The organism is Streptomyces atratus (assembly GCF_040655115.1).
GTDB classification, from domain to species: Bacteria; Actinomycetota; Actinomycetes; order Streptomycetales; family Streptomycetaceae; genus Streptomyces; species Streptomyces atratus_D.
The window spans coordinates 1,315-116,657 of sequence record NZ_JBFAJH010000012.1; the positions used below are offsets into that span (position 1 = coordinate 1,315).

Annotated in this window: 96 protein-coding genes and 6 pseudogenes (1 of these 102 running past the window's edge); 64 read left to right on the forward strand and 38 right to left on the reverse strand. The window is 70.3% G+C overall.

The window, feature by feature from the left end:
- Together AB0I23_RS16230 and AB0I23_RS16235 are read left to right on the forward strand one after the other, a co-directional pair.
- A pseudogene (locus AB0I23_RS16230) lies at positions 1–623 on the forward strand (hypothetical protein); the annotation flags it as partial.
- On the forward strand, positions 623–1,315 hold the full coding sequence (locus tag AB0I23_RS16235; protein ID WP_359109828.1) for a tetratricopeptide repeat protein: 693 nt from the start codon (positions 623–625) through the stop codon (positions 1,313–1,315). The pseudogene AB0I23_RS16230 and the gene AB0I23_RS16235, both read left to right, overlap by 1 nt.
- Before the next feature lie 66 nt (positions 1,316–1,381).
- Here AB0I23_RS16235 and AB0I23_RS16240 read toward each other — a convergent pair whose 3' ends face one another.
- Complete coding sequence (locus tag AB0I23_RS16240; protein ID WP_359109829.1) at positions 1,382–2,659, reverse strand: DUF1015 domain-containing protein; 1,278 nt, start codon at positions 2,657–2,659, stop codon at positions 1,382–1,384.
- A 71-nt stretch (positions 2,660–2,730) separates the two neighbouring features.
- On the opposite strand from AB0I23_RS16240, the gene AB0I23_RS16245 reads away from it, so the two are divergent.
- A complete protein-coding gene (locus AB0I23_RS16245) occupies positions 2,731–3,759 on the forward strand; it encodes an HAD hydrolase-like protein (RefSeq protein ID WP_359109830.1) in 1,029 nt (342 codons plus the stop codon).
- Between the two features lie 222 nt (positions 3,760–3,981).
- A pseudogene (locus AB0I23_RS16250) lies at positions 3,982–5,008 on the forward strand (FecCD family ABC transporter permease).
- Positions 5,009–5,052: 44 nt separating this feature from the next.
- Here the strand turns inward: AB0I23_RS16250 and AB0I23_RS16255 are convergent.
- On the reverse strand, positions 5,053–5,400 hold the full coding sequence (locus tag AB0I23_RS16255) for an SCP2 sterol-binding domain-containing protein (protein ID WP_359109831.1): 348 nt from the start codon (positions 5,398–5,400) through the stop codon (positions 5,053–5,055).
- Positions 5,401–5,442: 42 nt separating this feature from the next.
- Between AB0I23_RS16255 and AB0I23_RS16260 the strand changes: the two genes are divergently transcribed.
- The 6 genes from AB0I23_RS16260 (at position 5,443) to AB0I23_RS16285 (ending at position 11,506) form a co-directional block, all read left to right on the forward strand.
- A complete protein-coding gene (locus AB0I23_RS16260) occupies positions 5,443–5,730 on the forward strand; it encodes a hypothetical protein (protein WP_359109832.1) in 288 nt (95 codons plus the stop codon).
- Positions 5,731–5,737: 7 nt separating this feature from the next.
- On the forward strand, positions 5,738–6,553 hold the full coding sequence (locus AB0I23_RS16265) for a TlyA family RNA methyltransferase (protein ID WP_359109833.1): 816 nt from the start codon (positions 5,738–5,740) through the stop codon (positions 6,551–6,553).
- Positions 6,550–7,455, forward strand: a complete 906-nt coding sequence (locus AB0I23_RS16270; protein ID WP_359109834.1) for an NAD kinase — start codon at positions 6,550–6,552, stop codon at positions 7,453–7,455. Before AB0I23_RS16265 ends, AB0I23_RS16270 begins: the two co-directional genes overlap by 4 nt.
- A 95-nt stretch (positions 7,456–7,550) precedes the next feature.
- Positions 7,551–9,296, forward strand: a complete 1,746-nt coding sequence (gene recN, locus AB0I23_RS16275; protein ID WP_359109835.1) for a DNA repair protein RecN — start codon at positions 7,551–7,553, stop codon at positions 9,294–9,296.
- Between the two features lie 144 nt (positions 9,297–9,440).
- Positions 9,441–10,220: a hypothetical protein gene (locus AB0I23_RS16280; protein ID WP_436846945.1), complete on the forward strand. Its 780-nt coding sequence runs from the start codon at positions 9,441–9,443 to the stop codon at positions 10,218–10,220.
- Positions 10,221–10,405: 185 nt separating this feature from the next.
- Complete coding sequence (locus AB0I23_RS16285) at positions 10,406–11,506, forward strand: glycosyltransferase family 4 protein (protein ID WP_359109836.1); 1,101 nt, start codon at positions 10,406–10,408, stop codon at positions 11,504–11,506.
- Between the two features lie 33 nt (positions 11,507–11,539).
- Here the strand turns inward: AB0I23_RS16285 and AB0I23_RS16290 are convergent, their stop codons facing one another.
- The 3 genes from AB0I23_RS16290 to AB0I23_RS16300 all read right to left on the reverse strand — a co-directional run bounded on the left by AB0I23_RS16290 (position 11,540) and on the right by AB0I23_RS16300 (position 16,606).
- Complete coding sequence (locus AB0I23_RS16290) at positions 11,540–13,183, reverse strand: PucR family transcriptional regulator (RefSeq protein ID WP_359109837.1); 1,644 nt, start codon at positions 13,181–13,183, stop codon at positions 11,540–11,542.
- Positions 13,184–13,278: 95 nt separating this feature from the next.
- Positions 13,279–14,697 (reverse strand): FAD-binding oxidoreductase, encoded by a 1,419-nt coding sequence (locus AB0I23_RS16295; RefSeq protein WP_359109838.1) that lies wholly within the window; start codon positions 14,695–14,697, stop codon positions 13,279–13,281.
- Positions 14,698–14,803: 106 nt separating this feature from the next.
- Positions 14,804–16,606 (reverse strand): glycoside hydrolase family 15 protein, encoded by a 1,803-nt coding sequence (locus AB0I23_RS16300; RefSeq protein ID WP_359109956.1) that lies wholly within the window; start codon positions 16,604–16,606, stop codon positions 14,804–14,806.
- Positions 16,607–17,013: 407 nt separating this feature from the next.
- Between AB0I23_RS16300 and AB0I23_RS16305 the strand changes: the two genes are divergently transcribed.
- The 14 genes from AB0I23_RS16305 (at position 17,014) to AB0I23_RS16370 (ending at position 32,527) form a co-directional block, all read left to right on the forward strand.
- A complete protein-coding gene (locus tag AB0I23_RS16305; protein ID WP_359109839.1) occupies positions 17,014–18,699 on the forward strand; it encodes a CTP synthase in 1,686 nt (561 codons plus the stop codon).
- A gap of 90 nt (positions 18,700–18,789) precedes the next feature.
- A complete protein-coding gene (locus AB0I23_RS16310) occupies positions 18,790–19,416 on the forward strand; it encodes an NUDIX hydrolase (RefSeq protein WP_359109840.1) in 627 nt (208 codons plus the stop codon).
- 175 nt (positions 19,417–19,591) lie between these two features.
- Complete coding sequence (locus tag AB0I23_RS16315; protein ID WP_359109841.1) at positions 19,592–21,655, forward strand: tetratricopeptide repeat protein; 2,064 nt, start codon at positions 19,592–19,594, stop codon at positions 21,653–21,655.
- A gap of 144 nt (positions 21,656–21,799) precedes the next feature.
- Positions 21,800–22,915 carry an alanine dehydrogenase gene (gene ald / locus AB0I23_RS16320; RefSeq protein ID WP_359109958.1) on the forward strand — a complete coding sequence of 372 codons (1,116 nt, stop codon included), beginning with the start codon at positions 21,800–21,802 and terminating at the stop codon, positions 22,913–22,915.
- A 367-nt stretch (positions 22,916–23,282) separates the two neighbouring features.
- Positions 23,283–24,398: a ParA family protein gene (locus tag AB0I23_RS16325; protein ID WP_359109842.1), complete on the forward strand. Its 1,116-nt coding sequence runs from the start codon at positions 23,283–23,285 to the stop codon at positions 24,396–24,398.
- Complete coding sequence (locus AB0I23_RS16330) at positions 24,395–25,000, forward strand: hypothetical protein (protein ID WP_359109960.1); 606 nt, start codon at positions 24,395–24,397, stop codon at positions 24,998–25,000. Before AB0I23_RS16325 ends, AB0I23_RS16330 begins: the two co-directional genes overlap by 4 nt.
- A 144-nt stretch (positions 25,001–25,144) precedes the next feature.
- Positions 25,145–26,317, forward strand: coding sequence for a segregation/condensation protein A (locus AB0I23_RS16335; protein ID WP_359109843.1), 1,173 nt, complete (start codon positions 25,145–25,147; stop codon positions 26,315–26,317).
- Entirely contained in the window at positions 26,314–26,970 is a 657-nt protein-coding gene (gene scpB / locus AB0I23_RS16340) for an SMC-Scp complex subunit ScpB (protein WP_359109844.1), read from the forward strand. Before AB0I23_RS16335 ends, scpB begins: the two co-directional genes overlap by 4 nt.
- Entirely contained in the window at positions 26,970–28,088 is a 1,119-nt protein-coding gene (locus AB0I23_RS16345; protein ID WP_359109845.1) for a pseudouridine synthase, read from the forward strand. The genes scpB and AB0I23_RS16345 overlap by 1 nt, the downstream gene beginning before the upstream one ends.
- 140 nt (positions 28,089–28,228) lie before the next feature.
- A complete protein-coding gene (pnuC, locus tag AB0I23_RS16350; RefSeq protein ID WP_359109846.1) occupies positions 28,229–28,882 on the forward strand; it encodes a nicotinamide riboside transporter PnuC in 654 nt (217 codons plus the stop codon).
- Positions 28,879–29,958 carry an AAA family ATPase gene (locus AB0I23_RS16355; RefSeq protein WP_359109847.1) on the forward strand — a complete coding sequence of 360 codons (1,080 nt, stop codon included), beginning with the start codon at positions 28,879–28,881 and terminating at the stop codon, positions 29,956–29,958. Before pnuC ends, AB0I23_RS16355 begins: the two co-directional genes overlap by 4 nt.
- The gene (locus AB0I23_RS16360; RefSeq protein WP_359109848.1) at positions 29,955–30,686 is read left to right on the forward strand and encodes an NUDIX hydrolase; all 732 of its coding nucleotides are present in this window, start codon (positions 29,955–29,957) and stop codon (positions 30,684–30,686) included. The genes AB0I23_RS16355 and AB0I23_RS16360 overlap by 4 nt, the downstream gene beginning before the upstream one ends.
- Complete coding sequence (locus AB0I23_RS16365; protein ID WP_359109849.1) at positions 30,683–31,705, forward strand: ADP-ribosylglycohydrolase family protein; 1,023 nt, start codon at positions 30,683–30,685, stop codon at positions 31,703–31,705. Before AB0I23_RS16360 ends, AB0I23_RS16365 begins: the two co-directional genes overlap by 4 nt.
- Positions 31,706–31,708: 3 nt before the next feature.
- Positions 31,709–32,527 carry a nucleotidyltransferase domain-containing protein gene (locus AB0I23_RS16370; protein WP_359109850.1) on the forward strand — a complete coding sequence of 273 codons (819 nt, stop codon included), beginning with the start codon at positions 31,709–31,711 and terminating at the stop codon, positions 32,525–32,527.
- Positions 32,528–32,751: 224 nt separating this feature from the next.
- On the opposite strand, the gene AB0I23_RS16375 is transcribed toward AB0I23_RS16370, so the two are convergent.
- A complete protein-coding gene (locus AB0I23_RS16375; protein WP_359109851.1) occupies positions 32,752–33,456 on the reverse strand; it encodes a nucleotidyltransferase domain-containing protein in 705 nt (234 codons plus the stop codon).
- A 262-nt stretch (positions 33,457–33,718) separates the two neighbouring features.
- Positions 33,719–34,183 carry a Rieske (2Fe-2S) protein gene (locus AB0I23_RS16380; protein ID WP_359109852.1) on the reverse strand — a complete coding sequence of 155 codons (465 nt, stop codon included), beginning with the start codon at positions 34,181–34,183 and terminating at the stop codon, positions 33,719–33,721.
- Between the two features lie 528 nt (positions 34,184–34,711).
- Here AB0I23_RS16380 and aroH point away from each other — a divergent pair.
- The 5 genes from aroH (at position 34,712) to der (ending at position 39,269) form a co-directional block, all read left to right on the forward strand.
- Positions 34,712–35,074: a chorismate mutase gene (aroH, locus tag AB0I23_RS16385; protein WP_358858155.1), complete on the forward strand. Its 363-nt coding sequence runs from the start codon at positions 34,712–34,714 to the stop codon at positions 35,072–35,074.
- Positions 35,071–36,156, forward strand: a complete 1,086-nt coding sequence (locus tag AB0I23_RS16390; RefSeq protein ID WP_359109853.1) for a prephenate dehydrogenase — start codon at positions 35,071–35,073, stop codon at positions 36,154–36,156. Before aroH ends, AB0I23_RS16390 begins: the two co-directional genes overlap by 4 nt.
- Before the next feature lie 158 nt (positions 36,157–36,314).
- Complete coding sequence (cmk, locus tag AB0I23_RS16395; protein ID WP_359109854.1) at positions 36,315–37,031, forward strand: (d)CMP kinase; 717 nt, start codon at positions 36,315–36,317, stop codon at positions 37,029–37,031.
- Complete coding sequence (locus AB0I23_RS16400) at positions 37,028–37,732, forward strand: lysophospholipid acyltransferase family protein (protein ID WP_359109855.1); 705 nt, start codon at positions 37,028–37,030, stop codon at positions 37,730–37,732. The genes cmk and AB0I23_RS16400 overlap by 4 nt, the downstream gene beginning before the upstream one ends.
- Positions 37,733–37,799: 67 nt before the next feature.
- The gene (gene der / locus AB0I23_RS16405) at positions 37,800–39,269 is read left to right on the forward strand and encodes a ribosome biogenesis GTPase Der (RefSeq protein WP_359109856.1); all 1,470 of its coding nucleotides are present in this window, start codon (positions 37,800–37,802) and stop codon (positions 39,267–39,269) included.
- A gap of 106 nt (positions 39,270–39,375) precedes the next feature.
- Here der and AB0I23_RS16410 read toward each other — a convergent pair whose 3' ends face one another.
- The gene (locus AB0I23_RS16410; protein ID WP_359109857.1) at positions 39,376–39,702 is read right to left on the reverse strand and encodes a hypothetical protein; all 327 of its coding nucleotides are present in this window, start codon (positions 39,700–39,702) and stop codon (positions 39,376–39,378) included.
- 137 nt (positions 39,703–39,839) lie between these two features.
- Positions 39,840–40,622: a hypothetical protein gene (locus AB0I23_RS16415; RefSeq protein WP_359109858.1), complete on the reverse strand. Its 783-nt coding sequence runs from the start codon at positions 40,620–40,622 to the stop codon at positions 39,840–39,842.
- 355 nt (positions 40,623–40,977) lie between these two features.
- Here AB0I23_RS16415 and AB0I23_RS16420 point away from each other — a divergent pair, with 355 nt between their 5' ends.
- The 4 genes from AB0I23_RS16420 to AB0I23_RS16435 all read left to right on the forward strand — a co-directional run bounded on the left by AB0I23_RS16420 (position 40,978) and on the right by AB0I23_RS16435 (position 44,797).
- Positions 40,978–42,261, forward strand: a complete 1,284-nt coding sequence (locus AB0I23_RS16420; RefSeq protein ID WP_359109859.1) for a glycosyltransferase — start codon at positions 40,978–40,980, stop codon at positions 42,259–42,261.
- Positions 42,258–43,136 carry a transferase gene (locus AB0I23_RS16425; RefSeq protein WP_359109860.1) on the forward strand — a complete coding sequence of 293 codons (879 nt, stop codon included), beginning with the start codon at positions 42,258–42,260 and terminating at the stop codon, positions 43,134–43,136. The genes AB0I23_RS16420 and AB0I23_RS16425 overlap by 4 nt, the downstream gene beginning before the upstream one ends.
- A gap of 48 nt (positions 43,137–43,184) precedes the next feature.
- Positions 43,185–44,144 carry a helix-turn-helix transcriptional regulator gene (locus AB0I23_RS16430; RefSeq protein ID WP_359109861.1) on the forward strand — a complete coding sequence of 320 codons (960 nt, stop codon included), beginning with the start codon at positions 43,185–43,187 and terminating at the stop codon, positions 44,142–44,144.
- A gap of 437 nt (positions 44,145–44,581) precedes the next feature.
- Positions 44,582–44,797, forward strand: coding sequence for an I78 family peptidase inhibitor (locus AB0I23_RS16435; RefSeq protein ID WP_359109862.1), 216 nt, complete (start codon positions 44,582–44,584; stop codon positions 44,795–44,797).
- A gap of 94 nt (positions 44,798–44,891) precedes the next feature.
- Here the strand turns inward: AB0I23_RS16435 and AB0I23_RS16440 are convergent, their stop codons facing one another.
- Positions 44,892–45,923 carry a phosphatase PAP2 family protein gene (locus tag AB0I23_RS16440; protein ID WP_359109863.1) on the reverse strand — a complete coding sequence of 344 codons (1,032 nt, stop codon included), beginning with the start codon at positions 45,921–45,923 and terminating at the stop codon, positions 44,892–44,894.
- 488 nt (positions 45,924–46,411) lie between these two features.
- On the opposite strand from AB0I23_RS16440, the gene AB0I23_RS16445 reads away from it, so the two are divergent.
- Positions 46,412–48,136 (forward strand): MFS transporter, encoded by a 1,725-nt coding sequence (locus tag AB0I23_RS16445; RefSeq protein WP_359109864.1) that lies wholly within the window; start codon positions 46,412–46,414, stop codon positions 48,134–48,136.
- A 73-nt stretch (positions 48,137–48,209) separates the two neighbouring features.
- On the forward strand, positions 48,210–49,433 hold the full coding sequence (locus AB0I23_RS16450) for an acyl-CoA dehydrogenase family protein (protein ID WP_359109865.1): 1,224 nt from the start codon (positions 48,210–48,212) through the stop codon (positions 49,431–49,433).
- Positions 49,434–49,472: 39 nt separating this feature from the next.
- On the opposite strand, the gene AB0I23_RS16455 is transcribed toward AB0I23_RS16450, so the two are convergent.
- On the reverse strand, positions 49,473–49,916 hold the full coding sequence (locus AB0I23_RS16455; protein ID WP_359109866.1) for a cell division protein SepF: 444 nt from the start codon (positions 49,914–49,916) through the stop codon (positions 49,473–49,475).
- A gap of 307 nt (positions 49,917–50,223) precedes the next feature.
- Here AB0I23_RS16455 and AB0I23_RS16460 point away from each other — a divergent pair, with 307 nt between their 5' ends.
- Positions 50,224–51,435, forward strand: coding sequence for a DUF5685 family protein (locus tag AB0I23_RS16460; RefSeq protein ID WP_359109867.1), 1,212 nt, complete (start codon positions 50,224–50,226; stop codon positions 51,433–51,435).
- Positions 51,436–51,468: 33 nt separating this feature from the next.
- Here the strand turns inward: AB0I23_RS16460 and AB0I23_RS16465 are convergent.
- Positions 51,469–51,663 (reverse strand): annotated as a pseudogene (locus AB0I23_RS16465) (ABC transporter substrate-binding protein); the annotation flags it as partial.
- Between the two features lies 1 nt (position 51,664).
- Here AB0I23_RS16465 and AB0I23_RS16470 point away from each other — a divergent pair.
- The 3 genes and pseudogenes from AB0I23_RS16470 to AB0I23_RS16480 all read left to right on the forward strand — a co-directional run.
- Positions 51,665–52,066: pseudogene (locus tag AB0I23_RS16470) on the forward strand (DUF1684 domain-containing protein); the annotation flags it as partial.
- Between the two features lie 272 nt (positions 52,067–52,338).
- Positions 52,339–53,238, forward strand: a complete 900-nt coding sequence (locus AB0I23_RS16475) for a S1 family peptidase (protein ID WP_359109868.1) — start codon at positions 52,339–52,341, stop codon at positions 53,236–53,238.
- 189 nt (positions 53,239–53,427) lie between these two features.
- On the forward strand, positions 53,428–53,907 hold the full coding sequence (locus tag AB0I23_RS16480) for a hypothetical protein (RefSeq protein WP_359109869.1): 480 nt from the start codon (positions 53,428–53,430) through the stop codon (positions 53,905–53,907).
- Positions 53,908–53,981: 74 nt separating this feature from the next.
- Here AB0I23_RS16480 and AB0I23_RS16485 read toward each other — a convergent pair whose 3' ends face one another.
- Positions 53,982–54,908, reverse strand: coding sequence for a DUF4231 domain-containing protein (locus AB0I23_RS16485; RefSeq protein WP_359109870.1), 927 nt, complete (start codon positions 54,906–54,908; stop codon positions 53,982–53,984).
- A gap of 212 nt (positions 54,909–55,120) precedes the next feature.
- Here AB0I23_RS16485 and fxsA point away from each other — a divergent pair, with 212 nt between their 5' ends.
- The 4 genes from fxsA (at position 55,121) to fxsT (ending at position 62,993) form a co-directional block, all read left to right on the forward strand.
- On the forward strand, positions 55,121–55,288 hold the full coding sequence (gene fxsA / locus AB0I23_RS16490; protein ID WP_359109871.1) for an FxSxx-COOH cyclophane-containing RiPP peptide: 168 nt from the start codon (positions 55,121–55,123) through the stop codon (positions 55,286–55,288).
- 31 nt (positions 55,289–55,319) lie between these two features.
- Positions 55,320–57,623 (forward strand): radical SAM/SPASM protein FxsBH, inactivated beta-hydroxylase extension form, encoded by a 2,304-nt coding sequence (fxsBH, locus tag AB0I23_RS16495; protein ID WP_359109872.1) that lies wholly within the window; start codon positions 55,320–55,322, stop codon positions 57,621–57,623.
- 91 nt (positions 57,624–57,714) lie between these two features.
- Complete coding sequence (gene fsxC / locus AB0I23_RS16500) at positions 57,715–59,061, forward strand: FxsC protein (protein WP_359109873.1); 1,347 nt, start codon at positions 57,715–57,717, stop codon at positions 59,059–59,061.
- A complete protein-coding gene (gene fxsT, locus AB0I23_RS16505) occupies positions 59,058–62,993 on the forward strand; it encodes an FxSxx-COOH system tetratricopeptide repeat protein (protein WP_359109874.1) in 3,936 nt (1,311 codons plus the stop codon). The genes fsxC and fxsT overlap by 4 nt, the downstream gene beginning before the upstream one ends.
- Positions 62,994–63,029: 36 nt before the next feature.
- Here the strand turns inward: fxsT and AB0I23_RS16510 are convergent, their stop codons facing one another.
- Together AB0I23_RS16510 and AB0I23_RS16515 are read right to left on the reverse strand one after the other, a co-directional pair.
- Complete coding sequence (locus tag AB0I23_RS16510) at positions 63,030–63,923, reverse strand: alpha/beta fold hydrolase (RefSeq protein WP_359109875.1); 894 nt, start codon at positions 63,921–63,923, stop codon at positions 63,030–63,032.
- Between the two features lie 494 nt (positions 63,924–64,417).
- Entirely contained in the window at positions 64,418–66,406 is a 1,989-nt protein-coding gene (locus tag AB0I23_RS16515) for an N-6 DNA methylase (protein ID WP_359109876.1), read from the reverse strand.
- A 164-nt stretch (positions 66,407–66,570) separates the two neighbouring features.
- Between AB0I23_RS16515 and AB0I23_RS16520 the strand changes: the two genes are divergently transcribed.
- Complete coding sequence (locus tag AB0I23_RS16520; protein ID WP_359109877.1) at positions 66,571–67,014, forward strand: hypothetical protein; 444 nt, start codon at positions 66,571–66,573, stop codon at positions 67,012–67,014.
- 86 nt (positions 67,015–67,100) lie between these two features.
- Here AB0I23_RS16520 and AB0I23_RS16525 read toward each other — a convergent pair whose 3' ends face one another.
- Together AB0I23_RS16525 and AB0I23_RS16530 are read right to left on the reverse strand one after the other, a co-directional pair.
- A complete protein-coding gene (locus tag AB0I23_RS16525) occupies positions 67,101–67,307 on the reverse strand; it encodes a DUF397 domain-containing protein (protein WP_359109878.1) in 207 nt (68 codons plus the stop codon).
- Complete coding sequence (locus AB0I23_RS16530) at positions 67,304–68,149, reverse strand: helix-turn-helix domain-containing protein (protein WP_359109879.1); 846 nt, start codon at positions 68,147–68,149, stop codon at positions 67,304–67,306. The genes AB0I23_RS16525 and AB0I23_RS16530 overlap by 4 nt, the downstream gene beginning before the upstream one ends.
- A gap of 207 nt (positions 68,150–68,356) precedes the next feature.
- Here AB0I23_RS16530 and AB0I23_RS16535 point away from each other — a divergent pair, with 207 nt between their 5' ends.
- Entirely contained in the window at positions 68,357–68,767 is a 411-nt protein-coding gene (locus AB0I23_RS16535) for an ATP-binding protein (protein WP_359109880.1), read from the forward strand.
- 159 nt (positions 68,768–68,926) lie between these two features.
- Here AB0I23_RS16535 and AB0I23_RS16540 read toward each other — a convergent pair whose 3' ends face one another.
- Positions 68,927–69,439 (reverse strand): hypothetical protein, encoded by a 513-nt coding sequence (locus AB0I23_RS16540; RefSeq protein WP_359109881.1) that lies wholly within the window; start codon positions 69,437–69,439, stop codon positions 68,927–68,929.
- 96 nt (positions 69,440–69,535) lie between these two features.
- Between AB0I23_RS16540 and AB0I23_RS16545 the strand changes: the two genes are divergently transcribed.
- Positions 69,536–69,712 carry a hypothetical protein gene (locus AB0I23_RS16545; protein WP_359109882.1) on the forward strand — a complete coding sequence of 59 codons (177 nt, stop codon included), beginning with the start codon at positions 69,536–69,538 and terminating at the stop codon, positions 69,710–69,712.
- Positions 69,713–69,929: 217 nt separating this feature from the next.
- A complete protein-coding gene (locus tag AB0I23_RS16550) occupies positions 69,930–71,090 on the forward strand; it encodes an alkaline phosphatase PhoX (RefSeq protein ID WP_359109883.1) in 1,161 nt (386 codons plus the stop codon).
- Between the two features lie 517 nt (positions 71,091–71,607).
- Here the strand turns inward: AB0I23_RS16550 and AB0I23_RS16555 are convergent.
- Positions 71,608–72,486, reverse strand: coding sequence for a septum formation family protein (locus AB0I23_RS16555; RefSeq protein WP_359109884.1), 879 nt, complete (start codon positions 72,484–72,486; stop codon positions 71,608–71,610).
- A gap of 420 nt (positions 72,487–72,906) precedes the next feature.
- Here AB0I23_RS16555 and AB0I23_RS16560 point away from each other — a divergent pair, with 420 nt between their 5' ends.
- Entirely contained in the window at positions 72,907–76,455 is a 3,549-nt protein-coding gene (locus tag AB0I23_RS16560; protein ID WP_359109885.1) for a HelD family protein, read from the forward strand.
- A 604-nt stretch (positions 76,456–77,059) separates the two neighbouring features.
- Positions 77,060–78,601 carry a M28 family metallopeptidase gene (locus AB0I23_RS16565; RefSeq protein ID WP_359109886.1) on the forward strand — a complete coding sequence of 514 codons (1,542 nt, stop codon included), beginning with the start codon at positions 77,060–77,062 and terminating at the stop codon, positions 78,599–78,601.
- A 220-nt stretch (positions 78,602–78,821) separates the two neighbouring features.
- On the opposite strand, the gene AB0I23_RS16570 is transcribed toward AB0I23_RS16565, so the two are convergent.
- The 3 genes and pseudogenes from AB0I23_RS16570 to AB0I23_RS16580 form a co-directional block, all read right to left on the reverse strand.
- Positions 78,822–79,403 (reverse strand): dihydrofolate reductase family protein, encoded by a 582-nt coding sequence (locus AB0I23_RS16570; RefSeq protein WP_359109887.1) that lies wholly within the window; start codon positions 79,401–79,403, stop codon positions 78,822–78,824.
- Between the two features lie 65 nt (positions 79,404–79,468).
- Positions 79,469–80,290 (reverse strand): helix-turn-helix domain-containing protein, encoded by an 822-nt coding sequence (locus AB0I23_RS16575; protein ID WP_359109888.1) that lies wholly within the window; start codon positions 80,288–80,290, stop codon positions 79,469–79,471.
- A gap of 46 nt (positions 80,291–80,336) precedes the next feature.
- A pseudogene (locus AB0I23_RS16580) lies at positions 80,337–80,966 on the reverse strand (DUF3533 domain-containing protein); the annotation flags it as partial.
- Positions 80,967–81,299: 333 nt separating this feature from the next.
- Between AB0I23_RS16580 and AB0I23_RS16585 the strand changes: the two are divergent.
- Positions 81,300–84,755: a DNA polymerase III subunit alpha gene (locus AB0I23_RS16585; protein WP_359109889.1), complete on the forward strand. Its 3,456-nt coding sequence runs from the start codon at positions 81,300–81,302 to the stop codon at positions 84,753–84,755.
- The gene (locus tag AB0I23_RS16590; RefSeq protein WP_359109890.1) at positions 84,752–85,750 is read left to right on the forward strand and encodes a DNA polymerase Y family protein; all 999 of its coding nucleotides are present in this window, start codon (positions 84,752–84,754) and stop codon (positions 85,748–85,750) included. The genes AB0I23_RS16585 and AB0I23_RS16590 overlap by 4 nt, the downstream gene beginning before the upstream one ends.
- 654 nt (positions 85,751–86,404) lie before the next feature.
- Here AB0I23_RS16590 and AB0I23_RS16595 read toward each other — a convergent pair.
- A complete protein-coding gene (locus tag AB0I23_RS16595; RefSeq protein ID WP_359109891.1) occupies positions 86,405–87,430 on the reverse strand; it encodes a cytochrome P450 in 1,026 nt (341 codons plus the stop codon).
- A 739-nt stretch (positions 87,431–88,169) separates the two neighbouring features.
- Positions 88,170–89,294 (reverse strand): PP2C family protein-serine/threonine phosphatase, encoded by a 1,125-nt coding sequence (locus AB0I23_RS16600; RefSeq protein WP_359109892.1) that lies wholly within the window; start codon positions 89,292–89,294, stop codon positions 88,170–88,172.
- Between AB0I23_RS16600 and AB0I23_RS16605 the strand changes: the two genes are divergently transcribed.
- The gene (locus tag AB0I23_RS16605) at positions 89,287–89,808 is read left to right on the forward strand and encodes an aldehyde dehydrogenase family protein (RefSeq protein WP_359109893.1); all 522 of its coding nucleotides are present in this window, start codon (positions 89,287–89,289) and stop codon (positions 89,806–89,808) included. The two genes, AB0I23_RS16600 and AB0I23_RS16605, sit on opposite strands and share 8 nt — an antisense overlap.
- On the opposite strand, the gene AB0I23_RS16610 is transcribed toward AB0I23_RS16605, so the two are convergent.
- Positions 89,802–89,936: a hypothetical protein gene (locus AB0I23_RS16610; RefSeq protein WP_359109976.1), complete on the reverse strand. Its 135-nt coding sequence runs from the start codon at positions 89,934–89,936 to the stop codon at positions 89,802–89,804. The genes AB0I23_RS16605 and AB0I23_RS16610 overlap by 7 nt on opposite strands.
- Between AB0I23_RS16610 and AB0I23_RS16615 the strand changes: the two genes are divergently transcribed.
- The 4 genes from AB0I23_RS16615 (at position 89,923) to AB0I23_RS16635 (ending at position 93,762) form a co-directional block, all read left to right on the forward strand.
- A complete protein-coding gene (locus AB0I23_RS16615) occupies positions 89,923–90,126 on the forward strand; it encodes a hypothetical protein (RefSeq protein WP_436846946.1) in 204 nt (67 codons plus the stop codon). The two genes, AB0I23_RS16610 and AB0I23_RS16615, sit on opposite strands and share 14 nt — an antisense overlap.
- Before the next feature lie 370 nt (positions 90,127–90,496).
- Complete coding sequence (locus AB0I23_RS16620; protein ID WP_359109894.1) at positions 90,497–91,390, forward strand: esterase/lipase family protein; 894 nt, start codon at positions 90,497–90,499, stop codon at positions 91,388–91,390.
- Positions 91,391–91,783: 393 nt separating this feature from the next.
- Positions 91,784–92,248, forward strand: a complete 465-nt coding sequence (locus tag AB0I23_RS16630; protein ID WP_359109895.1) for a GNAT family N-acetyltransferase — start codon at positions 91,784–91,786, stop codon at positions 92,246–92,248.
- Between the two features lie 35 nt (positions 92,249–92,283).
- Complete coding sequence (locus AB0I23_RS16635; protein WP_359109896.1) at positions 92,284–93,762, forward strand: trifunctional class I SAM-dependent methyltransferase/NUDIX hydrolase/VOC family protein; 1,479 nt, start codon at positions 92,284–92,286, stop codon at positions 93,760–93,762.
- On the opposite strand, the gene AB0I23_RS16640 is transcribed toward AB0I23_RS16635, so the two are convergent.
- Positions 93,759–94,268: a DUF402 domain-containing protein gene (locus AB0I23_RS16640; RefSeq protein ID WP_359109897.1), complete on the reverse strand. Its 510-nt coding sequence runs from the start codon at positions 94,266–94,268 to the stop codon at positions 93,759–93,761. The genes AB0I23_RS16635 and AB0I23_RS16640 overlap by 4 nt on opposite strands.
- On the reverse strand, positions 94,249–95,169 hold the full coding sequence (locus AB0I23_RS16645) for a GNAT family N-acetyltransferase (protein WP_359109898.1): 921 nt from the start codon (positions 95,167–95,169) through the stop codon (positions 94,249–94,251). Before AB0I23_RS16645 ends, AB0I23_RS16640 begins: the two co-directional genes overlap by 20 nt.
- Before the next feature lie 69 nt (positions 95,170–95,238).
- On the opposite strand from AB0I23_RS16645, the gene AB0I23_RS16650 reads away from it, so the two are divergent.
- Positions 95,239–95,613, forward strand: a complete 375-nt coding sequence (locus AB0I23_RS16650) for a GntR family transcriptional regulator (RefSeq protein WP_359109899.1) — start codon at positions 95,239–95,241, stop codon at positions 95,611–95,613.
- A gap of 93 nt (positions 95,614–95,706) precedes the next feature.
- On the opposite strand, the gene AB0I23_RS16655 is transcribed toward AB0I23_RS16650, so the two are convergent.
- Positions 95,707–96,810: a DUF5925 domain-containing protein gene (locus AB0I23_RS16655; RefSeq protein ID WP_359109962.1), complete on the reverse strand. Its 1,104-nt coding sequence runs from the start codon at positions 96,808–96,810 to the stop codon at positions 95,707–95,709.
- Between the two features lie 421 nt (positions 96,811–97,231).
- Here AB0I23_RS16655 and AB0I23_RS16660 point away from each other — a divergent pair, with 421 nt between their 5' ends.
- Entirely contained in the window at positions 97,232–98,014 is a 783-nt protein-coding gene (locus AB0I23_RS16660) for an SGNH/GDSL hydrolase family protein (protein WP_359109964.1), read from the forward strand.
- A 30-nt stretch (positions 98,015–98,044) separates the two neighbouring features.
- On the opposite strand, the gene AB0I23_RS16665 is transcribed toward AB0I23_RS16660, so the two are convergent.
- On the reverse strand, positions 98,045–99,682 hold the full coding sequence (locus AB0I23_RS16665; RefSeq protein WP_359109900.1) for a serine/threonine-protein kinase: 1,638 nt from the start codon (positions 99,680–99,682) through the stop codon (positions 98,045–98,047).
- A gap of 278 nt (positions 99,683–99,960) precedes the next feature.
- Here AB0I23_RS16665 and AB0I23_RS16670 point away from each other — a divergent pair, with 278 nt between their 5' ends.
- Positions 99,961–100,224: a hypothetical protein gene (locus AB0I23_RS16670; protein WP_078840391.1), complete on the forward strand. Its 264-nt coding sequence runs from the start codon at positions 99,961–99,963 to the stop codon at positions 100,222–100,224.
- 80 nt (positions 100,225–100,304) lie between these two features.
- Here AB0I23_RS16670 and AB0I23_RS16675 read toward each other — a convergent pair.
- From AB0I23_RS16675 to AB0I23_RS16695, 4 genes and pseudogenes are all read right to left on the reverse strand, one after another.
- Positions 100,305–100,699: pseudogene (locus AB0I23_RS16675) on the reverse strand (CoA transferase); the annotation flags it as partial.
- 420 nt (positions 100,700–101,119) lie between these two features.
- Positions 101,120–101,437, reverse strand: a complete 318-nt coding sequence (locus AB0I23_RS16685; protein WP_359109901.1) for a putative quinol monooxygenase — start codon at positions 101,435–101,437, stop codon at positions 101,120–101,122.
- A 118-nt stretch (positions 101,438–101,555) separates the two neighbouring features.
- Positions 101,556–104,114: a GH32 C-terminal domain-containing protein gene (locus tag AB0I23_RS16690; protein WP_359109902.1), complete on the reverse strand. Its 2,559-nt coding sequence runs from the start codon at positions 104,112–104,114 to the stop codon at positions 101,556–101,558.
- Positions 104,115–104,327: 213 nt separating this feature from the next.
- Positions 104,328–105,299, reverse strand: coding sequence for a carbohydrate kinase family protein (locus AB0I23_RS16695; protein ID WP_359109903.1), 972 nt, complete (start codon positions 105,297–105,299; stop codon positions 104,328–104,330).
- A 299-nt stretch (positions 105,300–105,598) separates the two neighbouring features.
- Here AB0I23_RS16695 and AB0I23_RS16700 point away from each other — a divergent pair, with 299 nt between their 5' ends.
- The 4 genes from AB0I23_RS16700 (at position 105,599) to AB0I23_RS16715 (ending at position 109,749) form a co-directional block, all read left to right on the forward strand.
- Entirely contained in the window at positions 105,599–106,612 is a 1,014-nt protein-coding gene (locus tag AB0I23_RS16700; RefSeq protein WP_359109904.1) for a sugar ABC transporter substrate-binding protein, read from the forward strand.
- A 189-nt stretch (positions 106,613–106,801) separates the two neighbouring features.
- On the forward strand, positions 106,802–107,797 hold the full coding sequence (locus AB0I23_RS16705) for an ABC transporter permease (protein ID WP_359109905.1): 996 nt from the start codon (positions 106,802–106,804) through the stop codon (positions 107,795–107,797).
- A complete protein-coding gene (locus AB0I23_RS16710) occupies positions 107,794–108,627 on the forward strand; it encodes an ATP-binding cassette domain-containing protein (protein ID WP_359109906.1) in 834 nt (277 codons plus the stop codon). Before AB0I23_RS16705 ends, AB0I23_RS16710 begins: the two co-directional genes overlap by 4 nt.
- A gap of 78 nt (positions 108,628–108,705) precedes the next feature.
- Complete coding sequence (locus tag AB0I23_RS16715; protein WP_359109907.1) at positions 108,706–109,749, forward strand: LacI family DNA-binding transcriptional regulator; 1,044 nt, start codon at positions 108,706–108,708, stop codon at positions 109,747–109,749.
- A gap of 102 nt (positions 109,750–109,851) precedes the next feature.
- Here the strand turns inward: AB0I23_RS16715 and AB0I23_RS16720 are convergent, their stop codons facing one another.
- Together AB0I23_RS16720 and AB0I23_RS16725 are read right to left on the reverse strand one after the other, a co-directional pair.
- Positions 109,852–110,679, reverse strand: coding sequence for an ABC transporter permease (locus AB0I23_RS16720; RefSeq protein WP_359109908.1), 828 nt, complete (start codon positions 110,677–110,679; stop codon positions 109,852–109,854).
- Positions 110,676–111,653: an ATP-binding cassette domain-containing protein gene (locus tag AB0I23_RS16725; protein ID WP_359109909.1), complete on the reverse strand. Its 978-nt coding sequence runs from the start codon at positions 111,651–111,653 to the stop codon at positions 110,676–110,678. Before AB0I23_RS16725 ends, AB0I23_RS16720 begins: the two co-directional genes overlap by 4 nt.
- Positions 111,654–111,717: 64 nt before the next feature.
- On the opposite strand from AB0I23_RS16725, the gene AB0I23_RS16730 reads away from it, so the two are divergent.
- Positions 111,718–112,425, forward strand: a complete 708-nt coding sequence (locus AB0I23_RS16730; RefSeq protein WP_359109910.1) for a TetR/AcrR family transcriptional regulator — start codon at positions 111,718–111,720, stop codon at positions 112,423–112,425.
- A gap of 22 nt (positions 112,426–112,447) precedes the next feature.
- On the opposite strand, the gene AB0I23_RS16735 is transcribed toward AB0I23_RS16730, so the two are convergent.
- The 3 genes from AB0I23_RS16735 to hmgA all read right to left on the reverse strand — a co-directional run.
- A complete protein-coding gene (locus tag AB0I23_RS16735) occupies positions 112,448–113,674 on the reverse strand; it encodes a type ISP restriction/modification enzyme (protein WP_359109911.1) in 1,227 nt (408 codons plus the stop codon).
- A 63-nt stretch (positions 113,675–113,737) separates the two neighbouring features.
- Positions 113,738–114,487 carry a GntR family transcriptional regulator gene (locus AB0I23_RS16740; protein ID WP_359109966.1) on the reverse strand — a complete coding sequence of 250 codons (750 nt, stop codon included), beginning with the start codon at positions 114,485–114,487 and terminating at the stop codon, positions 113,738–113,740.
- A 99-nt stretch (positions 114,488–114,586) separates the two neighbouring features.
- Positions 114,587–115,343: the 3' portion of a homogentisate 1,2-dioxygenase gene (gene hmgA, locus AB0I23_RS16745; RefSeq protein WP_359109912.1), read on the reverse strand. 581 nt of this gene lie beyond the right edge of the window; only the last 757 of its 1,338 coding nucleotides appear in the window; its start codon lies off the right edge, out of view; the stop codon is at positions 114,587–114,589.

A 115,343-nucleotide genomic window follows, 5' to 3' on the forward strand; every position in this document is an offset into this window, starting at 1 on the left:
CCGCGACGACAGCCGCAGTGGTGGTGACCGGGGTGGCTTCCGCCGCGACGACAGCCGCAGTGGTGGTGACCGGGGTGGCTTCCGCCGCGACGACAGCCGCAGTGGTGGTGACCGGGGTGGCTTCCGCCGCGACGACAGTCGGCCCACGAGTGGCGGTGACCGTGGTGGCTTCCGTCGGGACGACAGTCGGCCCACGAGTGGCGGTGACCGGGGCGGTTTCCGTCGCGACGACCGTGCTGGTGGCTTCCGCCGGGATGACAGTCGTGGCGGCGGCGGTGGCGGCAGGTTCCCCCGCGATGACCGTGCGCCGCGGCGTGAGGATGACCGTGGTGGGTACCGCGGGCCGCGGCGTGAGGATGACCGTGGTGGGCGTTCCGGTGGTGGCTTCGAGCGTCGTGACGACCGGCCGCGTGGGCCGCGTCGCGACGACAGCCGCGGCGGCGGTGCCGGTGGTGGATATCGCGGACAGCGGGACGACCGTGAGGGTGGTGGCTACCGGGGGCGCGACGACCGTGGTGGCTACGACCGCCGGGACGACCGGGACCGTGAGCCGATCAAGCGGCTTCCGATTCCCGACGACGTCACCGGTGACGAGATCGACAAGGACGTGCGGCAGGAGCTGATGAGCCTGCCGAAGACCCTGGCCGAGGATGTTGCCCGCAACCTCGTCATGGTCGCCCGGCTCATCGACGAGGACCCCGAGCAGGCGTACGCGTACTCGCGTATCGCGCTGCGGCTGGCCTCGCGGGTGGCTGCTGTGCGTGAGGCCGCCGGCTTTGCCGCGTACGCGACGCAGAAGTACTCGGAGGCGCTGGCCGAGTTCCGGGCGGCGAAGCGGATGACGGGTTCTGTGGAGCTGTGGCCCGTCATGGCCGACTGCGAGCGTGGACTCGGGCGGCCCGAGCGGGCGATGGCCATGGCCGGCGAGCCCGAGGTGCAGAAGCTGGACAAGGCAGGGCAGGTCGAGATGCGCCTGGTGGCCGCCGGTGCGCGCAGGGACATGGGGCAGATCGATGCCGCCATTGTCACGCTGCAGAGCTCCGAGCTCGCCTCGAGCGCCGTGCACCCGTGGACGCCGCGACTGCGCTATGCGTACGCCGATGCGCTGCTGGCCGCGGGGCGCGAGGACGAGGCGCGTGAGTGGTTCGCGAAGGCGCTGGAGGCCGACAAGGACGGTGCCACCGACGCGTCGGACCGGCTCGCCGAGCTGGACGGTGTCGAGTTCGTCGACGTTCTCGGCGAGGGTGACGACGAGCCGGTCGAGGCCGAAGCCGATGTCGACGATGCGGATGAGGGCGGGGCGACGAAGGCGTAGGACATGAGAGAGGGCGGCATCCCGGAAGGGGTGCCGCCCTCTTTTTGTGTCCGCGTCTGTGTCCGGTCAGTCGAGGGTGAGGCTGCGCAGGACCAGGCCCGTTGCCGGCTTGGGGCCGAACGAGGTCGACTTGCGGGGCATGGTGACTCCCTGCCGGGCCAGGTCCCGGACGACTTCCTCGCGGACCGGATGCATCAGGACCGCTGTGGCGTTGTTGCGCTCGGCATGGTCCACGGCTGCCTCGGTGTCGTGTATGTACGCGATGTGTTCCGGGGTGTCGGGGATCTGCCACACGTGGTCGAGAAGCGTCGCGTGCAGGACCGTCGCATCGAGAGAGCGCCAGGCGAGTGGACGGTCGGCCGGGATGGTGCGGGCCAGCAGTGCCTTGTCCGGGCGGTCGATGAGATGGAAGCGGCCGTCGCCCGCCAGCAGAAAGGCGTTGCCCTCGGCGGCCGCCTCGGCGAGGGCGTCGAGGGCCACGGGGAGCGGTCCCTCGATGTCGCGGACGCGGAAGCTGCCGTTCAAGGCGGCCAGTGCGTCGGCGACGGGGAGGCGGTGCAGCAGCCGGTGGATGGCGCGGACCCGGAGCGGGTAACGGGCCGTGTCGACGAGGAGGACCAGGCCGAAGTCCCAGGGGCCCGGGTTGGTGTGTTCCTGCTGCAGCCGGAGGTAGGTGGCCCAGCGGTGGTGGCCGTCGGCGATGAGCGCCTGGTGGCGGGCCAGGTCGGTCTCGATCTCCGACCGGTCGGCCGGGTCGGTGACCGCCCAGAGCCGGTGTCTGTAGCCGTCCTCGGTGGTCGTCGCGAGCAGCGGCGGCCGGTGGATGGTGCGCTCGATCACAGCCGTCGCGCCGGTCGAGTCGCCTTCGCTGCGGTAGGTGAGCAGGAGCGGTTCCAGGTGGGCGGCTGTGGTGCGCATGAGGTTGGCACGGTCCTCGACGACAGGGGCCATGACGTCCTCGTGCGGCAGGACGATGCCGTCGGCGGGGGAGGAGAGCGCCAGCGCTCCCACGATGCCGCGTTGCAGGATCTCGTCGTTGTGCTGCTCGTAGACATAGAGCGTGGGCTCGCTCTCGGGGGCCAGTATGCCCTCGTCGAGCCAGCGGTTCAGGGTCTCGGCGGCCTGCTCGTTGCGGGCGGCAGGCGTGTCGGCCTGCGGCAGGATCAGCCGGACGATGTTGTGCGGGTCCGCCGATTCCAGGTGATGCAGCCCGTCGGGGCGCACGACGACGTCGTACGGCGGTGAGGTCACCGCGGCGAGACTGCCGACCCGCTCGGGCACGTAGCGCAGTCCGCGGAACGGGATCAGGCGCAGTCCCTGGCGGGCGGGACCCGGTGTGTTCATTTCTGCATCGTATGTGCGTTGTGGCGATGCGCGATGATCGGGGGAAGAGGCATGCAACGAGGAGCAAAGATATGAGTCAGGCGAGCAGGACCCGGCCGAGTGGGATCAGCACTGCGCTGAGCGAGGCGTACGACACGGCCCTGCTGGATCTTGACGGGGTGGTGTACGCGGGCGGCCACGCGATCGTCCATGCCGTCGACTCGCTGGGTGCCGCGCGGGCCGGTGGAATGCATCTCGCCTATGTGACCAACAATGCGCTGCGTACACCGGCTGCCGTGGCGGACCATCTGACCGAGCTCGGAGTGCCGGCCGAGCCCGCCGACGTGATCACCTCGGCGCAGGCGGTGGCCCGGCTGATGGCCGATCAGTTGCCGGCCGGGGCCCGGGTGCTGGTGGTCGGGGGCGAGGGGTTGAAGGTCGCTCTGGTGGAGCGCGGGCTGGTGCCGGTGGAGTCGGCGGACGACGAGCCGGTGGCGGTGGCGCAGGGGTACGGCGGTCCCGACATGGCGTGGGGGCGGCTCGCGGAGGCTGCGTACGCGATCAACCGTGGGGTGCCGTGGTTCGCGTCCAACACCGATGTGACGATTCCGAGCGCTCGCGGGATCGCGCCGGGCAATGGTGCGGCGGTCGAGGTCGTACGGATCGCCACCGGTGCCGAGCCGCAGGTCGCCGGGAAGCCGCTGCCGCCGATGCACCGGGAGACCGTGCTGCGGACCGGGGCGGAGCGGCCGCTGGTGGTCGGGGACCGCCTCGACACGGACATCGAGGGTGCGTTCAACGGTGGCGTGGACTCACTGCTGGTACTCACCGGGGTGACGGACGCGGCGCAGCTGGTGGCGGCCGAGCCGAAGCACCGGCCGACGTATGTGGATGCGGATCTGCGGGGGCTGCTGACCGGTCAGCCCGAAGTGACGGAGAACGGCGGCGGGTTCGGCTGCGGTGGCTGGACGGCCGCGGTGCGCGGCGACGAGCTGGCGCTGGAGGGCGACGGGGACGTGCTCGACGGGCTGCGGGCGCTGTGCGGGGCTGCCTGGTCGTACGCCGGTGAAGGGGCGTGCCGGCTCGATGCGGGGAAGGCGGTGGCCAGGCTCGGGCTGTAGTCCGTCGGCTGCCGGAGGGTGCTGCGGGCAGGGCGCGGGCAACGGGGCGGGAACCTGCGGGAGTTGCCGGGGCACCGGACCCTAGGGGGAGGAATCGGGCGTAAGTGACGTTCTGCTGCGCGCGAGGGTCCGGTGATTCGACAACTTGAGAGGGTAGGTTAACCCAACTTCGCGTTGGTCGAGAGTCCGCCGGAGCCGAGCGCAGGTCCCAGAGCCGCGCCGGTGACATCCGTGCCCCCCGGGCGTCATGCGATCCGTGGCGCAGGGCTGTTGACCGCCGTGGTCGCGTTGGTGCTGGTGTGCCTCGCGAGTATCGCGATCGGCGCCAAGGCTGCCGCTCGCCGATGTCTGGCACGGTCTGTTCCACGCCTCGGGGACCCATGGCGACGTCCTCGTACGGGAGGTGCGCATCCCGCGCACTGTGCTCGGGCTGATCGTCGGCACCGCGCTCGGCCTCGCCGGTGCGGTGATGCAGGCCCTGACCCGTAACCCACTGGCAGAACCCGGACTGCTCGGGGTCAGCGCGGGAGTCTCAGCAGCTGTCGTGTCCGCGATCAGCTTCTTCGGTGTCACCTCGCTGACCGGGTATGTGTGGTTCGCCTTCCTGGGCGCAGCGGTCGTGTCGGTAGCGGTGTACCTGCTCGGTGGCAGCCGGTCCGCGACACCTGTACGCCTCGCCCTCGCCTGGACCGCGGCCGGTGCGGCGCTGTTCGGCTGTGTCAATGCCGTGCAGCTGCTGGACGCGGCGGCGCTCGACCGGCTGCGGTTCTGGACGGTCGGATCGCTGGCCTCGGCGACCATGGAGACCGTCGGCAAGGTGTGGCCGTTCATCGCGGTCGGTGTCGTCCTCGCACTGCTGATCGCCCGACCGCTGAACGCCCTGGAGACGGGCGACGACACCGCCAGGGCGCTCGGCGCCCACCTGACCCGTACCCGCGTCCTCGCGATGCTCGCCGTCACCCTGCTGTGCGGGGCCGCGACCGCCGCCTGCGGGCCGATCGTCTTCATCGGGCTGATGATCCCGCACCTGGTGCGCGCGATCACCGGCCCCGACATGCGGTGGATCCTGCCGTACGCGGCCGTGCTCTCGCCGGTGCTGCTGCTCGGCGCGGACGTGGTGGGGCGGGTGATCGCCCGGCCGTCCGAGCTGCAGGCCGGCATCGTCACCGCGCTGCTCGGCGGGCTCCGTCCTCAACCGCCGGACGGGCTTGATTGTGGCGGGCTTGGTCGGTCGGCGCGGCCGCTTTGATTGCGGGTGTGGTCCTTGCCCTACGAGCTGGTGGGCCGAGTGCACTACAGCAGTGTTCTGAGGCGCATGAGGTCTCGGAAGCCTGCTTCCAGCCGGACTCGGCCCGAGGCCCAGGCCTTTGCGAAGTTCAGGTTGCCGTTCACCATGGCCACCAGGTCGTCGCCGATCATCGCGAGGCGGATCTCGGCCTTCTCGCTCGGCGGGCCCTCGACCGTGTCGAGTACCTGGATCCGGCCATCCCTGAGACGGCCGGTGAAGGTGATCCCGAGGTCCTTGATGTGACAGCTCAGCGAGCGGTCCAGGGCAGCCGCGCTGCGCACGTCGCCCTCGGCCGTCGCGAGGTTGCCGGAAAGTCTGTCGAGTGCGCTGCGGCACTCCGCCATGGTCGCCATCGTGACCGACGGTACCCCAGGCCTTCGCGGTAGCGTTTCCGCATGAGCGACTTGATGCCGGAGCCCGGGACGGCGTCCGGGGAGCCGGACGAGACGGCCGGCCCCGCACCCGAGCCCGCAGCCCCCGCACCCCTCGGCGTCACGCGCACCCCCACCGGAGACGCCGCGGTGGACGCGCGGCTGGAGCGGCTGGCCGATGCGGACCACCTCCCGGCGGACGGACATGTCGAGGTGTACGAGGATGTACACCGTGGGCTGCGTGATGCGCTGACCGCGCTGGACGCCCGGCCCGCACCCGCACCGATGCCCTCGTACAACAACAGGAGCTGAACCGAACGTGGCAGGAGTGGCACGTCGCCGCCTCGACGCCGAGCTGGTACGCCGAAACCTCGCCCGCTCACGCGAGCATGCGAGCCAGCTGATCGCCGCAGGGCGGGTGACCGTCGGCGGCAACACCGCGACCAAACCCGCCACCCAGGTCGAGACCAGCGCCGCGGTCGTCGTCATCAAGGACGACAGCGACCCCGAGTACGTCTCGCGCGGCGGGCACAAGCTCGCGGGCGCGCTCGCCGCCTTCGTCCCCCTCGGGCTGAAGGTCGAGGGGCGGCGGGCGCTCGACGCAGGGGCGTCGACCGGTGGATTCACCGACGTACTGCTGCGGGCCGGAGCCGGTCATGTCGTCGCTGTCGACGTGGGCTACGGGCAGCTCGCCTGGTCGCTGCAGTCCGATGAACGCGTCACGGTCAAGGACCGTACCAACGTACGTGAATTGACGCTGGACGCGATCGACGGAGAGGCGGTGGACCTGGTGGTCGGCGATCTGTCGTTCATCCCCTTGGGACTCGTTCTGCCCGCCCTGGCGCGCTGCGCCGCCCCCGACGCGGACCTGGTCCTGATGGTCAAGCCGCAGTTCGAGGTCGGCAAGGAGCGGCTGGGCAGCGGTGGTGTGGTGCGCAGCCCTGAGCTCCGGGCCGAAGCGGTACGGGAGGTGGCGCGCCGGGCCTGGGCGCTGGGGCTCGGAGTGCGCGGAGTGACCGCGAGCCCGCTGCCGGGGCCGTCCGGCAATGTCGAGTACTTTCTGTGGCTGCGGGCCGGAGCATCTGAACTGGATCCCGCGGATGTCGACCGTGCAGTGGCGGAGGGGCCTCGTTGACGACGAATGCGGCACGAACTGTCTTTCTTTTGGCACACACCGGCCGTCCGGCCGCGATCCGCAGCGCCGAGCTCGTCGTACAAGGGCTGCTGCGCAGTGGACTCGGCGTACGGGTCCTTGCCGCGGAGGCCGCCGATCTGCCGCTCCCGCCGTCCGTGGAGACGGTCGAGGATGCCACGCCCGGGGCCGTGGACGGCTGTGAGCTGCTGATCGTGCTCGGCGGGGACGGGACGCTGCTGCGCGGTGCGGAGATCTCCCGGGCCTCCGGGGTGCCGATGCTGGGCGTCAACCTCGGCCGGGTCGGCTTCCTCGCCGAGGCCGAGCGCGACGACCTGGACAAGGTGGTCGACCGCGTCGTCACCCGCGCGTACGCGGTCGAGGAACGCATGACGATCGATGTCCTCGTGCACAGCAACGGCGACATCGTCCACACGGACTGGGCGCTCAACGAAGCGGCCGTGCAGAAGGTGTCGCCCGAGCGGATGCTGGAAGTCGTCCTGGAGATCGACGGCCGGCCGGTCACCGGATTCGGCTGCGACGGGATCGTCTGTGCGACGCCGACCGGCTCGACGGCGTACGCGTTCTCGGCCGGCGGCCCGGTGGTGTGGCCGGAGGTCGAGGCGCTGCTGATGGTCCCGATCAGCGCCCACGCCCTGTTCGCCAAGCCGCTGGTGACGTCGCCGACCTCGGTGCTCGCCGTCGAGGTCCAGCCGCACACGCCGCACGGGGTGCTGTGGTGCGACGGACGCAGGACCGTGGAACTGCCGGCCGGGGCGCGCGTCGAGGTGCGGCGCGGTGCGGTGCCCGTACGGCTGGCGCGGCTGCACCATGCCTCGTTCACGGACCGGCTGGTCGCGAAGTTCGCGCTGCCCGTCTCGGGGTGGCGGGGTGCTCCCCACTGATCGCATCGGTGCCGCAGATCACGGCCTCCGGTGCACGGGAGAGTGAATCCGCGGCCGGGGTCCGTCGCACACCGGGGTCCGGACCTCGTAAGGTCGTGTCCGTGTTGGAGGAGATGCGGATACGGTCGCTCGGAGTCATCGACGACGCGGTGGTGGAGCTGTCACCCGGGTTCACCGCGGTGACCGGCGAGACCGGCGCGGGCAAGACCATGGTCGTCACCAGCCTGGGGCTGCTGCTCGGCGGGCGCGCGGACCCCGCCCTGGTGCGGATCGGTGCCAAGGCTGCCGTCGTGGAGGGACGGATCACGGTGTCCGTCGGTGACGCGGCCGCGGTACGGGCCGAGGAGGCCGGGGCCGAAATCGACGAGGGTGCGCTGCTGATCAGCCGTACCGTTTCCGCGGAGGGGCGCTCGCGCGCCCATCTCGGCGGACGGTCCGTGCCGGTGGGCGTCCTCACCGAACTCGCCGACGAACTCGTCGCCGTGCACGGCCAGACCGACCAGCAGGGGCTGCTCAAGCCCGCGCGGCAGCGGCAGGCCCTGGACCGGTACGCGGGCGACGGCGTCGCTGTGCCGCATGCCACGTATACGGCGGCGTACCGGCGGCTGCGGGCCGTCGTCACGGAGCTCGACGAGCTGACCACGCGCGCCCGTGAACGCGCCCAGGAAGCGGATCTGCTCCGCTTCGGACTGCGTGAGATCGCCGGCGTCGAACCGCTGCCCGGCGAGGACACCGATCTCGCCGCCGAGGCCGAGCGGCTCGGTCACGCCGAAGCGCTCGCCTCCGCGGCCGCCCTCGCGCACGCAGCGCTCGCGGGCAACCCGGAGGACCAGGAGGGCGTCGACGCGACGACCGTCGTCGCGGCGGCCGGGCGGTCGCTCGACGCCGTCCGCGCCCACGACCCGGCGCTCGCCGCGCTTGCTGACCGGATCGGCGAGATCTCCATCCTGCTCGCCGATGTGGCGGGCGAACTGGCCGGGTACGCCGACCAGCTGGACGCCGACCCGCTGCGGCTCGCCGCGGTGGAGGAGCGGCGCGCCGCGCTCACCGCGCTCACCCGCAAGTACGGCGAGGACATCGCGGCCGTTCTCGCCTGGGCCGAGGACGGGGCCGGCCGGCTCACCGAACTCGAGGGTGACGACGACCGGATCGGCGAGCTGACGGCCGAGCGGGACGCGCTGCGGGCCGAACTCTCCGGGCTCGGGCAGGCGCTGACCGATGCGCGGAGGGCGGCGGCGGCGCTCTTCGCCGAAGCGGTGACCGAGGAACTGGCCTCTCTTGCCATGCCGCACGCCCGGGTCTCCTTCGACATCCGGCAGACCGACGCGGCGGACGAGGCGTCCGGCATCGACATCGGCGGGCGGAGCGTGCTCTACGGTCCGTCCGGCGCCGACGAGGTCGAACTGCTGCTGGCCCCGCACCCCGGCGCTCAGCCCCGGCCCATCGCCAAGGGAGCGTCGGGCGGTGAGCTGTCCCGGGTGATGCTCGCCGTCGAGGTGGTGTTCGCGGGCTCCGACCCCGTACCCACGTACCTCTTCGACGAGGTCGACGCGGGCGTCGGCGGCAAGGCTGCCGTCGAGGTCGGGCGGCGGCTGGCGAAGCTCGCCAAGTCCGCGCAGGTGGTCGTCGTCACGCACCTGCCACAGGTGGCGGCGTTCGCCGACCGGCAGTTGCTGGTCGAGAAGACGGTCGACGGGGCGGTGACCCGGAGCGGTGTCACGGTCCTGAAGGGCGAGGACCGGGTGCGGGAGCTGTCCCGGATGCTTGCCGGGCAGGAGGACTCGGAGACGGCGCGGGCGCACGCGGAGGAGCTGCTGGCCGCGGCGCGGGCGGACGGGTAGGCGGCGACGCACCGCTGTGCGGGGGCGTTTTCGCCATTCGGTGTGGGGGCGGGCGGGCCTCGGTGTCTCCACGGCTCGGTGGTGCGGGTGGACCTCGGCGCCCCCGCGTCCGAGCGTTCGGGGCGGGCTCGTAGCCTGGCGCGCATGGGAACAATGATCAGCAGGGTCGCCGCCGGCGCCGTCGCCGCCGGGGTCGCGGGTGGGGTGTACCGGGCGTTGCGGGGACGGCCGCGCCCGGGGTGGTCGCGGACCAACTACGCGGGGCACACCGTCGATCTGTACGCCGGTCCGGCCGTCGTACTCGGTGCCGCGGCCGGGGCCGCCGTGCTCCCGCTGCGGCCCCGCACCCGGACCGCCGCCGCCCTTGCCGTGCTGGCCGCCGGGGGCTGTGGTGCGTACGACGACTTCGCCGGAGCCGAGGATCCGCGCCGCGGGTTCCGCGCCCATCTGACCGCGCTGCGGCACGGCGAGGTGACCAGTGGTGCCGTGAAGCTCTTCGGCATCGGAGCGGCCGGGCTCGCTGCGGGCGCCCTGCTGAAGGAACGGCCCGTCGACCGGATCCTCGCCGGTGTCGTGATCGCCGGCACCGCTCATCTCGTCAACCTGACGGATCTGCGACCGGGCATCGCGACCGCCACCGTGCTCGCCCTCGGGACCCCGGGACTGGTTCGGGGCGGACTCGCCGCCGCGCCGATGGGGGCCGTGGCAGCCCTCGCCGCCGAGGAGCTGGGGGAACGCACCATGATCGGGGACGCGGGCGCGCATGCTCTGGGCGCGGCTGTCGGTGTCGCGATCGTCGAGGGCAACGGCCGGGGCGGGCTCGCCGCCCATGCGGCGGGGGTCGTGGCCGCGGCGGTGTACGGGGACCGGATCAGCGGGCTCGCACGGTGCTGTCGGATCGGTGACGTGCTGTCGGGGCGCTGACGCGTCGCCGGGTCGTCGGCGTGACAATATCGCACCGTTGTCCTCACCCGTCCGGGTGGTAGCGAACGCCCGGTTGTCGCTGTGTACACCGGAACCACAGCTCCGCGGTGCCGGAACGTGCGTACGGACTGGCATCCTTGGCGGTGCACATACCGCCGACTCGGTTGCCCCGGGAGCCATTCAACGTGTCACAACTGCGTACGGTCCAAGTCCTGGGCGGCGGCAGTGCGGACAGCAGCGCTCACGTCAGCTCGCTGGCCGCAGGGCTGGTGGCGAGAGGCGTACACGTCACCGTCTGCGCCCCGGCCGACCTGGACCGTGCCTACGACTTCTCCGGCACGGGGGCCCGCTTCGTCCCCGTGCCGCGGCGCAGCGACCCCGCCGCCGTCGCCGCTCTGCGGGGCGCCTGCGTGGGGGCGGACGTTGTCCATGCGCACGGGCTGCACGCCGGCGTACGCGCGGGTCTTGCGCTCGGCGGGCGCCGCACTCCACTGGTTCTGACCTGGCACACCCGGGCCTACGCCGAAGGTGCCCGCGGCCAGGTGCTTCACCTGCTGGAGCGAAGGGCCGCCCGGGCGGCGGCCGTTGTGCTCGGTACGTCGTCGGACCTGGTCGACCGGGCGCGGCGGCGGGGCGCGCGCGATGTGAGGCTCTCGCCGGTCGCGACTCCCTTGTCGCGCATTCCCGCCGCTGTTCGCGACGGTGGCAAGGTGCGGGCCGAACTCGGAGTGCTGGATCGGCCGTTACTCGTCTCCATCGGCAGTCTCGTACCGCATCGCGGGTACGACGTGCTGCTCGACGCGGCACGGATGTGGCGTCAACTCGACCCCGTACCCCTGCTGGTCATCGCGGGGGAGGGGCGGGGGCGGGGCGCGCTCCAGCGCCGGATCCGGGACGAGGAGCTGCCCGTCAGGCTGATCGGGAGCCGCGACGACGTCGCCGAACTTCTTGATGCCGCCGATCTGGCGCTGCTGCCCAGCCGGTGGGAGGCACGGTCGGTGGTGGCGCAGCAGGCGTTGCGGCTGGGGGCGCCGTTGGTCGCCACGGCGGTGGGCGGGGTGCCCGAACTGGTCGGGGACGCGGCGGAACTTGTGCCGTACGGCAACGCGGAGGCCATGGCGCGGGTTGTTGTACGGCTGCTGGAGGACCCGGCGGCCCGGGAGCACATGGCCGGTGCGGGGCGGGCGCAGGCGGTGAGTTGGCCCACGGAGGACGACACGATCGCACAAGTCCTGAGTGTGTACGACGAGTTGGTTCAGCCGTTGGCGGTCGGGCGGGGATGGTGAGGTTGCCGGGGGCGTCCGGAGGTCGCCTTGTTGTCACTCGCCTGGCGCTCCCGGTTTGGCATGGCGGCGGGCTCTCAGGGCCAGGCTCAGAGCCAGGACCGTCTGGGGATCGTCCAGATCCGTGCCCAGCAGCTCGCCTATGCGGGCCAGGCGGTTGTAGAGGGTCTGGCGGTTCAGGTGCAGGTCGCGGGCTGTCTCCGCCTTGCGGCCCGCGTGGGCGAGATACGACTCCAGGGTGGGCAGCAGCGGTGGGCGCGAGGTGCGGTCGTGATCACGCAGCGGGCCGATCGCCCGTTCCACGAACGCCGCCAGGTCCGGATGGTCCCGCAGTCGCCACAGCAGCAGGTCGATGTCCAGGCGCCGGGCGTCGTACCAGGGCCGGTCGCTGAGCCCCTGCGCGGCCGTCGCCGTCTCCGCCGCGTGCCGCAGCCCCGCCCCGGCCGCGGCCCATCCGCCCGTGACCCCGACCACCACGACCGGCGGATTCGAGCCCGCCCGCTCCAGCCCGGCCCGCTCGACGCCGGCCCGCAGTGCCGCCGCGACCCGGTCGGCCACAGCCGTACGCTCCGACTCGGACCGCAGGCCGAGCAGCAGCGGAACCCTGCCCTCCACGGGGCGTACGCCGAGCAGCACCGGCACGCCCACCGATGACAGCTCCTCCAGGACCGCGCGCGCCAGCAGCGCCCAGTTGCCCGACGGGGACAGCTCGGGGGCCAGTCGCATCACCACCGGCAGCAGCGGCGCCCCGCCCGGCTTGAAGCCCAGTACGCGGGCCTGAGCGGGTGCGTCCTCCGGCGTGATCCGGCCCTCCGCGAGGTCCGTCAGGAAGTCGCCGCGGCCGCGCGCGGCGAGTTCCTCCTCCTGGCGGGCCTGCATCAGCACCACGGCGAGGATGCCCGCCGCACGCTCCGCCGCCATCCGGTGCACCGTCACCAGCGGCCCGGACACCGCGAGGAGCACCAGCCTGGCCCGTACCGAACCGGACCCGGGGCCGCCGCCCGGCACATCCACCAGCACCGCACCCGTGGGCGGTGCCTCGCGGGCCGCCCGGCCGCCGCGCATCCCGTCCCACACCTGGAGCGGATCGGCGGAGACCGGGCCGGATCCGGGGCCCGCCGCGTACAGCAGCTGGCCGTCCGCCGTCTCCAGAAAGACCGGATTGGCCGTGAAGTCCGCCAGGATGCCCAGCACCTGGGGCACCCCGCCGCCGCCGAGCAGCGCCTCCGTGCACCGCCGGTGCACGTCCTCGGCCTGCCGCAGCAGCGCGTAATGGCCGTTGACGATCTCCGTGTGGATCTCCTCGGTCACCGTCACGAACGGCACCTCGCGGTGCAGCTGCACGAGCGGCAGACCGGCCGCCCGCGCGGCGTCCACGATCGAGGCGGGCAGTCGGCTGAAGCGCGGCCCGAGCTCCACCACCAGGGCGGCGATCCCGCGGTCGGCGAGCCTGCGCACGAAGGTGCGCTGCTCGGCGGGGCGGGTGCCGAGTCCCAGACCGGTGGTGAGCAGCAGCTCACCGCCCTTGAGGAGGGACGCGATGTTCGGGACCTCGCCCGCGTGCACCCAGCGCACCGTGCGGTTCAGCCGGTCCGCGCCGGCCAGCACCTCGGGGAGTCCGCTGCGCAGCCCCGGCAGTTCCAGGGCGCGCTGCACGGTGATTCCGCCTTGGTTCTCCACTGGTTCTGGCCTCGTGCTTCCGTTCGGGTCGGGCGGGCTGTCGCCCTGGTCAGGAAGGTACCGGCCGGATGCTGCGGAGCCGTCGTCGGGGGAGTTCACCGGGCGGCGGCAGGCTCGACGTTGTGGTTGAGGTGGAACACGTTGTCGGGGTCGTACGCGGCCTTGACCGCGGCGAGTCGGGCGTAGTTCTCGGCGCCGAGTCCGGCGACGACCCGGCCCGAGCCCTCGCGCCCGATGAAGTTGAGGTAGACGGCGCCGGTGGACCAGGGGCGCACATCGGCGCGCACCTGACGTACCCACTGGTGGCCGCGCTCGTCGTCGGACGGGCTCTCCCAGATGCCGAACGGGTGCACGGCCCAGCGGGCGGTGCGCCACGGCAGCGGGTACTCGGCGGGGCCGCGGGCCACCGCGCCGCCCATCGGGAAGAGGGCGTGCTGTGAAGCGGAGGGGACGGGCATGTCGGCGGCGTGGGAGCAGAACAGGTCCACTGCTTCGTCGGGGAAGGTGTCGAGGTACTCGGCGGACCAGTAGTTCCGCATCCCGGGCGGGTTGTCGAGCATGCACTGCAGGTCCGCGTACGGGATGTCGGTGATCACCTCGGACTCGTGGTCGACGGCGAGCAGCGGTCCGGCCAGTTCCCGGGCCCGGGTCGACGGCCCGGTACAGGTGAGCAGGACCCCGCAGACGAGCGTGCCGACCAGATGTTCCGGTACGAAGTCCTCGGGCGGCCCGGTGATGTAGAGAAGGGCGCCGCCGGCCTCGTCCGGCGCGGAGGCCATCAGGTCCCGGTACACACGCAGCGCTTCGGGACCGGCCTCGGGGCGGTACAGCAGCAGCGCGAAGGACATCTCCGGCAGTTCGTGCAGATCGAGGGTGAGCGAGGTGGCGACGCCGAAGTTGCCGCCGCCGCCGTGCAGCGCCCAGAACAGTTCAGGGTTCTCGTCGAGGCTCGCGTGGACGGTGCTGCCGTCCGCGGTCACCAGTTCAGCGGCCAGCAGGTTGTCGCAGGCCAGACCGAATCTGCGCTCCAGCCAGCCGGAGCCGCCGCCCAGTGTGAAGCCGCCCACACCGGTGGTGGAGGCCCGGCCGCCGGTGGTCGCCAGACCGTACGGCTGGGTGGCACGGTCCAGATCGCTCATGGTCGCGCCGCCGCCGATACGTGCCGCCTGGTCGCTCGGGGCGACCGTCACGCTGTTCATGCGGCGGAGGTCGACCACCAGCCCGCCCTCGGTGAGTGACATGCCCGCGACGCTGTGGCCGCCGCCACGGACCGCGATCTCCAGGCCGTGCTCACGGGCGAACCGGACCGACAGCGCCACGTCCGCCACGGACGCGCACTGGGCGACGACTGCGGGCCGCCGGTCGATCATGCCGTTGAAGATCATGCGCGCCTCGTCGTATCCGGCGTCCCCGGGTGCGAAGGCTTCGCCGGTGAGATCGCGGCGGAGACTGTCCACAGCGAGGCCCGTCGTACCGGTGGTGTCGCTGGTGCCGGCCGTGCTGCGGGGCGTCATGATGCCCCCTTCCGAGGGCGTTGCAGGTCAGTTCCATCGTAGGGCGGTGCTCCCGGACCGCACCGGCCCGGGAGCACCGCCCGACCACGCATCCGGCGGCCGGCGGTCAGCCGACGTAGGCCCCACTCGCCGTCAGCCGCAGCGCCGTGTCGATCAGCGGCACATGGCTGAACGCCTGCGGGAAGTTCCCCACCTGCCGCTGCAGGCGCGGATCCCACTCCTCCGCGAGCAGTCCCAGGTCGTTGCGGAGCGAGAGCAGCCGTTCGAAGAGCTGGCGTGCCTCGTCGACCCGTCCGATCATCGCCAGGTCGTCCGCCAGCCAGAACGAGCACGCCAGGAACGCGCCCTCGTCGCCCTCGAGACCGTCGACGCCCGTGTCCTCACCCTTGGTGGGGTAGCGCAGCACGAAGCCGTCCTCCGTGGACAGCTCGCGCTGGATCGCCTCGATCGTGCCGATGACCCGCTTGTCGTCCGGCGGCAGGAAGCCCATCTGCGGGATCAGCAGCAGTGACGCGTCGAGCTCCCTCGACCCGTAGGACTGGGTGAAGGTGTTGCGTTCCTTGTCGTAGCCGTTTTCGCAGACATCGCGGTGGATCCCGTCGCGCAGTTCCCGCCACCGCTCCAGAGGTCCCTCGGTGTCCCCGGACTCGATCAGCTTGATGGTGCGGTCGACGGCGACCCAGGCCATGACCTTGGAGTGGACGAAGTGACGGCGCGGCCCGCGCACCTCCCAGATCCCCTCGTCCGGTTCGTCCCAGTGGTTCTCCAGGTACGAGATCAGCTTGAGCTGAAGCCCCGTCGCGTAGTCGTTGCGGGTCAGGCCCGTCATGTGGGCGAGGTGCAGCGCCTCGATGACCTCGCCGTACACATCGAGCTGCAGCTGGCCCACCGCGCCGTTGCCGACCCGGACCGGGCCTGAGTTCTCGTAACCGGGCAGCCAGTCCAGCTCGGCCTCGCCCAGCTCGCGCTCGCCCGCGATCCCGTACATGATCTGCAGGTTCTCCGGGTCACCCGCGACGGCCCGCAGCAACCACTCGCGCCAGGCGCGGGCCTCCTCGCGGTAGCCGGTGCGCAGCAGCGAGGAGAGGGTGATCGCCGCGTCGCGCAGCCAGGTGTAGCGATAGTCCCAGTTCCGCGAGCCGCCGATGTCCTCCGGCAGGGAGGTGGTCGGGGCGGCGACGATGCCGCCGGTCGGCGCGTACGTCAGCGCCTTCAGGGTGATCAGGGAGCGGACCACCGCCTCGCGGTAGGGGCCGTGGTACGTGCACTGCTCGACCCACTCGCGCCAGAAGTCCTCCGTCGCCTCCAGCGACCCCTCGGGGTCCGGCAGTCCGGGCGGCTCGTGGTGCGAGGGCTGCCAGCTGATGGTGAAGGCGATCCGGTCCCCCGGTGCGACGGTGAAGTCGGAGTACGTCGTCAGGTTCTCGCCGTACGTGTCGGCGGGCGTGTCCAGCCAGACGGAGTCCGGGCCGGCGACCGCGACCGTACGGCCGTCGACCTTGTGCACCCACGGGATGACCCGCCCGTAGCTGAACCGCATGCGCAGCTCGGAGCGCATCGGCACCCGGCCGCTGATCCCTTCCACGATCCGGATCAGTTGCGGCGCGCCGTCACGCGGGGGCATGAAATCGGTCACGCGGACCGTGCCACGCGGCGTGTCCCACTCCGACTCCAGGATGAGGGAGTCCCCGCGGTAGCGCCGCCGGTCCGCCGCCGGTGCCTCCGCCCCGGTCGCGTACGCGGGGCCCAGGCGCCAGAAGCCGTGCTCCTCGGTACCCAGCAGTCCCGCGAAGATGGCATGTGAGTCGAAGCGGGGCAGGCACAGCCAGTCGGCTGTGCCGTCCCGGCAGACCAGGGCAGCGGTCTGCATGTCTCCGATGAGTGCGTAATCCTCGATGCGCCCGGCCACGTGCATCTCCAGTCGAACGGCCATGTCGCCCCGTGGGGCGCTTACTACGGGTCAAGAGGTCGTTGCAAGGGGTCGTTGTGGTGAGCCGAGGGCTCCAATGCCTCGCCCGGGGCGAGTGTCCGAGCAGGATACGACGCACGTGCATGATCCGCGCGACGGCCCCGGCAACACGTCTGCGCCGAACGGGTGGGGCGTGAACATGGTGCGGTGATTCTGTGCTGCGAATGTGCCGGGTGTGGCCGGAAGCGGGCTCCCCTGGTCGCTGATACCCTGGTAGCCCGTGGACCGGTGGTCGTCAGCAACAGCGGACGAGGCCCCCGAACCGCAGCGACGGCACCTCCGAATCTCCGGATGGCAACGCCAATACGCACCTCAAGATCCGCGACCACGGGAGCCCCCCTTTGGCTATGCAGCCCACATCCACGACGACCAAGCACATCTTCGTCACCGGGGGTGTCGCCTCATCCCTCGGCAAGGGTCTGACTGCCTCCAGCCTGGGTGCCCTGCTCAAGGCGCGGGGCCTGCGGGTCACCATGCAGAAGCTCGACCCCTACCTGAACGTCGACCCGGGCACGATGAACCCGTTCCAGCACGGTGAGGTGTTCGTCACCAACGACGGCGCCGAGACCGACCTGGACATCGGCCACTACGAGCGCTTCCTCGACGTCGACCTCGACGGCTCCGCCAACGTCACGACCGGCCAGGTGTACTCGCAGGTCATCGCCAAGGAGCGGCGCGGCGAGTACCTCGGTGACACCGTGCAGGTCATCCCGCACATCACCAACGAGATCAAGCACCGCATCCGACGCATGGCCACCGATGACGTCGACGTCGTCATCACCGAGGTCGGCGGTACGGTCGGCGACATCGAGTCGCTGCCGTTCCTGGAGACCGTCCGCCAGGTCCGTCACGAGGTCGGCCGGGACAACGTCTTCGTCGTGCACATCTCGCTGCTGCCGTACATCGGCCCGTCCGGCGAGCTCAAGACCAAGCCCACCCAGCACTCCGTCGCGGCGCTGCGCAACATCGGTATCCAGCCGGACGCGATCGTGCTGCGCGCCGACCGTGACGTACCGACTGCCATCAAGCGCAAGATCTCGCTGATGTGCGACGTCGACGAATCCGCTGTGGTGGCCTGTGTGGACGCCAAGTCGATCTACGACATTCCGAAGGTGCTGCACACCGAGGGACTGGACGCGTACGTCGTGCGCAAGCTCGACCTGCCGTTCCGCGATGTCGACTGGACCACCTGGGACGACCTGCTGGACCGCGTCCACAACCCCGACCACGAGGTCACCGTCGCGCTCGTCGGCAAGTACATCGACCTGCCCGACGCGTACCTCTCCGTCACCGAGGCCATCCGGGCCGGCGGCTTCGCGAACAAGGCCCGGGTCAAGGTCAAGTGGATCGCCTCCGACGACTGCAAGACTCCGGCCGGTGCCGCCAGGCAGCTCTCCGACGTCGACGCGATCTGCGTCCCCGGCGGTTTCGGCGACCGCGGTGTCAACGGCAAGATCGGCGCCATTCAGTACGCCCGTGAGAACAAGGTGCCGCTGCTCGGCCTCTGCCTCGGCCTGCAGTGCATCGTGATCGAGGCGGCGCGCAACCTCGCCGAGATCCCCGACGCCAACTCCACCGAGTTCGACGCCGCCACCTCGCACCCCGTCATCTCGACGATGGAGGAGCAGCTCGCCTACGTCGAGGGCGCGGGTGACCTGGGCGGCACCATGCGGCTCGGCCTGTACCCGGCGAAGCTCGCCGAGGGTTCGCTGGTCCGTGAGGCGTACGACGACCAGCCGTACGTGGAGGAACGCCACCGCCACCGCTACGAGGTCAACAACGCCTACCGCGCCGAGCTGGAGAAGAAGGCCGGTCTGGTCTTCTCCGGTACCTCGCCGGACAACAAGCTCGTCGAGTACGTCGAGTACCCGCGAGAGGTCCACCCCTACCTGGTCGCCACCCAGGCGCACCCGGAGCTCCGTTCCCGCCCGACCCGCCCGCACCCGCTCTTCGCGGGTCTGGTGAAGGCGGCCGTCGAGCGCAAGACGGGTGCCGGGGCAGGCAGCAAGAAGGGTGCCACGTCGGGCAAGTAGTCCGGCGACAGGCAGGCGTTACCGTTGACCGGGGTACGGATCGATCGAGGATCCGTACCCCGGTTTCTGTTTTTTTGTGGGAGGACGTAGATGGGTATCCAGGACACGCCCGAGGAGTGGCAGGTCACTGCGACCGGGACCCCCTTCACGGGCAACAAGACCAGCGTCCGCACCGATGACGTGGTGATGCCCGACGGATCGGTTGTCCGCCGCGACTACCAGGTCCACCCCGGATCGGTCGCCGTGCTCGCACTCGACGACGCGGGCCGGGTCCTCGTCCTGCGGCAGTACCGGCACCCCGTGCGCCACAAGCTCTGGGAGATCCCCGCCGGACTGCTCGACGTCCCCGGTGAGAACCCGCTGCACGCGGCGCAGCGCGAGCTCTACGAGGAGGCGTACGCCAAGGCCGAGGACTGGCGGGTGCTGACCGACGTCTACACCACGCCCGGCGGCTGCGACGAAGCCGTACGGATCTTCCTCGCCCAGAACCTCTCCGAGGCGGACGGTGAGCGCTTCGCGGTCTCCGAGGAGGAGGCCGACATGGAGCTGGCACGGGTGGAGCTGCAGGAGCTCGTACGGGGGGTGCTCGCCGGGGAGCTGCACAACAACTGCCTCGTGGTGGGTGTCCTCTCGCTCGCGGCGGTGCTCGCCGGTGACGGGATCGATTCGTTGCGGCCGGCCGAGGCGCCGTGGCCGGCCCGGCCGTTCGAGGTCTGACGGTCCGTCGGTCCGTCGAATGACCAATAAGTCTTCCGATCGGACGAGCTGCTGATCCGATCGGGGGACGCCTCCGCCGCGCTCCACCCTGAGGGCGCAGACGCCTGAACTACGCTCGGAACGCCCTGACCGGAGTCCCGGCGGGCACCGCGTGCAGGGAAGTGGAGCGTGGCCCGTGACGGATCAGGCGGTGGACACCAGCGGCCCGGCGGCGGCAGCGGGTACCGAGGAGCCGTCGGGCGCCGCACCACCCCGATTCTTCGGCCGCGAACGCGAGTTGAAGGCGCTGAGGGCCGATATCGAACGGGCCGGGCTGGACACCCTGGCCGGCCGCAAGACCGCCCGTGCCCGGGTCCTGCTGATCGCCGGACGCCCCGGTTCCGGACGCACCGCACTCGCCGAGGAACTCGCCCGCGGGCTCATGGACTCCGGCGACTACCCCGACGGGCTGCTCCGGGTCCGGCTCGCCGAACCCGGCGGCGCCCCCGTCCCCACCGAACGCACCGCACGCGAACTCCTCGACCAACTGGGCGTCACCGGCCCGCCCGGCGCGGACGGTGACGAACTGTCCGAGATGGTCCGCGATGCCCTCGCCGCACGGAGAGTCCTGTTGCTGCTCGACGACGCGACCGACGCCGAGCAGGTCGACCCGCTGCTGCCGGACAACCCGGACTGCCTCGTTGTCGCCACCGCGCAGGGCCCGCTGACCGGCATTCCCGGCGTCCGGCCCTGCACCGTCGGCGGTCTCGACGCGGGCTCCGCCGTCCAGCTGCTGTCCCGCACCATCGGCCAGGTCAGGATCACTGTCGACCCGCGGACCGCCGAGACCCTCGCCGAGGTGTGCGGCGGGCAGCCGGCCGCCCTGGTCATGATCGGCGGCTGGCTCGCCACCCATCCGATGGCATCGGTCGCCGACGTCACCAAGCGGCTGCACGAGCTGCCGGACGACGACGAGCAGTCCACCGGTGCCCGCCCGCTGGCCCGTGCCTTCCGGCTGGTCCACGAGTCCCTGCCGTCGACCGCCGCCCGGATACTGCGCCTGCTCGCGCTCGCCCCGGCCGGACTCGCCGACGCCCACACCGCCTCCGCGCTGGCCGGCTGCTCGGTCTCGGCCGCCCAGTCGACCCTTGAGGACTTCGTCCTGCTGGGCCTGCTGCGGACCAATGGCGCGGAGCTGTCGCAGTACGAGGTGCCCGGCTGCCTCGTCCCGCTGCTGCGCGCCCTGCTGGCGGACCGGGACCGGCCGGCCGAGATCCAGCTGGCCCGGGCCCGGATGCTGGAGCGGACCGTACGGCAGCTGCAGTTCTGCCGGGTGGTCACCGAACCGGAGGGCTCCCCGGCCGGCAAGAAGCTCGCCGGGCTGCCGCGCTCGCTGCGCTTCCCGCATCCCGAAGCGGCCGCCGCCTGGCTGCGGATCCGTCGGCCCGCTCTGCTCGCCTCTGCCCGGATCGCCGTCGAGGACGGTGAACTCGACACCCTGGCACGGCGGTTGGTGGCCGCGCTGGTGCGGGCGCTGGCCGTGCACCAGGGAACGGAGGCCGCCGCCCCCGATCTGTACGGGCTGCACGGACTGGTCCTGGCCGTCGCCGAGCGGCGCGAGCTGCCCCGTGAGCAGGCTGCCGCGCTGCTCAATCTCGCCGATCTGGATGCCAGGACCGGGCGTACGAAGGAGGCGCTGACCCGATACCGGGCCGCGCTGGACGCCGGGCGGGCGGCGAAGGATCCGTACGCGACCGGCAGGGCGATGGAATCCGTGGGCGGCGCCTACGCCGAGCTGGGGGACTTCCACCGGGCCTCCGACTGGTTCGGCCGGGCGCTCGCGCAGCGGCTCACCCAGGGCGAGCGCGCCGACGAGGCGCGGTTGTACGGGCGGCTCGGTGCCGTCCACACCTACGCCGGGCGGTACGGCGAGGCGCTGCGGAACTGGCGGGCCGCGGCGGCCGGGTACCGCAGGCTCGGCGACCTGCCCGCCCAGGCGCGGGCGCTCAGCGAGGCCGCGCGGGTGCAGGAGTACGCGGGGCGGCCCCAGGAGTCGCTGCAGACCTGCCAGGAGGCCGTGGAATGGGCGCGGCAGGCCAAGGACGTACGCCTGCAGGCGGCGCTGGAGCTCCGACTGGCCGACACCCTCGAACGGCTCGGAGACCCCGCTGCGGCCCGGCTGCACCGCGGTATGGCGGACAGACTGCTGAGCGAGAAGGGCTCTACCTACGAAATCCGCAGTACGTCGGCAGAAAATTAATGCTTTGTAAGGCTAGACAGCAGGAAGCCCTTCATTAGACTGGCTCTACCCGCGGACCTCCGTGGTGTCTCCATTTACACTAAGTGTGTCCGGGTATGTATCGCCATGCCCGAGTAACCCTCTGAGTCAAGGACCGTGATCGACGTGAAGGTCGGCATCCCCCGCGAAGTCAAGAACAACGAATTCCGCGTGGCCATCACGCCCGCCGGTGTGCATGAGCTCGTCCGCAACGGCCACCAGGTCGTCGTCGAGCAGAACGCCGGCGCCGGGTCCTCGATCACGGACGAGGAGTACGCCGCCGCCGGGGCGCAGATCCTGCCCACCGCCGACGAGGTCTGGGCCACCGCCGACCTGCTGCTGAAGGTCAAGGAGCCGGTTGCCGAGGAGTACCACCGCCTCCGCAAGGACCAGACGCTCTTCACCTACCTGCACCTCGCCGCCTCCCGCGAGTGCACGGACGCGCTGCTGGAGTCCGGCACCACCGCCATCGCGTACGAGACCGTCGAGACCGCGAACCGCGCGCTCCCGCTACTCGCCCCGATGTCCGAGGTCGCAGGCCGGCTGGCCCCCCAGGTCGGCGCCTACCACCTGATGCGCTCGGTCGGCGGCCGCGGCGTGCTGCCGGGCGGCGTCCCGGGCACGGCCCCCGGTGAGGCCGTCGTCATCGGCGGCGGTGTCTCCGGCTGGAACGCCACGCAGATCGCCGTCGGTCTCGGCTTCCATGTCACGCTGCTCGACAGGGACATCAACAAGCTGCGCGAGGCCGACAAGGTCTTCGGTACCAAGGTCAAGACCGTCGTCTCCAACGCCTTCGAGCTGGAGAAGGCCGTCGTCGAGGCCGACCTGGTCATCGGCGCCGTGCTGATCCCCGGCGCGAAGGCCCCGAAGCTGGTCACCAACGAGCTCGTCGCCAAGATGAAGCCCGGAAGTGTACTTGTCGACATTGCAATCGATCAGGGTGGTTGCTTCGAGGACTCGCACCCGACGACGCACGCCGACCCGACCTTCACGGTCCACAACTCGGTCTTCTACTGCGTCGCCAACATGCCTGGCGCGGTGCCGAACACCTCCACGTACGCGCTGACCAACGCGACGCTGCCGTACATCCTGGAGCTCGCCAACCGAGGCTGGGTCGAGGCGCTGCGCCGCGACGCCGCGCTCGCCAAGGGCCTCAACACCCATGAGGGCCAGGTTGTTTACCGCGAGGTGGCGGAGGCGCACGGTCTGGAGCACGTCGAGCTGAGCACGCTTCTCGGCTGACGGGTCAACGCATCCCGTCAACCCTGCACGTCCGGCCGGACCTTGCCGAGCAAGGTCCGGCCGGACGTGTGTCGGCCCCCGTGAGGCCTTCGCGTAACTCGCGTCGAATGTAACTCTTTACCCGTTTCGTGCAGTTGTGAAATGTGCGCCGGAGTGACTGTGCACCCTTGACAGGGGGTGTTCGATTGCCGACACATCGGGCCGGGTCCGGCGGATTGTGTTGCTGCGAACCGGTGACACGCCATAGAGTCGCCAATCGTCGGCATGGTGTCACGCTGACCTATCGATAAGTTTCCTGGTCAGGTCCAAGGAGGTAAGACGACTTGTGAATGAGTCGACATTTACTCCCGGGGGTGTTCAACCAGGGATGCCTGCACGGGGCCAGAGCCCGATCGGGCTGGAGGCTGTCGGCTCCGTCGCTGTCCGCACCTTCGCCACCCACCAGCACATGACAGCCCCCCAGATGATGGACGGCCTACACGTGAACGCCATGGCCGGCAACGAGAGTGGCCGAGAGACCGCCCACTTCGCCGACTTCGACGAGGTGCCCCAGGGGCACTTCTACGACCCCGACGCCGAGTACGAGCCCGATCCGGAGTACGCGGCCACCCTCGCGCCCGACGCTGCCCGCCAGCGCCGCGAGCGGATCGGTCCGACCGGCCGGCCCCTGCCCTACTTCCCGATCCCGGGTCCGCTGACCGATCACGGTCCCGCGAAGATCATCGCGATGTGCAACCAGAAGGGCGGCGTCGGCAAGACCACGTCGACCATCAACCTCGGTGCCGCGCTCGCGGAGTACGGGCGCCGTGTCCTGCTCGTCGACTTCGACCCGCAGGGAGCCCTGTCCGTCGGTCTCGGCGTCAACCCGATGGAGCTCGACCTCACGGTCTACAACCTGCTCATGGAGCGGGGCATGTCGGCCGACGAGGTCCTCCTGAAGACCGCCGTGCCCAACATGGACCTGCTGCCGAGCAACATCGACCTGTCGGCTGCCGAAGTGCAGCTGGTCAGCGAGGTGGCCCGGGAGTCCACGCTGCAGCGCGCCCTGAAGCCGCTGATGGCCGACTACGACTACATCGTGATCGACTGTCAGCCCTCGCTGGGCCTGCTCACGGTGAACGCCCTGACGGCCGCCCACAAGGTGATAGTGCCGCTCGAGTGCGAGTTCTTCGCGCTGCGCGGCGTGGCGCTGCTCACCGAGACCATCGAGAAGGTCCAGGAGCGGCTCAACCCGGAGCTGGAGCTCGACGGCATCCTCGCGACCATGTACGACTCCCGTACGGTGCACAGCCGCGAGGTCCTCGCGCGTGTTGTCGAGGCCTTCGACGAGCACGTCTACCACACGGTGATCGGGCGCACGGTGCGTTTCCCGGAGACCACGGTCGCCGGTGAGCCCATCACCACGTACGCCTCCAACTCGGTCGGTGCCGCCGCTTATCGCCAGCTCGCCAGGGAGGTGCTCGCCCGGTGTCACGCCGAGTGAGTCTGCCCGGGGCCGACGAACTGTTCCGTACCACCGGGGGGATGGGGCTGCAGTCCTCGTCCCCCGCGGACCGGCGGCGCAAGGCGAACGGCGAGGCGCGGGTGCCGGCTCCGGCCGGTGAGAACGAGACTGCGGCGGACGGCTCCGGACCGACCGGGGGAGCGGCCGAGGCCGGTGCCGTGCCCTCCCAGGAGGAGCACGCGTCGGCGGAGGCCGACGCGGGGGATTCCCGCAGCCGCGGCAACGACAGCGACCGGGTGGCCGTGGCCGCGCAGGCGGGCCGCCGCCCCTCGGCCTCCTCCCCTTCCGCCGCCGCGCAGCAGGAGGCCGTTCCGGCCGTTCAGCAGCAGCGCAGGCGTGGAGGCGGGCGCGGAGCGAACCGACGGCCCAGCGGCCGGGAACGCCACGACGAGAAGATCACCGTCTATGTCTCCGCCGAGGAACTGATGGACCTCGAGCACGCGCGGCTCGTGCTGCGCGGTGAGCACGGGCTCGCCGTCGACCGCGGGCGGATCGTCCGTGAGGCGGTCGCGGTGGTCCTCGCGGACCTGGAGGCGCGGGGCGACGCGAGCATCCTCGTACGGCGGCTGCGCGGCCGCTGACCGGCGGGGCGCCGGTAGCCTGCCCGGAGAGGCGCGCTGCCCGGCGGGCGGACCGTACCGTAGCGGCCACCGCCGACCGGCGGTCCGGCCCGTCCTGAACGGGCTGCCGCCCGCCGCCCCTATCCCGCCGCACCCTGGACCTCGATGCCGACGAACGACGAGCCCGCCCGCACCCCCCGGCGCCCACTGGGGCGCGGTCCGGGGGGCCGGCCTGCGCCGGGTGCGGAGGAGCCGTCCGCGACCGGAGCGCCGGGGGAGGCGGGCGCCCCGGTCGTGCCGCCCGCCGCGCCCCTCCCTGTCACCGGGACCGCGGAGTCCTCGGTGGTCACACCTGGCGATGTGACGGCGGCGGAAAGTGACGGGGCAGGCGCGGCGGACGGGTACGGCACCGGGCCCGCGGACGTCGTTGGCCCCGCTGCCGCCGTAGCACCCGCCGGGCCTGTAGAGCCTGCAGAGCCCGTAGAACCCGCGGGGCCGGAGCTGCCAGAGCCTGCTGGGCCGGCGGCGGAACCCACGTCCGACGGGCGGTTCACCGTTCGGCTCGCCAACTTCGAGGGGCCGTTCGACCTTCTTCTGCAACTCATCTCCAAGCACAAGCTCGATGTGACCGAAGTCGCTCTCTCCAAGGTCACGGACGAGTTCATGGCCCACATCCGGGCCATGGGACCGGACTGGGATCTCGACCAGACCACCGAGTTCCTCGTCGTCGCCGCGACCCTGCTCGATCTCAAGGCGGCGCGTCTGCTGCCCGCCGCCGAGGTCGAGGACGAGGCGGATCTCGCGCTGCTCGAAGCGCGCGACCTGCTCTTCGCGCGGCTCCTGCAGTACCGCGCGTACAAACGCATCGCGGAGATCTTCAGCGCCCGCCTGGAGTCGGAGGGACGGCGTTTCCCGCGGACCGTCGGGCTGGAGCCGCACCATGCCGAGCTGCTGCCCGAGGTGGTGATCAGTATCGGCGCCGAGGGGTTCGCCGGGCTCGCCGTGAAGGCGATGCAGCCCAAGCCCAAGCCGCAGGTGTACGTCGATCACATCCACGCCCCGCTGGTGAGTGTGCGGGAGCAGGCCGAGATCGTGGTGGCGCGGCTGCGGGAGGCGGGGGAGATCAGTTTCCGGCAGCTCACCGAGGACACCGCGGACACCCTCACCGTCGTCGCCCGGTTCCTCGCGCTGCTGGAGCTGTACCGCGAGAAGGCCGTCACCCTCGACCAGGAGGAGGCGCTCGGCGAGCTCATGGTGCGCTGGGCCGGGGGAGCCGATGCCGCACCGAGGGTGACGGACGAGTTCGACCAGGATGTACAGGAGGACGCAGAGGCATGAGTGAGCGCAGCGAGCAGGACGGCACCGGCGCCACCGTCGCGGATCTCGATCTCAAGCCCGCACTGGAGGCGGTCCTGATGGTCGTCGACGAGCCCGCCACCGAGGAACACCTGGCCAAGGTGTTGCAGCGGCCCCGGCGGGCCGTCGCCGATGCGCTGCGGGAGCTGGCCGACGAGTACACCGTGCAGCGCCGCGGTTTCGATCTCCGGCTGGTCGCGGGCGGCTGGCGCTTCTACACGCGCCCGGAGTACGCGGAGGCCGTCGAGGGCTTTGTGCTGGACGGCCAGCAGGCCCGGCTCACCCAGGCGGCTCTGGAGACCCTGGCAGTGGTCGCGTACCGGCAGCCGGTCAGCCGCTCACGCGTCTCCGCGGTGCGCGGTGTGAACTGTGACGGCGTGATGCGGACCCTCCTGCAGAGGGGCCTGGTCGAGGAGGCGGGCGCGGAACCCGAAACAGGTGCGATCCTGTACAGGACGACGAACTACTTTCTGGAGCGGATGGGCCTGCGCGGCCTGGATGAGCTCCCGGAGCTCGCGCCCTTCCTCCCCGAGGCGGACGCGATCGAGGCTGAGACGCTAGAGGGTGTGCCGTCGTTCGATCCGGACGCACCGGACACCCCGGATACTCACGCAGACGACAAGACGGAATTTTGATGCGAAGCAGTGGCAGGAACAGCGGAAGCGGCAGCGGCAAGAGCGGCGGCAACCGGAACCCCCGGGGTGGCGGCGCCGGGCGTGACGACCGGCAGGACCAGCGTCCCCGTCGGCCCCGGCCCGAGGAGCGCCGCTACGACGTGGGCGGCACGACCGGTGCCGGCGAGAAGAGCGGCGAAGGCCCCCGCAAGGGCCGCGGAGCCGCCGCGCGCGGTGGCGCCAAGGGCGGGCCGAAGACCGCGCAGGGCGGCGGCAGGAGCGGCGGGGCGCGGCGTGGTCCGCAGGGCGCCCCGTCCCGTCCGCGCGAGCTCGACGCCAAGATCGAGCAGCGCAACCGGGACAGGTACGCGAACAAGCCCGACGTCAAGACGCCCAAGACGTTCCCGGGCGCCGAGCAGGAGGGTGAGCGCCTGCAGAAGGTCCTCGCCCGCGCCGGCATGGGCTCGCGCCGCGCGTGCGAGGAGCTGATCGAGCAGTCCCGTGTCGAGGTCAACGGGCAGATCGTCGTCGAGCAGGGCATGCGCGTCGATGTGCACAAGGACGAGATCAAGGTCGACGGTCTGACCGTCGCCGCCCAGTCGTATCTCTTCTTCGCGCTGAACAAGCCCGCCGGTGTCGTCTCCTCGATGGAGGACCCGGACGGCCGCCAGTGCCTGGGCGACTACGTCACCAACCGTGAGACGCGTCTCTTCCACGTCGGCCGGCTGGACACCGAGACCGAGGGCATCATCCTGCTCACCAACCACGGCGAGCTGGCCCACCGTCTCACCCACCCCAAGTACGGCGTGAAGAAGACCTACCTGGCAGCCATCCAGGGACCGCTCCCGCGTGAGCTGGGCAAGCGCCTCAAGGACGGCATCCAGCTGGAGGACGGTTTCGCCCGCGCCGACCACTTCCGGGTCGTCGAGAACACCGGCAAGAACTACCTGGTCGAGGTGACCCTCCACGAGGGCCGCAAGCACATCGTCCGCCGGATGCTGTCCGAGGCGGGCTTCCCGGTCGAGCGGCTCGTACGGACGTCCTTCGGACCGATCCCGCTGGGCGACCAGAAGTCCGGCTGGCTCCGCCGCCTCACCAACACCGAGGTGGGCATGCTGATGCGGGAGGTCGGTCTCTAGGGGCCCCTTCGCCCGCAGCACCGTCCGCTCTCAGGCCCGCGGCCGTTTCCTGACTTCGATTTTCGAACAGGAATCGGTCGCGGGCCTTTTGCTGTCGCTGCTGCACCTTTATAGTCAAGGTGACTATTAAGGAGGCGGGTGTGAGTCTCGCGGACATCCTCGATCCCCTGCAGCAACCCCTGGAGACGGTCCTGGACACCCCGGTCAGCTGGACCGAGGTCCTCGGCTTCGGCAGTGGAGCGCTGTGCGTCTGGCTCGTGGCCCGCCAGCACCTCGCCAACTGGCCGATCGGCATCGCCAACAACGTCTTCTTCATCCTGCTGTTCACCCAGTCCGGTCTGTACGCCGACGCCGGCCTGCAGATCGTCTTCATCACCCTTGCCGTGTACGGCTGGTGGACCTGGACCCACGGGGGTGGACCGGGCTCGTCCGCCCTGCCGGTGCGCAGTACCACGCGCACCGAATGGGCCTGGCTGTGCGCGGCAGGGGCGACGGGGACCCTCGTCCTGACCGTTCTGCTCGACCGTGCCACCGACTCGACCGTGCCGTTCTGGGACGCCCTGACGACCGCGCTGTCGCTGGCGGCGACGTACGGGCAGTGCCGGAAGCTGGTCGAGTCGTGGTGGCTGTGGATCGCCGCCGACGTGGTGTACATCCCGCTCTACGCGTACAAGGAGCTCTATCCGACCTCCCTGCTGTACGTCGGGTTCCTGACGCTGTGTCTGGCCGGGCTGCGCAACTGGAAACTTGATCTTGCCGTGCGGCAGCCGGAGTCGGCACAGGTGGTCCGATGAAGCGGTTCGCGCACGGGCTCGTGCTCGGCAAGTTCTATCCGCCGCACACCGGCCATCACCACCTCGTCCGCACCGCCCAGGACCGCTGCGAGCGGCTGACCGTCCTGGTCTGCGCCGCCTCCGTCGAGTCCGTCCCGCTCGCCGATCGCGTCGCCTGGATGCGGGAGGTGCATCCGGACGTACGGGTCGTCGGCGCCGTCGACGACACCCGGATGGATCTCCACGACCCGGCGATCTGGGACGCCCACATGGCTGTCTTCACCGAGGCCGTCCCGGAACCGGTCGACGCCGTCTTCAGCTCGGAGTCGTACGGGGACGAACTGGCCCGCCGCTTCGGCGCCGAATCCGTCTGCGTCGACCCCGACCGGACGGTCTTCCCGGTCTCCGGCACCGCCGTCCGCAAGGACCCGGTCGGCTGCTGGGACTTCCTCGAACCGCCCGTACGGGCCGCGCTCGCCCGCCGGATCGTCGTCCTCGGCGCCGAGTCCACCGGAACCACCACGATGGCCCGCGCCCTCGCCGACCACTACCGGCGGCGCGGCGGCGTCTGGGCACAGACCCGGTACGTCGCCGAGTACGGGCGGGAGTTCAGTGAACAGAAGCTGGCCGCTCTGCGCGCCCGGTGGCCCCAGGCGCAGTGGGAGGACGTCGCCTTCACCACCGACGACTTCCCGGTGATCGCCGAGGCGCAGAACGCCAAGGAGGAGGAGGCCGCCCGGACCGGGTCCCCGGTGCTCATCTGCGACACCGACTCCTTCGCCACCACCGTCTGGCACGAGCGATACGTGGGCGGCCGTAACCCGCTCGTCGAGGAGACCGCCGACCGGGTCGCCCACCACCTGTGGCTGCTCACCGATCATGAGGGCGTCGCCTTCGAGGACGACGGGCTGCGCGACGGCGAGGAGCTGCGGCCCTGGATGACCGACCGGTTCCGGGCCGAACTCACCCGGACCGGACGGGCGTTCGTCGAGCTGACCGGGACGCATGAGCAGCGCCTCGATACCGCGCTCACCGCTGTCGACGCCGTGCTCGCCGCAGGCTGGAACTTCGCGGCACCCCTTCCGGAGCGACGATGAGCACCGCCCCGGAGGGCTACGACCCGCATGCCTTCGAGCCGTTCGCCGTCACCGTCGACCTCGCGGTCTTCACGGTCCGCGGCGGACGGCTGCACGTCCTGCTCGTCGAACGCGGCGAGGACCCGTACAAGGGGCACTGGGCGCTGCCCGGTGGCTTCGTCCTGCCCCGTGAGTCCGCCGAGTCCGCGGCCCGTCGGGAGCTCGCCGAGGAGACCGGGCTGACCGAGTCCACCGTCTCCGCCCTCCACCTGGAACAGCTGCGCACCTACAGCGATCCGGACCGCGACCCCAGGATGCGGGTCGTCTCCGTGGCGTACGCCGCGCTCGTCCCCGACCTGCCGGAGCCGCGCGGCGGCGGGGACGCGGCCCATGCCCGCTGGTGGGACGCCGGAGCACTCGGCGCGCTCGCCTTCGACCACGACCGCATCCTCGCCGACGCACACGACAGGATCGGCGCCAAACTCGAATACACGTGTCTTGCCACCGCCTTCTGCCCGTCGGAGTTCACCCTGGGCGAGCTCCAGCAGGTGTACGAGACCGTCTGGGGCGTCGAGCTCGACCGACCCAACTTCCGGCGCAAGGTCCTCACCACGCCCGGCTTCGTCCAGGCCGTGGAGGGATCGCCGCGCCGCACCGGCGGGCGGGGGAAACCGGCCGCCCTGTACCGGGCGGGTGCCGCCACCGCCCTGCACCCTCCACTGCTGCGACCGGAAGGAAGAAGCACATGATCGTGACCAGGACCATCACCAAAGGCGCTGCCACCGGCGCGCTGACCGGGCTCGCGCTCGGTGACGCGCTGGGCTTCCCGACCGAGTTCAACAACGTGCCGTCGATCCTCGCCAAGTGCGGACCGTGGCGGCAGATGCGGCTTCCGCGTCCCGCGATCGTCTCCGACGACACCCAGATGACGCTGGCCCTCGCTCGGGGCATCCGCACCGCCATGGACCGCGGACTGCTCACCGCGCCGCGGCTGACCCGGCCGGTACGCGAGGAGTTCGTCGAGTGGTACCACTCACCGGACAACAACCGCGCCCCCGGCCGCACCTGCATGACCGCCTGCCGGCTGCTCGACAGTGACCGGCTCTGGCAGGAGGCCAGCCAGACCGGCTCCAAGGGCTGTGGCGCCAATATGCGGGTGGCGCCGGTCGGACTCGTGCCCGGGCTCAGCGAGGAACAGCGCTCCGGCGCGGCGCAGTTGCAGGCCGCCCTCACGCACGGACATCCCACGGCGCTCGCCGCCTCCGACCTGATGGCGCGCGCGGTGTACCTGCTGGCGCAGGGCGCGGAGCCGGCGGGGCTGATCGGGCAACTGCGCTCGTACGCGTACGAGAACAGCAACCGTTACCTCGCACGCTGGCTCGGCGACCTGTGGCGGTACGCGGGCGACGACTCCGGCGAGAGCTACATCCGGCGCGGCTGGGACGAGTGCCTGACCGCACTGGCCCGGGTGCAGGACGCCCTGCGCGACCCGTCACCGGAGGACGACCCGTGCGAGACGACCGGTGACGGCTGGATCGCGGAGGACGCCCTCGCCACAGCCCTGCACTGCTTCCTGCTGTTCCCCGACGAACCGGTCACCGCCCTGCGCCGGGCCGCCTGCACGCGCGGCGACTCCGACTCGATCGGCTGCCTGACCGGAGCGCTGGCCGGGGCACATCTGGGGGCCGCGGCCTGGCCCAAGGAGTGGTCGGAGCGGATCGAGTACCGCAGCGATCTGCTGTCGCTGGGGGCGCTCTGGGACTCTTGATCCATGCGCACGAGAACGATGCACCTGCACGGGGCCGGGCTGCCGGTCACGGACTTCGGCCCGGTACTGGCCGAGGAACCCGGACCGCTGCTGTTCGCCACGGTCTCCGGGGCGCATCTGTACGGGTTTCCGTCCCGGGACTCGGATGTGGACCTGCGGGGGGTCCACCTCCTGCCGGCGGAGGATCTCGTCGGGCTGCGTGAGCCGGAGGAGACACGTTCGCGGATGTGGGACCGGGACGGGGTCGAGATGGATCTCGTCACGCACGACCTGCGGAAGTTCGTCCGGCTGATGCTGAAGCCGAACGGATATGTGCTGGAGCAGCTGCTCTCGCCGCTGGTGGTGCACACGAGTGAGCTGCATGCGGAACTGATGGAGCTTGCGCCCCGGGTGGTGACCCGCAACCATGCCCACCACTACCGGGGGTTCGCGAACGCGCAGTGGCGGCTGTACGAGAGCACCCGTGAACTGAAGCCGCTGCTCTACACGTTCCGGGCGCTGCTGACCGGTATCCATCTGATGCGCAGCGGCGAGGTACGGGCGCACCTGCCGGCCCTGCTGGGGGAGGTGGCGGCGCCGGGGTATCTGCCGGAGCTGATCGCGGCCAAGGCGGAGGCGGAGCACGGGGGCGCCGAGAGTGTGGACGGCGCGGTGGTGTCCGGCGACGTGGAGAGGTTGCACCGAGTGCTCGACGAGGCGCAGGAGGAGTCGGGGCTGCCGGAGGCGGCCGGGCGTGCGGGGTTCGACGGGCTGCATCAGCTCGTGGTGCGTGCGCGGTTGACCGGAGGTGGGGCGCTGTCCTCAGTCGCCGGACGGGTGTGAGGGGAGCTCGTCCGCGAGGTGCGGGTCTCGTGGGGGCTCGACCTCGCCGGGGCAGGTCCGTGGTGGTCCGGTGCCCCTGCGGGGCGTCTCCTCGCGAGACGAACGTCCGGGCGCGACGCAGGGGAGTCCGGGGCTTTGTTCAACGCCCCGCGGGGACATCCCTGCGTGGCTCCGGACAGCCCGTCACGCGGCAGCAGACCTGTGGTGATTGCGGGCCGGCCCGTTCAGTCGGTGCTGGGTGACAGCGCCGACGTCCGGCGGGTGCGGATCAGGAAGTCCTCCACCCGGGCCCGGTCCGGCTCCGATGGGAGCGGGGAGCTTGCTGCCGCCTCGTCGTTCTCCTCGGCCAGGCGGGTCATGCGGCGTTCGACCTCCGGCCAGGGAACCTCGCCGCGCTTCACCGCGAGAAGGTCCTCCCTGGCCGCGCCCACGTCGACCGTCAGCTCTCCCGTACGCAGCAGATCCCGACCGCTCGCCAGCAGGCGCAGCAGATGCATGGCGTGCTTCCAGCGCGGCGCACCGTACTGACGGACATCCGCCTCCAGCTTCCTGCGCTGGCCCAGCGCGTAGCGGACGAAGGTCCGGTGGGCGAGACGGGACAGGAACGCCTCGCGCAGGGAGAGGAGTTCGCGGCCGACGGAGTTGACCTGTTCCACCAGGGGGGAGTGCAGGCACTCCAGGACATTGGGGTTGGCGATCAGCGCCAACTCGCAGAAGCGCTCCAGTTCCCAGGAGAACTGCTCCTCCGCCGGGCCCTCGACGTGTGTCGGCGGTTTCTCGAACCGCCAGAAGAGGGGAGTCGGCGCCAGAAAGACACCGCGCCGGTCGGTGTCACTGCCGTCCGTGGCGAGCCCGAACGCGCGTGAGCCCATCACACAGGAGTAGATCGTGTGGTCGCGTACCAGGGGCTGGGCGTCCGGGGCGGTCATGGAGCTGAGCGTACGTGAGGGTGAAAGCGTTGCGGGCAGGGAGTCGGCATCGGCCTGACGATGATCCGGAAGGCCCGGTTCGCACCGCTCCGGTGAGCGCCACGACCCCCAGTTTCGTACCGCGGGGACACCGCGCGCCTGCTCCCCGAACCGGCCGCGCCGCGGGGCGGCGCGTACGCCGAGGCCGCGCTCGCGGACGCCCGCGGACGTCCTTGACGTGACCGTCCCGGTGGGGCTTCGGCTCCCGCCGGGACGGCCGGTGTCATACGAGCCGGATGGTGTCACCGGTGACGGTGATCCGTTCGGTGGGCAGCGGGCGCGGCGCGGGACCGGCCACGACCGCCGCGTCCGTGATGCGGTACTTGCTGCCGTGGCAGGGACAGTTGATGGTGCCGTCACTGACCGAGTCGACGGTGCACCCCGCATGGGCGCAGATGGCGGAGAAGCCCTTGAACTCGCCCTTCTTGGGCTGGGTCACCACGACCTTCTGCTCCGCGAAGATCGTGCCGCCGCCGATGGGGATGTCCGAGGTCTTGGCGAGAACCGTGCCGGTCGCGTTGGAACCTTTCGGCGCCGTGGTGCTTGCCGTGGTACTCGGGGTGACGCCCGGTGAGATCTTCGGTGCGGATGCCGTGCTGCCTCCGTCTCCGGACGAGCCGCAAGCGGTCACCAGCCCGGCGGCGCCCGCCGCGGCTGCCGTGAGGACTGTCCTTCGTCGTGCGTCCATGGCTTGCTCCCTGTGTGGTGGCCGCGACCGGGTGAGCTGTCTGCTCCCGGCATGGGCATCGTGACCCCGCGGACGCCGAGGGCCTAGCAACCTGGCGGCAGACTCGCCCGAGTGGCAGAAGCACCGGTTCTGGCCGACATTGTCGATGTTCCAGCCCTCTTCCGAAGGGCAGAACCATCGCAGGGAACGACCTCGGCAGCCTGCTGGGCGGCACACGCTCCAGCTTGTTCACCTCGGCCGGCAGGCTCTTCAGGCCCGGGGCGCCCGGGTCGGTCTTCAGCTCGGCCGGATCGATACCTGTCCGGCGCAGCCGGCCGGGTCGGGTCCGGCGGACGCTGCTCGCCGTGCACGCCACCGCCGCGTCCCGATGACCGCCGCGTCTCAGGGAGAGAGCACCTCGGTCGTCGGGCGCCTCGCCCCTCTAGGCTGAAAACGCGCAGGTCGGCGCCGAGCAGGCGCGACAACCATGCAGCGGCACGAAGAACAACGGCACGAAGAACAACGGCACGAAGAAGTGAGGAGCCAGACGTGGCGGTACGAGCGGTCCGTGGAGCTGTCCAGCTGGACCGGGACGAGGCCGGACACATGGACGAGCGGGTCAGCGGCCTGCTCACCGCCATCCTGGAGCGCAACAGCCTCGTTGCGGACGACCTGATCAGCATCTGGTTCACGGCCACCCCCGATCTGCACAGCGACTTCCCGGCCGCCGCCGCACGCGGCATCGGCATCGTCGACGTACCGCTGATCTGCGCCCAGGAGCTGGACATCGAAGGGGCGATGCCCCGCGTGGTGCGCATCCTCGCCCATGTCGAGACGTACCTCGCCAAGTCCGAGATCACGCACGTCTATCTCGGCGCCACCGCCTCCCTCCGCAAGGACATCGCCCAGTGAGAACCGCCGTCGTCATCGGAACCGGCCTGGTCGGTACCTCCGCAGCCCTTGCCCTCGCCGGGCGCGGCGTCCACGTCCACCTCGTCGACCACGACCCGGCGTCCGCCCGTACCGCGGCCGCGCTCGGCGCCGGTACGGACGAGGCGCCCGAGGGCCGCGTCGACCTGGCGATCATCGCCGTACCGCCCGCCCATGTGGCCTCGGTGCTCGCCACCGCCATGCGTGACGACATCGCCCGCGGCTACCTCGACGTCGCCAGCGTCAAGGGCGGCCCCCGCCGCGAGCTGGAGGCCCTCGGTATCGACCTCACGCCGTACATCGGTACGCACCCGATGGCCGGCAAGGAGCGTTCGGGCCCCCTCGCCGCCACCGCCGACCTCTTCGAGGGGCGCCCCTGGGTCCTCACCCCGACCCGCGACACCGACACCGAGGTCCTCAACCTCGCCCTGGAACTGGTCGCGCTCTGCCGCGCGGTTCCGGTCGTCATGGACGCCGACGCCCACGACCGGGCCGTCGCCCTCGTCTCGCACACCCCGCAGCTGATCTCGTCGATGGTCGCCGCCCGCCTGGAGGAGGCCGACGAGACGGCCGTACGCCTCTGCGGCCAGGGCATCAGGGACGTCACCCGGATCGCCGCCTCCGACCCCCGGATGTGGGTGGAGATCCTCTCCGCCAACCCCGGCCCGGTCGCCGATGTGCTCGCCGGGGTCGCCGCCGATCTCGACGAGACGGTACGGGCGCTGCGCAGCCTCCAGACAGGTGACGACGACAGGCGCCGCGAGGGCACCCACTCCATCGAGGACGTGCTGCGCCGCGGCAACGCGGGCCGGGTCAGGGTGCCCGGGAAGCACGGGGCGGCCCCGGCGTCGTACGAGATCGTGGCCGTGCTCATCAGCGACCGGCCGGGCGAACTGGCCGGGATCTTCGCGGACGCGGGCCGGGCCGGGATCAACGTCGAGGACGTCCGCATCGATCACGCCACCGGGCAGCAGGCGGGTCTGGTGCAGCTGATGGTCGAGCCGAGCGCGGCCCCCGCGCTGGCGACGGCGCTGCGCGAGCGGGGTTGGTCGATCCGCCAGTAGGTGGTGTCCGGCACATCACGGCCGGACACCCCCAGGCCCGCGGTCGCCGGGCCCGGGGGCAGTTGTCCACAGGGTGCAAAGACCCGTCCAGACACTCGGTAACCTTGAGCGGGGCGGGTACGCGCGCCCCCGTCCCGCCCACCCCGAGTACCAGGAAGGTGTCCACCACCGTGGAAACCGTAAGCGCCGCCGCCCGGACGGCCCCGGCCGCAGTGATCGTTGCCATAGACGGCCCGTCCGGCACCGGTAAGTCGAGCACGTCGAAGGCCGTCGCCGCCCAGCTCGGCCTGAGCTACCTGGACACCGGCGCCCAGTACCGGGCGATCACGTGGTGGATGCTCAACAACGATATCGACGTGCAGAACGCCGCGGAGGTCGCGACTGCCGCGGACAAGCCGGTCATCGTCTCGGGCACGGACCCGGCCGCCCCGACGATCACGGTCGACGGCGAGGACGCCGCGGGCCCGATCCGTACGCCGGAGGTCACCTCCAAGGTCAGCGCCGTCAGCGCGGTCCCCGAGGTGCGGGCCAGGATCACCGAGCTGCAGCGGTCCATCGCCGCGGGTGCCGAGGTCGGCATCGTCGTCGAGGGCCGTGACATCGGCACGACCGTGCTCCCCGACGCCGACCTCAAGATCTTCCTGACCGCCTCCCCGGAGGCCCGCGCGGCCCGCCGCAGCGGAGAGCTCAAGGGCTCCGATCTCGCCACCACCAAGGAGGCGCTGATCAAACGGGACACCGCGGACTCCAGCCGGAAGGCCTCGCCGCTCGCCAAGGCGGACGACGCGGTCGAGGTGGACACCACCGAGCTGACTTTGCAGCAGGTCATCGAGTGCGTCGTCACCCTCGTCGAGGAGAAGCGGGCCGCGAGGTGACCCCTGCCACGGGCACGCCCACGCTGCGTGGAGCGGCGGTCGGGCGCGGGATCGGCATCGGGCTGATGTACGGGCTGTGGAAGCCCCGCGTCCTCGGTGCGTGGCGGGTACCCGCCTCCGGACCCGTCATACTCGCGGTGAACCACTCCCACAACATCGACGGGCCGATGCTGATGGGCACCGCGCCCCGGCCCGTGCACTTCCTGATCAAGAAAGAGGCGTTCGTCGGCCCCCTCGACCCGTTCCTGCGCGGAATCGGTCAGCTGAAGGTGGACCGTGCGAGCGCCGACCGCACCGCCATCACCCACGCCCTCGGCGTGCTGCAGAACGGCGGGGTGCTGGGGATCTTTCCCGAGGGCACCAGGGGTGAAGGAGACTTCGCCTCGCTGCGGGCCGGACTCGCGTACTTCGCGGTACGCAGCGGGGCGCCGATCGTCCCCGTGGCCGTCCTGGGAAGCACCGAGCGCCGCGGGCGGTTGATATCGGCACTGCCGCCGTTGCGCAGCCGGGTCGATGTCGTCTTCGGGGACGCCTTCGAAGCACAAGAAGGTGCGCGAAGCTCGGCCGAGGGGGGCGGTGGGCGACAGGTGGTGGGGAGTGGCCGGCGCACCACCCGGAAGGCGCTGGACGAGGCGACGGTACGGATCCAGGAGCGGCTGACCTCGCACCTGGACGGGGCCAGGCGTTTCACCGGGCGCTAAGTAAGACTTGAGTAGTGGGCCGCGTGATGGTGGTCCATCGATGATGATGCAAAGAGGAACGGACTTCATGAACGACCAGATTCACTCCGGCGGCTCGGACCACGAGCACGGAGCGCTTGGCGACGCCGAGTACGCGGAGTTCATGGAGCTCGCCGCGCAGGAGGGCTTCGACGTCGAGGACGTCGAGGGCGCGATCGACGAGGCCGGTCACGGACCGCTGCCCGTCCTCGCCGTCGTCGGCCGCCCCAATGTCGGCAAGTCGACCCTGGTGAACCGGATCATCGGCCGCCGCGAGGCGGTCGTCGAGGACAAGCCCGGAGTCACCCGGGACCGAGTCACCTACGAGGCCGAATGGGCGGGCCGCCGCTTCAAGGTCGTCGACACCGGCGGCTGGGAGCAGGACGTGCTGGGCATCGACGCCTCCGTCGCCGCCCAGGCCGAGTACGCGATCGAGGCGTCCGACGCGGTCGTCTTCGTCGTCGACTCGACGGTCGGCGCGACCGACACCGACGAGGCCGTCGTCAAGCTGCTGCGCCGGGCCGGGAAGCCCGTCGTCCTGTGCGCCAACAAGGTCGACGGCCAGAGCGGCGAGGCCGACGCCACCGCCCTCTGGTCGCTCGGTCTCGGTGAGCCGCACCCGGTCTCCTCGCTGCACGGCCGCGGCACCGGCGATCTGCTCGACGCCGTCCTCGAAGCACTGCCGGAGGCCCCGGCCCAGCGTTTCGGCACCGCCCTCGGCGGACCGCGCCGCATCGCCCTCATCGGCCGTCCGAACGTCGGCAAGTCCTCGCTGCTGAACAAGGTGGCGAACGAGGACCGGGTCGTCGTCAACGAAATGGCCGGCACCACCCGTGACCCGGTCGACGAGCTGATCGAGCTCGGCGGCATCACCTGGAAGTTCATCGACACGGCCGGCATCCGCCGCCGCGTCCACCTCCAGGAAGGCGCGGACTACTACGCCTCGCTGCGTACCGCGGCCGCCGTCGAGAAGGCCGAGGTCGCCGTCGTCCTGATCGACGCCAGTGAGTCCATCAGCGTGCAGGACCAGCGCATCATCACCATGGCCGTGGAGGCCGGGCGCGCGATAGTGATCGCGTACAACAAGTGGGACACCCTCGACGAGGAGCGCCGCTACTACCTGGAGCGCGAGATCGAGACGGAGCTCGCGCAGGTCGCGTGGGCCCCGCGGGTCAACGTCTCGGCTGTCACCGGCCGTCACATGGAAAAGCTGGTCCCGGCGATCGAGACCGCGCTCGAGGGCTGGGAGACGCGCGTACCGACCGGTCGGCTGAACGCCTTCCTCGGTGAGATCGTCGCCTCCCACCCGCATCCGGTCCGTGGCGGAAAGCAGCCCCGCATCCTCTTCGGCACCCAGGCCGGTACCAAGCCGCCGCGCTTCGTGCTCTTCGCCTCCGGGTTCCTGGAGCACGGTTACCGCCGCTTCGTCGAGCGCCGACTGCGCGAGGAGTTCGGCTTCGACGGCACCCCGATCCACATCTCGGTGCGGGTCCGCGAGAAGCGCGGCCGTAAGAAGTGACGCCCGATCGGCCCGCTGACTGACCGGGCGGCCGACTGGCTTCCGTCCCGGACATGGCGAAGCCCCGCACCGTTCCTTGTCAGCGGTGCGGGGCTTCGTCGTACGGTCAGGCTCCCCGCGAGCCCGGTGGCAGCGCCGCGGGGGTGGTGCGCCCGGCGTGCCGGCCGACCCGCTGCCAGGAGCCGAGGCTTGGGGTGCGCGGGCCCTGACCTGAGTGGCCGGAGGCGCCGCCGGAGTGGCTCGAATGGCCGGAGTGGGCGCTCAGCGGGGTGCGGGTGCCGAACAGACCCGTACCGAAGGCCATGAGGGCCAGGTTCTCCTCGCCGCTCCGATCACCTGGCAGCGCCCGGAACGACCGGCGGTACTCGGTGTACAACGCGTCGTAGATCGGGGTGTGGGACTGACTGCCCGATGGCTCCCGCGACGGGCGCATGGCGGGGATCGGGCTCGGGCGCTGGTGGGAGGGGTCGTATGAGTGCACGTACGTGCCAACGACCCCACCGGCCGTCGGATGCGGGGCCGGCGAAGAAATAGCTGTTCGTCGTGGGTGCGAGGGGCGTACGGACATGATCAGGTCCCGGCCAGCGGCATCGCCGCCGCGACCAGGAAACCGCCGGCCGCAGCATTCTCCAGCGCGTCGCGCAGCAGGTCCTCGCGGGGCTGCTGGCCGATCGATCCGGCCGGGGCGGCGAAGACGAGAACGGTCTGGGATTTGTTGGCCGCGGTCCGCCAGCCCTCGGTGACCTGCAGCGGGGCGTGGGCCTGCCACCAGGCGACGGGGGCGCCGCCGCCCGTACCCGGCTGCAGCACGGCGTGCAACTGGCCCATGGCGAGCAGGATCGACCAGCCGTGCAGCATGGCGGGCACCTGGTCCATCCGGTGGACGGGCTGGAAGCCCTGCTCCAGCAGGAGATGCAGGAACTCGTCGCCTCCGCTGCCGTCCGTACCGGGGCGGGCGATCGCGCCTGTCGGTTCGACGACCAGCGCCGGGTGGAGCTCGTCGTCGATCAGGACGAGACCGGTGGTGACGCCGAGGACGGCCTGTCCGGGCATGAGCCCCTCCGGGCCCTCCGGCTCACTGCCGGTGATGCTGCGCACGGCACCCTGCAGTTGTTCCTCGGAGACCTGGACGACCTGGGAGGGGATGCAGGAGGCGTGCGCGAAAGCGAGAACGGCCGTCTCGTCGCCGACGAACAGCACCGTGCTGGTGCGTTCCTGCTCGGAGTCGCCAGGGGTGCGGCAGGAGGTGCAGTCGTAGTTGCCTGGGGCGTTGTCGCCGACGAGCAACCGATCGGCTTCGGCATCGCCGATCTCGGCGCGTACGTCCTCGCTGACGTCGAGCATGCGCGGCACGGGTGGCTCCTCGAACTCGGTACGTGCGCCGGGCGGTTCCCGGCTCATGAAGAGACAACGGGCAATCTGTGGCAGGGGTCACGCGCGAAAGGGAACGGAATCGAACCATTCGGCGCAGAGGGTGAATCGGCGCCCCGAAGGGTTTATTTTCGGTCAATACCCGCTGATTGGAGCCACATTGGCCTGCCTGGCCGGACGGATGGCCGGTTCGGTGGCAGGATGACAAATCATGAAATCAGGGAACATTGAAATGGCTGAAACTCGTCCATGTCTTGAGTGAACCGACGATCGGTTATCACCGTCATGCCAGGTGCAGCCCGCAGCACATCGGTCGAACCGGGGGTCACGGCGATTCATGCACGTTTCATTTCTGCTCCACAACGCCTACGGGGTCGGGGGCACCATCCGCACGACGTTCAACCTCGCCGGTGCGCTGGCCGAGCACCATGACATCGAGATCGTGTCGGTTTTCCGTCACCGTGACGCCCCCGCGCTGGGCGCCCCCGCGGGCGTACGGATGAGTCACCTCGTCGACCTGCGGAAGAAGAGCCCCACCTACGACGGCGACGCGATCGAACACACCAGGCCCGCCGCCGTCTTCGCCCGCGGCGACAGCCGGTACCGGCAGTACAGCAGGCTCACCGACGCGCGGGTGGCGGACCACCTGCGCTCCCTGGAGGCGGATGTCGTCGTCGGCACCCGTCCCGGGCTCAATGCCCAGATCAGCCGGCAGGCCAGGCGAGGTCCCGTCCGGATCGGGCAGGAGCACCTCACCCTCGACAGTCACAGCTACCGGCTGCGCCGTGAGATCGGCCACCGCTACATGCTGCTGGACGCGATCACGACCGTCACCGAGGCCGACGCACACGCCTACCGGACCGGGCTGCGGCTGCCCGGCGTACGCATCGAGGCGATCCCCAACGGGGTGCCCGAGCCCGCGGTCGCACCCGCCGACTGCGACAGCAAGTGGGTGATCGCGGCAGGGCGGCTGCACAAGGTCAAGCGGTACGACCTGCTGGTGCGCGCGTTCGCCGACGTGGTGGCAGTCCGCCCCGACTGGCGGCTGCGCATCTACGGCGGCGGCGACGCGACCGGCGACGAACGGCAGGCACTGCACACGCTCATCGGTCGACTGGGACTGCACAACCATGTGTTCCTGATGGGTTCGGTCAACCCGCTCGAGGCGGAGTGGCCCAAGGGGGCGATCGCCGCGGTCACCTCGGACCGCGAGTCATTCGGGATGACGATCGTCGAGGCGATGCGCTGCGGCCTGCCGGTCGTCGCCACCGACTGCCCGCACGGCCCCCGCGAGATCATCGACGACGGCACCGACGGGCGGCTGGTGCCGGTCGGGGACGTGGCCGCGGTCGCGGACGCCGTACTCGGCCTGATCGACGACGACGGAACGCGACACCGGATGGGACGGGCCGCCCGCGCCGCCTCGCGACGGTTCGACCCCGCGCTGATCGCCGAGCGCCACGAAGGGCTCTACACCGAACTCACCAGGCGCGGCGGGCGCCACCATTCGCACAGCGCCGTGCGCACCGGCGTGCACAGGGCCCGCAGCACGGTGCTGGACGGGATGTACGCGCTGCGCCACAAGGCTGCCGATGCGCTCCGCAAGGGGAGGGCCGCGTGACTGTGCCCGCGCTGCGGTCGACACCGCCCACCGAGTCCACCGCCGGCTGCGTCGCCGACTGCATCACCGACGCCGACGGCCGGATCACCTTCGATCTCCTCCGGGGCCCCCGCGGGGGAGGAGCGTCGGAGGCCGTACTGCTCCTGCGCCTGCGCGGTACGAAGGAGAAGAGCGACCGGGCGGCCGAGGAGGTGCGGCTGCCCCTGAGCCCGCACGGTGACGGGCGGCTGCGCGCCGTACTGCCGGGCGCGGCGGAGCTTGCCGAGGGCCGCTGGGACGCCTGGGTCGAGCAGCCGGGCACGGACGGTGAGACGGCTGTCGAACCCGGTATCAGGGATCTGCGGGCTTTGGTCGACCGCACGCCCGACCCCGGCGGCGGGATCGTGGTCCGCATCCCGTACCCCACCGCCGACGGCCGGCTCGCCGTGCGCTGCTGGGTTCGCGCGCCGCACGCGGAGGCCGGGCCGATCACCTTCGGTCCGGCAGCGATGACCGTGGACGGGAGGCTGTACGGGGCGGAGCTCGGCGACGACGCGTGCGTGGAGGCGCGACTGGCCGGCCATCCCGACCGGAGCTGCCGGGCGCCCGTGACCGGCAAGGACGGGAGCTTCTCCTTCACCCTCCCGTACGACCGGCCGGCCGCCGGGCCGGTGACCGCGCCGCAGCTGTGGGGACTGTGGCTGCTCCCCGGCGGGACGAGCGGGAGCGGTACCGGCGGGATCCGGATCGCGCGCGTCCTCGACGACATCTGGGACCGCAAGAAGATCTTCGTCTACCCGCCCCGAGCCATCGGGGGGGACGTACTCGCCGCCCCCTGCTACTCGGCCGACAACGACCTCTGTCTACGGCTGGAACCGGACCGGCAGCACGGCTGACGCGGATCGAGGACAGTAACTGTCCTCGACCACTGGCAGACTCGCCCCATGTTGGAGACCTCGGCACGACTGCTGCGCCTGCTCTCACTCCTGCAGGCCCACCGGGACTGGTCCGGAGCCGATCTCGCCGAACGGCTCGGCGTCACCCCGCGGACCGTCCGGCGGGACGTCGACAAACTGCGCGAGCTCGGCTATCCGGTCAACGCGAGCCCCGGCACCGGCGGCGGCTATCAGCTCGGCGCCGGGGCCGAACTGCCGCCGTTGCTCCTCGACGACGAGGAAGCGGTCGCGGTGGCGGTCGGGCTGCGTACCGCGGCCGGTCACGGCGTCGAGGGCATCGGGGAGACCTCCGTACGCGCACTCGCCAAACTCGAGCAGGTCCTGCCGAACCGGCTCCGCCGCCGGGTCGGCGCCCTGAGCGCCTTCACCGTGCCCATGCTGCGCGGACCCGGCACGTCCGCCGTCGATCCGGGCATCCTCACCGAGCTGGCCGCGTCCTGCCGGGACAGCGAGCGGCTGCGCTTCGCGTACCGGTCCCACAGCGGCTCCGTATCGCGCCGGACCGTCGAACCGCACCGGCTGGTGTGCACCGAGCGCCGCTGGTACCTCGTCGCCTGGGACCTGGAGCGCGCGGACTGGCGTACCTTCCGGGCGGACCGGATCACCCCCACGCCGCCCCACGGCCCCCGTTTCGTTCCGCGTCGCCCGCCCGCCGAGGACCTGGCCGCCTATGTCTCCAAGGGCGTCTCCACCACCGCGTACGCGACGCATGCGGTGATCCGGCTGAAGGTACCGGTCGAGCGGGCCGCCGAGCGCATCTCGCCGTCCTCCGGAGTGCTGGAGGCGATCGACGCGGACAGCTGCCTGTTGCGCACCGGGGCGGCGAGCCTCGATGTCCTGGTGATCCACGTGATGCTCATGGGCTTCGACTTCGAGGTCGTCGAACCGCAGGAGCTCACCGACGCGATCAGGACGGCCAGGGACCGGCTCTCCCGGGCGCTCGACTGAAGGGAGTCGCGGTCCTTCGACCGACCGCTCGCCCGGAGTGCCCGGCCGACGAGGGAGGGCTTGTGTCCGGTATACGGGCGGATGGGGGCGGCGGTCCCGGTCCGGCGGTGTGGATATCCCGACCAGAAGATAAGGCTGCCATAAGGAGGCGTGAATTCCCGGTGGCGGGCTTGTTTTCGTACGCCTCATGGGAAGGAAATTCCGACCATCTGGTATGTCGTATTTCCTCGGTTTTTTGAGCCGTTTGGTGATTGTTTGTAAGTGCGTGTGATTACTGTGTGTCGGCCCGGGAGTCGCACGTTCGAGTGAAGCAGTTCGAGGGAAACGACTGTCGTGATCCTGTGACACAAGCGTGACCGGTGGCGTACGTGAGGATGCCGTGCCGGGTGCCGGCGCCCGGCTTCCGTACCCGTCCGGGGGCGCCTACGGTGAGTGGCATGGCACCTATACCGACCTCTCCCGCGCAGCCCGATGACACGCCCGGGGCGTATGTCGGCCTTGCCGCAGAAGCCGCAGAGCGGCGGGCCCGTGCCCGCGGCTGGCGCACCGTCAGGGCCCTGCCGCCGGGGGCGATCATCACCATGGAGTACCTGGTCGGGCGGATCAACTTCGAGGTCGACAATGCCGTGGTGACCCGCTGCTGGGTCGGCTGAGACCCTTGTCATGAGCAAGGCCCCGACCGAGGTCGGGGCCTTGACTGTGCGGGGGGAGGCTGTGCGTACCGTCCCCGTACGGGGGTGCGGTCCGTCAGCCGCCGGCCACCGGGCGGGCCGGGCTCGTGCCGCCGCGCGGCGTTCGGTCCGCGTGCGGCGGGCGCCGGCTGCCGGCCGGGGTGACCGGCATCCGCTCCGAGCGCACCACGTGCGATGTGTGGGCCCGCTGCCGGGTCCCCGCCGCGGGGGCGGCAGGTACCGAGGCGGCCGGGCGACCGCCTGTGACGACCGGTTCGAGTACCGGGCTCCCGCTCGCGCTGTCACCGTTGTCCGGTTGCGGCAGCAGCACGGTCTGGGGCGCGCCGACCGCGACAGGCACCGGGGGAGTGGTCCGGCGACGCGCACGCACCTGCTCGCGCACCGCGAAGATCAAGTCCTCGGTACGGGTGATCAACGGCTCGACCCACGGCAGGCCCAGCAGGATCAGCAGCCCTGCGGCCCAGCCGAGCAGCACATCGCTCAGCCAGTGCGTACCGAGATAGACGGTTGTGAGCCCGACCCCGAGCGATACCACCGCCGATACGGCCGACAGGTAGCGCCTGGCTCGCGGAGTAGTGGCCAGGTAGGCGAGGATTCCCCAGGTCACCACGGCGTTGGCGGTGTGCCCGGACGGAAATATATCGCCGCCGGCGAAGAGCTCCGCGGAGCCGATCTGCGTCGCGTAGTGCGGGCCGAGCCGGCCCAGGCCGAGCTTGACGGCGCCCACGGTCAGATTCAGCAGCAGCAGCGAGGCGCCGAGCGTCAGCAGGGGCCGCAGGGTGTGCTGCCGCCAGGAGCGCCAGCCGAGCCAGCAGGCGACCATCACGGCCGTGGGGCCTCGCTGGCCGAGCACGACGTAGTAGTCGAGGAAGGCATGGATTCCGGGCCACTGCTGGTAGGGCCGGAAGAGCATGACCTTCCAGTCCAGGGTCACCAGCCCGGAGCCGATCAGCACGGCAACGACGATGGCGAGATAGAACGCCAGCGTCCCGCCGAAGAGAGCGATGCGGTGACGACTCATCCGCGGCGGCTCTATCTTCGGCGGTTCCGGCTCCCGGTCCAGCCGGGCAAAGATGTCGGTACGCACCCAATCGACGTTACAGCGAGTGAGTGCGCGATCCGGTCGATCCGGCCGCTTTGTGATGACGATGTGATGTGGACTATGTCTCAGACAGGTCAATATTACTGACCCGTAAGTGAATCCCGGTGACCTTCTGCTCCATTTCTTCCGCGCTTATTTCGGAAGGGTGTTTGAGTATCTCCGAATAAATGGAGAGCGGTGCAGGTATCCATTTCTCCGGCTCCGACGGGCGGGTGGACGGACGGTGCCCGACCGGTCACGTTCCGGTCACGCGCCGATGGCGGGCCTGTCCGGCACGGAGCCGGGAGCGGGCCGGGCGTGGCGTACGCCACACCTCGCGACCTGTCGAGGTATGAGATGGGCCACGTGCCGCCACGCCGAACTCGCGTACGCTGACGGATCACTCGCCCGTCGATGCCGGGCCTGGAGAGGCAGTGCACGCTGCATCCCCGGTTGGCCTGCCGAGCGCGAGGGACCTTTTGGGAGGTACATGCATGTCCGGGACGACCACAGCCCGAATCCGGCTGCGCGCAGCCGCCGACGGTGCCAATCGATGGGTCGTCCTGGTCGTACTCTGCTTCAGTCTGCTGCTCGTGGCGCTCGACGCGACGGTGCTCCATGTCGCCGTCCCCGCCGTCACCGAGGACCTGCGGCCCAGCGCCGCCGGTCTGCTGTGGATCGTGGACGCCTACCCACTGGTCTGCGCCTCGCTGCTGATCCTCTTCGGGTCCCTCGGCGACCGGGTCGGCCGCCGCCGCATCCTGTTGCTCGGCTACGCGCTCTTCGGGGTCGCCTCCGCGATCGCCGCGATGGCGGACAGCCCCGGCGTACTGATAGGGGCGCGCGCCCTGCTGGGCGTCGGCGGCGCGATGATCATGCCTGCGACGCTGTCCATCCTTCGCCAGGTCTTCCCCGACAGGCGCGAGCGGGCCGTCGCCATAGGGGTGTGGACCGCGGTCGCCGCCGTCGGTGCGGCCACCGGGCCGGTCATCGGCGGCTTCCTCGTGGAGCACTTCTGGTGGGGCTCCGTCTTCCTGATCAATATCCCGCTGATGGCGCTGATCCTGCCGGTCGGCCGGCTGCTGCTCCCCGAATCACGGGGCAGCGACGACGGCCCCTGGGATGTGCTCGGCGCGCTGATGGCCGCGGCCGGAGTGCTCGGTGTGGTCCTCGGTGTGAAGCGCGCGGGCACCGGTGAGGGCGTCTTCGGCCCCGCCACCCTCGTACCGCTGCTGCTCGGGGCGGCTCTGCTCGTCGCGTTCGTCCGCCGACAGAAACGCCGTACGCATCCACTGATCGACATGACGATGTTCGCGCGGCCCGCGTTCTCCACCGCGGTCGGCTGCATCGTCATCGCCATGCTGGCCCTGGTCGGTCTGGAACTGATCGCCGTCCAGTATCTGCAGCTGGTCCTGGACCTCAGCCCGCTGGAGACCGGCCTGCGGCTGCTGCCGCTCACCTTCGCCGCGATGGCCGCGGGCGCGACCGGCTCGTACACCCTGCGCCGGGTCGGACCGCGCCGGATGGTCGGCTGGGGCTTCGTGCTCACCGCCGCCTCGGTGCTGATCCTGACCCTGATGGGGCAGCACGACCGGCCCGCCCTGCTGACCGTGGCGTTCGTCGTGCTCGGTTTCGGGCTGCAGTCCACGCTCTTCGGGGCGTACGAATCGATGCTCAGTGAGGCGCCCGCGGACCGGGCGGGCGGCGCGGCGGCCATCGGTGAAACCTCGTACCAGCTGGGTGCGGGTATGGGGATCGCCCTGTTGGGCAGCGTCATGAACGCCGCCTACGCGCCCGGACTGGCCAAGCTCTCCGGAGCGGGCGTCCCTGCCGGGGCGTCCACCGCCGCCTCCCACTCGCTGGGCGAGGCGTATCAGGTCGCCTCACAGCTGGGCGGCCCGCTGGGCGGGGTGCTGCGGAGCACGGCCCGGCATGCCTTCATCAACGGGCTTCATGTCACGCTGCTGGTCAGTGCGGGACTGCTGCTCCTCGGCGCGCTTGCCGCACTGCGACTGCCGCGGGTCATGGAGTGCCCGCCGGTGGAGATCTGCGAGCCCCGCGAGGCCGCCGAGGTGACCGCCGCTGTGGAGTCGCGCATGCCGCGGGCGTTCCCCGCTCCCCAGGGTGCCCCGGTCCAGGGCCCGCCGACAGGGCCGCTTTCGCTGCCCGGCCGGCGGCAACCCGCCGAGGCCACCGGCTCTGGACGCGCGGCCCACTGAGCCGTAACGTCAGCACGACGCCATAACTAACACTGCTAGTTTTAGTATCGTGCGAGCCGCCGGAGGCACTCTCATGTCCAGCCCATCTCCCGCGAAGCCGTCGAAGCTCCCGCCCTTCGACCCCGGCGACCCGATCGGCATCGACGATCTGCTCGGTCCCGAGGACCTCGCGATCCGCTCCACCGTCCGTGCCTGGGCCACCGACCGGATCCTGCCGAACATCGCCGAGTGGTACGAGAGCGGCGAGCTGCCCGGCATCCGCGAGCTCGCCCGCGAGCTCGGTTCGATCGGTGCCCTCGGTATGTCCCTGCAGGGATACGGCTGCGCGGGCGCCACCGCTGTCCAGTACGGACTGGCCTGCCTGGAGCTCGAAGCGGCGGACTCGGGAATCCGCTCCCTCGTCTCCGTGCAGGGCTCCCTCGCCATGTACGCCATCCACCGCTTCGGCTCCGAGGAGCAGAAGCGGCAGTGGCTGCCGGGCATGGCGGCCGGCGAGATCATCGGCTGCTTCGGACTCACCGAGCCGGACCACGGCTCCGACCCGGCCGGGATGCGGACGCACGCCAAGCGCGAGGGAGGGGGAGACTGGGTGCTCAGCGGCCGCAAGATGTGGATCACCAACGGCTCGGTGGCCGGGGTCGCCGTCGTCTGGGCGCAGACCGACGAGGGCAGCGGCGGCAGCGGCATCCGCGGCTTCGTCGTCCCGTCGGACACCCCCGGCTTCTCCGCGCCCGAGATCAAGCACAAGTGGTCGCTGCGTGCCTCGGTCACCAGCGAGCTGGTCCTCGACGAGGTACGTCTGCCCGCCGACGCCGTACTTCCCGGGGTCGCCGGCCTGCGCGGACCGCTCAGCTGTCTCAGCCATGCCCGCTACGGCATCGTCTGGGGAGCCATGGGCGCGGCCCGGGCCAGCTTCGAGGCAGCGGTCGACTACGCGAAGACCCGGGAACAGTTCGGCAAGCCGATCGGTGGTTTCCAGCTCACTCAGGCCAAGCTCGCGGACATGGCTGTCGAACTGCACAAGGGCATCCTGCTCGCCCACCATCTGGGCCGTCGGCTGGACGCGGGCAGGCTCCGCCCGGAACAGGTCAGTTTCGGAAAGCTCAACAATGTGCGGGAGGCCATCGAGATCTGCCGCACCTCGCGCACGATCCTCGGTGCCAACGGGATCTCGCTCGAATACCCGGTGATGCGGCATGCGACGAATCTGGAGTCGGTGCTCACGTACGAGGGCACCGTGGAGATGCACCAGCTGGTGCTGGGCAAGGCGCTCACCGGTCTGGACGCATTCCGGTAGAACGGGACGCCGGCCGGACCGATCCGGCGAGCGCCCTGCTCAGCTCTGGTTGAAGAAGCCGTCGGCCGGCCGGCCGACGGCTTCGCCGTTGAGTACCCGGGTGTCGGCCGGGGTCAGCAGGAAGACCCGGGTGGCCACGCGGTCGATCGAACCGCGCAGTCCGAAGATGAGTCCCGCGGCGAAGTCCACGACACGCTTCGCGTCGGCGGGGTCCATGGCCGTGAGGTTGATGATCACCGGGACGCCGTCCCGGAAGAGCTCGCCGATGGCGCGCGCGTCCCGGAAGCTGTCCGGGGTGACGGTGGCGATCCGGCGGCCCTTCTCCTCGGCCGCCTCGGAGACCACCTGCACCCGTGGGTCGGTCACCCAGGCACTGCCCGTCCCGGTCCGTGCACCCTCGGCGTACCCGTCGTCGTCGTAGTAACGCTCGTCGTTGTCCTCTACGAGGCCCAGCCAGGCACTCGCCTTGCGCACCGATCCCATGGACGCCTCCTCTCACCGCGGTTCCTTGGTGTTCCGCATCTCTTTCGTATCCCTATGGTCGACCATGATGCGGATCGTGCGCCAAGTGGATAGTCGGCGTGCAGGCGATTCGTGACGGTACTGGTGCAGAAGATCTGGCGATTCGTCATGGTTCCTCCCGCATGGGACCCCTGGGAAAAGAAAATATGATGCTCCGGTCCGTACGGGTGACATGAGGGACGTACGGGTGAACGGGTCGCTCGATACGATGCCTGTCGCGCACCCGCACAAGCGCTGCGCATGGCTGAACGGCTCTCGGGGGATTGTCGTGTTCGGAATAGTCAGGCCCTGCGCCCATCGGTTGTCCGAGGGGCTCAGGACCGCGTGGATGGCCCATCTCTGCGGGCTCTGTCTCGCACTTCGCTCGGACCACGGTCAGTTCGCCCGGATCGTCACGAACTACGACGGCCTGATCGTCTCGGTCCTGACGGAGGCTCAGGCGGAGCGCGCCACGGGCCGGTGGCGCACCGCGGGTCCTTGCCCGCTGCGCGCCATGCGGACCGCGCCGGTCGCCCGCGGCGAAGGGGCCAGACTCGCCGCCGCCGTCTCGCTGGTGCTGGCCTCGGCGAAGGTGCGGGACCACGTCGCCGACCGGGACGGGCTGTTGAAGCGCCGCCCGGTCGCCGCGGCCGCCCGCCGGGTCGCCGCGGGCTGGGACAGGGCCGGGGCGCGCACCGGTGCCCAGCTGGGCTTCGACACCGCGGTCCTCGTCGACGCCGTCGACCGGCAGACCGGCATCGAGCGACTCGCGGGGCCCGGCGCCCCGCTGCTGACGGTCACCGAGCCCACCGAGACGGCCACCGCGGCGGCCTTCGCCCACACCGCCGTACTCGCGGGCAAGCCGCAGAACGCCGAGCCGCTCGCCGAGGCAGGCCGGCTCTTCGGACGGCTGGCGCATCTGCTGGATGCCGTGGAGGACCAGGAAGCTGACGCGGCGTCGGGCGCCTGGAACCCGCTCACCGCCACCGGTACCTCGCGCGCCGAGGCCCGGCGGCTGTGCGACGACGCGCTGCGCGGCGTACGGCTGGCGCTGCGCGACGCGGAATTCGCCGACGACAAGCTGGCGCATGTGCTGCTCGTGCACGAACTGCGCCGATCGGTGGACCGCGCGTTCGCCACGGAGACGTGCTCCCACCGGGCGGATGCGCACCGGGCCGGTGGTCACGGCGTCACCGGGGCCTTCGGGCCGCCGCCCGGGAATCCGTACGCACCGGACACCCCCGGCAGCCCGTTCGGCCCGCCGTCGCCCCCGCCGGAGCCGCCGCGCGACCGGCGGGGGCTGATCACGGGCTGTCTGGTCTGGTCCGGACTCGCCTGCACCTGCCAGATGTGCTGCGGGACCTTCGAGGACCCGTGGAGCCGGCAGCGCCGCGAGGGTCTGTGCAACCAGTGCGACTGCTGCGATGCCTGCGACCCCTGCAGCAACTGCGCTGACTGCTGCAGCAACTGCGACTGCTGCGACTGCGGGTGCGACTGCTGAGTCACGCTTCGGGCGCGGCTCAGCAGCCCCGGGTCACTTGATCTCGGGCGGCGAGATCTGCGAGGTCCCGATCGCTGACGCTCCGATGCCCCACTTCTTCAGGATGCGGTCGTACGTCCCGTCCGCCTTGAGCCCATTGACCGCTGCCTGAAAAGCGGGCGCCGGCGGAGTGCCCTTCTTGAACGCGAAGCCGACGTCGAGCCGCTTGAACTCGTTGAGGAAGCGCACGACACCGTACGACGCCCGCTGAGCGCTGTCCGGCACCTTCCACCCGTACGGCACCGCCCGCACGGTGCGCGTCGAGAACGCCGACGGTGTCGAGCGGGGGCTCGGCCTCGGCGGCGAGATCGCCTTCGAGGCGGACGGCACCGAGCACACGCTCCTCGCGGTCGAGCACGACGGCTCGCTCTGGGCGGTCTTCGCCGACACCACCAGCGGGAACAGCAGCTATCGCTTCCGCTTCCCGCGGCCCGCCGCGCCGGACGAGGACGGCAGCGTGACCGTCGACCTCAACCGCGCGCCGCTGCCGCCGTGCGCCTTCGCCGATCACTTCATCTGCCCCTTCCCGCCGCCAGGCAACACCCTTCCGGTCGCCGTCGGGGCGGGGGAGCGGAACCGGATCGACCGCTGACGCACGACCGCACCCGATCGGTTCAGGCCCCGGTAGTCCGCGCGCTGCCGGGGCCGGTGTGCGAGGGGCGATGCGGATGATTCTCCCGCGGAGACGAGCTCAGGCCAAAGGGCCCTCTTGCGCAAGAAGTTGACGCCTTGAATACTCCCGAGCAGCGCTTGTCAGGAACACGTCGCATCCGGAACGCGGACGCGCGGCCGTGCGCCCGACTGCGCCTCACGGGTCCGACCACCCCACGGGCGGACCCCCGTTTCCCCTCGGAGGAATAACAAGTGAGGATCAAGCGCACCACCCCCCTCAGCGCCACAGCGAGACGAAGCCGGATCGTCGCGATCGCCGCGGGCCTGGTCGCCATGGCCGCCCTTGCCGTCCCCAGCGCCCACGCCAACTCGACCACGACCTTCAGTGCCAACCAGCTTTCCGCCGCCAGTGACGCAGTGCTCGGCGCCGACATCGCCGGTACCGCCTGGAACATAGACCCGGCGACCAAGACCCTCGTCGTCACCGCCGACAGTACGGTCACCCAGGCCGAGATCAAGCAGATCAAGAAGTCCGTCGGCGCCAACGCGGGCGCCCTGCGCATCGAGCGCACGTCCGGCACCTTCAGCAAGCTGCTCTCCGGCGGCGACGCCATCTACGCCCCCGGCTGGCGCTGCTCCCTCGGCTTCAACGTCCGCAGCGGCACCACCTACTACTTCCTGACCGCCGGTCACTGCACCGACGGCAACCCGCCCTGGTACACCAACTCGTCGAACTCCACGTACATCGGCCCCACGGTCGGATCCAGCTTCCCGAACAACGACTACGGCATCGTGCGGTACGACAACGCCTCCGTCGCCCACGCGGGTACCGTCGGCAGCCAGGACATCACCGGCGCGGCCAACGCCACGGTCGGCATGTCGGTCACCCGCCGGGGCTCCACCACCGGCATCCACAGCGGCAAGGTCACCGCCCTCAACGCCACGGTCAACTACGGCGGCGGTGACATCGTCTACGGCATGATCCAGACCAACGTCTGTGCGGAGCCCGGCGACTCCGGCGGTCCGCTCTACTCCGGCTCCAGTGCGATCGGTCTCACCTCGGGCGGCAGCGGCAACTGCTCCTCCGGCGGTACGACGTTCTTCCAGCCGGTCACCGAGGCGCTCAGCGCATACGGCGTCAGCGTCTACTGACGCACCGGCGCCCGATCGCACACATGACGGAGCCCTCGCCCGAATTCCGGGCGGGGGCTCCCGCATACCCCGCGGCTTTTGAGAGGATGTGGGGGAGGTCGGTCGCGCAGGAACGACGGGGGCGGATGCTGTGCCTCCCGGAGGGATGTCCTCCGGGACCCCCGGAGACACTCCAGGGGGTTCCAGTCCGTGAAACGCATCGGAGTGACCGGCCATCGCAGCATTCCCGAGGAGGCGCACGCCCATGTGCTGGCCGGGATACGGGCGGCACTCTGCGGGCTCGGCGGTTCCCTGGAAGCCCTCTCCAGCCTTGCCGTGGGCGCGGATCAGCTCTTCGCCGACCTGGCGCTCGCCTGCGGGGCGGAACTGACCGTCGTCATCCCCAGTGGGGACTACGAGACGTCCTTCGCCGCCGGCGCCGAACTGGCCCGCTACAAGAGCCTCAAGGACCGGGCGGCCCGGGAGGTCCTGCTGGACTTCCCGCACTCCACCGACGAGGCGTACTACGCGGCGGGCGCCTATATCGCCGACCACTGCGACCGGCTGCTCGCGGTGTGGGACGGCCGGCCGGCCCGCGGCTTCGGCGGCACGGGCGACATCGTGACGTACGCGCGGACGCTCGGCCGCCCGGTCACGGTGATCTGGCGCGACGGGGTCCAGCGCGCTTGACCGGATCCGTAGGCGTCGGTCGTATACGGCCGGATGTGCAACAGCACTTCACGTACGGATCTACTGGTCGCTCGTCACATCTGGTGCCGGGCGAGCCAGTCGGTGTGCTGCGGGGAGACGATGCGCTCGGTCTCGAACACCGCCCGGGGCCATTGCCGTTCGGTCAGCGTGGTCTCCATCGCGACCTGCATCGACTCGAGATCCTTCTCCACCAGCGAGTGGGCGGAGATCAGCGGATGGTGGCGGCGCATCTCGCTCCACGCCAGGCAGGCCGCCGCAGCCGCCGACAGTACTCCGGTCGCGGCGAAGGTCTGGGCGACGGAGAACGTCCTCAACAGTCCGTGGACCAGGGCGAGGGTGGTCAGTGCGGCGATCGTGGTCGACCAGACCAGGGTGGCGCGCCGGGACACCTCCTGGCGGCGGCGGTACCAACTGCGCTGTTCGATCAGTCGATCCCGTACGTATGTCTCCTTGCGTACGGTAAACGCCTTGTCCCGTAACTCGCGCATGGAGTCCGTGATGAGTCCGCCCGAATCCGCCGTCCGGTCGCGCGGGTCCGCCCAGCCGACTTTTCTGAGCTCCTGCAGCCCCTCCTCCAGCCGGTTGGCGAACACCGCCTCCGGGTGCTGGATGCCGGTGTCGAAAGGTGAGCCGTGCACCGAGTAGCGCCAGCACATCGATTTGATGAACTCTGCTGCCGAGCGATTTAGTTGCCAATGCGACTTTGCTTTGCGGCGGGAGGTGAGGTATGTCGTGATCAGGACACCCACGTAGGCCAACACCCCGACTCCATCGGCGAGTTGAAACGTGTCAGCAACCTTCCAGTGCCAGGGAAGCGCTGCCGGTATCGTGCCCACGACCAGTAGGATGAGCTGCCAGCGAGTGGTGTTCACGGCCTCCCGTTGGCGTGCGATCGCGATGGCGTCCGTGTGGTGAAAGAGCGCCGGTAGATCAGCGTTCCGGAAGACCAGGCTCTGCAGTGGTCCGGGAATCGCCGTCATGTTCACTCCCGTCTGCGGTTTTGTCTTCACCCATATGGCGGAATAGGTGGTTCCGTAGCGTCTTGGGCGGTCCCAGGTGACGCTCGCGTTGCAAGAGGATGCCCTCAGTTGCCAACCGAGGTCATGAGAGTAAAGTCGTGCCGCCGGACACTGCAATGGTGCAGCTGGACGGTGCAGTTTCCGTGTCCGGAACAATCCCATCAAGGACGGCCGTGAAGAACTCTGAATCCTCCCGCTCCTTCGCCGATGCGAAGAAGAGCCGTGTGCCGCTCGCCGAGATCGACGCGCGCGGCAAAGAAGCCACCCGGAAGCTCGGACGGGTGCATGCCGCCTCCGCCGGTCGCCTGACCCAGGCACCTACCTTCAACTCGGCTCTCTAGTCACCCCTTCAGGGCTGGCTAGACTGGTGGAATGACAGGACCCCTGGTCCCTTTCCGCGAAATCGTTCTCAAGGTTCACAGCAGGTGCGATCTTGCCTGCGACCATTGCTATGTCTATGAACATGCAGATCAGAGCTGGCGTACCCGTCCGAAAACTATCTCTGACGAAGTCATCTTCCGGACTGCTCAGCGCCTGGCTGAGCATGCCAAGACACATGCACTGCCCTCCGTGTCAGTGATCCTGCACGGAGGGGAGCCTCTGCTGGCGGGCCCCGCGCGCCTGCGCCGCGTCTGCGAGGAGCTCACCTCGGCGCTGCACGGCATCGCCGACCTCGATCTACGGATCCATACCAACGGTCTGCAGCTCAGCCCGCGCTATCTCGACCTCTTCGACGAGTTCGGCGTCAAGGTCGGCATCTCGCTCGACGGCGACCGGGCCGCCAACGACCGGCATCGCCGTTTCGCCGACGGACGCACCAGCCACCCTCTGGTCCTGCGAGCGGTCGAGCTCCTCCGCCAGGAGCGCTACCGTCACCTCAACCTCGGCCTTCTGTGCACCGTCGACATCCGGAACGATCCGCACGCGGTGCTCGACGCCCTGGCCGAACTCGAACCACCGCTCATCGACTTCCTTCTTCCGCACGCCACCTGGGACCAGCCGCCGCCGCGTCCGGACGGATCACCCACGGCCTATGCCGACTGGCTCCTCGCGATCTTCGACCGCTGGAGGGAACGGGGCCGGCCGGTGCCGGTGCGCATCTTCTCCTCGGTCCTGTCCAGCCTGAGCGGCGGCCCCAGTCTCACCGAGTCCCTGGGCCTGGCCCCCACCGATCTCGTGGTCGTCGAGACCGACGGGCAACTGGAGCAGGTGGACTCGCTCAAGAGCGCCTACGAAGGTGCCGCCTCCACCGGGTTCGACGTCTTCACGCACGCCTTCGACGAAGTCGCAGCCCATCCCGGGGTCCGGGCACGGCAGCTCGGACTGGCCGGGGTCAGCGAGACCTGCCGCCGCTGCCCCGTCGTACGTTCGTGCGGCGGAGGGCTCTACACGCACCGTTACCGTTCGGACAGTGGATTCGACAACCCCTCGGTGTACTGCACGGATCTCGAGGCACTGGTGCAGGGCATCGAGGTGCGGACGGCCACGGAAACCGAGTCGGCCGCGGTCGCGGAGCCGTACGAGCTGATCGCCGCTGACCAGGACCTGACGCGCACTCTGTTCGCCCGGCTCCACGCAGACCTCGACGGCCGGGGCGGGGAGCGCTGGGACGAGGCCTGGGAGCTGGTGCAGGCCCTGGACCGGACGGAAGCGGGCGCCGACGGCCTGGACGGTGTACTGGCCCATCCGTACACCCGCACCTGGCTGCTCGACGCGCTGGACGCCGTGTACGCCGAACGGCCCGGCGCCGACCGGGCGGCGACGCTGCGGCTGTCGTCGTCCGTGGCCGCTGCCGCCGTACGCGCCGGACTCGCACGGGACGTCCCTGTCGCCTGCCAGGACGGCAGCATCTTCCTCCCCACTCTCGGGGAGGTGCGGATCGGTGGAGCGGGGGAGCACGGCAACGCCCTCGTGCGCGCCACCGACGACGGATTCCTGATCCGGAGGGACGGGCACGCCGCCGAACGGCGGATCGTGCGGACGTCGACGGAAGACCCTGGCTGGTTTCCGGTGCGCCACGTGGGTATCGGCGGGGCGCCCGGCTTCGTGCTCGACGACCTCGACCCGTACCGGGACTGCTTCGGTACGCCCGTCGCCCCCCGGCTCGGGCAGTCCGAGGCCGATGCGTGGAGCGCGCGCCTCTCCGGGGCCTGGGAACGGCTGACGGCGGTCGTACCGGAGCAGGCGGCCGAGATGGCCGGCAGCCTGACCGCGCTGACGCCGCTCACCACCGGACACCCCGCGGTGGGGCGGCACGGCTACGGGGCGTTGGGGATCGGGCCGGACACGGATGGCGAGGAGCTGGCGCTCGGCCTGCTCCGCGGATTCCGGCGGGCCAAGCTGACGGCCCTTGTGGACGTCACGGATCTGTACGCATCGGACGGATCCTGGGAGCATCGGACGCCCTGGCAGGAAAAGTCCGTTCCCTTCTCCCGACTGCTGTCCATGACCTATGAGCGGGTGGGGCTCGGTCTCTTCGACCCCCGGTTCCTGGACGGGGTGCCGCAGGCACTCGACACGCTCGAAGCGGCGGCCGAACTGACCATCGACGGAAAGCAGCTGCTGACCGCAGTCCGGAAGGAGATCAGCGGCACACAGGGGACATCCGGGAAGAACAGTTGCAGGACTGCTTTGGATCAAGAACGTGATGGACCGGGCGTGAGGATGGATGACTGAAAAGCGGCGGTGAATGACCGAACGCCATGGGGGTGGAGCAAGGTCCGCTCCGGAATGATGAATTCGCTCGCATTCTTCCCACACTCCTCGGATGCGAGTGCTCACACAGGACGGGGGTCGTGTGCACGCAACAACGCAACCGCGAGCGGCGGACCATCGGCCGTACTTCTTCTTGAGCTATGCGCATACACCGGGGTACGGCGGTGGAACGGACCCGGATATGTGGGTCGAGCGGCTATTTCAGGATCTCTGTGGCCATGTAATGGCCATGACGGACCTTCCGGCGGGTGCCTCCGCCGGGTTCATGGACCGGGAGATACGGTCCGGCGAGGGGTGGTCGGAACGGCTCGGCAGCGTGCTGGCCACCTGCCGGGTGTTCGTTCCGCTCTTCTCGCCGCGCTACTTCGCCAGCGAGATGTGCGGAAAGGAGTGGCACGCCTTCGAACAGCGTGCCATCGCCCACCGGGCTCGCAGCAATCAGCCCGCCGAAGCGATCGTGCCCGCGCTCTGGGTGCCGGTTCCACCGAACCAACTGCCCGGGCCGGCGGAGCGGCTGCAGTTCAATCACCGTGATTTCGGGGACCGTTATGTCAGTGACGGACTCTACGGGCTGATCAAACTCAGACTCTTCGCCCAGGAGTACGAACGGGCGGTCTACGAACTCGCCAAACGCATCGTCAGCGTCGCGGCCACCGCCCGGATCGAAGTGGGCCGCCCCGTCGACTACCGGCTGGCCCCCAGCGCCTTCGGTTCGCAGAGCAGCGGTGCCGGTGCGCCTCGCCCGATGAAGGTGACCATCGCGGCTCCGACCCGCCACGACCTGCCGGAGGGGCGTAACGCCGACTACTACGGCGACAACCCGCACGACTGGAACCCCTACCACCCGGCCTCCGCACGCCCCCTGGCCTATGTCGCCGAGGACCTGGTGCGCGCCCTCAACTACCAGGCCACCATCACCTCCTTCGACGAGGAGTCCGGCCACGCGGAGAGCAAGGGGCCACCGAACAGACCGGAAATCCTGGTCGTCGACCGCTGGGCGTTGATGGACGAGGACCGACGCCGCAGACTCGCGGCGTTCGACGCCGAGAACCGCCCGTGGGTGACCATGGTGGTGCCCTGGAACCGCGAGGACCCCCAGAGCAGAGCCGCCGAGGCGGAGCTGACCGAGAAACTCGAACAGACCATGCCGTCCAAGATCCGCCAGGGGCGCGCGTATTGCCGCGCCGCGGCAAGGGGAGTGCCCAGCATGGATGCCTTCGGACAGGTATTGCCCCAGGTGGTGGAGGCGGCGGCCCAGCAGTATCTGCGCCACGCGGCGGTCTATCCGCCGGCGACGGGGGGCGGCCACACTGAACGGACACGACTGATGGGGCCCATGGGCAACACACAGTTCATACCGGACATGCACGACCCTGCGACGGATGCGGAGGACGTATGACGGCCGGGCGTGACGGACGCATCGTCACTTTCTACTCGTACAAAGGCGGTACCGGGCGCACGATGGCCCTGGCCAACACCGCCTGGATCCTGGCTGCCAACGGCAAACGGGTACTGGCCGTCGACTGGGACCTGGAGGCGCCCGGACTCCACCGGTTCTTCCATCCCTTCCTCGACCCGTCGACACTTGGCGCCACCACCGGCGTCATCGACCTGATCACCGAGTACGCCTGGGCCGCGACCAGCCCGGTCCAGCGTGCCGACGACTGGCACCGCGACTACGCCCGCATCCAGCCGCACGCCGTCTCCCTCACCCCGGAAGCACTCGGCTGGGAGTTCCCGCAGGGGGGCACCCTCGACTTCGTCTCCGCCGGGCGCCAGAACCGCGAATACTCCGCGACCGTCTCCACCTTCGACTGGGACAACTTCTACGACCGGCTCGGCGGCGGACACTTCTTCGACGCCCTGCGCGACGACATGAAGGCCAACTACGACTACGTACTCATCGACAGCCGGACCGGTCTCAGCGACATCGCCGACATCTGCACCGTCCACCTTCCGGACCTGCTTGTCGACTGCTTCACGCTCAGCGACCAGTCCATCGACGGCGCGGCGTCCGTCGCCCGGCAGATCTCCGAACGCTACACCGGCCGCCCCATCTCGATCTTCCCCGTTCCCATGCGCATCGACGAGGGCGAGAAGGAGAAGGCCGACGCGGGCCGCGCCCTGGCCCGGCTGAAGTTCGACCGGCTGCCCCGGGACCTGTCCAGTGACGAACTCACCGCCTACTGGGGAGCGGTGGAGATTCCCTACCGTCCCTACTACGCGTACGAGGAGACGCTGGCCACCTTCGGCGACGAGGCAGGTCTGACCAACTCACTGCTCTCCGCCTTCGAGCGGCTCACCGCCGTCATCACCGACCGGGAGATCACCTCGATGCCCCCCGTGGGGGAAGAGGTGCGGCTCCGCATCCGCGACGCCTTCACCCGGCGCAGGCCCGCGCTGCCCGCCGATCTCTACCTCAACTATGTGGCGGAGAACCGGATGTGGGCCGACTGGATCGAATCGGTCCTCACCCGGGCCGGCTTCCGTGTCGTCCCGCGCGATGTCTCCGCCGAACCGGGCGCGGCCGACCCGGCGCACACCGCGGACGAGACCGCCACCCGTACCGTCGTCCTGCTCTCCAGCGCCTATCTCAAGTCCCAGCGGGCCGTGGGCCTGTGGGACCGGGCGGTCGCCGAGGACCCGGGCGGCGGCAGGCGTCAGCTTCTGCCCCTCAGGGTCGGGGACGTACGCCTCTCCGCGCCCTACATCGACCGCAACCCCGTCGACCTGTTCCGGCTCGACGAGGTGCATGCCACTGCGGCGCTGATGCGTGCCCTTGACCGCCCGGTGCAGCTCGTCGACGGGGTCGCGCCGGGGCCGCGCTTCCCCGGCACCGTGCCGAAGATCTGGAACGCACCACCCCGCAACCCGGGCTTCACCGGCCGCTCCCTGGTCCTGGAACGGATGCGCGACCAGCTCGGCGGCGGCATGGCCGTCGTGCTTCCGCAGCCGCAGACCCTGTACGGGCTCGGCGGCGTCGGCAAGACCCAGGTCGCTCTCGAGTACGTGCACCGCTTCATGGCCGACTACGACCTGGTGTGGTGGATATCGTCCGAGCAGACCGACGACGTGGTGGCCGGCCTCGCCGAACTCGCCGGCCGGCTCGGCGCCCAGGGCGGCGACGACATGGCCGCGGCCTCCCAGGAGGCCGTCGACCTGCTGCGCCGCGGAGTTCCGTCGGACCGTTGGCTGCTGGTCTTCGACAATGCCGACGACCCCGAACGGCTCAGGCGCTACTTCCCGCAGGGCGGCTCCGGTCACATCCTGGTCACCTCCAGGAACCAGACCTGGTCCCAGCACGGCGACGCACTGCCCGTCGACGTCTTCCTGCGGGAGGAGTCCATCGAGCACCTCCAGCGCCGCGCCCCGGGGCTGAGCGTCGAGGAAGCCGCGCAGGTGGCAACCGCTGTCGGTGACCTGCCGCTCGCAGTCGAGCAGGCGGCGGCCTGGATCGCGGAGACCGCCACGCCCATCGACGCCTATCTGGAACAGCTCGCCCAGCAGGCCCCTCAGGTCCTGGCCCTCAATCAGCCCGCGGGCTACCCGGAACCCGTCGCCGCCACCTGGAACATCTCCATCCAGCGCCTCAAGGAGCGCTCGCCCGCCGCAGTGCGGCTGCTGCAGCTCTGCGCCTTCTTCGCCCCCGAGCCGATCAACGCCAATCTGCTCTACAGCAAGGAGATGATCGAGGCGCTGAAGCCGTACGACCCTTCGCTCCAGGAGAAGCTGGTGCTCGGGCGGGTCATCCGGGAGATCGGCCGGTTCGCCCTCGCCAAGGTTGACCAGGTCTCCAACTCCATCCAGGTGCACCGCCTCGTCCAGGCCGTCATCCGGGCGCAGCTCAGCGAGGAGGAGCAGCGCGACGCCCGGCATGTCGTCCACCGCATTCTGGCGGGTGCCCGGCCCGATGACGACGAGCCGATCGACAACCCGTTGACCTGGCCGCGGTTCGCCACCATCTGGCCGCACCTCGGCCCGTCCGATGCGCGCAACTGCAGGGAGCCCGAGACCCGCAGGCTCCTGATCGACCGGGTGCGCTACCTGTGGAAGCGCGGTGACTTCAGGACGGCCGGCACCCTCGGTGCCGAACTGCGTGAGGCCTGGGAGGAGATGCTCGGCGAGCGGGATCTCCAATACCTCTACCTCTGCTTCCACCTCTCCAACATCTATCGCGCGCGCGGACGTTATGTGGAGGCGAAGGAACTCGACGAGATCACGCTCGTCCGGCAGCGGGAGGTACTGGGCTCGGAGCACCCGCACACGTACATGACCACCAGTAGCCTCGCGACGGACCTCGGCACCCTCGGCGAGTACGACCGGGCGATCGAGCTGGCGACGGAAGCCCACGAGGGGTTCAGCCAGATCTTCCACGACGCACACCCCAGGACGCTGGCGGCGGCCAACAACCTGGCGCTCAACCTGCGCCTCGTCGGGCAGTACGCCAGGGCCAGGGAGATCGATCAGGACGTCTACGACCGGCGCACCGAAGTGCTCGGCCCGAACCATCCGTACAGCCTGTCCTCCGCCATGAGCCTGGGGCGTGATCTGCGGGACGTGGGACGGTACGAGGACTCCGTCGGTCTGCTCAGCCGCACCTACGACAGCTACAAGACACACCTCGGGCCGACCTTCCCCGGCACGCTGAGTGCGGCGAAGAGCCTCGCGGTCTCGCTGCGCAGGGCGGGCCGGCTGGAGGACGCCCGCAGGCTGACGGTGGCCACCCGCGCCAGGTACCGGGCCAAGTACACCTCGGCCAACCCCGAATCGCTGGCCTGTGATCTCAACATGGCGGCCGACCTGTTCGCCGCCGGTGAGGCGGTCGAGGCCAGGGACACCGCGCAGGAAGTCGTCGACCAGTACATGAAGGTCCCGGGCGAGAAACACCCGTACACCCTGGCCGCCCAGAACAACCTCGGCGTCTACGTCTCGGGGGCCGGGGCGGCGGAGGAGGCGGAGAAACTGCTGAAACGGGTGGTCGCCTCGATGCGCGAGGTGTTCGGACGCGAGCATCCGCACACCCTGTTCTGCGTCATGAACCTGGCCAACGCAACCGCGGACCTTGGTGACCTCGACATCGTGCTGTCGACGGAGCGGCAGGTGTCCGCGCAGCTTCGGGAGACTCTCGGGGCGCACCATCCGGAGACCTTGGCCATGACGGCGAACATGGCTGTCACGCTCGATGAGATGGGGCGCAAGGACGAGGCGTTCCAGGTGCGGGCCGAAGTGGTCGAAGAGCTGACCCGACAGCTCGGCGACGAGCATCCGCTGACCCGGATCGCCCGGGAGGACGGCCGGTTCCAGCGCGAACTGGAGCCGATCACGATCTGAGCCGACCGGGCCCGCCGTCGGCGGGCCCGGCCTGGGTCAGCCCTTCGAGGGGGCGGCGGTGGCCTGCTCCTCCAACAGCCAGTTGAGGACGACAGGCAGCACGGACAGCGCGTCGAAGTGCGCCGCCGCCGGCTCCAGCACCGCGGTGGCGCCCGGGATCTGCCCGGCCAGCCAGCGGGAGTGCCCGACCGGTGAGAAGACGTCCTTCTCGCCGTGCCACAGCATGACGGAGCCGGTGATGTCCGCCGGGTCGAAGCCCCATGGGGTGCAGAGCGCGATCGCGTCGTCGATCCATCCGTACGCCGAAGTGCGCAACCCCTCACTGTAGTTGCGCAGCAGCATGGAACGGATTCCGGCGTCGTTGACGATGACCCGGTCGGAGTCGGTCAGCTCCCGGCGGAGATCGTCGAGGAGTTTGACCGGATTCTGTCTGATCACTTCCGACCGGGAGATGAAGGACTCCGCGAGCCCGTCGGGGTCGGCCACCGCCGTGGAGTACGCCAGCACATTCGAGGCGGCCATCCCGTCGAACCAGTCCAGTCCGTCCGCGCCCCAGGGGGCGAGCCCGACCAGAGCGGCGGTACGGGTGACCCGGTCCGGCATCAGTGCGGCGCAGGCCAGGGCGTGCGGGGCCCCGCCGGAACGGCCCACGACGGCGAACCGTTCCAGCCCGAGCGAGTCCGCGATGGCCCGCACATCCTCCGCGACGTCCGCCACGCAGCGGCCCGCGAGCCGGTCGGAGCCGCCGTAGCCCGGCCGGTCGTAGGTGATGAGCTGTGTCTTGCGCTGGTACAGCACCATGCCGCGCGGGGCCGGACCGAGCCGGCTGCCGGGCATTCCGTGCAGCAGAAAGACCGGTCTGCCCCGCGGGTCGCCCAGACGCTCCACCATCAGATGCCGCCCGTCTCTTGCGCGCACCCGATTGCGCACTCCGCGCCTCCTCCACTCCGTGCGGGCACCGAGTGCCCGACTTTTTCCACCGATTCGATGATGACCCATCAAAGTCCCTGGAAGGAATGGCAATTGAGGTAAATCAACGGCGAATACCGGACAGGTCCAGTCCTCACCCACTGCTGACCGGCCGGTCGCATGGCGTGTTCGCAATCGGAACAGGCGCGGTGCGACTCCAGGTAAGTGAAAAGGGCGGGGGCGAAACGGTGCGGTCGTGTGTGCGTCCTGAAGTCGACCTTGTGTCCTGACTGCCCGGCCGGAACGGTGGGCGGCCTCCGTCCTCCGTACTCCAGCACCCCACTTGCCTGTGCGCGGCCCCACAGGAGGTTGACGTTGAAGCATCGACGCATGTCCAGGAAGCCGCGGTGATGGCCGGTTCGGCCGTTGTCGCCCTGGTCGCAGCGGGAGTCGCATTCCAGAATGCGAACGCCGGTGACAAGGCGGCGCAGGCACAGGAGGTCCTGTCTTCTGCGTCAGACGGTAAGACCACCCGCTGAGAGCCGGTCGCTCACATCGTTCACCAGGCCCTTGCCAAGGGCGCCGGTTCGCGTCAGCAGCGCCTCGAAGCTGGTGAGGCGGCGGAAGGTCTCCGCGTACGCTGCCTGTTCTTCCAGAGGAAGCGGAAGCACGAGAAGGCGACGGACATCGACCCTGGACGAGCTGGAGGCGTGGGTGCCTGCCTGTCGGCCGTTGGTGGGTGCGCGCAGGCAGCCGGCGAGGAAGTGGGCATCGAGTTTCCCCGGGACCACACGCAGGGCGTAGAGCTGTGGGCCAAGGGCCACCGGGGGGCCGTCGTGCACCCACGCCTTGAAGGCACGGACCACTCCGGCCACCACGACGTCCCCCTCTTCGGCCACGGTGTGGGCCGCGTCGGGCGCAGTCAGGCCGCTGGGGCGGCCGTCCATCAGCAGGTCGGGCACGGTGAGCAGCGGTACGGCCGCACCCCGAAGTGCCGTTGCCGTGTCCGACGGCTGCTGACCGGCGCGCAGAGTGAGCGCCCCCGCTTTCACCAGGTCGCCCACCGTGGCTGTCGTGCGAGGTTCTCCGCCCTCGAAGCCGAGCTTCGACAGGTGCTGGACCAAGTGGGACAGCTCTGAGAGGTAGCCGGTCAATTCGTTCCATGACGCGGCGAGCTCGATGCCGGACGGTTCCGTGCCCGACGCGGTATACCGGCCGGGCGTGACGTCCACCTCGTCATCCAGTAGATCGAGGAGAGACACTCGCACGGCACCCTCGGGCAGCGCAGCCTCCGGAGTGTCGAGCTCTGACACGGCAGAGAGAACGAAGCCGGCGAGGGCGTCCCAGTCGGGGCCCTGCTCGCGAGCAGCTCCTGGCTTCCCGAGCCGTGTCGCGTCGACCAGGAGTGCGTCCTGAGGGCCCGGGGACGCCGGGGCGCCGGTGGCAGTGGCCCGCAGGACCCACAGTTGCAGCGAGACGCTGTGCGGCTGCGCGCACCCGGGCGGCAGAGCTACGACCGCTCGCAGCATTCCCGTGCGCAGCAGGGAACCCCGGATGCGGCGGCCCGCCTTGCGGGAGGCGACGGCCGGCGGGAGGACGACGACAGCGGTGCCGCCGGGCCTGAGGTGGGTCAGCACGTGCTGGACCCACGCCAACTCCGGTTCGGTGCGCGGTGGCAGTCCGTGCGTCCAGCGCTGGTCGGTGGCCAGTTCCTCGTAACCCCAGCCGCGTTCGTTGAACGGGGGGTTGCACAGTGCGATGTCGGCCTGCAGCCCCGCGAACGGGTCGTCGCGCAACGCGTCAGCGGTTGCGATCTCCGTGCGTACGTTCCGGTCCTCCGTCGCGAAGCCGAGACGTGCGGTGGCGAGTGCGGCAAGGGCCGGGTCTCGTTCGCATCCCAGGAGGGCCAGGCCCGGACCGGGGTACTCCTGAGCGGCCGCTGCGGGCAGGTGGCCGGTGCCGCACGCCGGATCGAAGACGGTCAGCCCGCCATTGCCTCCGCCCAGGCGGGCGCCGAGCGCGATCCGTACCATCAGGGAGGCCAGTTGAGGAGGCGTGGTGCTGAGCTGTCGTACGTGGGTGTCCAGCCACCTCTGCAACAGGAACTCGAACGTCTCGCGCACTCCCTCGCTCCGCCCCAGCCGGGCAGCCGCGCCGACCAGATCCCTGGCCTCGGCCGAGAGTTCCGATGTCGTGGCCCGAGCCCGGGGGGCGCGCATCCTGCGAGCCGACTCGGCGATGGCGAGCCCGGACTCGTCCCGGCTGCCGAGTGCCTCGAACCGGGGCCACAGGAATTCGCGCGCGCCGGCGTCCGTCAGTTTCCCGTTGTCGCGGAGCCACCGCTCGACATCGGACAGCGAGAACTGAGGGCTGACATCCGTGCCACCGATGCGGGACGGGAACGAGTCGTGGCGGCGACGCCAGTTGCTGACCGCCGCACGTCCGACACCGGCGATCCGGGCGATCTCGGCCAGGCTGACCGGTACGGCGTTCGGTGTACTCATCGAAGGTCTCCGGGGTCATGTGGCGGTCGGGGCAGGCCGGCGTCCCAGCGGCGTAGTACGTGTCAGGCTACTACGCTCATTGACTTTGTTCACAGACGTGAATCATGGTGTCGCTGTGTGAATCGTGTGGAGGGCGGGAGAAATGCAGACTTTCGTGGAAACCGGTGGAGGGCCTGCTGGAGAAGAAACCGGAGAACCGGCCGTCATCGGCGGCCGAGGACATCGTCGAACTCCGCCGTATCCACGAGGAGATCGACCGCGCCACCGTCGAGGCATACGGCTGGTTCGACCTCCTGGACGACTCCGGGCAGACCTCGCACGCCGACCCGACCCACGAGACGTTCCCGCTCGACCACGGCTTCCACGAGACGGACCAGGGCGCCCGCTACACCATCGGACTGCTCGCCCGCACCGAGATCATCGACCGGCTGCGCCAGCTGAACCACCAGGCGTACGCCGATGAGGTCCACCTCGGTTTGCACAAGAAGCCCGCCAAGCATCCGGACATGCCGAAGCCCTCCGCCGATGCCATCCGGAAGCGCAAGGAGCAGTTGGCGGCTCGGGGTGGCTCGGATTTCGGTGAGGGCGCTGAGGGCGCCCTGTTCTGAGCCTTCCACATGACGACGGGCTCGCCCGCATCACCTCACGTGATGCGGGCGAGCCCGTGGTTTCCGTCCAGGAAGCCTCGTCGACGCTAACCCCGCGTGAGCGACACGAACGCTGCCCACTCGCCACGGCCGACCCGCAGCACCGGCCCGCCGCCCGCGACCTTCGAGTCCCGTACGTAGACCGCACCGGGGCCGGCAGCCAACTCCACGCAGTCGCCACCGTCCGATCCGCTGTAGCTGCTCTTGAACCAGCGCAGTTCGTCAACGTTCTCGGTTACCTGCTCCACGCTCATGTCTCTCCCACCAGCCGTTCGATGAGCCGCGCAGACGCCTCGACGTTCAGGGCCTGCGATCGCAGCTTGCCATATCGCAACCCGAACGAACTGACCTCTGCCGGATCGCCGACGACGCACCCGACACCCTGCGACTCGAAGTAGCCGAGGTGTTGGAGTTCCTTCGTCTGAACCGTCACGAATGGCCCGTTCTTCCCAGGATGGAACCCCTGCCCGGCAGGCATGACCTGAATCTCTACGTTGCGCAACGTGCCGACCTTCAGTAGGTGTTGCCATTGCGAGCGCATCACCTCGCCGTCGCCCACCGGGTCGCGCAACGCCTCCTCGCCGATGATGAACGACAGCTCCGCCAGCGGGTCCCGCGTCAGCAGCTTCTGGCGGCTCAGCCGCGCCTCCGTGTGCTGGTCGACGATCTCCTCGCTGAACGGCGGGCAGTGGCCGCCGAACACGGCCCGTGCGTACGCCTCCGTCTGCAACAGGCCAGGCACCAGCAGCGGATCGTACGAGAAGCGGCTCAGCACCTCCGCCTCGATGAGGGCGAAGTTGCGGAAGAACTGCGGAAGCTTCGCCCGGTCCACATCGGCCTGGAGCACTTCCAGTACCCCGCCCGCAGCCAGCACCCGGTCCGCCGCGACGGTGAACGCCTCCTTCGCGGGTCGTCGCCCCTGCTCGACCGACGCGACCTGTTCCAGGGAGTACCCGATGGCATCTCCGAGTGTCTGTTGATTCAACTCGGCCCGCTTGCGCAGGTGCTGGAGAAGCTTGCCGTAGGCCACCCACACCCCTGGCAGCTCGCTGTCCTCCTTCGTCTTCGTCGCGCGGCCGTTCCGCGTATCCCGCATTGCCCTCACGCCCTTCCGGTCACCCCACTGCGACTGGGCATGGTTCAACAGGAAGGCGCATTCTTGGGACACGGCCCCGGATCCGTACAACGCCCGTACAAGCCCCGTACAACCAAGGCCGGCACCCGCGTTCCACCCCGTACGACCACCACCGCGTACGGCCATCACACCTGGTCGGCACCACATCCACCCGTCCACGACGGCAGCGTGAAGCCTCGGACAATCGTCCCCGAACCTCGCCCGGCAGCCCCCGAGTTCAGCCTCCGCCTCAGCAGCACAAGACGCGGCGCCCGCCTGGCCCGCACGCTCGCCGTGCAGCAGCTCAACGAGTGGTGCGACATCCCGTACGGCTCCGACTCGGCCCGGACCGTCGCCCTGGTCACGGCCGAGCTGGCCTCCAACGCGATCACCCACGGCTGCCTACCCGGCCGCGACTTCAGGCTGACGCTCCTCCTCCTGCCCCACGCCGTCCGTATCGAGGTAACAGACACCCGCCCGGACGGCCTCCCGCCCCAGCCGCCACCCGGCCCCGTCCCCACCGACGCCGGCTCGGGCCGCGGTCTCCTCCTGATCGACGCCTACGCGAACCGCTGGGGATGCACAGTTTGCGACGCCTAAACCAAGACGGTCCGGGCGGAAGTGACGCTCTCGCAGAGCTACGGGGACGGTGGCGGGCGTCGGTAGCCCTCCACAAGGCCCGTCACCCCTACGTCCAGAACCTCAGCGCCCGGCCACGGCTCCCTGCCCGGCGCCAGACCACTCACAGAGCGGTCAGGATCAGGAGGCCTTCGACTCCAGGTGGTAGGTCGTGTCGACCCAGAAGCCATTCGTGGCCCTGGCCTTGATCTCCAGTACGTACTGTCCGGGAGTCAGCGACGCGATGCCGCCCCAGATGCCCCACGCGTAGCGCTGGGTCAGCCCCGTCCTGAACGATGCGGAGAACTCCTGCAGCGGCAACGGAATGCTGTTGAGTGACGCCGTGGCCTCTGCCACCGTCATGGACTGAGGGACCCTCGAATACGACCTGGTGTGCTGCATATTGAGCACCGGGAAGAAGACCGGCCGGTCCGAGGGGATCGCGCAGCGCCGCACCACGCGACCGCCGTAGGTGCCGGCCAGGAACCAGAGGTCGTCCGGCTGCTTCCAGGCGGCGTGCTCGCCTGTGGTGTCCTTGACCGGGCTGAGGTCGTCAGGAGCGGACATGGCCCACTTCCACCACCGGCCCGCGAGCGACCCGCCCTCCTCGTCGCTCAGCTTCCACGTACTGTCGACCGATTCCGCACCACTCATGACGCCCCTCCCGCGTGCAGCCCCTGGCTCGGAGCTCGTTTCGAACAAGCGGACAGTATCCGGGTTTCTCGTGGTGGCCAGCGGCAGCGTGAGCGCGTGGCGAACGCGGACGACCGGGAGCGGATCACCGAGCCCACCGGACGGATCGGCCAAGGCGAGGTCGAGACTGTCCACAGGATGACCGACGAGATCGCCGGCATATTCGACGAACTGGGCGGTGGGCACGCGCAGCCCGTGGCCGCGTCTCGGCGACCCGGGGCGGAGTGCCGGTGAACTGCGCGGCATGGGCGTCGAGTTCGCGCAGGTCATCGACGGTCGGTTCACGGCCGCTCTTGGGATACGGCTTCATCGATACGGGTGGCATGCGCTCATCATCTCGGGATGTCTTGGTGTTCACACCCTGTCAATTCGTCACCTCTACCTTCCGGAAGCGTTCTATCCCGCCGCCGACCGGTGGCGGGCAAGTCACCACCTCCCCCTGGAGTGACACGTGGAACGTCGCAATTTCCTTCGTGGAGCGGTCGTCGGCGGTTCGGTCGCGGCCTTCGGCGGAACCCTGATGCACGGCGCCGCCTACGCGGCCCCGGCTCAGCCCGGTTCCGGACCCTACGGGGCACTGGGTGCAGCGGACGCCAACGGCATACAGCTGCCTGCCGGGTTCACCAGCAGGGTCATCGCCCGGTCCGGCCAGAAGGTCGGCTCCACCAACCACACCTGGCACAACGCCCCTGACGGCGGCGCCTGCTTCGCCGACGGCACCGGCTGGATCTACGTCTCCAACTCGGAGATCAATCCCTCCGGCGGTGCGAGCGCGGTCAAGTTCTCCTCGACCGGCGCGACCATCGGCGCGTACCGGATCCTCTCCAACACCCGGCAGAACTGCGCGGGTGGCGCCACCCCGTGGAACACCTGGCTCTCCTGCGAGGAGGTCAGCCTCGGGTACGTGTACGAGACCGACCCGTGGGGTGTGAACGCGGCCGTCCGCCGGGACGCGATGGGCAAGTTCAAGCACGAGGCGGCCGCGGCCGACCCGGTCCGCAAGGTGATCTACCTGACCGAGGACGAGACCAACGGCTGCCTCTACCGTTTCATCCCGACGACCTGGGGCAACCTGTCCGCCGGCACGCTCCAGGTGCTGAAGGCCGGCACCGCCACCTCCGGTTCGTTCACCTGGGCGACCGTGCCGGACCCGGACGGCGCCCCGACCGTGACCCGTGACCAGGTCTCCGGTGCCAAGCGGTTCAACGGCGGTGAGGGCTGCCACTACTCGAACGACACCGTCTGGTTCACCACCAAGGGCGACAACCGCGTCTGGCAGGTCAACCTGGCCACGAACACCTATGAACTCGCCTACGACGACTCGCTGGTGGTGGGCGGCGGTGCCCCGCTGACCGGTGTCGACAATGTCACCGGCTCCTCCTCCGGTGACCTGTTCGTCGCCGAGGACGGCGGCAACATGGAGATCTGCATCATCACGCCCGACGACGTGGTGGCTCCCTTCCTGCGGATCACCGGCCAGTCCGCCTCCGAGATCACCGGACCGGCCTTCTCGCCCGACGGCAAGCGGCTGTACTTCTCCAGCCAGCGCGGTACGACCGGCAGCTCGTCCGCCGGTATCACGTACGAGGTGACCGGTCCCTTCCGGGCGTAGGCACCTCCGGCTGGGCGCTTCCTCTCAACAGGGCGGAGCCCAGCGGCGTCACCCTGCGGCACGGCGTTGCCGTGCCGCAGGGTGACTGCCAGGCACGCCTCTCGCAGCGTGATCGCGCTCTCCGAGCCGACGGCATGGGGAAGAGCCGTGTGCGACGGCGGTCGCACGGTGGTCCGGGCCGGCCGGAGATGAGTCCGTCCGGGCCGATGGCGTTGCCCAGCGGTGAGCACAAACCTTCGGGCGGGCGGCCTCCGACGGCCGCCCGCCCGAAGGGGCAGGAGGCCTGAGGCTTCAGCCGAGGCCGAGGCCGAGCCCCGCCGTGGGGATCCGGTCAAACAGGCCGCCCGGTCCCGGGAGTGACGGCAGACCGGAAATCCGAATCGATCACCGTCACACCCACCGACAACGGCTTCCGTTCCTCGGCCAGTGCTCCCGCAGTTGACTCCGGAAGCGCTCGGCCGCCTCGGTATCCCAGCCCTCCGGCAGGGGCACGGCCGGTCGACGTGATCCGGCGAGGTCAGCCGGCCCAGACCTCGGCTTCGTCGGCCGGGACGGTGGTGGCGAGTTTCAGCTCCTTGCGGGCGGCGACCGTCTTGCCCGGGTCGATACCGGCGAAGGCCCGGTCGTAGGCGAGGTAGAAGGCGTCCGTGTCACCTGCCGAGGCGGCCTTCTCCCACGCATCGGCGGTTTCCTTCAGCCGTGCACGGAGCTTGACGGTCTCCGGCTGCTGAATGCTCTTCAGGGCCGTGAGGTGGGTGCCGAGCGCGGCGGTAACGGCTTTGGCCTGCTTTTTGTAGCCGGCGAAGTCGCCCTCGACATTGTCTGCTTCAGGCTGGTTCGTCCACAGGGCCTCGTAGACGGCGTTCGAACCCTTCAGGTACGCGAGCTGGTCGGCGTTCAGGGGCTTGCTCTTCAACGAATCGGAGAACGTGCCCGCTTCCTTGGTGTACGAGCAGCTCACGGCCCGATCGCCCGTCGCCCAGCTCTCCTTGGTGGGGGAGTAGTAGTAGACGTCGACGCCCTTGGGCAGGGACCAGGCGTCGGGGGTGAACTTCTGCGCCTCGGCAGGGCATCGTTCGTCGGCGATCTGTGCGATTTTGTCCTCGCCGGGGTACGCCGACTGCCCGTCGATCTTGAAGTCACTGACGACCTGGCCCTTGTGCGGTTCCTTGCACGGCACGACCTCGACGCTGAACTCCTCGCTCTTGGGTGCCCCGTTGTTCGGGTTGTAGCAGTCGCCGGTCGCGAGCGAGAAGACCGATCGCTGGCGAACCGCTTTCTTGGCGCCTGCCTTTGCGCTGTCGAGGGCTTCGGAGCACCCCACCGCTCCGACCGAGATCAGAGCTACGACAGCGGATATACCGCGCAGGGAACGGGACGTGACACCGAGAGACATGACGTAAGGATCCTCAAACAGAAGGGGTGTGAACAGGTGTGCGCATCGTATGGCATGTCAGTGACAGAGCCGTGCGCAGGCGCTTTGGTGCACCGGCGGTGGTGGTGCAGGTGATATCCGGACGAGTTGTCATCCGGCACTTAAGGGTGGCCGATAAGCACGGGGTGGGCTTGTGAACTCAGTCAATGGCTGACATGCTTGAGGGGGTGGCAGCTTCAGAAGGGTGCCGTCTTCGTGACTGTCGCCGCGCAGAAGGCCGTCCCACGCGTGTCCTGATCCACGTTCAAAGGGGACGGGAGTCCGGCTCGGGGGCAAGGCTCCGACTCACCATGATGAAACCGGTCCTGATGGCTATTCAGCGCGGTGCGGACGTATACCCGGTGCGGCGTTTCGCCGGACGGCGCCAGGGAGGGACAGCAGATGAACACCATCGTTCGTAACCAGGTCATTGCAGAGGAGCAGAAGGCCGTCGACCGGGCGTACGACTGCTATACCGCGCGCCTCGCCGAGATGACCGGGACGTCGGCCGCCCAGGCCTCGGCCAGCGGCAAGGACGGTATCGCCAACCGGCTCGACGTCGTGAAGAAGGCCGAGGCGTACGGGGGACTGGGCGGGGAGTCCCTGGTGATCGCCCGTGTCGACGCGCCGGAAGATCCCGGCGAGGAGCCCCGCCCCTGGTACGTGGGCCGCCGTGCCGTATCCGATGTCCGGACCCGCGACACCGTCGTCGTGCTGTGGACCAGCCCGCTGGCCACGAAGTGGTTCGAGGCGCAGCCGCACACGCCGGGCGACGTCGTCCTGCGGCGGCAACTACGCTGCGCGCAGCAGGTCGTCGAGGACTACTTCGACGACATCGCCTCGGCGACTCCCGTACCCGTCGCCCCTGTGCTGCAAGCCGTCCCGGAACCGCGGCCCGCCGGGGACGACGCGATCACGGCGGAGCCCGCCACCGCCGACGAGGCCAGGGCGGAAGCACCGCCCCGAGCCGCGAAGCAGCCGGAAGCCGGCGAGCGCGGAAGACGTACATCGGCCCACACGCCCGCCGACGTAGCCCGGGTCCAGCGCCGCAAGCCCCTGCAACCGGACGACTTCCTGCTCCGCGAGCTCCAGCGCTCGCGCAGCGGCCGCATGCGGGACATCGTCGAGACCATCCGCCGCGACCAGATGGACCTGGTCACTGGTTCCCCGTCCGACATCCTCGTCGTGCAGGGCGGCCCGGGCACGGGCAAGTCCGCCGTGGGTCTGCACCGCGTGACCTGGCTCGTCAACAACGACCACTTCAAGGCCCAGGACATCCTCGTCATCGGCCCGCACCAGCGGTTCCTCGACTACGTCGGCCAGGTCCTGCCCACCCTCGGTACCCGCGAGGTCAACGCCGTCCAGCTCTCCCGCCTGTGGGACGGCGAGGTTCTCGGCACCGACGCTCCGCGGGCACGGCTGGTGAAGTCCGACGAGCGCATGGCGGCCGTCCTGCGGCGCCGCGTCGAGCACGAGTGCCGTCCCGAGGCCCTCGACGGCCTCCTCACCGAACCCTCCTTCGAGGGCGACGAGCCGGCGTTCACCGTCATCGCCGGCAGCACGACGCTGCGCATTCCGCGCTCGGAGGTCCGCGCCCTTTTTGACGAGGCGCGCGGCGGTGACGGTGCCCACCGCGAGCGCCGCGACCGCTTCCGCAGCCTGCTCGTCGACCGGCTCCTGCGGGAACTCGCCGTCCTCGCCCCGCGTCGCGGCGCGGACGGCACGATCCGCCGCAGCCTGGAACGCAACCGTCAGGTGGAGCGCCTCCTCGACCGTGCCTGGCCGTCGCCGGGCGCCCGGGAGGCCCTGCGCAGCCTCTACGACTCGCCCGACCTCCTGCGCGCCTGCGCCGACGGCATCCTCGACGAGGAGGAGCAGGCCGCCCTGCACCGTCCCCGGGCCGACAAGGCCGAGGACGACCCCTGGACCCTGGACGACCGCGTCTGCCTGGAAGAACTCCGGTACCTCATCACGGGCGAGACGACGCGGCGCTACGGTCACATCGTCGTCGACGAGGCCCAGGACCTCACCCCCATGCAGGCCCGCGCCCTGCGCCGCCGCATCGCTAGGGGCGGCTCGATGACCGTCCTCGGCGACCTCGCCCAGGCCACCGGCCCTTATCCGCACACCGAGTGGGACCGCCTGGGAGCGCTCCTGTCCGACCACGGCGACTGGCGCGTCGAAGAGCTGACCACCAGTTACCGCGTACCCGCCGAGATCATGGAGTTCGTCGCACCCCTGGCCCGTACCGTCGCACCCTCGCTGCCCTACCCGCGGGCCGTGCGCGAGGCCGGCGCGGACGCCGTACGGACGATCGCGACCGAGCCGTGGAAGCTGCTCGGCGACACCGTCGCCCAGGCCGTCCGCCTCGTCGGCACCAGCGACGGCCGCACGCCGCGTTCCGTGGCCGTCATCGTTCCTGACGACTCCGGCTGGCTCGACGAGATCGGCCGCCACCTGGACGAGGCCGACGGCATCACGGAACAGGAACGCGAGGCTGTGTCCGTCCTGGCGGCCGGCCAGGCCAAGGGGATGGAGTACGACCACGTCCTCGTCGTCGAACCCGCCACCATCGCCGACCGCGGCCCGTCCGGCCTGCGTCAGCTCTACATCGCGCTGACCCGCAGCACCCAGAGCCTGACCGTCCTGCACACCGCGCCGCTCCCGGAGGCACTGACGGACACCGCCGGCACTACGGAACAGCCGCTCCGCGGCATCGTCACCAACCCCGGCATCGGCGCCGCCCCGGTGGCGGAGGGAGACATCCCGGAGATCGGCACCGACATCCGGGTCCGGGTGATCGGCCACACCACCGGCGGCAACTACAAGGTCGAGGCTGTCTCACCCGCCACGGACCGCCCACTGCTCATGGCCGTGCGCCACGGCTCCACACCCCCGGCCGCAGGGACGGAGCTGGACGCCTGGGTGCTCCGCCACGCCTCCAGCGTCAGCTTCGTCACGGTCGACGAACGCGGCCGCCGGCCCATCTCGCCCACCATGGCCACGCGTTACGCCGATGCACTCGTCGTCGTCGAGGAACTGGCCGGCGGAAACGTCCCGGACGACGCCCGCGCCCGGCTCTCGGAGCTCAAGGGCATGGCCAACCGCTGCCTGCGCCTGGACCAGCACGACTGGCTGGACGTCTGGCGCGTACTCGGCTCCCCGAACAGGACACGCCTGAACCTGCTGCGGGACCTGGCGGCCAACGCCAACCGCGCGTCGGCCTCCGGCACGCCGGACCTGGACCGGTTCCGGGCCGAGCTGGAGCTCAGCGGTTGGGCCGACGACCTGGCCGAGGCGCGGCGGACCATCGAGCGGCGCATCGGCGCCGCGGCCGACCCGGCGGCGGAGAACGAGCCGGACCGCGCAATGTCAGCGCACCGGTCCGCAACAGCCGCGCCGCCCGAGACACCCACGCCGTCCGCACAGCCCGAGGCGCGCGAGGCGTCCGGGCAGTCCGAGCCGAAGGAAGCCGAAGCCATGACCACCACCGCAGCCGCCCCCACCGCACCGGAAAAGGCAGATCCGAGCGCGAGCCTTCTCCACGTCCTGGAAGCCTCGGCCGCAGCGGACCGCACCTGCAAGACCCATGAGGCGGTGCGCTTCGAACTGATGGCGGCCCTGCTGCGAGCGGACCGGCAGCCGAAGCCCGACTCCGCGGTCACTGACGTCGACTGCGAGACCGAGGACGGTCACTCGCTCTACGAAGTACTCGGCGCCGGCCGCTCCACGTACGCCGACCTCCGCTCGGGAGCGGCCCGCCTCCTCGAGATCAACCACACCCTGCCCACGCCTGCCGACCGGCTTTGCCTCGTCCTGGCCGGGCCCCCGGCCGAGGACTGGTCGGCCGCCACCATCCACGACATCTTCGGCGTCCACGTCCTGTGGCGCACGCCGCACGGCTGGGCCGGCCAGGGCGCCGAAACAGCCCTGGGCACCGACCAGGCGTGACCGTCACCGCCGCAGCGGTGGCCTCAGCGCCGTGCCGAGGCGGACAGCGGCTCGCGTGTGTCCGGGCGTTGCCCCGGGCCCGACGTCGTGCATGTCAAGGGCGGTCCCGTTTTTCCCGGGGCCGTCCGTCGGAGCGACATGGATTTTGTGTCTGTCCTTCGTGGCGCGCGCCAGAGAAAGCATGACCGACCGCGCCGGGAAGCTCCTGGAACGAGCCGAGAAGGGACCACGTGCGCGGCGTGTAGCGCCCGCAACCCCGCCTTGACGGAGCGTCGGGAGCCGCGACACCCAGTCACTCCAGATAGCGGCCGGCATCCACCTTCGACATGTCCTGGACTCCAGTCAGCACCGGTGACTTCCAGTCAACTTCGGTTGGGTCAGCGGCCGATCGGTGTGCTCGGCACCCGCGCACGGGCGGCGCCGACGCCAGAGATTCCCGTCAACCCATTACCAAGCGTTTACTGAGCAGATACCTTTCTCCTTGCCGGTGGCAGGGCGCGGAGCGATCCGGCCGTCCCTGCCTGCCCCGGAGTACCGCCGCACGTCGTTCGGCCTATTTTCGGCCATTACGCCTATTTCTCATGGACCGCCGGGAGGAAGCGTTTTGAACGCTCGGAACCGCCGCACCACGGTAGCCGCCGTATCCGTCGCAGGGCTCATAGCGCCGCTGCTGCTGATCGGATCGGGCACCGCCTCCGCTCACAGCGACCCTGCCAGGGAGGCTGTCAAGCTCGCAAAGAAGCTCGTCAAGAAGAGCAACGCCGAGGATGCCTACGAGCATCTGAAGCAGTTCCAGCGGATCGCTGACAAGAACGGGAACACCCGGGTGGCCGGGTCGGAGGGGCACCGGCAGTCGGCCGAGTACGTCGAAGGTCTGCTGCGGAAGGCCGGGTACTCGGTGACCCGGAACGAGTTCGACTACCCGTTCACCGAGACGCTGGCGCAGAGCCTGCGGGTGGTGTCGCCGCAGCAGCAGGACGTCCCGGTGATCGCCATGACGTACTCCGCCAGCAGCCCGGTCGGCGGCATCACCGCCCCGGTCGCGGTGGTGCCGGTCGACGCCACCACCGGCTGCGAGCCGGAGGACTACGCCCCCGGGACGTTCACCGGCAAGATCGCGCTGATCAAGCGAGGCGGCTGCACCTTTGCGCAGAAGCAGGAGAACGCCGCCGGTGCGGGCGCGGCCGGCGCGATCATCTACAACAACACCGACGGCGCGCTCAACGGCACCCTGGGAGACCCGTCCGTCGCCAAGATCCCGGCCGGCGGCGTCACGCAGGCGGACGGCGAGGCGCTCGCGGCCAAGGCCGCCGCCGGCGCAGTGACCGTCAACCTGGAGATCCGCACCTTCGCGGAGACCCGGCACACCTACAACGTGATCGCCGAGACCAAGGGCGGCGACGCCGACAACGCGGTGATGTTCGGCGCCCACCTGGACTCGGTGGCGGCCGGCCCGGGCATCAACGACAACGGATCCGGCTCCGCCGGCATCCTCGACGTGGCCCTGAACCTCGCCCACGAGAACGTCAAGAACAAGGTGCGCTTCGCCTGGTGGTCGGCTGAGGAGTTCGGCCTGCTGGGCTCGGAGGCGTACGTCAACAGCCTCTCGGCGGCGGACCGTGCGAAGGTCAAGCTGTACCTGAACTTCGACATGATCGCCTCGCCGAACTACGCCCAGTTCGTCTACGACGGCGACGACTCCGACCAGGTCGGTGCCGGCCCCGGCCCGGAGGGCTCGGCGCAACTGGAGCGGCAGATCACCGACTACCTGGACAGCCGGGGCGTCCCGCACGAGGGCACCGACTTCACCGGCCGGTCGGACTACGGGCCGTTCATCGAGGTGGGCATCCCCTCGGGCGGCACCTTCACCGGCGCCGAGGGCATCAAGACGGCCGAGCAGGCAAAGGTGTACGGCGGTAAGGCTGGTGTCGCGTACGACGCCTGCTACCACGCCGCTTGCGACACCCTGAAGAACATCGACATGAAGGCGTTCGACGACAACGTCGACGTCATCGCCAACGCGGTGGGCCAGTACGCCTGGGACACCAGCCTTCTGAGCAAGTCGGTGGCGCCGCAGAACACCAAGGGTTCGGCGGGCAGTGGCGGTGGCCTGCACGAGGGCCACGACCACGAGGTCACCGAGTAACTCCCGGTACCCACAGGGGGAGGGCCGGACTGTCCGGCCCTCCCCTTTCCCGGCGAGCGGAGGACTTCCGCCGAAGAAGATGAAGAACAAGAAGAAGCAGAGGTGCTGGGCGGATCGGCGTCGGCTGCCCGACCAGGGACAGCGATGCGCAAACGCAGCCGGAGGCCCGATCGTGTGTCACCGTTCGCAGTGGACTTCTTCGCGTATCCGCTCAGATCGGTCAACGGCGCACCCGATAGCGCAGGTGAAGCACCCGGTTGCCCTGAATCACCACGTCAGGATCCTCCAACAGGTGCTGCGCGTGGACCGACCCGAAGTAGCGCTTGCCGGACCCGAACACGACGGGTACGACGTCCATGCGCACCTCGTCGATCAGGCCCGCGGCAAGCACCTGGCCACCGACGTCGCCGGCGGCGACCTCGACCATGCGGTCACCCGCAAGCTCCTGTGCCTTGGTCATGGCTGCCTCGACGCCGTCGACGAAGTGAAACGGCGCCTCGGGGTCCCAGCCCTCGGGCTTCGGCCGGTGCGTCACGACGACCACGTGGTCGATCCCGCCCGGCGGCTTCCCGTCCCAGCCGTCCGTCAGGTCGAAGACGTGGCGGCCGACGATCGTGACTCCGATCTGGTCCCAGTACGGCCGGGTGTAGTCGTAGGACGTCTGCGACACCTTCAGCTCGCCGCTCTCGTCCAACGGGACGTCACCGCTGGACAACCAGTCGAACAGCGGTCCGGGCTGGTCGTTCTCGTCCGCGACGAAGCCGTCCACCGACACCGAGCTGTACATGACCACCTTGCCCACGGGGCTCTCCTTTGCTTTGGGGTGCCCCAAATTAGCGTGTCGTGAGCTGTCGCTCTTGTAAGAAATCAATCGGCCGGCAGCGGCCAGCCGTCCAGCGCGTGGCCGGGATGTTCGCGCAGGAACCGTCGCCGGACTTCGACGTACCGGGTCGGCGTGAGCCCGGTGAACGCCCGGAACTCGTGGCCGAAGTGGGCCTGGTCGAAGTAGCCTGCGCCACCGGCGAGGTCGCCCCAGTCGATCGGTCCGGCGGGGTTGATCGCGAACACGGTGGCGGCGAAGCGGTAGGTGCGGGCCAGCCGCTTCGGCGTGACGCCGATGAGCTCCTTGAACCGCTGTGCCAGATGAGTGCTGCTGACACCGGCTGCCACGCTCAAGTCGCCGATCGCCACCGCCCCGCTGGTCGCCGCGATGACACTGCTCGTATGGCGGACCAGCCCCAGGCCGGCGGTCTCGCACAGCCGTCGCATTAGCTCCTCCTCGAGCAGCGTCAGCATCTCGTGCGGTCCGTCCGCCGTGGCCAGCCGGTTTCGCAGCTCAGCAATGGCGGGCCGGCCCCAAACCTGCTCTACCGTCACCGGCCGGTCACACAGCTCGGCCGCGGGCATCGGCAGGAACGGCGCCAGCCCCCACGGCTTGAAGTGCACGCCGACGGACCGGGTCCGGAGTGGGTAGCCGAACTCCAACGCGCGGGTGGGCATGGTGACCACGCAGCCGTCGGCGTACTCGGCCGTCTCGATGTCGGTGCCGGCGCGGATGCGGAACGGCGCCCCGAGGTTGACGATGAGCAGCGCCGACGGCATCGGCGGCAGCGTCAGCCGGGCGTACGGCGGCGCACCCTTCAGGTAGTAAAGGTCGTCGATCAGCCCGTCCAGCGGCGGTCGCGGCACTCTGGACACGTACTCCTACCGCCTCCGTGCGCGTCGCGTCCGCATCGTCCTGCCTGCGACGCATGGCGAGCAGCAGGGTGAGCGCCGTGCCGACGACCGCCCACGCGGACAGCACCAGCAGCGGTCCGGTCACCGCGTCGCCCTTGAAGTACGCGATCGAGCGCGCCACCCAGGTCCCCGCGGCCGGTGGCAGCGCGGGGCCGATCGTCCGCCAGAAGTCCGGCAGCATCGGCAGCGGGAAGGCGCCGCCCGCGCCCGGGTTGCCCGCGATCACGATGATCAGGACGGCCAGGCCGGTGCCGACGAGCCGGCGCCGTTCCGCCGCCGGAGGCGACCAGGACGGTATCGGTCGGGCCGGCCGGGTTGACGATCAGGGCTCCGTCGATGTCGCGGTTCAGGATCTCCCCGCGGGCCGTGGCCGCGTCGCTGATCGCGCGCGGGTCCAGCGGGCCGCCGGGGGAGGTTCTTCAGTTCGGTGACGAGTTGCGCGGACACCTGCTGGGGTGCGACCACCCCGAAGGGGACGTTCGCCGGCTTCGGGGTGTGCAGCGCCCCGATGCAGGACGCGATGAACAGCAGCTGACGCGATGAACAGCAGCCGCAGTGCGAGCACACCGATGACGAGCAGCGCGGCCCGTGGAGTGACGGCCTTCTTCACCTCGTCGGCGAAAGTCATGCCCCCCACGGTCCGGGTGTCCCCTGTCTGCGCAGGTGGGGCTGGGCCGGACGGCTGACCGGCTCGCTCACCGGATGACCCGTGCCCGGCGCGCATCGCTGCGCAGCGCGCTGCTGCTATTCCTGCCGGTCCCTTGCGTGCGAAGAGTTCCCTCGGGGTGACGGTGAACCCCGATGGAGTCGTGGTGAGTCGCTGTGTGGAATGCCACGGAATAGGTCACGTGTTCGAATCGCGCCATCGTCCGAGGCTGATGGGGGTTAGAGTAATCGAACGAGCGTACGATGAATGTATCGGGCGAAAGGCTCAAATGGGGTGATTTGATGGAGGTGCGGCATGGCGGGTTACGCCCATCTGCACGTCGCGTCCGGATACTCCGCCCGCTACGGTGCAGCCCATCCCGAACACCTTGTCCGGCGAGCGGCTGAGCGCGGTACGACGGCGCTCGCGCTCACCGACCGGGACACGGTCACCGGTGCCGTACGGTTCGCGAAGGCCTGCGCCGGAGCCGGGATCCGGCCGGTCTTCGGCATCGATCTGGCCGTGGAGGCCATCGCACCCCCTCCTCCGGTGCAGCGGCGCCGCACCCCGGCGCGCGGTGGCGCCCATGTCGTCGAGCCGCCCCTGCGGGTGGTGCTGCTCGCGCAGAACCGGACGGGATGGGCACGGCTGTGCCGCATCACGTCGGCCGCGCACGCGGGCACGGCAGGCGGCGCGGCCCCGGTGATGGTGCCGTGGGAAGCGCTGCGCGAGTACGGCGGTCCCGGTCTGATCGTGCTGCTCGGACCGCTTTCGGAGCCGGTACGGGCACTGGCGGCAGGCCGGGAGGACGTCGCGGCGAAGCTGCTGGCGCCGTGGCGGGAGATCTTCGGCAGCGGTGTACGGCTGGAGGCTGTCCTGCACAGGCGGTCCGGTACGGGCCCGGGGTCACTGCGGCTGGCCGCCCGCACCCTGGCGCTGGCCGACCGTACCGACACCACCGTCGTGCTCTCCAACGCCGTCCGCTATGCCGACCCGGACCAGCACCGGCTCGCCGACGTCCTTGATGCCGCGCGACTGCTGCGCCCCATCGACCGGCGCCGCCTGGACAGTGGGCAGCGCTGGCTCAAGGACGAAGGGGCGATGGCGCGCATCGCGCAGTTGATCGCCGAGTGTGCCGGAGCGGACGCCCGGCGGGCGGACCGTCTGCTGGCGGACACCGCCGCCACGGCGGCCGCGTGCTCCGTCGATCCCGCGGCAGACCTGGGGCTGGGCACACCGCACTTCCCGGAGCCGGCAGTGCTCGGCGTCGAGCCGGGAACGGGCGGCGCGGCACAGTTTCTGCGTCGCCAGTGCGAGGCCGGCATGGTGCGGCGCGGTCTGGAGCGTGACCGGGCGGCGCTCGACCGGCTGGACGAAGAGCTCGGTGTGATCTCCGAGCTGAACTACGACTCGTACTTCCTCGCCGTCGGTCAGGTCGTGGCCGACATCCGGGAGCTGGGCATTCGGGTAGCGGCCCGCGGCTCGGGCGCGGGATCGATGGTCTGCCACGCGCTGGGCATCGCCACGGCCAACCCGCTCGACCACCGCCTGCTGTTCGAACGCTTCCTGAGCGTGCGCCGGGCCTCGCTGCCCGACATCGACATCGACGTGGAGTCCGCCCGACGGCTGGAGTGCTACGACGCGATCTTCGACCGGTTCGGCAAGGAACGGGTGGCGGTCACCGCGATGCCCGAGACCTACCGGGCCCGCAGGGCCCTGAGGGACACCGGTCTCGCGCTGGGGATCACGCCGGCTGAGGTCGACCGGATCGCCAAGAGCTTCCCGCACCTGCGGGCCTCCGACATCACCGGCGCACTCGCCGAGCTGCCCGAACTGCGTCAACTGGCGGCCGAAGCGAAGCGGTACGGGCCGCTGTGGGAACTCGCCGAAGGCCTCGACTCCCTGGTTCACGGCATGGCCATGCACCCCTGCGGAGTGATCATCAGCGACGCGACGCTCCTGGACCGGCTGCCCGTGCAGCCCACCCCCCAGGGCAACTATCCGATGGCGATGGCGGCCAAGGAGGAGATCGAGGCGCTGGGCAACATCAAACTGGACGTCCTGGGAGTCCGGATGCAGTCTGCAATGGCTCACGCCGTCGTCGAGATCGAACGGGCGACCGGCAACCGTATCGACCTGGACGACCCCAAGCAGGTTCCGCTCGACGACGTCTTCGCGTTCAAGCTCATCCAGGAGAGCCAGACCCTAGGCCTGTTCCAGCTCGAGTCACCCGGCCAGCAAGATCTTCTGTCCCGGCTGCAGCCCCGCGACCCGCAGGACGTCATCGCCGACATCAGCCTCTTTCGCCCCGGACCGGTTGCCGGGGGGATGCCCGAGCGGTACATCGCCGCACGTCATGGCGGTACACCGGCCTACGCCCATCCGGACCTCGAACCCGTGCTCGCCGACACCTACGGCGTGACCATCTGGCACGAGCAGATCATCGAGACCCTGTCGGTGCTGACCGGCTGCGATCGCGCACTGGCCGAGATCGCCCGACGGGCTCTCGGTGACAAGGGGCGACTGCCCAGGATCAAGGACTGGTTCCACCGCCAGGCGGCCGCCCGCGGTTACAGCCCCGCGGTCCGCGACGAGGTCTGGAAGACCGTCGAGGCCTTCGGTGCTTACGGCTTCTGCCGGGCCCACGCGGTCGCCTTCGCCGTACCGGCCCTGCAGAGCGCCTGGCTCAAGGCGCACTATCCCGCGTTCCTGCTGGCCGGCCTCCTCGAACACGACCCCGGTATGTGGCCCAAGCGCGTCCTCGTCTCCGACGCCCGTCGCCGCGGCGTGCCGGTTCTGCCCGTCGACATCAACCGTTCCAAGGTGAAGCACACCGTGGAGAAGTCCGACGGGGAGCGGTGGGGCGTGCGGCTCGCACTGTCCGCGGTGCACGGCATCAGTGAGGAGGAGTGCGCGCGGATCGAGGAGGGCCGGCCGTACGGATCGCTGTCGGACTTCTGGCAGCGGGCCCGGCCCAGCCGACCGGTCGCCGAACGCCTCGCGGAAATCGGCGCCTTGAACTCTCTCCACGACGGCCGCCTCACGCGACGCGATCTGCTGCTGCAGATCGCCGAACTTCACCGGCAGTCCCGCAACCGGTCTGCGGGCAAGGGCCAGTTGCCCCTCGACGCGGGTGCAATCGGCGGAGCGGAGCCGAGCGGCCTTCCGGAAATGACCGGACGCGAAGCCCTGAGCGCCGAGCTGAGCACGCTCGGCATCGACGTCTCCAAGCACCTGATGGAGCACCACCACCGACTGCTGCGGGAGATCGGCGCAACGGACGCGGCGCATCTGGCCGGGATGCGTCCAGGTCAGCAGGTCCTCGTCGCCGGCGTTCGGGCCTCGACCCAGACCCCGCCGATCGCCAGCGGCAAGCGGATCATCTTCGTCACTCTGGAGGACGGTTCCGGCCTGGTCGACCTGGCGTTCTTCGAGGACTCCCACCCGGCCTGCGCGCACACCGTCTTCCACAGCGGCCTGCTCCTGGTGCGCGGCACGGTCCAGGTGCGCGGCAACCGCCGCACCGTCGTCGGCACCATGGCCTGGGACCTGGACCGGATCGCCGCGGCCCGTCGTGACAATGGCCCCGAGGCCGCTCTCGCCCTCCTTGGAGTCGATCGCCCGCACCCGACCCCCGCTCGGCCGCAGCGCACCCTGGCCAACGGCACCACCGGCGCCCGCCTGCACCCGTATGCCGACCTGCAGCCCGCCGGCAGCCGTTCGGCTGACCTGAAGAAGTTCGGTTACACCAGTCCGGGGAGCGCAGGATGACCACGCGCCAGCGGCATATCGCCCACCTCTACCTGCATGCCGCACTGACCGAGGATCAGTACGCCGATGTAATCGAACTGATGTCTGGCATTACGCCCCACGTCCAGGCCGTCCCGCCCGACGCCGTTCAAATGGACCTGACTTCGGCACTCCGGTACTTCGGCCTGTCCCCCTACGACGTGGTCCAGCTGGCGAAGATCAGACTGAAGGCCCTCTACGGCATCGACAGCAGTGCCGGGCTCGCGGGCAACCGCATGCTGGCGGCCATGGCGGCCGACGCGTCCGCGCCGGGAGACACCACCTGGGTCCCCGTCGAGCGGGCCGCCGAATGGCTGTACCCCCGCCCGGTCACCGCACTGCCCGGTATCGGCCGTGCCACCGCGGCCACGCTCGGCCGATACGGCCTGCATACCATCGGTCAGGTCGCCGACGTACCCCCGTCGACCCTGCAACGCATTCTCGGCGTCGGCCAGGCCCGACTGCTGACCGAGCGGGCCCGTGGCCACGACCCCCGCCCGGTCGTTCCGCTGGAACCGGCAGCACACCTGACGGCCGATCTCGTGCTCGACCAGGACTGTCTCGACCCGGCGCGGCATCACCGTGCCGTTCTGGGTCTCGCCGACCGGATCGGCCAACGTCTGCGCGGCGAAAGCCAGGTCACCGGCCGTCTCACGCTCACGGTGCGGTACGCCGACCGCAGCTCCACCACGCGTACGTGCAGTTTGGCGGAGGCCACCGACCACTCACCCGCTCTCGTCACGGCTGCTCTGGGCCTTCTGACCGCTCTCGGGCTGCAGCGAGCAAGAGTCCGTGCCTTCGCGATCCGCGCCGACGACCTGCTCCCGGCCGACGGCGCTCACCGCCAACTCTCCCTGGACCCCGGCGATTACCGCGCCCGTGCCGTCGAAGCCGCCGCGGACCGGGCCCGCCGGCGATTCGGGGTGGAGGCCGTACGTCCAGCCGCCCTGGCTACTCCAACCGCAGTCAGAACTTGATCCCGGCGAGGGGCTGATCTCGCCATGCTCGCCTGCGCTGCGACGTGCCGTCATGCTCGTGGTGGCGGTGGGACTCGTTGTTTGGAAGCGTCCCCTGGTCGCGTGGTTGACCGGGTCTCTGGTCAGTCTCGGCATGATCATCGGCTTTGTTCTGTCGCGCACCGTCGGTCTGCCGAACGGCTATTACGAACCAGGCTGGGAGACCATCTCACCGCGTTCGGCGCCGGAGAATCACATATACGGGGATTGTTGTGGCGGTCTGAACAGGCAGACCGCCACGGCGGCCTGTCGCGACGGGCCGGTCGTCGGGAGGAAGATCACGTCGACCGCTGGTGGCGGCCTTCCTCCGCCGATTCGATCTGGAGCACACCTTTTCGGTTCGCGAAACAGACCTTCGGCCGGACCAGCCGAAACTCCGTACCCCGAAGCCGCGGACCTCTTCCTGCGGTTACGGAAGGTGCATCCGATGGCTGTGGAGCACGAAGACAACCGGTGCTACGTCCGACATCGGCCGGGTGGTCGCCAACCGGCCGGCCGCCGACGGAATGTCCGTCATCGTGACCGGGCGCAACGCCCAGCGCGGAGCCCCAGACCGTGAGTCGAGACGGGCGAGTTCGCCGTGGAGACGGCCTGTCACTGAAAGCGGGACTGCCCTCAGCTGCGCAAGGTGGCGCGCAGGCGCAAGCCGACAGTTGCGAGACCTTCGAAGGTGGTGACCTGGTAGCTGGGTTCTGGTCCGGGCGGCTCGCTCAAGTGGTAGCAGCGGGCGGTCTGCGCAGCCAGGAGCGTCAGCATCGCCATGGCCAGAGCGGCTCCCTCGCAGCCATGCGGCCCGGTACCGAAGGAGAGGAAGACCCCGGGTTTCGCCGGCGAGCCCGAATCATCGAGCCAGCGCTCGGGATGGAACTGGTCCGGCTCGGGGTGTTGCCGTGCGTCGCGGTGGGCGGTGTAGGGGCAGACGAGAACGGTGGACCCGGCGTCGATGGTGTAGTCGGCGAGCTGAGTCTGCCGCGTGGCGCGCCGGGTCAGTAGCCAGCTCGGGGGGTGCAGTCGGAGCACCTCGCGTACCAGTGCCTGGGTGTATTGCAGGCTGTCGAGGTGGGTGCTGGTCGTCGCGGCCGGGTCCGCGGGCAGCAAGGCGGCTTCGGCCGCGACGCGGCCCGCTGCCTGGGGGTACCGGGCCAGGTGGAGCAGAATCCATCCGGCTGCCCGGGAAGGTGTCTCGAAGGTGGCGACGGTGATTCCGGGGAGAGGGTCGAAGATGGCTTCTTCCGGCAGTAGGCCATAGCGGGAGGAGGGCCGGAGCATCTGTCCCAGCACGTCGTCACCGAACCGGCCCGATGAACGGCGTCGGCGGACGACGGGCCGCAAAGCGTCAACGAAGGCGACTTGCTGCCGTGTGCGGAACCGCCGTGCCGGTGTGGGGACCCAGTGTGGCCATACCCAGCGCGAGGGGCGTACGAGAACCTCCCGGGCCAGGAAGAGCTGTGAGGCAAAGGGCAGCAGGGTGGGAGCGTCTTCGGAGAAGAGGTAGCGCACGCCGATCTCTGCCAGGGCGTGCCGGACCGGGGGCAGAATCTCGACGTCCTGGCCCAGGGGCCACTGGTCAGCAAATTGAGCGGTCCTGGGCGCTATCTCACCGATCCGGGTTGCAACCGCCTGCGGGCGTAGTCCGCGCATGCGGGCGGCGTGAGCGTGCGCACGCTCCTCAGGCGTCGGTGCTCCGCTCGACCGCTTCAACGGCGGGAAGAGAGGCGAGGGTGGCTTGGGGAAGTCCTGCGCGCGGTGCAGAACCGCTTCACACGGCCCGGCCGTAGCGGCTACATAGACACCCGGCTCCAGCTGCCAGACGTCCCCGCACTCGTCAGCGCCACGGCGCGCTAGTGCCAGCCGGTCGCGGCTCCAGGCCGCGAAGCTGCCTTCGGGCAACCGCGGCGGCTCATTCATTCGGCCCATGGGATCGCCCCTGACTCTCGTACCTGTCCAGGCCGACATGGTCGGCAGGGTGGCCAGGAGCCGGCGGGCGCCCGGGGGCTCCCGTCGGCAGTGCGGTCAGACCCGGTCGTCGCCGCCTTACGCACCCCAGTCGTGTTCCCCGTACGCACCGTAGTGGCGGGTGAAGGACAGCTTGCCGAGCAGCTTGGCGATCATGATGCACTCCTCTCGCCTGCCTGAGCCCTCCCAGCAGAGGGTTCAGCAAAGAAGTTCTCGCCAGAACCAACCACCACGCATGCCATATTTCCACTCATGCCATATATGTCACATTCAGAGCATCGGTTGTACGCGTGGATATGAGGCGCGTGCTTGCGGACCGGGTCCAAGGGAGCCTTGGGGAAGCCCGCGTTGTCGCTGGCGTCCGGGAGGCCGGACCGATGAACGTGGATGAGCAGCTGCTGCGCGGCCGGGTCCTGGGCCACGACTACGACGACCCAGACCCGGGCCCCGGGGTGTGCTGGATGCAGACCATGACGGCGTCGTCGTCCAGGTGCCCGCCCACATGAGTCAGAAGGTCGGCGCGCAGGCGGTGGATTAGGGCCTGGGGGCTGTCGTGTGCCTGGGAGGCGGCACGTTCGGTCAGTGGGTAGAAGACTCCGCCGGGGTCCCGGGCTTCTATCACGCCGTCGGTGTAGAGCAGCAGCAGGTCTGCGGGCTCCAGGGTGAAGGTGTCCACCTGGTACTGGGGTGTGGTCAGCTCGCCCAGGCCCAGTGGCGGCGCGGGGCGGGTGGGGTTGAGGGCGGTGGCCTGTCCGTCGCGTAGTAGCAAGGGGGGTGGGTGCCCGCAGCTGATCATCTCCGCCTTCTCGCCTGCATCGGGGATGTCGATGACTGCGGCGGTGATGAAGCACTCCCCTTCCTGCTCCGACTCGGTGGGTTCGACCATGCTCCAGCACACGCTGTTCTCCAGGTAGGCCATGAGGTCGGGCAGGGACGATTGCCGGTGTGCGGCCGCCCGGAATGCGCCCAGCAGCAGCGCGGCATCTCCGATCGCGGTCAGGCCCTTGCCCCGCGCATCCCCGATGATCAGCCTGGTGCCGGCCGAGGTGCGGGTGGCCGCGTAGAGATCGCCGCCGATCTGCGCCTGCTCCTCCGCCGCGAGGTACACCGAGGCCACCCGCAGTGGCCCGATCTGCCGCGGCAGCGGTCTGAGCACCGCTCGCTGCGTGGCCTCCGAGACCGTGCGCACCTGCGCCAGCTCACGACCGTACCGATCCCGCAGCCACCGGAACACCGTCACGACCGCCGAGACCACCACCACGGCGACGATCTGCGTACCGATGCTCTCCGTGGTCAGGATGCGGAGCCCTACGCCGACGCCGAACAGGGCCGCCACGGCGATGGCTCCGACCATGGCGGTTAGGAGGGGGCCGGCGAAAGAGGCGGTGAGCGCGGGAGCCACGATCAGTAGGGGGCCCAGCGCCACGTCGGGCCCGGTCGTTGCGTCGACAAGCACGATGGCTGCGATCAGAGCGAGCGGGATCGCCAGCAGGGCGTCACTGGCCCGCCAGGAATGTTGGCGGAACGAAAGCCGCCGCCATATGTCCATATGTCTGAATTGTACCTATCGGAGTGGCTCCGCAAGTCGGTCCCTGGTCCTGCCCGGAGCGGTTTTGGCTGTGACCGTCGCAGCTATCGCAGTTCGTCGGGGGTGTCCCACAGCCGGTCCGCGCTGCCGAAGGTGCCGGCCAGGGACCGCTCGCGTCCACCGTTTCCATGTACTCCGCGATCGGCACCCGAGTGCTCGAGTCACAGAAGCGCGGGGTGATCGGCTGGCGGGCCGCGACTTCGGCCCGCTGAACAACCTGAACCATGTGGCGCGTCACGACTCCCTCGTCGCCTCCTCGTCGGCGAAGCGACAACTGGCGGCGGGCATCGCCGCCCCGCCCGGCGAGGAGCACGGCCACTGGCGTGTGGTCCTTCTCCTTGCAGATCTCCCGTACGACGACCCGACGGTCACCGAGGAAGTGTTCTGCCCGCTCCTCACGGTCCAGCAAGCGGACGGCGTGGAGGCGGCTCTGACCCTGGCGAACAGTGTCCCGCAGGACTGGGTCATTCAGTGATCGGTGGTGGAGTGGGGGTTGGCGGCGGTGCCTTCGGTGCTGAGCAGCACGAGTATCGAGGCGGGGCCGAGGCCCAGGGGCGTGCGGAGCTCGTCGGCGCTGACGGTGGTCGGGGTGTTCTTCGGCACCGTGGCCGGTATCGCGGGGATCCTGCCCTTCAACGCGGCCACGACCGATTCGGTCCTGCCCGACCAGGGGCCGGGGATCTGGCTGGCGATCGTCGCGATCGCCGCCGGGGCCACACTGATCACCACCCTGGGCACAGCACTCCGCGTGCTGCGGGTGCCGGCGGTCGACGCGGTCGCGGTGACCGCTTGATCCGGCCGGGTCCGGATCGGCCATGTCCGAGGCTGCCACGCGACCCGCAGGCGTGCCGGCCTGCCGGGCCGCGCGCTGCCGTGTCCGCCGGGACCGGGCGGCCCGGCGTCGACTACCGGGACTGCGAGCTGCGGCTCCGACTCGCCGGGACCTGACGTGCCGTCGTACACGTCCGCCGGCCCTCGGAATGACACCGTGTCAGTTTTTACCGACGCGTAACTTCCCTTGCTACCTTACTCGCGCGTAGTTTGGTGTGAGCGCATAGAGCGCGGTACCGAACATCGGTACGGAACGTCGGTACAGAACTTGTGGTCCGGGCCGCAGGGCGCATTGACATCGCAACTCCCTTGAGCCGCAAGGAGACCACACGATGCTGCCCTGGACACGTGCGCCGCGCACCCCACGTGCGCGGAGAACCCTCGCCGCACTGCTCCTCGCCGTCGCAGCGTTCGCCGCCCCCACGGCGACCGCCACCGCAGCCACCCCCGCCGCCGCAACGGCCCCCTCCCGGGGCTGGAACGACTACTCCTGCAAACCCTCCGCAGCCCACCCCCGCCCCGTCGTCCTGGTCCACGGAACCTTCGGGAACTCGATCGACAACTGGCTCGTCCTCGCCCCGTACCTGGTCAACCGGGGCTACTGCGTCTACTCGCTCGACTACGGCCAGCTTCCCGGCGTGCCGGTCTTCAACGGCCTCGGCCCGATCGACAAATCGGCCGGCCAGCTCGCCACCTTCGTCGACCAGGTGCTCGTCGCCACCGGAGCGCCCAAGGCCGACGTCGTCGGTCACTCCCAGGGCGGCATGATGCCCAACTACTACCTGAAGTTCCTCGGCGGCGCCGCGAAGGTGAATGCCATGATCGGGCTCGCCCCCGACAATCACGGCACCACCCTGCTCGGGCTGACGAAGCTGCTGCCGTACTTCCCGGGCGCCGAGGACCTGCTGAACGCCAACACGCCCGGCCTCGCCGACCAGGTCGCCGGATCCCCGTTCATCACCAAGCTCAACGCGGGCGGCGACACCGTACCCGGCGTGCGGTACACGGTCATCGCGACCAGGTACGACGAGGTCGTGACCCCGTACCGCACGCAGTTCCTGGACGGCCCGAACGTGCGCAATGTCCTGCTCCAGGACCTGTGCCCGGTCGACCTGTCCGAGCATGTGGCGATCGGGACCGTGGACCGGATCGCGTACCACGAGGTGGCGAACGCCCTGGACCCGGCGCACGCCACCCCGACCACCTGCACCTCGGTCGTCGGCTAGGTCTTTCGCTCGGATCGGACCGGACCCCGCGAGCCCGGCGTGATCCAGACGAGAGGCCCCAGGACGACCGGTCGCTCAGTGTCCGCGCCGGGCCGCGACGACGGCCCGGCGACGGACCGAGGCGAACAGTGCGGCCGCGCCCACGGCGAGCGCGGCCGCACCGCCGATCGCCAGGTACGAGGTACTGCCGCCGCCACCTGTCCCGGCGGTGTCGCGGCCGTTCAGCAGCGATGGAGAACGCGCGGGTCAGGGGGTACGGCCAAGGAGGACACCGCCCGTCGCGCCGTGGCGCTCGCAGTACGGTACAGGGCTGCGACGCGGCCCTCCCCGTACGTGCACGCGGGACCCGGACCCACCTGTCCGTCATGGGCGGGCTTCTCGTACCGTGCTTCCATGACCGCCCACACGTCCGACGAGATCCGCCTCGCCGCCCCGGCCGACGTCCCCGCCGTACGGGCCGTCACCGATGCCGCCTACCAGCACTACATCGCGCGCATCGGCGTCGTCCCCGCACCGATGCGCGCGGACCACGCGGCGGATGTGGCGGCGGGCCGGGTGTACGTGACGGGCGACCAGGACGTCATCGGCGTCCTGGTCCTCGTCCCGCATGAGGACCACCTCTTCCTCGAGTCCGTCGCCGTCCACCCGGACGCGGCCGGCCGGGGAGTCGGCCGGCGGCTGCTCGCCTTCGTGGACGCGCACGCCCGCAGCCTCGGCCTTCCCGAGATCCGGCTCTACACCAACGCGCTGATGTGGGAGAACCAGAAGATCTACCCGCGCTACGGGTACGAACTGGTGGAGCGGCGCGTGGACGGCGTCTACGACAGGTTCCACTACCGCAAGCGGCCGACCGGCTGATCGACTGTGTCCGTGGCGGCTGGGACGATCGACGCATGACGACGATCGACTGGGACTCCGCCGCCGACTCCTTCGACGAGGAACCCGACCACGGGCTGCTCGATCCGGTGGTCCGGCACGCATGGGCGCAGCGTCTCGAGAACTGGCTGCCCGCGGGCCGCTCCGAAGTGCTCGACCTGGGGTGCGGCACCGGAAGTCTGGCGCTGGTCGTCGCCGGGCAGGGCCACCGGGTCACCGCGGTCGACCGGTCGCCGCGCATGGTCGAGCAGGCGCGGGCCAAGCTCGCCGGGACGGGTACCGAGGTGCTTGTCGGGGACGCGGCCCGACCACCGGTCGGGAAGCAGCAGTTCGACGTGATCATGGCCCGACACGTGGTGTGGCTGCTGCCCGATCCCGAGGCTGCTCTGCGTCACTGGTTCGGTCTGCTGCGGCCCGGCGGGAGGCTGCTGCTGATCGAAGGGGTTTGGGGTGGGGTGGGCCTCTCCGCCGAGCGATTGACCGCACTGCTCACCCCGTTCACCGAGCGCATCCACCACGAGCGGCTCTCCGGCGACCCGAACCTGTGGGGCAAGCGGGTCGACGACGACCGGTACGCGCTGGTGGCGCGCGCCGAGCCGCCGCACCGGCACGCCGAGATCGTCGATGTGCATCTGATCCTGCGCCGCGGCCCCGACGTCCTGCTCGCCCGCCGCGCCGGCACGGGATACGCGGACGGGCTGTTCGACGGCCCGTCCGGGCATGTGGAGGACGGCGAGGACGTCCGCGAGGCGATGATCCGCGAGGCCGCCGAGGAGATCGGTCTCGCGCTGGACCCGGACGAGCTGCGGGTCGCCCTGGTCATGCAGCACCGGGGTCCCGGCGGCAGTCCCCGGACCGGCTGGTTCTTCGAGGCGGAGTACGACCCGGCCCGCCCGCCGTACAACCGCGAACCGGAGAAGTGCTCGGAGCTCGCCTGGTTCCCGCTGGACGCCCTGCCCGACGACATGGTCGCGTACTTCCGTGCGGGGCTGGACGGTTACCGGGCGGGGGAGCACTTCCTGATCCACTGGCACGAGGACGGCGACACCGTGGCGTACCAGCCGCACGGCATCCGCCGCGCGGTCCCGCTGCGGTCCGGCGGGTCCGGCACCGGCGGGGTGCACCACATCGAGCTGTGGGTGCCCGACCTGGCGGCGGCCGAGGCGGGGTGGGGCTGGCTCCTCGGTGAGCTGGGCCATGTTCCCTACCAGAGATGGGAGCACGGCCGCAGCTGGCGGCGCGGTGACACCTATCTGGTGATCGAGCGGTCGCCGGCCATGGCCCCGGGACCGCACGACCGGCTGCGCCCCGGCCTCAACCACCTGGCGTTCCACGTCCGGGACAGGGCCACGCTGGACGCACTGGTGGCGCGGGCCCCGGAGCACGGCTGGCGGCTGCTGTTCGCGGACCGCCATCCGTACGCGGGTGGCGACGGGCACTGCGCCGCCTATCTGGAGGACGAGGCGGGGTACGAGGTGGAGCTCGTGGTGCGTTAGCGTCCGTCGCCGGACGGGCGCGACGGTGCCAGCAGCCCCGCGAGCCCGCCCGCGAGGGCGAGGCGTTCCAGCTCGTCCAGTGCCCCGCGGGCGGCATCCGCCGCGTCGGGATCGTGTGCGGCCAGTCCGCTCTCCTCGAACTCGTCCTCGTCCAGCCGCAGTACGGAGGAGCCGTCCCCGGACACCCAGAGATCGAGATCCAGGTCCTCGACCAGCAGCTCCCCGTCGCCCAGCACCGCGGGCCGGGTGATGTCGCAGTACCAGCCCTTCAGCGTCCCCTCGCCGGTGCGGACCTCCTTCACCGCGAACCACCGGTCGCGCCAGTAGTGCTCGGTGAAGACATCACCCGGCTCGAACCGTACGAAGCCGAAGTCGCGCACACCCGGTGCGGCCCACGGCGCGGTCACCGTCACCCGGGTGCCGTCGTCGCCCACGAGCTCCGCCGGGTAACGGATCTTCGTCCGTCCCGCCTTGGCCAGGACGACCTCAACCGATGTTGTGGACATGGCGCACCTCCGTGGCGCAGATCCGGTAGCCGAACCACTTGTTGATCGCCAGCATCGGAACGTTGTCCGCGTCATTGCCGGTGTACGCGTCCGTGTAGCCGGCCGCGCGTGCGCGGTGCAGCGAGTCGGCCTTGGCGAGTTTCGCCAGCCCCCGGTTGCGGTACGCCCTGCGGGTGCCGGTCATTCCCGACCAGTAGCGGGTCAGGCCGTCGGTGTTCGCCGCGCTGAAGGCCGCCACCTCGCCGTCCACCACGACGACCGAGGTGAGCTCCCGGTCGAGACCGGGGTTGTTCCAGGTGCTCCGCAGCCAGTCCTCGTAGTCCACGAGTTCGGCGGGGGTGTCGCTCGGTTCGTCCGCGGTGGTCTCCGCGTCCGCCTCGAACAGGGGCCGCGGGTCGTCGGCGAACTCCGCGGCGGTCCGCAGCTCCACACCGGACGGAGGGTCCTGACGGGGCGGCAGCGTGCCGTGCGCGAGGTCGAGATGGAGGAAGTGCGCCGGGCGGCTCGGCGTATACCCGCGCTTCTCGGCGAAGACCAGGTTCGCCGGTTCGTCGAGCACCCAGGTGTAGACGGCGGCAGCCCCCTCGCCGGCCAGATACTCCTCGGCGGTGCGCACCAGCAGCGAGCCCGCCCCGCGGCCCACCCGGTGGGGGTGTGTGTACGGATTGCAGAAACCCTGGCCTGGCTCCGGGCTGTCATGGACGATGCCCACCTGAGCGGTGCCGATGATCTCCCCGTCCTCCTCGGCGACCAGCAGCCTGAACCGCCTGTCGGGATGGGCGTTGGCCTGTTCGAAGGCAACCTGCTCAGGAGTCGTCACCATGTACGGAAGTGCGGCGCGCCGCACCCGTACCCACGCCTCGGCGTCGGTGGGCACGAAGTCGCGAACGATCACAGTCATGCGGCGGACGTTACGGGGAGAACCGGCCCGGTCGCCTCCGAATTTCCGGCGGTGGGGGAGAATCGGGCCGTGACTTTGAAGATCGCTCTCGATCCCGGCTCCGGCACCGCCCCGTACGAGCAACTCCGCACGCAGATCTCCGAACTGGCGCGGTCCGGCGCGCTGCCCGTCGGCTACAGACTCCCGACCGTACGCGGTTTCGCCGAGGAACTCGGCCTCGCCGCGAACACGGTCGCCAAGGCGTACCGGGCCCTGGAGGCGGACGGGGTGATCGAGACCCGCGGACGGAACGGCACGTTCGTCGCTGCCGCGGGGGGCGCGGCGGAGCGCAAGGCCGCGGAGACGGCGCGGGAGTACGCGGACCAGGTGAGGCGGCTCGGGTTGTCGCGCGCGGCGGCGGCGTCGCTGGCACAGGACGCGGTGCGGGCGGCGTACGAGGAGTGACCGCGGCCGTCCGACGGCCGTTCACGTCCTCGAGGGCCTGACCACCGACCCCGTCCTGCGATTGAGGACGAACTGGGTTGCCGGGCCGAATCCTCAGAGGTACAGCCCCGCGTCCGCCCCCGCGTCCTGCTTCGGCACCGAGGCAGGACCGGTGCCGCGGCGCAGCGCGTACAGCTCGGCCAGCGTCGCACCCTCCCGACCGAGCCCCTCCTCCGTGCCCAGCCAGGCCACCGCCTCCCGGCGCGTCAGAGAGCCCACCTCGATGCGGGCCAGGCAACGACCGGGCCTGACGACCGCCGGGTGGAGCCGTTCCAGGTCCTCATTGGTCGTCACGCCCACCAGCACATTGCGGCCCTGGCCCAGCAGCCCGTCGGTGAGGTTCAGCAGCCGGGACAGCGCCTGGCCCGCCGTGTGCTTGGCCTCGCCGCGGATCAGTTCGTCGCAGTCCTCCAGGAGCAGCAGCCGCCACCTGCCCTTCGCCGTGCCGTCGTCCTCGCCGATCGCGATGTCCATCAGATAGCCGACATCGTTGAAGAGCCGCTCCGGATCGAGTACGCAGTCGACCTGGCACCAGTCCCGCCAGGACCGGGCCAGCGTGCGCAGCGCGGACGTCTTGCCGGTGCCGGGCGGGCCGTGCAGCAGGAGCAGTCGGCCCGCGATGTCGTCCGGCGTCACCTTCATCAGCCGGTCCATGGCCTCGGCCACCGGCGCCGTGTAGTTGCCGCGCACCTCGTCCCACGTACCGGCGGCGATCTGACGGGTGGTGCGGTGCGGGCCGCGGCGCGGCGAGACGTACCAGAAGCCCATCGTCACGTTCTCGGGCTGTGGTTCCGGTTCGTCCTGGGCACCGTCCGTCGCCTGGTCGAGGATCTTCCGCGCCAGCTCGGCGGTGGTCGCGGTGACAGTGACGTCGGCGCCGCGGTTCCACCGCGAGATGAGCAGCGTCCAGCCCTCTCCCTCGGCCAGTGTCGCGCTGCGGTCGTCGTCGCGGGCGGCGCGCAGCACCTTGGCGGCCGGCGGCAGCAGCGTCGCCCCGGACTTCACCCGGTCGAGGGAGGAGCTGTGGGAGTACGGCTGCTCGCCCGTCGCGAAGCGGCCGAGGAACAGCGCGTCGACGACATCGGACGGGGAATCGCTGTCGTCGACGGTGAGCCGGATCGGCAGAGCGGACTCAGGGTTGGCAGACATGGCGCCCATGATCCGGCACAGGGGCGCCCGGCGCACCCAGGTTTCACCACCTTCTGCCGCCTGTCGGGGCGGTCCGCATCGTTCACTTCCCCGAGCCGGTGAAGGCGTCCTTGGCCGGATGGGTTCCGGGGCTCCGGCACTCCGGTCGTCGGTCGAATGCCGTACCTGCCGCGGCGTCGGGTGAACCGCCGGACCGTCACCCGCTCCAGGACGTACGGTCCCTGGCGGCGCCGTGCCGTGCGTGAGTTTGCCCCGCAGTGCGCCTGATGCCGGATGTCGATGTGACGCTCGCTCAGGAGGCCGTCAAGAAGACCTCATGAGATGGACTTGGCATGAACACTTCCGGTGGGCCGTCCGTGCTGCTACCACTGAGTAGCGCAGAGATCCTGCCGGTCGGTCCAAGGGAGATTCCGTGAAAATATCCAGACTTGTGGCGTTGTCGTCCTCGATTCTGCTCGGTGCCGTACTCGCCCTGACCGGGGCGTCCACCGCGAACGCCGCGACGTCCGTCGATTACGTCGCACTCGGCGACTCGTACTCCTCCGGGGTCGGATCCGGCAGCTACGACAGCGCCAGCGGTGACTGCAAGCGCAGCACCAAGGCCTATCCCGCGCTCTGGGCCGCCGCCAACTCGCCCGCGTCGTTCGCCTTCACGGCCTGCTCGGGCGCCGTTACCGACGATGTGAGGGCCGGACAGCTCGGCCCGCTCTCCGCCTCGACCGACCTCGTCTCGATCTCCATCGGCGGCAATGACGCGGGCTTCGCCGATGTCATGACCACCTGTGTCCTCCAGTCGGAAGCCACCTGCCTCAGCCGGATCGCCACCGCCCGCAGCTACGTCGACTCCACCCTGCCCGGAAAGCTCGACTCGGTGTACACGGCGATCAGGTCCAAGGCGCCGTCCGCCCGTGTCGTCGTCCTGGGCTACCCCCGCTTCTACAAGATCGGCGGCAGCTGCATCGTCGGTCTGAGCGATACCGAACGCTCCGCCATCAACAGCGCCTCCGACTACCTCAACGCGGCAACCGCCAAGCGTGCGGCCAACCACGGCTTCGCCTTCAGCGATGTCGCATCCAGGTTCACCGGGCACGAGATCTGCTCCGGCAGCGCCTGGCTGCACAGTGTCAACTGGCTCAACATCGGTGAGTCGTACCACCCCACCGCCGCCGGACAGTCGGGCGGCTATCTGCCCGCCTTCAGCTCCGCGGCCTGACAGGGCGGCGGAAGCCACGGGCCGCCCCGGTCAGTCGTGCGCCGGGGCGGAGACCCCTTCCGCCGGGGCGGAGGCCCCGTCCGTCGGGGTCTCCGTCCGGCAGGTCACCGAGAACTCCACTCCGTTCGAGGTGACCGCGACCGGACTCCTCACTTCCAGGGTGATCGTTCCGTGGTACGTGATGTCCTGTCGGTACGTCAGCTCCGTGTGCGACACCTGCTTCGACCGCCCGCCGCCGGCGCCGAAGGACAGCGACTGCCAGCCGGGATCGGAGCTCGTACCGTCCTTCAGCACCCACCGGTACTCGACCCGGGCCGGCGTGAGCCCCACCGTGATCGTCGCCTCGACCGCCGGTGCCTCGGTGTGCGGCGGCGGGCAACTGCCCTCGTAGCTGTCGCGCACCGAGGTGAGATACACCGTCACGGTCCGGGGCGGCGATTTGCTCGTACTGCCGTGGGTGGTGTTGCCGGTGCTCCCGGTGTTGCCCCCGTCCGGTGATTCGTCGACGCCGGACGTTCCCCGGGTGGCAGGCGCCGAGCGCGGGGCGCTGCTGGTCGGGCCCGGGCCGCCCGCGCCGGTGGCGCCTCCCGCGTTCTCGTCGTTGCCCTTGTGCGCCAGCGTCCAGACGATCCCGCCGACGGCCAGCAGCAGGACCGCCACCCCGACGGCGAGAAGCGCGACCGCGCGGCGCGACCGCTCCTCGGGAGCGGACGCGTACGTCGCGGAGGGAACGGGCGACGGGGAGGGGGGCACGGGAAGCGGCGTCGCAGGAGCCGTCGTGCGGGCCGTCACCGTCGCACTGTACGGATCCACCGCACCGGCCCCCGTGGGCCGTGGCGTACCCCCGGCGGCGACGATCCGCAGCCGATGCTCGGCCTCCGCGGCCGAAAGCCGCTCGGCCGGGTCCTTGCGCAGCAGCCCCTCGACGACCGGAGCCAGCGGGCCGGCCCGCCGGGGCGGCGGCAGTTCCTCGTCGACCACCGCCCGGAGCGTGTTCAGCGGGGTGTTCTGACGGAACGGCGAATTGCCCTCGGTCGCGGCGTACAGAAGCACACCGAGCGACCACAGATCCGATTCGGGCCCCGGCGTGCGCCCCAGTGCGCGCTCCGGTGCCAGGAACTCCGGCGAGCCGATCAGCTCACCCGTCATGGTGAGTGCGGACGTCCCCTCGACCATGGCGATGCCGAAGTCCGTCAGCACCACCCGCCCGTCGTTGGCGAGCAGCACATTGCCGGGTTTCACATCGCGGTGCAGCACCCCGGACCCGTGGGCGCCGCGCAGCGCGGCCAGCACCTCCGCGCCGATGTGCGCCGCTCGCTGCGGGGGCATGGGACCCTCGGCGTCCAGTACGTCGGAGAGCGCGAGCCCGCGGATCAGCTCCATCACGATCCAGGGGCGGGAGTCCTCGGTCGCCACGTCGTAGACGGTGACCACATTGCGGTGGGAGACCCTCGCCGCCGCCCATGCCTCCCGCTCCAGGCGCGCGTACAGCCGCTGTACGTCGGAGGTGGGCAGCCCCGACGGGGCGCGGACCTCCTTCACGGCGACCTCGCGTCCCAGCACCTCGTCGCGCGCCCGCCACACGGTCCCCATCCCGCCCTGGCCCAGGAGGCCCAGCAGGCGGTAGCGGCCCGCGATCAGTCGGTCCTCGTCCGGCACTTCGCTCACGGTGATCCCCCATCCGCAGGAGTGGCGGCAGCACGGCGGAAACCTCTCCACGCTAGCTCAGACCGGGCCGTTCCCGACCCCCTTGCGCAACAATCCGCCGCTGCGGGCGAACCGCTCCCGCTCTGTCCAACTCGCCCTGGAATCGAGCGAATTATGAGCACCGTCGTCAACCTCCGTATGTGTGTGCTCAATCCGGCGTCCGGGATACACGCGTGTCATCGCGGGGGGATAGGGTTAACCTGCCCGGGCCGGGTGCCCTCGTACGGGTGGGGAGTGACATGGAACAGATAGCGATGCGCAGCAGGCCGCGTGTGCCTGCCATCACATGCGGAAGCAGTGCGACCAGTTCGCGGCTCGACCGCCATCTCGCAGTGCTCGGCGGTCCCGCCGTCCCGCAGCGCGAGACCGCGGAGGCGACGCTGCTGATGCTGGAGCTCACCTCGCGCGACGCCGCGCACAGCCGCCGGAGCAGGAGCGCGCGTGTCTCGCTCTTCGCGCCGTTGCGGCGACTGCGGCGCTCGCTCTTCGGCAGCCGCCACTGACCCGACGGCCTGTCACCATCGATCCGGCCCCCGACCGATCGCCCGTCCCTGACTGAACCGGCCCGCCGCTCGGGCCGCGCTCAGGCGATCACACCGTCCCGGCGCAGCTCCGCTGTCTGTTCGTCCGTCATCCCCGCGGCCGCAGCAGTGCTTCGGTGTGCTCGCCGAGCGCCGGTACGGCTCCCATCCGCGGCTCCGCCCCGCCCGGCAGGGTGATCGGCGGCAGCATGGCCCGCAGCGCCCCGGCCGGCGATTCCACTTCCCGTCACCGGTCCCGCGCCGCCGGCTGCGGGTGTGCTGCCACGTCCGCCACGGTGTTCAGCCGGGCGCAGGTGGTGCCCGCCGCGTCCAGCCCGGCCAGTTTCGTGGTCAGCGTGGCGAGCGCCTCGGCCACCACCGCATCGGTCCGCTCCCGGTACGCGGTCCGTGTGGTATTCGTCGCGAAGTGCGGATCGTCCGCCAACTCCGGCCGCCCCGCTCCTCCGCGGCGCCTCGTCGTCCACCCCGTCGCCCTCTCCGCCGGCCCCAGCCTGTTCGACGCGAGCGGCGACCGGTTCGTCGGAACCGCCAACTACGCGGAGATCTTCAGCGATCCGGCCACGCTCGAAGCGGGAGAAGTGGTGCCGCCAAGACGGAGCCTCCTGAACTGCCGAACGCGCCGCGCCGGGTGTCGCATCGGATGGACGCTTCCCTCTGCTGGCCGGTTCGGCACCGCCGGAGAGAACGACACAGTCGGACGCTCCGTCATCTTTCGGTCAGCTCTTGACCGCACCCAGCGTGAGCCCGGCGACGATGCGGCGCTGGAGGAGGAGGCGGCCTCCTCCGGTTCGCCCGGCGATGTCCGCGGCGCCGGCGATCACGGGCGCCGCCCCGCCCGCTGCCCGGGACAGGGCGCCTACGAACGCCCGCTCCCCTGCACGACGTCGAGCGGGCTCAGGAACGTGAGCACGGACTCCTTCTCGGTGATCAACGGCTGCAGCTCCGCGTTGAACGGCGCCCCGTAGGGTGCTGCCAGGTGGGCCTGGAAGGCGGCCTCGTCCTCGTACACCTCGAAGATCCAGAACGCCAGGGGATCGGATTCCTTGGTGTACACCTCGAACGCCAGGTTTCCGGGCTCCTCACGGACGTGCCGGCTGTACTCCTTCACCAGCCCGGCGACGTGTTCCACGCTCCCGGGGCGCACGGTGAACTCGGCCAGCAGAGTCTTCTTCATGTCCTGCTTCCTGTCCTTTCCTGTGTGTCGCCGCCGACGCCGGCATGGCGGAGGGCGCGGGGGAGGGGCCGGTTCCGGCACCCCGCCCCGCGCCGTCGAGGGGCGTGCGGGGGTGGGGTCAGTCGCGGTACGACCGCAGCTGCCAGACCTTGGCGCTGTCCAGGCGGGCGGAGCCGCCCTCGGCGAAGAGCCGGATCCCGTTGCTGTCCGGGCGCGGGAAGATCTGGTCGGTGATCACGGCCTGGCCGTTGCCGCCGAACACCTCCACGGAGGACCAGTCGACCAGGATCCGGAACTCGACCTTGCCGTTCCTGGCCGCCAGCGGTGCGCGCTGGACGCCCGGGAAGTCGGCATGGAAGTCCACCGCACCCGACCGCGTCCGGTCGACGTACAGCTCCTGGGTCTCCTTGTCGTAGCCGATGACCGTCTCCTGCCCTTCACCCGTGCGGACCTTGAACCCGAACCGCTCGGCGTCGCCGAGGGAGAAGGTGGCCCGGATGTCGAGCGCCTTGCCGTCGGCCTGCCCTGCTGCCAGTGGCATGGAGCCTTCCGCGATCCTGACGTCGCGCACCCCGACCGCAGGGCCGGCGTGCAGCGACTCCACGGTGGACACCGGCTGCTGCGTCAGCCGGATCCGGCCGTTCACGGTGCGCAGCGCCATCTCCCGCGGGACGCTCTGCGCGCTGCGCCAGGGGGAGGCCGGAATGCTGTTGCCGTACTGCCAGTTGTTCATCCAGCCGATCATGCGGCGCTTGCCGTCCGGAGCGTCCTCCCAGGAGACGGCCGCGTAGTAGTCCTTGCCGTGGTCGACCCAGTGGGCCCGCCGGACGCTGGAGATCGCCGGCTGGTCGGCGGCGACGAAGTGGTCGGCCAGGAGGTGGCCCCAGCCGCCCTTGTTCATGTCGACGAGCTGGACGACGGCCTGCTTGCCCCGGTGGGCGCGGAGGTCGAAGGACGCCCAGTCCAGACTTCCGCTGTCCGCGCCGGTCACGCTCTGCACGACCTTGCCGTCGACGAGGAGGTTGACCGCGGTCTCGGTCGAACGGGGCCGTGCCGGAGTGTCCGACAACATGACCTGGTCGAGCAGGATGTGCCCCCAGCCGCCGGTGTTCCCGTCGACGACCTCGATGTGCGCGCTCCGGCCGGCGAGGTCGCCGACGTCCCAGGAGGCCCAGTTGAGCGCCTCGGAGTCCGCGCCGGTGGCGCTGCGCACCGTTTTGCCGTCGACGACGAGCCGGACGGCGGTGGGCGCCTCGGATCCGGAGGGGTGATTGCCGCCGCCGATCAGGAAGTTGATGTGCTTGGCGGTGATGGTGAACTCGGGCGAGGTGAGGGTGCCCGTGGGTGCGTCGCCGCCCAGGAAGCTGTTCACCAGGCGGTCGTCGGCGTGCCCGGACACCTCCTGCTGCCCGGGGAGCGTGCCCTGTGCGGGACCGTCGCCGAAGGCGGTGCCCGTGGTCGTCCAGGAACCGTAGCCGTCCTGCTCGAAGTCGGCGAGGACCTCGCCCGCGGGCGCGGGGGAGCCACCCATCACCGAGCCGGGGACGTGCGGGTGACGGCCGCCGGCCACCTTGAAGTTGAGATACGGGCTCTCGACGGTGAAGGGCGGTGAGGTGAGCGTGCCGGTCTCGGTGTCGCTGGTGTGGAAGGTGTCGACGAACCCCTGGCCCTCGACCCCGCTCGTGCCCGATGTACCGGGCGCGGGCGTGGGGACCGGTCCGTCGCCGAAGGCCGTGCCGGTCGTCTCCCAGGTGCCGTAGTCGGCCCCCTCGAAGCCCTGCACCACCAGGCCGGGCGGAGGCGTGTAGGAGCCGTCGTCGTCGGGCTTGAACCTTTTGCCGTCGAAGTCGCCCACGAAGTACTGCGCGGCCGAACCACCCGCGATGCCACCGGGGTTGATGTTGACGACCAGCACCCACTTGGTTCGGCTCGGATCGCCGTCGACGGGCAGCTGGAACAGGTCCGGGCACTCCCACACGCCGCCCACCGCGCCCTGGGGGCCGAAGTCGCTCAGATGCGTCCAGCTCTTGAGGTCCTTGGAGGAGTAGAACCGGACCTTGTGCTCGGTGGACAGCGACACCGTCATCAGCCAGCTCTTGGTGGGCGCGTACCACTGGACCTTGGGGTCCCGGAACTCCTTCGACCCGATGTCGAGCACGGGGTTCCCGGCGTACTTGGTCCAGGTGCGGCCGCGGTCGGTGCTGTACGCCAGGGACTGGGCCTGCTTGCCGCCGCTCTTGTAGGCGCTGGTGTAGACGGCCACCATCGCGGGGTTCTCCTTGGTCCCGAACCCCGTCGTGTTGTGGTGGTCGACGACGGCGCTACCGGAGAAGACCATCTCCTCGTCGTCGTGGGGGATGGCGAGGGGCAGCTCCTCCCAGTGCACCAGGTCCTTGCTGACGGCGTGGCCCCAGGACATGTTGCCCCAGGTGTTGCCACTGGGGTTGTACTGGTAGAAGAGGTGGTACTCGCCCTTGAACCAGACCAGTCCGTTGGGGTCGTTCATCCAGTTCTTCGCGGGGCTGAAGTGGAACTGGGGGCGGTACGTCTCCGTGTACGGCCGGCTGTCCTCCGCCGCCGCCTGCGGGGCGACGGCGGTGACGGCGAGCGCGCATGTCGCGGCCGCGGCGGCGACGAGGCGCAACGGGACGCGACGGAGTACGGGGCCTGGGCTCATTGTTTCTCCTGCACTGTGGGCGGCGGTGTCGTGTCCGCGTCCGCTGCGGTGGCACGACGCCGGGGGATTCGCAGTGCCGGGCGGTGGGGGCGACCCGGAAAACGGAATGTCATCGATGACACCTGACAGCGATGACATTCCGTGGGGAGTGATAATGAGCGGGCGCCGGGCGGCGCGTCAATGGTTGTGGCGGAGGTCGTTCGGGCCGGCGGATCAGGGACCGGCGTGTCCGGCCGTCGGCGCCGGCAGCCGCAACTGGCTTGCCCACGGCGGGTTCGGCCCGATGACACTGCAGGTCAGCGCCGCCACCCGGGCGGCGAACGCGCAGGCCTCGGCGGCGTCTTCGATCCGCAGATCCGTCAGCCGTCCGCCGAGCAGCCCCTTGGCGCCGAGGTGGTGCAGGAGGCCCGCGGTGAAGGAGTCGCCCGCACCGACGGTGTCGACCACGTCGGTCCGGGGCGCCGGCACGGCGGCCCGCTCGCCGTCCAGCGAGGTGATCGCGCCGCGCTCCCCGCGGGTGATCACGACGAGCGGTACGCCCGCCGCATGCCAGATGTCGCAGGCGCGCTCGATCGTGTGCCCGGGCAGCAGCAGCTCCAGGTCGTCCTCGCTCAGCCGGAGGATGTCCGCGAGCGCGCACCAGCGCGGCAGGCGTTCGCGGTAGACCTCCGGCGCCACGAGCAGCGGCCGGACGTTCGGGTCGACGGAGATCGTGGCCGTGGCGGAGGCGCGGGCGAGGAACTCCTCCACGACCGTGCCGCCGGGTTCGCGCACGAGGGCCAGGGAGCCCGAGTGCAGACAGGCGGTGGAGGCGAGGTCCGTCGCGGCGAGCTCGTCCGCCGTCCACTGCCAGTCCGCGGTGCCCTGGGCGTGGAAGGAGTACGCCGCCTGGCCCTGCGCATCGATCTCGGCGACTGCCAGCGTGCTGGGCTCGGCTGCGCGTACGGCGGCCGTGAGATCGACGCCCGAGGCCTCGAGGTGCCCGAGGAACAGCCGGCCGAAGACGTCGTCCGACAGCCGTGCCAGGAAGCGGGCGGGCGTGCCCAGCCGGGCGAGCGCCACTGCGGTGTTCGCCGGGCCGCCGCCCGGCAGGACCCGCAGGGCGAGCTCACCCGGCGCGGGTGCGGGGACGGTGAAGGCGTCCGCGACGCATTCTCCGAGGACGGTGACCAGAGGCAGGCGCATGGCTGTTTCTCTCCAAGTGGGCAGCGGGGGAACGGCTGCGTTGCACGGTTCCTGAGGAAGCTCACACAGGGCGGTGTTCTCGACGTGAGGTGGTGCGGGCGACGTTGCCGATTTGTGACGGTGTCAAGGCATTGACGTTTCCGGGTGACGGAGTCCATCATCCTCCGCAGGCAGTGTCAACGATGACATGAGTCAACGCTGACACCTCCTCCACAGCATCTCGACAGCAGCAGTCTCTTTGCGCCGCAGCCCTTTCGATCAGCGCGGCCGCTCCGCCCTCGTCCAGCAGGAGATCAGTCATGCTTCGCACATACCGCGCCGTTCGCGCCTCCATCGGATTCACCGCTCTCGCCGCCGCCTCGGCGCTGACTCTGACGGCCTGCGGCTCCGGCGCGCAGGGAGAGTCCGGCGGCGACGGGGTGAAGGTCGGGCTGATCACCAAGACGGACACCAACCCGTTCTTCGTGAAGATGAAGGAGGGCGCCGAGCGGGCCGCGAAGGACAATGGCGTCGAACTCGTCAGCGCGGCCGGGAAGTTCGACGGGGACAACGCGGGCCAGGTCACCGCGATCGAGAACATGGTCAACTCCGGGGTGAAGGGCATCCTCATCACGCCCAACGACTCCAAGGCGATCGTCCCCGCCCTCGAGAAGGCGCGCGCCAAGGGCGTGCTGGTCATCGCGCTCGACAGCCCGACCGAGCCGCAGGACGCCACCGACGCCTTGTTCGCCACCGACAACGTCAAGGCGGGCGAACTCATCGGCCGGTACGCCAAGGCCGCCATGGCCGGCAAGGAGGCGAAGATCGCCACCCTGGACCTCCAGCCCGGCGTCGCGGTGGGTGTGCAGCGGCACCAGGGCTTCCTCAAGGGCTTCGGCGTCGCGGAGGGCGACACGTCGGTCGTGTGTATGCAGGACACCGGCGGCGACCAGGCCAAGGGCCAGACCGCCATGGAGAACTGCCTCCAGAAGTCCCCGGACATCAACGTCGTGTACACGATCAACGAACCGGCCGCGCTGGGTGCCTACACCGCGCTGAAGGCCAAGGGTCTGGAGAAGAAGGTGCTGGTCGTCTCCGTCGATGGCGGCTGCACCGGCACGAAGGCCGTCAAGGAAGGAAAGATCGCGGCGACGTCGCAGCAGTACCCGCTCGAGATGGCGTCCCAGGGCGTCAAGGCGGTCGCCGACTTCGCCAAGGACGGCAAGAAGACCTCCGGTTACACCGACACCGGCGTCACGCTCATCACCGATGCGCCCAAGCCGGGTGTCGACGCGAAGGACACCGCGTACGGCCTGGAGAAGTGCTGGGGCTGAGTCCCCGGGTCCGGGCGAGCGGTGAAAGTCCCTCCCTGACCGGTCGCTCCCGTGGCCGGACGGTCCGGCCACGACCGCCCTGTCCCCGGGGCCGGACCGCCCACCCCTCCGGCGAACACCTTCCGGCGCATACCCCCTCTGGCGAAACCTCCCTCCGGCGAACATCGACCACCGGCAAGGACCACCACCATGACTGCCAATACCCTGCCCTACGACCAGCTGAAAGGACCGACAACGGTCCGTCGGCTGCTCACCACACCGACCACGGGCCCACTCGTCGCTCTTCTGCTCGCCTGCGTCTTCTTCTCCCTGACGACCGAGCAGTTCCTCTCCGGCGGCAACTTCTCCCTCATCGTCCAGCAGGTCATGGTCGTGGGCACGCTGGCCATCGGTCAGACCCTGATCATCCTCACCGCCGGTATCGACCTCTCCTGCGGCGCCGTCATGGCGTTCGGCAGCATCGTCATCGCCAAGACGGCCGCCGAGGGCGGCCTGCCGCCGCTCGCCGCGATCGCCCTCGGCCTCGTCGTCTGCGCGGGCTTCGGCCTGGTCAACGGCCTGCTGGTGCAGCTGATCCCGCTCCCGCCGTTCATCGTCACCCTCGGCATGCTGAACGTGGCGTTCGCCCTGACCCACATCTACTCGGCCGAGCAGACGATCACCAACCTTCCGGCGCCGCTGACCGCACTCGGTGAGACGTTTCCGCTGGGCAACACCGACATCACCTACGGCTCGCTCGTCACCATCGCCCTGTTCCTGATCTTCGCCTACGCGCTCAGCAGCACGTCATGGGGCCGGCACGTGTACGCGCTGGGCAACAGCCCCGAGGCCGCCCGGCTCAACGGCATCCGCACCTCCCGGCTGACCGTCGGGATCTACGCCCTGGCCGGACTCGTCTACGGAATCGCCGCGCTGCTGCTGCTCTCCCGCACGGGCGTCGGCGACCCGCAGGCGGGACAGACCGACAACCTCGACAGCATCACCGCCGTCGTCCTGGGTGGAACCAGCCTCTTCGGCGGCCGGGGCGCCGTCCTCGGCACGTTCATCGGCGTCCTCATCGTCGGTGTGTTCCGCAACGGCCTCCAGCTGATGGGTGTCGCCTCCATCTACCAGACCCTGATCACCGGCGTCCTGGTTGTCCTCGCCGTGACCGTCGACCAGATCTCCCGGAGGAAGGCACGATGAGCACCGTCCCTGTGACGCCCGTTCTCCAGGCTCGCGGCCTGGTCAAGCGGTACGGCCAAGTCACCGCCATCGACGGAGCCGACTTCGATCTGCTGCCCGGCGAGGTCCTCGCCGTCATCGGCGACAACGGCGCCGGCAAGACCAGTCTGATCAAGGCCCTCACCGGCGCGGTCACCCCGGACGAGGGGGAGATCCGGCTGAACGGCGAACCCATCAAGTTCACCGGCCCGCAGAGCGCCCGGCAGCACGGCATCGAGACCGTCTACCAGGACCTGGCCGTCGCCGCCTCGATGGACATCGCCTCCAACATGTTCCTCGGACGCGAACTGCGCCGGCCGGGCTTCCTCGGCAGCGCGCTGCGCATGCTCGACAAGAAGAGGATGCGCCAGGAGGCGGCGGCTCACATGGCTGACCTCAAGATCGGTCTGCGGTCGCTGACCCAGGCGGTGGAGACCCTGTCCGGCGGTCAGCGGCAGGCCGTGGCGGTCGCGCGATCCGTCGCCTGGGCCAAGAGCGTCGTCGTGATGGACGAGCCCACGGCCGCGCTGGGTGTCAAGGAGTCGGGACAGGTCCTCGACCTGATCCGACGGGTCCGGGACAAGGGCATGCCCGTGGTCCTGATCAGTCACAACATGCCGCACGTCTTCGAGATCGCCGACCGCATCCACGTCCACCGGCTTGGCCGGCGCGAGGCGCTGATCAAGCCGTCCGACCATTCCATGGCAGAGGTCGTCGCCATCATGACCGGGGCGCTCAGGGTGAACGACGATGGGGGTACGGTCGTTGCCGACGCGGACGCCGCGGAGGCGGCAGGCGTGTCCGCCCACTGAGTCGCCGTATCGACAACAGGACAGCGGGCCCGGCCCCAGCAGGGGCCGGGCCCGACGAACGCACAGGAACGGTGGTAGATGGCCGCGAACCGCCGCCCCACGCTGGCCGACGTCGCCAGGGAAGTGGGCGTCAGCGCCAAAACGGTGTCCCGGGTGCTCAACGAGGACGGGCCGAGTTCACCGCAGACCCGGGAGCGCGTGCTCGCCGCGGTGGCGAAGCTCGGCTTCCAGCCGAACCTGATGGCCCGCAACATCCGTGTCGGGGGCCCCGACACCACCGTCGGCCTTGTCGTGCCGGACCTGGGCAACCCCTTCTTCGGCACCGTCGCCGGCGGCATAGAGGACGTCGTGCGCAGCCGGGGACTCACCCTTCTCATGGGCTCGTCGGCCGAAGACCCGGACCGCGAGCGGGCGTTGACCCAGACCTTCCTCGCCCGGCGCGTCAGCATGCTGATGGTGGTCCCCGCGTTCGGAGCCGATCACAGCTACCTCAAGGCACAGCGCTCGGCCGGCCTGCCGGTGGTGTTCCTCGACCGGCCGGGTGCCGGGCTGTCGGCCGACTGCGTCGTCAGCTCCAACCGGACCGGGGTCCACGAGGGCGTCTCCCATCTCATCGCCCGGGGTCACCGGCGGATCGGGTTCATCGGAGACCTCCCCACCAGGCTCTACACCCGGCGCGAGCGGCTCGCCGGCTACCGCTCCGCGCTCGCCGAGGCCGGCCTGCCCTACGACCGGACCCTGGTGACCGGCGCCCACGGCCAGGAAACGGCCGCCGCCGAGACCACCGCACTGCTGGCCCTGCCGAATCCGCCCACCGCCCTGTTCGCGGCGAACAACATCGCGGCCCTCGGGGTCGTCGCCCAACTCACCCGCGCGGGACGCAAGGACATCGCTCTGGTCACGTTCGACGACCTCCCGCTCGCCGACGTGCTCGAGCCGGGGCTGACCGTCGTGGCCCAGGACCCGGCGGCCATCGGCGAAGCAGCGGCCAGGACCGCTCTCGCCCGCCTGGACGGCGACCGCTCCCGTGCCCGGACCATCACGGTCCCCACCCGTCTGGTGATCCGCGGCTCCAGCGAACTGCTCCCGTACGCCGCCGAGCCGGCACAGGCCGGGGGCTGAGCAGCACGGCCCTGCCGCCCGGGTGCGGCCGTTGTAGGGGGCCGTACGCGAAGCCGTGGGGGCATCCGTCGCACCGGTGTGGTGGCCCCCGAGGGGTACGTGTCACTCGCCGCCGCGCGCATGGCGCCGGACGGCCAGTGGTACGAACACGGCGAGGAGCGCCGCCGACCAGGCGAGTGTGCCCGCTACCGGGTGGGCTGCCGGCCAGGCCGCGTCCGCGGACGGTACCGCATTGCCGAACAGGTCGCGGGTGGCGGCGGCCATGGCGCTGATCGGGTTCCACTCCGCGATCGTCCGCAGCCAGCCCGGCAGATTGTCGGTCGGGATGTACGCGCTGGACAGCAGCGGCAGGATGAACGTGGCGCTGCCCAGTTGGCCGGCCGCCTCCTCGTTACGGATCAGCAGGCCCAGCCAGCAGCCCATCCACGACGTGGCGAACCGGAGGAGCAGCAGCAGCGCGAAGGCGCCCAGGGCGGCGAGCGGGCCGCCCTCGATCCGCCAGCCGACCGCGAGCCCGACCAGGATCAGAGGGACCATGCCGATGGCCGTGGTCAGCAGATCGGCGGCGGTCTGGCCGAACGGTACGGCGATGCGGCTCATCGGCAGCGTGCGGAACCGGTCCGCCACCCCCCGGTGGCAGTCCTGTGCGGACTGGAACATCCCGGTCATGATGCCGTTCGCCGCAGTCGCCGCGAGCAGCCCCGGCACGAGGAACACGCGGTACTCCTGCCCCGGCATGGCCAGTGCGCTGCCGAACACGTACCCGAAGAACAGCAGCATCGTGATCGGCATGGTCTGGGTCAGGATCACGACGCCCGGGGCTGCTTTGATCCGCTGCAGATGGCGGCCCAGCAAGGCCACGCTGTCGGCGATCGGGGCGCTCGTGGCGGCTGCGGTGCGCTGCTCGTGGGCCAGTACGGTGCTGCTCATGCTGCCGTCTCCTTCAGGGGCGGGGAGGTGCGGCCGTCGCCGCGGCCGGTCAGGCGGAGGAAGACCTCGTCGAGCGTGGGCGGGCGCAGGCTCGCGTCGATCAGCGGTACGCCGGCCGCGTCGAGTTCGCGGACGATACGCGGGAGGGTGAGCGTGGTGTCGGTCGCGACGGCGCCCACGGTGCGGCGCTCATGGTCGAGCACCGGTTCGGCGCCGGTGAGCTGGTCGAGGACGGCCGCCGCCGGAACCAGCGCCGATGCGTGGGGGACGACCACCTCGGCGTACGAACCGATGCGGGCCTTCAGCTCGGCGGGGGTGCCGCGGTGGGCGGCCCGGCCCTGGTCGATCAGCACGATGTCGTCGGCCAGCTGATCGGCCTCCTCCAGATACTGGGTGGTGAGCAGGACGGTCGTGCCCCGGCCGGCGAGTTCGCGTACGACCGCCCAGATCTGGTTGCGGCTGTGCGGGTCGAGTCCGGTGGTCGGCTCGTCCAGGAAGAGCACCCGCGGCCGGGTCAGCAGGCTGGCGGCGAGGTCGAGACGGCGGCGCATGCCGCCCGAGTAGGTGCGGGCCGGGCGGTCGGCTGCCTCCGTCAGCTCGAAGCGTTCCAGCAGTTCGTCGGCGCGGGTGCGCACGGCCTCGCCACGGAACCGGAGCAGCTTGGCGAAGAGCCGCAGGTTCTGGCGGCCGGACAGTTCGCCGTCGACCGAGGCGTTCTGTCCGGTGACGCCGATCGCCGCGCGCACCGCGCCTGCCCGGCGCACCACGTCGTGGCCCGCGACCCGGGCGCTTCCGCCGTCCGGTGCCGTCAGTGTGGTGAGGACCCGGACGGCGGTGGTTTTGCCCGCGCCGTTCGGCCCCAGTACTCCGCAGACGGTGCCCTCGGCGACCGCGAGATCGAGCCCGCGCAGCGCGTGGACATCGCCGTAACGCTTCTCCAGACCTTCACTAAGTACAGCGTACGTAGTTGTCATGCGGCCCACCGTATCGCACTACGTACGGTGTACGTAACTACGATGATGAGTGAGGTGATGATCGATGGTGGGGCGACCCGCTGTACCCGAAGTGATCTGGGCGCGCCCCGAGCGCGCGGGCCGAGGCCCCAGGCCCGCGTTCAGCCGTGCCGACATCGCGGCAGCCGCCGTCCGTATCGCCGATGCGGAGGGTCTGGACGCGGTGTCCATGCGGAAGGTCGCGGCGGAGCTCGGCTGCGGCACGATGTCGCTCTACAACTACGTGCCGCGCAAGGAGGACCTTCACGAGCTGATGTTCGACGCGGCCAGCGGCGGGTACGAGTTCCCGGAGCCGTCCGGCGACTGGCGTGCCGATCTCATCGCGCTGGCCCATCAGGCCCGCGAGATGATGCACCGCCACACCTGGGTGCCCCGGCTCATGTCACCCGTGTACGGTTTCAGCCCGAACGCGCTGCGGTATCTGGAGTACACGCTCAGCTGCCTGGACGGGGTCGACGCGCGATTCGGCGAGAAGATGGAACTCATCGCCATGGTCAATGGTGTGGTCACCACCTATGTGGCCAACGAGATCGCCACGGCGGAGCGCAGCCGGTCGCTTCCCTGGTCCGAGGAGCAGGAGCAAGCCGCGCGCACCGGCTATCTGATCAGCCAGATCGCGACCGGGAAATATCCGAGGATGGCGGCGGGATTCGCCGAGGACCCCGGACCGATCGATCTGGACGGCGTCTTCGACCGGGCGCTGCACCGGGTTCTGGACTCCTTCGACCGGTAGTGTGTATGCACCCCCGATGCCGTCACAGCAGCGCGAACTGCCCGTCCGGCCCCTCCTCCTGATGGTCGAGCACCGACGCGGGCCGCCTGGCCGTGGCCGGGACCGGCAGGACGCCTGCCGCGCGGAGATCGCCGGCCGTGATCTGCGGGCCGTCGGCCAGGCCCTCCTGCCGGGGACGGAGTTCGGCGAGCAGGGCGAGCACGGTGATCAGTTCCAGCAGCTCCGAGGTCCACTCCTGGGGCCAGGCACGGGGCCGGACCGCTTCCAGGCCGCCCAGGTCCTCCGCTCCGGCCGCCGCGGCGCGGCGCTCGAACCAGAGCTCCAGCGTCCGGACCCCGCCCACCCGGAACTCCCACACCCCGGCCGGTACGGGCGAGATGCGGCCCGTACCCAGCAGGAGTGCCTCGTCGCCGGGGTCGTACTCCAGCGTGCCCGGAGCGGCCGGTACCGCGGCCCGCACATAGGGGCGCCGTCCGCCGGGCAGCCGCGGGCGCTCCGCGCCGCGCGCGCCGCGCAGGTGCAGCCGCAACAGCTCCCGGCCCAGCTCCACCCCGGCCCACCAGCGTGCGGTGTCGGCGGGCAGCGGCACGACGGACCCGGCGGGGGTGTGACGGGCCGCCGTGACGATCCACGCCAGCACGGCCTCCGCGGTGACCGCGTCCCCGTACCGGGCGCGCAGCAGCCCGAGCAGGCCGGGCGCCAGATTGGGTTCCCGTCCGCCGGGCCGTCGGTAGAGCGGCCGGATCCGGCCGGGGCGGCCCGCAGGCGAGTGCCCGTCGGGCAGCAGCGCCGTCACGGACACGGCGGGGCCGGTGTCCTGCGGGACGTACCCGTGCTCGACGGCGAAGAGCTGGTGCGCGTCGGCGACCCTCCACAGTTCCGGGCGGGCGGCGTCGATCAGCCGGTGGTCGGGGATCAGCCACTGCTCGTCGAACGGGCCGTGCAGGATCCGTATCGGTTCGGGGCACGGCCCGGACTCCCGGGCGAACCGGCTGGTGGAGGTGGCCTGTCCGGGCAGGGCGGCGACCGCGGTCTGCGGCGTACGGGAACGGGTGGGCCGGAACAGCTGGTCGCGCTCGGCTCCTTCGGCGCGGACCAGCCGCTCCCAACGGGCCTTGAGGGAACCGGCGTCCGGGGCGGTCACCCAGGGGCGCCCGGTGCGCAGAGGCCGTACCGACCATGGCATGAGGTCGTCCAGCAGCGGGATGCCGTCGTCCGCGCCGGCTCCGGCGCCCGCCCGTGCTGCCACCGTGTCGTCCTCCCCGTCGCCACGTCCGCCGCCCCAGGCATCGTAACGGCGCGTCGTGTGCGGTCAGTGCGCTTCGACCGTCACCGAGAACGAGAACCTGTCTCCCCGGTACCGGATCTGTGCCACGTCCACCACCCGTCCGCTCTCGTCGTACGTCACCCCTGTGTAGAAGAGGATCGGGCTGAGCAGCGGGACCTGGAGGAGCTCGGCGGTGGCCGGGTCCGCGAGCCGTGCCTCGACCGTGTCCGTGATCCGGGCGATCCGGACGCCGACGCGGTCGCGCAGCACCTTGGTCATCGGCCAGCGTTCGAGATCGGCGGCATCGAGCCGGGCCGCGACCTCGGGATGCACCGCGTTCTCCGCCCAGTTGGTGGGCTCGCCGCTCTCGCCGTCGCAGCGCAGCCGCCGGTAGCCGACCACTTCCGTACAGCCCGGGAAGTGCTCGGCGAGATCGCGCGGCAGGGTGAGCGGGCCATGGCCGAGGACCGTGGTGCACTCGCCCGACTGCTGGGCGACGATCGCATCGATCGAGCCGAGCAGCCGGACAGGCGTGGCCCGGCGGGCCCTCGGCTCGATGAAGGTGCCGCGCCGCCGGTGTCTGCTGATCAGCCCCTCCGTCTCCAGTTCCTTGAGCGCCTGCCGCATCGTGAGGACGCTGACGCCGTAGTGCGCGGCGAGCTGCTCCTCGGTCGGCAGCCGCAGCGAGGCATCCTGGGCGCGGCCGAGTATGGACGCGCGCAGGGACTGCGAGACCTGGTACCACAGCGGCAGTTTGCGGTTCAGGACCAACGAGTCGGGGGCGAAGGCCGTCATCTGGGGCGTCTGGGGCAGTTGAGGCACCTGGGTCACCTGGACTCTCCGTACTGCGACACTGCGGACGCGACGAGCGGGGCCGGGAAGCAGCGGCTTCGCCTATGGCCGGAAGTTGCGTTCGAGACCCTGCCACACGTCGTCGTACCCGCGCTGCAGATGGTCGGCGGTTGCCGCCTGTCCGGTCGCCGTGACCGGCCAGCGGGTCTCGAACATGAAGGCAAGACCGTCGTCGATCTTCTGCGGTTTCAGCTCCGCCGCGCTCGCCCGGTCGAAGGTCTCCCGGTCCGGGCCGTGCGCCGACATCATGTTGTGGAGCGAGCCGCCACCCGGCACGAAGCCGCCCCGGCCGGCCGTCTTCGCGTCGTACGCCCCCTCGATCAGCCCCATGTACTCGCTCATCACATTGCGGTGGAAGTACGGCGGCCGGAACGTGTCCTCACCGACCAGCCAGCGCGGCGCGAAGACGACGAAATCCACTCCGGCGAGACCGGGGGTGTCGGACGGCGATGTCAGCACCGTGAAGATCGACGGGTCGGGGTGGTCGTAGCTGATGGAGCCGATCACATTGAACCGGTGCAGGTCGTAGACGTACGGGGTGTGGTTGCCGTGCCAGGCGACCACGTCGAGCGGCGAGTGGTCGTACGTCGCGGACCAGAGGTTGCCGCAGAATTTGTTGATCACCTGGACCGGGCGGTCCTCGTCCTCGTACGCCGCGACGGGAGCGAGGAAGTCCCGGGCGTTGGCGAGACCGTTGGCGCCGATCGGGCCGAGATCGGGGAGGGTGAACGGCTGCCCGTAGTTCTCGCAGACATAGCCGCGGGCGGAGTCGTCGAGAAGGTCCACACGGAAACGGACA

What these genes read in the sequence shown, in the direction of transcription:
- AB0I23_RS16235 (WP_359109828.1), top strand. Translation starts at nt 623, where the DNA reads ATGAGCCTGCCGAAGACCCTGGCCGAGGATGTTGCCCGCAACCTCGTC.
- AB0I23_RS16240 (WP_359109829.1), bottom strand. Translation starts at nt 2,659, where the DNA reads ATGAACACACCGGGTCCCGCCCGCCAGGGACTGCGCCTGATCCCGTTC.
- AB0I23_RS16245 (WP_359109830.1), top strand. Translation starts at nt 2,731, where the DNA reads ATGAGTCAGGCGAGCAGGACCCGGCCGAGTGGGATCAGCACTGCGCTG.
- AB0I23_RS16255 (WP_359109831.1), bottom strand. Translation starts at nt 5,400, where the DNA reads ATGGCGACCATGGCGGAGTGCCGCAGCGCACTCGACAGACTTTCCGGC.
- AB0I23_RS16260 (WP_359109832.1), top strand. Translation starts at nt 5,443, where the DNA reads ATGAGCGACTTGATGCCGGAGCCCGGGACGGCGTCCGGGGAGCCGGAC.
- AB0I23_RS16280 (WP_436846945.1), top strand. Translation starts at nt 9,441, where the DNA reads ATGGGAACAATGATCAGCAGGGTCGCCGCCGGCGCCGTCGCCGCCGGG.
- AB0I23_RS16295 (WP_359109838.1), bottom strand. Translation starts at nt 14,697, where the DNA reads ATGACGCCCCGCAGCACGGCCGGCACCAGCGACACCACCGGTACGACG.
- AB0I23_RS16305 (WP_359109839.1), top strand. Translation starts at nt 17,014, where the DNA reads ATGCAGCCCACATCCACGACGACCAAGCACATCTTCGTCACCGGGGGT.
- AB0I23_RS16310 (WP_359109840.1), top strand. Translation starts at nt 18,790, where the DNA reads ATGGGTATCCAGGACACGCCCGAGGAGTGGCAGGTCACTGCGACCGGG.
- AB0I23_RS16325 (WP_359109842.1), top strand. Translation starts at nt 23,283, where the DNA reads ATGCCTGCACGGGGCCAGAGCCCGATCGGGCTGGAGGCTGTCGGCTCC.
- AB0I23_RS16335 (WP_359109843.1), top strand. Translation starts at nt 25,145, where the DNA reads ATGCCGACGAACGACGAGCCCGCCCGCACCCCCCGGCGCCCACTGGGG.
- scpB (WP_359109844.1), top strand. Translation starts at nt 26,314, where the DNA reads ATGAGTGAGCGCAGCGAGCAGGACGGCACCGGCGCCACCGTCGCGGAT.
- AB0I23_RS16345 (WP_359109845.1), top strand. Translation starts at nt 26,970, where the DNA reads ATGCGAAGCAGTGGCAGGAACAGCGGAAGCGGCAGCGGCAAGAGCGGC.
- AB0I23_RS16355 (WP_359109847.1), top strand. Translation starts at nt 28,879, where the DNA reads ATGAAGCGGTTCGCGCACGGGCTCGTGCTCGGCAAGTTCTATCCGCCG.
- AB0I23_RS16360 (WP_359109848.1), top strand. Translation starts at nt 29,955, where the DNA reads ATGAGCACCGCCCCGGAGGGCTACGACCCGCATGCCTTCGAGCCGTTC.
- AB0I23_RS16365 (WP_359109849.1), top strand. Translation starts at nt 30,683, where the DNA reads ATGATCGTGACCAGGACCATCACCAAAGGCGCTGCCACCGGCGCGCTG.
- AB0I23_RS16370 (WP_359109850.1), top strand. Translation starts at nt 31,709, where the DNA reads ATGCGCACGAGAACGATGCACCTGCACGGGGCCGGGCTGCCGGTCACG.
- AB0I23_RS16375 (WP_359109851.1), bottom strand. Translation starts at nt 33,456, where the DNA reads ATGACCGCCCCGGACGCCCAGCCCCTGGTACGCGACCACACGATCTAC.
- AB0I23_RS16380 (WP_359109852.1), bottom strand. Translation starts at nt 34,183, where the DNA reads ATGGACGCACGACGAAGGACAGTCCTCACGGCAGCCGCGGCGGGCGCC.
- der (WP_359109856.1), top strand. Translation starts at nt 37,800, where the DNA reads ATGAACGACCAGATTCACTCCGGCGGCTCGGACCACGAGCACGGAGCG.
- AB0I23_RS16410 (WP_359109857.1), bottom strand. Translation starts at nt 39,702, where the DNA reads ATGCGCCCGTCGCGGGAGCCATCGGGCAGTCAGTCCCACACCCCGATC.
- AB0I23_RS16420 (WP_359109859.1), top strand. Translation starts at nt 40,978, where the DNA reads ATGCACGTTTCATTTCTGCTCCACAACGCCTACGGGGTCGGGGGCACC.
- AB0I23_RS16430 (WP_359109861.1), top strand. Translation starts at nt 43,185, where the DNA reads ATGTTGGAGACCTCGGCACGACTGCTGCGCCTGCTCTCACTCCTGCAG.
- AB0I23_RS16435 (WP_359109862.1), top strand. Translation starts at nt 44,582, where the DNA reads ATGGCACCTATACCGACCTCTCCCGCGCAGCCCGATGACACGCCCGGG.
- AB0I23_RS16445 (WP_359109864.1), top strand. Translation starts at nt 46,412, where the DNA reads ATGTCCGGGACGACCACAGCCCGAATCCGGCTGCGCGCAGCCGCCGAC.
- AB0I23_RS16450 (WP_359109865.1), top strand. Translation starts at nt 48,210, where the DNA reads ATGTCCAGCCCATCTCCCGCGAAGCCGTCGAAGCTCCCGCCCTTCGAC.
- AB0I23_RS16455 (WP_359109866.1), bottom strand. Translation starts at nt 49,916, where the DNA reads ATGGGATCGGTGCGCAAGGCGAGTGCCTGGCTGGGCCTCGTAGAGGAC.
- AB0I23_RS16485 (WP_359109870.1), bottom strand. Translation starts at nt 54,908, where the DNA reads ATGACGGCGATTCCCGGACCACTGCAGAGCCTGGTCTTCCGGAACGCT.
- fxsBH (WP_359109872.1), top strand. Translation starts at nt 55,320, where the DNA reads ATGACAGGACCCCTGGTCCCTTTCCGCGAAATCGTTCTCAAGGTTCAC.
- fsxC (WP_359109873.1), top strand. Translation starts at nt 57,715, where the DNA reads ATGCGAGTGCTCACACAGGACGGGGGTCGTGTGCACGCAACAACGCAA.
- fxsT (WP_359109874.1), top strand. Translation starts at nt 59,058, where the DNA reads ATGACGGCCGGGCGTGACGGACGCATCGTCACTTTCTACTCGTACAAA.
- AB0I23_RS16515 (WP_359109876.1), bottom strand. Translation starts at nt 66,406, where the DNA reads ATGAGTACACCGAACGCCGTACCGGTCAGCCTGGCCGAGATCGCCCGG.
- AB0I23_RS16525 (WP_359109878.1), bottom strand. Translation starts at nt 67,307, where the DNA reads ATGAGCGTGGAGCAGGTAACCGAGAACGTTGACGAACTGCGCTGGTTC.
- AB0I23_RS16530 (WP_359109879.1), bottom strand. Translation starts at nt 68,149, where the DNA reads ATGCGGGATACGCGGAACGGCCGCGCGACGAAGACGAAGGAGGACAGC.
- AB0I23_RS16540 (WP_359109881.1), bottom strand. Translation starts at nt 69,439, where the DNA reads ATGAGTGGTGCGGAATCGGTCGACAGTACGTGGAAGCTGAGCGACGAG.
- AB0I23_RS16555 (WP_359109884.1), bottom strand. Translation starts at nt 72,486, where the DNA reads ATGTCTCTCGGTGTCACGTCCCGTTCCCTGCGCGGTATATCCGCTGTC.
- AB0I23_RS16560 (WP_359109885.1), top strand. Translation starts at nt 72,907, where the DNA reads ATGAACACCATCGTTCGTAACCAGGTCATTGCAGAGGAGCAGAAGGCC.
- AB0I23_RS16585 (WP_359109889.1), top strand. Translation starts at nt 81,300, where the DNA reads ATGGCGGGTTACGCCCATCTGCACGTCGCGTCCGGATACTCCGCCCGC.
- AB0I23_RS16590 (WP_359109890.1), top strand. Translation starts at nt 84,752, where the DNA reads ATGACCACGCGCCAGCGGCATATCGCCCACCTCTACCTGCATGCCGCA.
- AB0I23_RS16595 (WP_359109891.1), bottom strand. Translation starts at nt 87,430, where the DNA reads ATGCGCGGACTACGCCCGCAGGCGGTTGCAACCCGGATCGGTGAGATA.
- AB0I23_RS16605 (WP_359109893.1), top strand. Translation starts at nt 89,287, where the DNA reads ATGTCCATATGTCTGAATTGTACCTATCGGAGTGGCTCCGCAAGTCGG.
- AB0I23_RS16600 (WP_359109892.1), bottom strand. Translation starts at nt 89,294, where the DNA reads ATGGACATATGGCGGCGGCTTTCGTTCCGCCAACATTCCTGGCGGGCC.
- AB0I23_RS16620 (WP_359109894.1), top strand. Translation starts at nt 90,497, where the DNA reads ATGCTGCCCTGGACACGTGCGCCGCGCACCCCACGTGCGCGGAGAACC.
- AB0I23_RS16630 (WP_359109895.1), top strand. Translation starts at nt 91,784, where the DNA reads ATGACCGCCCACACGTCCGACGAGATCCGCCTCGCCGCCCCGGCCGAC.
- AB0I23_RS16635 (WP_359109896.1), top strand. Translation starts at nt 92,284, where the DNA reads ATGACGACGATCGACTGGGACTCCGCCGCCGACTCCTTCGACGAGGAA.
- AB0I23_RS16640 (WP_359109897.1), bottom strand. Translation starts at nt 94,268, where the DNA reads ATGTCCACAACATCGGTTGAGGTCGTCCTGGCCAAGGCGGGACGGACG.
- AB0I23_RS16645 (WP_359109898.1), bottom strand. Translation starts at nt 95,169, where the DNA reads ATGACTGTGATCGTTCGCGACTTCGTGCCCACCGACGCCGAGGCGTGG.
- AB0I23_RS16655 (WP_359109962.1), bottom strand. Translation starts at nt 96,810, where the DNA reads ATGGGCGCCATGTCTGCCAACCCTGAGTCCGCTCTGCCGATCCGGCTC.
- AB0I23_RS16670 (WP_078840391.1), top strand. Translation starts at nt 99,961, where the DNA reads ATGGAACAGATAGCGATGCGCAGCAGGCCGCGTGTGCCTGCCATCACA.
- AB0I23_RS16685 (WP_359109901.1), bottom strand. Translation starts at nt 101,437, where the DNA reads ATGAAGAAGACTCTGCTGGCCGAGTTCACCGTGCGCCCCGGGAGCGTG.
- AB0I23_RS16690 (WP_359109902.1), bottom strand. Translation starts at nt 104,114, where the DNA reads ATGAGCCCAGGCCCCGTACTCCGTCGCGTCCCGTTGCGCCTCGTCGCC.
- AB0I23_RS16695 (WP_359109903.1), bottom strand. Translation starts at nt 105,299, where the DNA reads ATGCGCCTGCCTCTGGTCACCGTCCTCGGAGAATGCGTCGCGGACGCC.
- AB0I23_RS16700 (WP_359109904.1), top strand. Translation starts at nt 105,599, where the DNA reads ATGCTTCGCACATACCGCGCCGTTCGCGCCTCCATCGGATTCACCGCT.
- AB0I23_RS16705 (WP_359109905.1), top strand. Translation starts at nt 106,802, where the DNA reads ATGACTGCCAATACCCTGCCCTACGACCAGCTGAAAGGACCGACAACG.
- AB0I23_RS16710 (WP_359109906.1), top strand. Translation starts at nt 107,794, where the DNA reads ATGAGCACCGTCCCTGTGACGCCCGTTCTCCAGGCTCGCGGCCTGGTC.
- AB0I23_RS16715 (WP_359109907.1), top strand. Translation starts at nt 108,706, where the DNA reads ATGGCCGCGAACCGCCGCCCCACGCTGGCCGACGTCGCCAGGGAAGTG.
- AB0I23_RS16720 (WP_359109908.1), bottom strand. Translation starts at nt 110,679, where the DNA reads ATGAGCAGCACCGTACTGGCCCACGAGCAGCGCACCGCAGCCGCCACG.
- AB0I23_RS16725 (WP_359109909.1), bottom strand. Translation starts at nt 111,653, where the DNA reads ATGACAACTACGTACGCTGTACTTAGTGAAGGTCTGGAGAAGCGTTAC.
- AB0I23_RS16730 (WP_359109910.1), top strand. Translation starts at nt 111,718, where the DNA reads ATGGTGGGGCGACCCGCTGTACCCGAAGTGATCTGGGCGCGCCCCGAG.
- AB0I23_RS16740 (WP_359109966.1), bottom strand. Translation starts at nt 114,487, where the DNA reads ATGACGGCCTTCGCCCCCGACTCGTTGGTCCTGAACCGCAAACTGCCG.